Source organism: Cellvibrio sp. PSBB006, from assembly GCF_002162135.1.
In the GTDB taxonomy this organism is placed as follows: Bacteria; Pseudomonadota; Gammaproteobacteria; order Pseudomonadales; family Cellvibrionaceae; genus Cellvibrio.
This window is the reverse complement of the sequence record NZ_CP021382.1, coordinates 2,230,001-2,345,343: the sequence shown is the minus strand read 5'-3', so window position 1 is coordinate 2,345,343 and position 115,343 is coordinate 2,230,001. Positions and strand designations below refer to the sequence as shown.

101 protein-coding genes and 1 pseudogene (1 of these 102 cut by a window edge) are annotated in these 115,343 nt (G+C 50.7%); 68 read left to right on the top strand and 34 right to left on the bottom strand.

Annotation, left to right across the window (positions count from 1 at the left end):
* The 11 genes from CBR65_RS09770 to CBR65_RS22280 form a co-directional block, all read left to right on the top strand.
* Positions 1 to 364, top strand: partial view of a thermostable hemolysin gene (locus CBR65_RS09770; protein ID WP_157672028.1) — the final stretch only. Its footprint begins 440 nt before the window's first position; the window shows 364 of its 804 coding nt (coding positions 441-804); the start codon falls outside the window, past its left edge; it ends in the stop codon at positions 362 to 364.
* Positions 357 to 1,883: an AMP-binding protein gene (locus CBR65_RS09765; protein ID WP_087466675.1), complete on the top strand. Its 1,527-nt coding sequence runs from the start codon at positions 357 to 359 to the stop codon at positions 1,881 to 1,883. The genes CBR65_RS09770 and CBR65_RS09765 overlap by 8 nt, the downstream gene beginning before the upstream one ends.
* On the top strand, positions 1,870 to 2,541 hold the full coding sequence (locus CBR65_RS09760) for a TenA family transcriptional regulator (protein WP_087466674.1): 672 nt from the start codon (positions 1,870 to 1,872) through the stop codon (positions 2,539 to 2,541). The genes CBR65_RS09765 and CBR65_RS09760 overlap by 14 nt, the downstream gene beginning before the upstream one ends.
* A gap of 35 nt (positions 2,542 to 2,576) precedes the next feature.
* Positions 2,577 to 3,419, top strand: coding sequence for an SDR family oxidoreductase (locus CBR65_RS09755; RefSeq protein ID WP_087466673.1), 843 nt, complete (start codon positions 2,577 to 2,579; stop codon positions 3,417 to 3,419).
* 23 nt (positions 3,420 to 3,442) lie between these two features.
* Complete coding sequence (locus CBR65_RS09750) at positions 3,443 to 4,087, top strand: hypothetical protein (protein ID WP_198300927.1); 645 nt, start codon at positions 3,443 to 3,445, stop codon at positions 4,085 to 4,087.
* Between the two features lie 15 nt (positions 4,088 to 4,102).
* Positions 4,103 to 4,762, top strand: a complete 660-nt coding sequence (locus CBR65_RS09745) for a response regulator (RefSeq protein WP_087466672.1) — start codon at positions 4,103 to 4,105, stop codon at positions 4,760 to 4,762.
* Entirely contained in the window at positions 4,759 to 6,195 is a 1,437-nt protein-coding gene (locus CBR65_RS09740) for an ATP-binding protein (protein ID WP_087466671.1), read from the top strand. The genes CBR65_RS09745 and CBR65_RS09740 overlap by 4 nt, the downstream gene beginning before the upstream one ends.
* 34 nt (positions 6,196 to 6,229) lie before the next feature.
* Positions 6,230 to 6,526 (top strand): cupredoxin domain-containing protein, encoded by a 297-nt coding sequence (locus CBR65_RS09735; protein WP_087469004.1) that lies wholly within the window; start codon positions 6,230 to 6,232, stop codon positions 6,524 to 6,526.
* A 49-nt stretch (positions 6,527 to 6,575) separates the two neighbouring features.
* Positions 6,576 to 7,346 carry a hypothetical protein gene (locus tag CBR65_RS09730; protein ID WP_157672027.1) on the top strand — a complete coding sequence of 257 codons (771 nt, stop codon included), beginning with the start codon at positions 6,576 to 6,578 and terminating at the stop codon, positions 7,344 to 7,346.
* Positions 7,339 to 8,034 carry a hypothetical protein gene (locus CBR65_RS09725; RefSeq protein ID WP_087466669.1) on the top strand — a complete coding sequence of 232 codons (696 nt, stop codon included), beginning with the start codon at positions 7,339 to 7,341 and terminating at the stop codon, positions 8,032 to 8,034. The genes CBR65_RS09730 and CBR65_RS09725 overlap by 8 nt, the downstream gene beginning before the upstream one ends.
* A 578-nt stretch (positions 8,035 to 8,612) precedes the next feature.
* The gene (locus tag CBR65_RS22280; RefSeq protein WP_198300925.1) at positions 8,613 to 9,602 is read left to right on the top strand and encodes a hypothetical protein; all 990 of its coding nucleotides are present in this window, start codon (positions 8,613 to 8,615) and stop codon (positions 9,600 to 9,602) included.
* Positions 9,603 to 9,614: 12 nt separating this feature from the next.
* Here the strand turns inward: CBR65_RS22280 and CBR65_RS09715 are convergent, their stop codons facing one another.
* Positions 9,615 to 11,360, bottom strand: a complete 1,746-nt coding sequence (locus CBR65_RS09715; RefSeq protein ID WP_087466667.1) for a potassium/proton antiporter — start codon at positions 11,358 to 11,360, stop codon at positions 9,615 to 9,617.
* 193 nt (positions 11,361 to 11,553) lie between these two features.
* Here CBR65_RS09715 and CBR65_RS09710 point away from each other — a divergent pair, with 193 nt between their 5' ends.
* From CBR65_RS09710 to CBR65_RS09695, 4 genes are all read left to right on the top strand, one after another.
* Entirely contained in the window at positions 11,554 to 11,952 is a 399-nt protein-coding gene (locus CBR65_RS09710; RefSeq protein WP_087466666.1) for a twin-arginine translocase TatA/TatE family subunit, read from the top strand.
* Positions 11,949 to 12,740 (top strand): twin-arginine translocase subunit TatC, encoded by a 792-nt coding sequence (gene tatC / locus CBR65_RS09705; protein WP_087466665.1) that lies wholly within the window; start codon positions 11,949 to 11,951, stop codon positions 12,738 to 12,740. Before CBR65_RS09710 ends, tatC begins: the two co-directional genes overlap by 4 nt.
* A 304-nt stretch (positions 12,741 to 13,044) precedes the next feature.
* The gene (locus CBR65_RS09700) at positions 13,045 to 14,439 is read left to right on the top strand and encodes an alkaline phosphatase PhoX (RefSeq protein WP_087466664.1); all 1,395 of its coding nucleotides are present in this window, start codon (positions 13,045 to 13,047) and stop codon (positions 14,437 to 14,439) included.
* A 91-nt stretch (positions 14,440 to 14,530) separates the two neighbouring features.
* A complete protein-coding gene (locus CBR65_RS09695; RefSeq protein ID WP_087466663.1) occupies positions 14,531 to 15,100 on the top strand; it encodes a PEP-CTERM sorting domain-containing protein in 570 nt (189 codons plus the stop codon).
* A gap of 258 nt (positions 15,101 to 15,358) precedes the next feature.
* On the opposite strand, the gene tatA is transcribed toward CBR65_RS09695, so the two are convergent.
* The 7 genes from tatA to CBR65_RS09655 all read right to left on the bottom strand — a co-directional run bounded on the left by tatA (position 15,359) and on the right by CBR65_RS09655 (position 20,770).
* Entirely contained in the window at positions 15,359 to 15,526 is a 168-nt protein-coding gene (gene tatA, locus CBR65_RS09690) for a twin-arginine translocase TatA/TatE family subunit (RefSeq protein ID WP_087466662.1), read from the bottom strand.
* A 79-nt stretch (positions 15,527 to 15,605) separates the two neighbouring features.
* The gene (locus CBR65_RS09685; protein WP_087466661.1) at positions 15,606 to 16,760 is read right to left on the bottom strand and encodes an iron-containing alcohol dehydrogenase; all 1,155 of its coding nucleotides are present in this window, start codon (positions 16,758 to 16,760) and stop codon (positions 15,606 to 15,608) included.
* Between the two features lie 78 nt (positions 16,761 to 16,838).
* On the bottom strand, positions 16,839 to 17,189 hold the full coding sequence (locus CBR65_RS09680; RefSeq protein WP_087466660.1) for a Rieske 2Fe-2S domain-containing protein: 351 nt from the start codon (positions 17,187 to 17,189) through the stop codon (positions 16,839 to 16,841).
* A complete protein-coding gene (locus CBR65_RS09675) occupies positions 17,189 to 18,235 on the bottom strand; it encodes a S1C family serine protease (protein WP_087466659.1) in 1,047 nt (348 codons plus the stop codon). Before CBR65_RS09675 ends, CBR65_RS09680 begins: the two co-directional genes overlap by 1 nt.
* A gap of 48 nt (positions 18,236 to 18,283) precedes the next feature.
* The gene (gene htpX, locus CBR65_RS09670; RefSeq protein WP_087466658.1) at positions 18,284 to 19,174 is read right to left on the bottom strand and encodes a protease HtpX; all 891 of its coding nucleotides are present in this window, start codon (positions 19,172 to 19,174) and stop codon (positions 18,284 to 18,286) included.
* 381 nt (positions 19,175 to 19,555) lie between these two features.
* The gene (locus CBR65_RS09660; protein WP_087466656.1) at positions 19,556 to 20,350 is read right to left on the bottom strand and encodes a cyclic nucleotide-binding domain-containing protein; all 795 of its coding nucleotides are present in this window, start codon (positions 20,348 to 20,350) and stop codon (positions 19,556 to 19,558) included.
* Between the two features lie 141 nt (positions 20,351 to 20,491).
* A complete protein-coding gene (locus CBR65_RS09655; RefSeq protein ID WP_087466655.1) occupies positions 20,492 to 20,770 on the bottom strand; it encodes a TfoX/Sxy family protein in 279 nt (92 codons plus the stop codon).
* Positions 20,771 to 20,962: 192 nt separating this feature from the next.
* On the opposite strand from CBR65_RS09655, the gene CBR65_RS09650 reads away from it, so the two are divergent.
* From CBR65_RS09650 to cysE, 3 genes are all read left to right on the top strand, one after another.
* Positions 20,963 to 21,670, top strand: a complete 708-nt coding sequence (locus CBR65_RS09650) for a M15 family metallopeptidase (RefSeq protein WP_087466654.1) — start codon at positions 20,963 to 20,965, stop codon at positions 21,668 to 21,670.
* A gap of 127 nt (positions 21,671 to 21,797) precedes the next feature.
* Positions 21,798 to 23,183, top strand: coding sequence for an MFS transporter (locus CBR65_RS09645; protein WP_232461405.1), 1,386 nt, complete (start codon positions 21,798 to 21,800; stop codon positions 23,181 to 23,183).
* Between the two features lie 55 nt (positions 23,184 to 23,238).
* Positions 23,239 to 24,096, top strand: a complete 858-nt coding sequence (gene cysE, locus CBR65_RS09640; protein WP_087466653.1) for a serine O-acetyltransferase — start codon at positions 23,239 to 23,241, stop codon at positions 24,094 to 24,096.
* 12 nt (positions 24,097 to 24,108) lie between these two features.
* Here the strand turns inward: cysE and CBR65_RS09635 are convergent, their stop codons facing one another.
* Positions 24,109 to 24,369, bottom strand: coding sequence for a hypothetical protein (locus tag CBR65_RS09635; RefSeq protein WP_087466652.1), 261 nt, complete (start codon positions 24,367 to 24,369; stop codon positions 24,109 to 24,111).
* Between the two features lie 292 nt (positions 24,370 to 24,661).
* Between CBR65_RS09635 and CBR65_RS09630 the strand changes: the two genes are divergently transcribed.
* The 12 genes from CBR65_RS09630 to CBR65_RS09575 all read left to right on the top strand — a co-directional run bounded on the left by CBR65_RS09630 (position 24,662) and on the right by CBR65_RS09575 (position 40,405).
* Positions 24,662 to 25,396 carry a hypothetical protein gene (locus tag CBR65_RS09630; RefSeq protein ID WP_087466651.1) on the top strand — a complete coding sequence of 245 codons (735 nt, stop codon included), beginning with the start codon at positions 24,662 to 24,664 and terminating at the stop codon, positions 25,394 to 25,396.
* Between the two features lie 471 nt (positions 25,397 to 25,867).
* Complete coding sequence (locus tag CBR65_RS09625) at positions 25,868 to 26,107, top strand: acyl carrier protein (protein WP_087469002.1); 240 nt, start codon at positions 25,868 to 25,870, stop codon at positions 26,105 to 26,107.
* A 139-nt stretch (positions 26,108 to 26,246) separates the two neighbouring features.
* Positions 26,247 to 27,437, top strand: a complete 1,191-nt coding sequence (locus CBR65_RS09620) for an acyl-CoA dehydrogenase family protein (protein ID WP_198300924.1) — start codon at positions 26,247 to 26,249, stop codon at positions 27,435 to 27,437.
* Positions 27,434 to 28,408, top strand: coding sequence for a DUF1839 family protein (locus CBR65_RS09615; RefSeq protein WP_087466649.1), 975 nt, complete (start codon positions 27,434 to 27,436; stop codon positions 28,406 to 28,408). The genes CBR65_RS09620 and CBR65_RS09615 overlap by 4 nt, the downstream gene beginning before the upstream one ends.
* Before the next feature lie 14 nt (positions 28,409 to 28,422).
* Positions 28,423 to 30,921 (top strand): hypothetical protein, encoded by a 2,499-nt coding sequence (locus CBR65_RS09610; protein WP_087466648.1) that lies wholly within the window; start codon positions 28,423 to 28,425, stop codon positions 30,919 to 30,921.
* Between the two features lie 17 nt (positions 30,922 to 30,938).
* Positions 30,939 to 32,750 (top strand): serine aminopeptidase domain-containing protein, encoded by a 1,812-nt coding sequence (locus CBR65_RS09605; protein ID WP_087466647.1) that lies wholly within the window; start codon positions 30,939 to 30,941, stop codon positions 32,748 to 32,750.
* Between the two features lie 34 nt (positions 32,751 to 32,784).
* Positions 32,785 to 34,323 carry an amino acid adenylation domain-containing protein gene (locus CBR65_RS09600; protein WP_087466646.1) on the top strand — a complete coding sequence of 513 codons (1,539 nt, stop codon included), beginning with the start codon at positions 32,785 to 32,787 and terminating at the stop codon, positions 34,321 to 34,323.
* Entirely contained in the window at positions 34,323 to 35,435 is a 1,113-nt protein-coding gene (locus CBR65_RS09595) for an acyltransferase (protein ID WP_087466645.1), read from the top strand. Before CBR65_RS09600 ends, CBR65_RS09595 begins: the two co-directional genes overlap by 1 nt.
* A 43-nt stretch (positions 35,436 to 35,478) precedes the next feature.
* Positions 35,479 to 36,573 carry an acyltransferase gene (locus CBR65_RS09590; RefSeq protein ID WP_087466644.1) on the top strand — a complete coding sequence of 365 codons (1,095 nt, stop codon included), beginning with the start codon at positions 35,479 to 35,481 and terminating at the stop codon, positions 36,571 to 36,573.
* A 172-nt stretch (positions 36,574 to 36,745) separates the two neighbouring features.
* A complete protein-coding gene (locus CBR65_RS22055; protein ID WP_157672023.1) occupies positions 36,746 to 36,985 on the top strand; it encodes an acyl carrier protein in 240 nt (79 codons plus the stop codon).
* Positions 36,986 to 37,013: 28 nt separating this feature from the next.
* Positions 37,014 to 38,651, top strand: coding sequence for an HAD family hydrolase (locus CBR65_RS09580; protein ID WP_087466642.1), 1,638 nt, complete (start codon positions 37,014 to 37,016; stop codon positions 38,649 to 38,651).
* A 5-nt stretch (positions 38,652 to 38,656) separates the two neighbouring features.
* Positions 38,657 to 40,405 (top strand): alpha/beta fold hydrolase, encoded by a 1,749-nt coding sequence (locus tag CBR65_RS09575; protein WP_087466641.1) that lies wholly within the window; start codon positions 38,657 to 38,659, stop codon positions 40,403 to 40,405.
* A 43-nt stretch (positions 40,406 to 40,448) separates the two neighbouring features.
* Here CBR65_RS09575 and CBR65_RS09570 read toward each other — a convergent pair whose 3' ends face one another.
* The 3 genes from CBR65_RS09570 to CBR65_RS09560 all read right to left on the bottom strand — a co-directional run bounded on the left by CBR65_RS09570 (position 40,449) and on the right by CBR65_RS09560 (position 43,004).
* On the bottom strand, positions 40,449 to 41,222 hold the full coding sequence (locus CBR65_RS09570; protein WP_087466640.1) for a class I SAM-dependent methyltransferase: 774 nt from the start codon (positions 41,220 to 41,222) through the stop codon (positions 40,449 to 40,451).
* Positions 41,223 to 41,507: 285 nt separating this feature from the next.
* Complete coding sequence (gene ppa, locus CBR65_RS09565) at positions 41,508 to 42,038, bottom strand: inorganic diphosphatase (protein WP_087466639.1); 531 nt, start codon at positions 42,036 to 42,038, stop codon at positions 41,508 to 41,510.
* 132 nt (positions 42,039 to 42,170) lie between these two features.
* Positions 42,171 to 43,004, bottom strand: a complete 834-nt coding sequence (locus tag CBR65_RS09560) for an FHA domain-containing protein (RefSeq protein ID WP_087466638.1) — start codon at positions 43,002 to 43,004, stop codon at positions 42,171 to 42,173.
* Positions 43,005 to 43,097: 93 nt separating this feature from the next.
* Between CBR65_RS09560 and CBR65_RS09555 the strand changes: the two genes are divergently transcribed.
* Positions 43,098 to 43,418 carry a SelT/SelW/SelH family protein gene (locus CBR65_RS09555; RefSeq protein ID WP_087466637.1) on the top strand — a complete coding sequence of 107 codons (321 nt, stop codon included), beginning with the start codon at positions 43,098 to 43,100 and terminating at the stop codon, positions 43,416 to 43,418.
* Between the two features lie 102 nt (positions 43,419 to 43,520).
* The gene (locus CBR65_RS09550) at positions 43,521 to 46,055 is read left to right on the top strand and encodes an RND family transporter (protein WP_087466636.1); all 2,535 of its coding nucleotides are present in this window, start codon (positions 43,521 to 43,523) and stop codon (positions 46,053 to 46,055) included.
* A gap of 80 nt (positions 46,056 to 46,135) precedes the next feature.
* Here the strand turns inward: CBR65_RS09550 and CBR65_RS09545 are convergent, their stop codons facing one another.
* The 6 genes from CBR65_RS09545 to leuS all read right to left on the bottom strand — a co-directional run bounded on the left by CBR65_RS09545 (position 46,136) and on the right by leuS (position 53,871).
* Positions 46,136 to 47,353, bottom strand: coding sequence for a hypothetical protein (locus CBR65_RS09545; RefSeq protein WP_087466635.1), 1,218 nt, complete (start codon positions 47,351 to 47,353; stop codon positions 46,136 to 46,138).
* A 423-nt stretch (positions 47,354 to 47,776) separates the two neighbouring features.
* Positions 47,777 to 48,781 carry an SGNH/GDSL hydrolase family protein gene (locus CBR65_RS09540; protein ID WP_157672022.1) on the bottom strand — a complete coding sequence of 335 codons (1,005 nt, stop codon included), beginning with the start codon at positions 48,779 to 48,781 and terminating at the stop codon, positions 47,777 to 47,779.
* A gap of 139 nt (positions 48,782 to 48,920) precedes the next feature.
* Complete coding sequence (locus tag CBR65_RS09535) at positions 48,921 to 49,676, bottom strand: GDSL-type esterase/lipase family protein (protein WP_087466633.1); 756 nt, start codon at positions 49,674 to 49,676, stop codon at positions 48,921 to 48,923.
* 69 nt (positions 49,677 to 49,745) lie between these two features.
* A complete protein-coding gene (gene holA / locus CBR65_RS09530; protein ID WP_087466632.1) occupies positions 49,746 to 50,795 on the bottom strand; it encodes a DNA polymerase III subunit delta in 1,050 nt (349 codons plus the stop codon).
* Positions 50,776 to 51,303 (bottom strand): LPS assembly lipoprotein LptE, encoded by a 528-nt coding sequence (lptE, locus tag CBR65_RS09525; protein WP_087466631.1) that lies wholly within the window; start codon positions 51,301 to 51,303, stop codon positions 50,776 to 50,778. Before lptE ends, holA begins: the two co-directional genes overlap by 20 nt.
* 105 nt (positions 51,304 to 51,408) lie before the next feature.
* On the bottom strand, positions 51,409 to 53,871 hold the full coding sequence (gene leuS / locus CBR65_RS09520; protein ID WP_087466630.1) for a leucine--tRNA ligase: 2,463 nt from the start codon (positions 53,869 to 53,871) through the stop codon (positions 51,409 to 51,411).
* Positions 53,872 to 54,029: 158 nt separating this feature from the next.
* On the opposite strand from leuS, the gene CBR65_RS09515 reads away from it, so the two are divergent.
* From CBR65_RS09515 to proB, 7 genes are all read left to right on the top strand, one after another.
* The gene (locus CBR65_RS09515; protein WP_087466629.1) at positions 54,030 to 54,380 is read left to right on the top strand and encodes a hypothetical protein; all 351 of its coding nucleotides are present in this window, start codon (positions 54,030 to 54,032) and stop codon (positions 54,378 to 54,380) included.
* A gap of 126 nt (positions 54,381 to 54,506) precedes the next feature.
* Positions 54,507 to 55,466: an alpha/beta hydrolase gene (locus tag CBR65_RS09510; protein WP_087466628.1), complete on the top strand. Its 960-nt coding sequence runs from the start codon at positions 54,507 to 54,509 to the stop codon at positions 55,464 to 55,466.
* On the top strand, positions 55,463 to 56,212 hold the full coding sequence (locus CBR65_RS09505; protein WP_198300923.1) for a rhamnogalacturonan acetylesterase: 750 nt from the start codon (positions 55,463 to 55,465) through the stop codon (positions 56,210 to 56,212). The genes CBR65_RS09510 and CBR65_RS09505 overlap by 4 nt, the downstream gene beginning before the upstream one ends.
* Positions 56,213 to 56,387: 175 nt before the next feature.
* Positions 56,388 to 56,699 carry a 50S ribosomal protein L21 gene (gene rplU / locus CBR65_RS09500; RefSeq protein WP_087466626.1) on the top strand — a complete coding sequence of 104 codons (312 nt, stop codon included), beginning with the start codon at positions 56,388 to 56,390 and terminating at the stop codon, positions 56,697 to 56,699.
* A gap of 12 nt (positions 56,700 to 56,711) precedes the next feature.
* On the top strand, positions 56,712 to 56,969 hold the full coding sequence (gene rpmA, locus CBR65_RS09495; RefSeq protein ID WP_087466625.1) for a 50S ribosomal protein L27: 258 nt from the start codon (positions 56,712 to 56,714) through the stop codon (positions 56,967 to 56,969).
* 173 nt (positions 56,970 to 57,142) lie between these two features.
* On the top strand, positions 57,143 to 58,342 hold the full coding sequence (gene cgtA, locus CBR65_RS09490) for an Obg family GTPase CgtA (protein WP_087466624.1): 1,200 nt from the start codon (positions 57,143 to 57,145) through the stop codon (positions 58,340 to 58,342).
* A gap of 4 nt (positions 58,343 to 58,346) precedes the next feature.
* Complete coding sequence (proB, locus tag CBR65_RS09485; RefSeq protein WP_087466623.1) at positions 58,347 to 59,468, top strand: glutamate 5-kinase; 1,122 nt, start codon at positions 58,347 to 58,349, stop codon at positions 59,466 to 59,468.
* 101 nt (positions 59,469 to 59,569) lie between these two features.
* On the opposite strand, the gene CBR65_RS09480 is transcribed toward proB, so the two are convergent.
* The 3 genes from CBR65_RS09480 to CBR65_RS09470 form a co-directional block, all read right to left on the bottom strand.
* Positions 59,570 to 60,577, bottom strand: coding sequence for a cytochrome d ubiquinol oxidase subunit II (locus CBR65_RS09480; protein ID WP_087466622.1), 1,008 nt, complete (start codon positions 60,575 to 60,577; stop codon positions 59,570 to 59,572).
* A gap of 17 nt (positions 60,578 to 60,594) precedes the next feature.
* Positions 60,595 to 61,965 (bottom strand): cytochrome ubiquinol oxidase subunit I, encoded by a 1,371-nt coding sequence (locus CBR65_RS09475; RefSeq protein WP_087466621.1) that lies wholly within the window; start codon positions 61,963 to 61,965, stop codon positions 60,595 to 60,597.
* A gap of 117 nt (positions 61,966 to 62,082) precedes the next feature.
* Positions 62,083 to 62,640 (bottom strand): GbsR/MarR family transcriptional regulator, encoded by a 558-nt coding sequence (locus CBR65_RS09470; protein WP_198300922.1) that lies wholly within the window; start codon positions 62,638 to 62,640, stop codon positions 62,083 to 62,085.
* Positions 62,641 to 63,292: 652 nt separating this feature from the next.
* Between CBR65_RS09470 and tpiA the strand changes: the two genes are divergently transcribed.
* From tpiA to CBR65_RS09445, 5 genes are all read left to right on the top strand, one after another.
* Positions 63,293 to 64,060 carry a triose-phosphate isomerase gene (gene tpiA, locus CBR65_RS09465; RefSeq protein ID WP_087466620.1) on the top strand — a complete coding sequence of 256 codons (768 nt, stop codon included), beginning with the start codon at positions 63,293 to 63,295 and terminating at the stop codon, positions 64,058 to 64,060.
* A gap of 158 nt (positions 64,061 to 64,218) precedes the next feature.
* Positions 64,219 to 65,313: a class II fructose-bisphosphate aldolase gene (gene fbaA / locus CBR65_RS09460; RefSeq protein ID WP_198300921.1), complete on the top strand. Its 1,095-nt coding sequence runs from the start codon at positions 64,219 to 64,221 to the stop codon at positions 65,311 to 65,313.
* A gap of 6 nt (positions 65,314 to 65,319) precedes the next feature.
* Complete coding sequence (locus tag CBR65_RS09455; RefSeq protein WP_087466619.1) at positions 65,320 to 66,285, top strand: class 1 fructose-bisphosphatase; 966 nt, start codon at positions 65,320 to 65,322, stop codon at positions 66,283 to 66,285.
* A gap of 326 nt (positions 66,286 to 66,611) precedes the next feature.
* The gene (locus tag CBR65_RS09450; RefSeq protein WP_087466618.1) at positions 66,612 to 68,411 is read left to right on the top strand and encodes a thiamine pyrophosphate-binding protein; all 1,800 of its coding nucleotides are present in this window, start codon (positions 66,612 to 66,614) and stop codon (positions 68,409 to 68,411) included.
* Between the two features lie 86 nt (positions 68,412 to 68,497).
* A complete protein-coding gene (locus CBR65_RS09445) occupies positions 68,498 to 71,068 on the top strand; it encodes an EAL domain-containing protein (RefSeq protein WP_087466617.1) in 2,571 nt (856 codons plus the stop codon).
* 2 nt (positions 71,069 to 71,070) lie between these two features.
* On the opposite strand, the gene CBR65_RS09440 is transcribed toward CBR65_RS09445, so the two are convergent.
* From CBR65_RS09440 to CBR65_RS09425, 4 genes are all read right to left on the bottom strand, one after another.
* A complete protein-coding gene (locus tag CBR65_RS09440; RefSeq protein WP_087466616.1) occupies positions 71,071 to 71,928 on the bottom strand; it encodes a hypothetical protein in 858 nt (285 codons plus the stop codon).
* Entirely contained in the window at positions 71,912 to 72,727 is an 816-nt protein-coding gene (locus CBR65_RS09435; protein WP_087466615.1) for a citrate/2-methylcitrate synthase, read from the bottom strand. The genes CBR65_RS09440 and CBR65_RS09435 overlap by 17 nt, the downstream gene beginning before the upstream one ends.
* Positions 72,728 to 72,783: 56 nt before the next feature.
* On the bottom strand, positions 72,784 to 74,940 hold the full coding sequence (locus CBR65_RS09430; RefSeq protein WP_087466614.1) for a TonB-dependent siderophore receptor: 2,157 nt from the start codon (positions 74,938 to 74,940) through the stop codon (positions 72,784 to 72,786).
* Positions 74,941 to 75,199: 259 nt separating this feature from the next.
* Positions 75,200 to 77,524 (bottom strand): YfiR/HmsC family protein, encoded by a 2,325-nt coding sequence (locus CBR65_RS09425; RefSeq protein ID WP_087466613.1) that lies wholly within the window; start codon positions 77,522 to 77,524, stop codon positions 75,200 to 75,202.
* Positions 77,525 to 77,759: 235 nt separating this feature from the next.
* Between CBR65_RS09425 and CBR65_RS09420 the strand changes: the two genes are divergently transcribed.
* On the top strand, positions 77,760 to 77,936 hold the full coding sequence (locus CBR65_RS09420; RefSeq protein WP_087466612.1) for a PLDc N-terminal domain-containing protein: 177 nt from the start codon (positions 77,760 to 77,762) through the stop codon (positions 77,934 to 77,936).
* Positions 77,937 to 78,057: 121 nt separating this feature from the next.
* Here CBR65_RS09420 and CBR65_RS09415 read toward each other — a convergent pair whose 3' ends face one another.
* The gene (locus tag CBR65_RS09415; RefSeq protein ID WP_198300920.1) at positions 78,058 to 79,572 is read right to left on the bottom strand and encodes an MFS transporter; all 1,515 of its coding nucleotides are present in this window, start codon (positions 79,570 to 79,572) and stop codon (positions 78,058 to 78,060) included.
* 12 nt (positions 79,573 to 79,584) lie between these two features.
* Here CBR65_RS09415 and CBR65_RS22275 point away from each other — a divergent pair, with 12 nt between their 5' ends.
* A complete protein-coding gene (locus CBR65_RS22275; protein WP_198300919.1) occupies positions 79,585 to 79,833 on the top strand; it encodes a hypothetical protein in 249 nt (82 codons plus the stop codon).
* Here the strand turns inward: CBR65_RS22275 and CBR65_RS09410 are convergent.
* Entirely contained in the window at positions 79,830 to 81,563 is a 1,734-nt protein-coding gene (locus CBR65_RS09410) for a hypothetical protein (protein ID WP_087466610.1), read from the bottom strand. The two genes, CBR65_RS22275 and CBR65_RS09410, sit on opposite strands and share 4 nt — an antisense overlap.
* Before the next feature lie 397 nt (positions 81,564 to 81,960).
* A complete protein-coding gene (locus tag CBR65_RS09405) occupies positions 81,961 to 82,314 on the bottom strand; it encodes a YebG family protein (RefSeq protein ID WP_087466609.1) in 354 nt (117 codons plus the stop codon).
* Positions 82,315 to 82,522: 208 nt separating this feature from the next.
* Between CBR65_RS09405 and murJ the strand changes: the two genes are divergently transcribed.
* The 6 genes from murJ to ispH all read left to right on the top strand — a co-directional run bounded on the left by murJ (position 82,523) and on the right by ispH (position 89,933).
* Positions 82,523 to 84,106 carry a murein biosynthesis integral membrane protein MurJ gene (gene murJ / locus CBR65_RS09400; protein ID WP_198300918.1) on the top strand — a complete coding sequence of 528 codons (1,584 nt, stop codon included), beginning with the start codon at positions 82,523 to 82,525 and terminating at the stop codon, positions 84,104 to 84,106.
* 121 nt (positions 84,107 to 84,227) lie between these two features.
* A complete protein-coding gene (gene ribF, locus CBR65_RS09395; RefSeq protein ID WP_087468999.1) occupies positions 84,228 to 85,178 on the top strand; it encodes a bifunctional riboflavin kinase/FAD synthetase in 951 nt (316 codons plus the stop codon).
* A gap of 9 nt (positions 85,179 to 85,187) precedes the next feature.
* Positions 85,188 to 87,986 carry an isoleucine--tRNA ligase gene (ileS, locus tag CBR65_RS09390; RefSeq protein WP_087466607.1) on the top strand — a complete coding sequence of 933 codons (2,799 nt, stop codon included), beginning with the start codon at positions 85,188 to 85,190 and terminating at the stop codon, positions 87,984 to 87,986.
* Between the two features lie 55 nt (positions 87,987 to 88,041).
* Positions 88,042 to 88,539, top strand: coding sequence for a signal peptidase II (gene lspA / locus CBR65_RS09385; protein ID WP_087466606.1), 498 nt, complete (start codon positions 88,042 to 88,044; stop codon positions 88,537 to 88,539).
* Positions 88,532 to 88,981, top strand: coding sequence for a peptidylprolyl isomerase (locus CBR65_RS09380; protein WP_087466605.1), 450 nt, complete (start codon positions 88,532 to 88,534; stop codon positions 88,979 to 88,981). Before lspA ends, CBR65_RS09380 begins: the two co-directional genes overlap by 8 nt.
* A 4-nt stretch (positions 88,982 to 88,985) precedes the next feature.
* The gene (gene ispH / locus CBR65_RS09375) at positions 88,986 to 89,933 is read left to right on the top strand and encodes a 4-hydroxy-3-methylbut-2-enyl diphosphate reductase (protein ID WP_087466604.1); all 948 of its coding nucleotides are present in this window, start codon (positions 88,986 to 88,988) and stop codon (positions 89,931 to 89,933) included.
* A 75-nt stretch (positions 89,934 to 90,008) separates the two neighbouring features.
* On the opposite strand, the gene CBR65_RS09370 is transcribed toward ispH, so the two are convergent.
* Positions 90,009 to 90,533, bottom strand: a complete 525-nt coding sequence (locus tag CBR65_RS09370) for a GspH/FimT family protein (protein ID WP_087468998.1) — start codon at positions 90,531 to 90,533, stop codon at positions 90,009 to 90,011.
* Positions 90,534 to 90,840: 307 nt separating this feature from the next.
* On the opposite strand from CBR65_RS09370, the gene CBR65_RS09365 reads away from it, so the two are divergent.
* The 7 genes and pseudogenes from CBR65_RS09365 to CBR65_RS09335 all read left to right on the top strand — a co-directional run bounded on the left by CBR65_RS09365 (position 90,841) and on the right by CBR65_RS09335 (position 98,166).
* Positions 90,841 to 91,401, top strand: coding sequence for a GspH/FimT family pseudopilin (locus CBR65_RS09365; protein WP_087466603.1), 561 nt, complete (start codon positions 90,841 to 90,843; stop codon positions 91,399 to 91,401).
* Positions 91,391 to 91,771 (top strand): type IV pilus modification protein PilV, encoded by a 381-nt coding sequence (pilV, locus tag CBR65_RS09360; protein WP_087466602.1) that lies wholly within the window; start codon positions 91,391 to 91,393, stop codon positions 91,769 to 91,771. Before CBR65_RS09365 ends, pilV begins: the two co-directional genes overlap by 11 nt.
* Positions 91,772 to 91,783: 12 nt before the next feature.
* Positions 91,784 to 91,855 (top strand): annotated as a pseudogene (locus tag CBR65_RS22705) (prepilin-type N-terminal cleavage/methylation domain-containing protein); the annotation flags it as partial.
* Positions 91,856 to 91,986: 131 nt separating this feature from the next.
* A complete protein-coding gene (locus tag CBR65_RS09350) occupies positions 91,987 to 92,745 on the top strand; it encodes a PilW family protein (protein WP_087466600.1) in 759 nt (252 codons plus the stop codon).
* Positions 92,746 to 92,766: 21 nt separating this feature from the next.
* The gene (locus CBR65_RS09345; protein WP_087466599.1) at positions 92,767 to 93,330 is read left to right on the top strand and encodes a PilX N-terminal domain-containing pilus assembly protein; all 564 of its coding nucleotides are present in this window, start codon (positions 92,767 to 92,769) and stop codon (positions 93,328 to 93,330) included.
* Positions 93,331 to 93,348: 18 nt separating this feature from the next.
* Positions 93,349 to 97,734 carry a pilus assembly protein gene (locus tag CBR65_RS09340; RefSeq protein ID WP_087466598.1) on the top strand — a complete coding sequence of 1,462 codons (4,386 nt, stop codon included), beginning with the start codon at positions 93,349 to 93,351 and terminating at the stop codon, positions 97,732 to 97,734.
* Between the two features lie 18 nt (positions 97,735 to 97,752).
* Positions 97,753 to 98,166 (top strand): type IV pilin protein, encoded by a 414-nt coding sequence (locus CBR65_RS09335; RefSeq protein ID WP_087466597.1) that lies wholly within the window; start codon positions 97,753 to 97,755, stop codon positions 98,164 to 98,166.
* Between the two features lies 1 nt (position 98,167).
* Here CBR65_RS09335 and CBR65_RS09330 read toward each other — a convergent pair whose 3' ends face one another.
* Entirely contained in the window at positions 98,168 to 99,550 is a 1,383-nt protein-coding gene (locus tag CBR65_RS09330; protein ID WP_087466596.1) for a sigma-54 dependent transcriptional regulator, read from the bottom strand.
* 41 nt (positions 99,551 to 99,591) lie between these two features.
* Positions 99,592 to 101,199 (bottom strand): PAS domain-containing sensor histidine kinase, encoded by a 1,608-nt coding sequence (locus CBR65_RS09325; protein ID WP_087466595.1) that lies wholly within the window; start codon positions 101,197 to 101,199, stop codon positions 99,592 to 99,594.
* A gap of 188 nt (positions 101,200 to 101,387) precedes the next feature.
* On the opposite strand from CBR65_RS09325, the gene CBR65_RS09320 reads away from it, so the two are divergent.
* Complete coding sequence (locus tag CBR65_RS09320; protein ID WP_087468997.1) at positions 101,388 to 103,016, top strand: NAD+ synthase; 1,629 nt, start codon at positions 101,388 to 101,390, stop codon at positions 103,014 to 103,016.
* 64 nt (positions 103,017 to 103,080) lie between these two features.
* On the opposite strand, the gene CBR65_RS09315 is transcribed toward CBR65_RS09320, so the two are convergent.
* A complete protein-coding gene (locus tag CBR65_RS09315; protein ID WP_087466594.1) occupies positions 103,081 to 103,986 on the bottom strand; it encodes an outer membrane protein assembly factor BamD in 906 nt (301 codons plus the stop codon).
* Between the two features lie 216 nt (positions 103,987 to 104,202).
* On the opposite strand from CBR65_RS09315, the gene rluD reads away from it, so the two are divergent.
* From rluD to clpB, 4 genes are all read left to right on the top strand, one after another.
* On the top strand, positions 104,203 to 105,165 hold the full coding sequence (rluD, locus tag CBR65_RS09310; protein WP_087468996.1) for a 23S rRNA pseudouridine(1911/1915/1917) synthase RluD: 963 nt from the start codon (positions 104,203 to 104,205) through the stop codon (positions 105,163 to 105,165).
* A 9-nt stretch (positions 105,166 to 105,174) separates the two neighbouring features.
* Positions 105,175 to 105,897 (top strand): peptidoglycan editing factor PgeF, encoded by a 723-nt coding sequence (gene pgeF / locus CBR65_RS09305; protein ID WP_369825654.1) that lies wholly within the window; start codon positions 105,175 to 105,177, stop codon positions 105,895 to 105,897.
* A complete protein-coding gene (locus CBR65_RS22700; protein ID WP_369825662.1) occupies positions 105,857 to 105,943 on the top strand; it encodes a laccase domain-containing protein in 87 nt (28 codons plus the stop codon). Before pgeF ends, CBR65_RS22700 begins: the two co-directional genes overlap by 41 nt.
* Before the next feature lie 146 nt (positions 105,944 to 106,089).
* Positions 106,090 to 108,771, top strand: a complete 2,682-nt coding sequence (gene clpB / locus CBR65_RS09300) for an ATP-dependent chaperone ClpB (protein ID WP_087466593.1) — start codon at positions 106,090 to 106,092, stop codon at positions 108,769 to 108,771.
* A 51-nt stretch (positions 108,772 to 108,822) separates the two neighbouring features.
* Here the strand turns inward: clpB and CBR65_RS09295 are convergent, their stop codons facing one another.
* A complete protein-coding gene (locus CBR65_RS09295) occupies positions 108,823 to 109,251 on the bottom strand; it encodes a DUF4124 domain-containing protein (protein ID WP_087466592.1) in 429 nt (142 codons plus the stop codon).
* A gap of 492 nt (positions 109,252 to 109,743) precedes the next feature.
* Here CBR65_RS09295 and CBR65_RS09290 point away from each other — a divergent pair, with 492 nt between their 5' ends.
* Entirely contained in the window at positions 109,744 to 111,480 is a 1,737-nt protein-coding gene (locus tag CBR65_RS09290) for an acetolactate synthase 3 large subunit (protein ID WP_087466591.1), read from the top strand.
* Between the two features lies 1 nt (position 111,481).
* Complete coding sequence (gene ilvN, locus CBR65_RS09285; protein WP_087466590.1) at positions 111,482 to 111,973, top strand: acetolactate synthase small subunit; 492 nt, start codon at positions 111,482 to 111,484, stop codon at positions 111,971 to 111,973.
* Between the two features lie 48 nt (positions 111,974 to 112,021).
* On the opposite strand, the gene ilvY is transcribed toward ilvN, so the two are convergent.
* On the bottom strand, positions 112,022 to 112,921 hold the full coding sequence (ilvY, locus tag CBR65_RS09280) for an HTH-type transcriptional activator IlvY (protein ID WP_087466589.1): 900 nt from the start codon (positions 112,919 to 112,921) through the stop codon (positions 112,022 to 112,024).
* A 146-nt stretch (positions 112,922 to 113,067) separates the two neighbouring features.
* Here ilvY and ilvC point away from each other — a divergent pair, with 146 nt between their 5' ends.
* Positions 113,068 to 114,084, top strand: coding sequence for a ketol-acid reductoisomerase (gene ilvC, locus CBR65_RS09275; RefSeq protein ID WP_087466588.1), 1,017 nt, complete (start codon positions 113,068 to 113,070; stop codon positions 114,082 to 114,084).
* A 115-nt stretch (positions 114,085 to 114,199) separates the two neighbouring features.
* Positions 114,200 to 115,039, top strand: coding sequence for a CDP-diacylglycerol--serine O-phosphatidyltransferase (gene pssA / locus CBR65_RS09270; protein WP_087466587.1), 840 nt, complete (start codon positions 114,200 to 114,202; stop codon positions 115,037 to 115,039).
* Positions 115,040 to 115,343 lie beyond the last annotated feature (304 nt).

Sequence of the window (115,343 nt, the reverse complement as noted above, 5' to 3'; positions counted from 1 at the left end):
TATTTTTCTCAGCGAGTTGATTGAGCGTCTGGGTTATCACTGGGTGTTATTCACAGCAACTCGCGAGGTTGAAGCCCTTTTGAAGCGGTTGCAATATGCACCGGTTATCCTTGCCGATGCCAATCCTGACGTTTTGCCGGATGCGGGCGAAAGTTGGGGTAGTTATTACCAGCGTCAGCCGCGCGTCATGTTCGGGGACGTGTGTTCAGCGGTAAACAGCGCACGAAAAAACTCCCTGTACCGTACCGTGGTGGCGGTGATGGATAGCCAAATTAACACGATGTGCGCGCACTATCAGGCGCTACTGAAAGGCGTTACGCCTCTTGCTTCTGCAGACAGCCTTGCCGGGGTTGTTCATGAATAAGGTTCTTTCGGCGATTTATGATCATGCGGCCCGGACACCGGAGCAAGTTGCGTTGCAGTCTGAAGCAATTACACTCACGTATTCACAACTGGTTGAGCGGGTAACAGTACTTGCGCATTGGTTACAGACGCAAGATGTTAGACGTATAGGTCTGTGGGGTGAGAATTCAATCGAGTGGATTATCGCGGATCTGGCTGCATGGCAGGCGAATGTCACGCTGGTGCCTTTACCACTGTTTTTTTCCAAAACACAATTGCAACATGTCATCGATCTTGCACAGCTGGATTATGTATTGGTGTGTGGTGATATTGCTCCTGTCGTTAGTGCGTCAAAGCGAGTCGCAACGCCGATCGAGCGTCTCTCATGTGATGAATTGCGCCGCCCGGCCCGACAACCTGGGCAGGTTGATAACACTATTGCCAAGATTACCTTTACATCGGGCACCACCGGGAATCCCAAAGGCGTTTGCCTTTCACATCACGCGATTGAACACGTTACGCAAGCATTGGCTGAAAAAATCTATTGCGACTCAACGAAAGGTATATTGAATAAACATCTCAATTTACTCCCCCTCAGTACTCTGCTGGAAAATGTCGCCGGTGTTTATGTTCCACTCTACCTGGGGAAATCGGTGGTCGTTCTGGCGGGAAAAGATCTGGGTTTTCTCGGCAGCTCGCAGTTGTCACTGCCGGTACTACTCAAGGTATTGCATCAATACCAGCCTAACAGTTTGATTGTGTTACCGCAGATTTTACACGGACTGGTTACCGCCGCTTCCCAGGGTTATCCATTGCCCCCTTCATTGAAATTTGTGGCTGTTGGTGGCGCACACACCCCGCCGCAATTAATTCAGCAAGCGCGGTCGTTGAATATTCCTGTTTATGAGGGATACGGTTTGTCCGAATGCGCGTCCGTAGTGAGTTTAAATCACCTCACGGCGGACAAGCCCGGCAGCGTAGGTAAACCATTGGCTCATGTTCAGGTAAAAATACAGCACGGCGTCATTCTGGTTCGCGGCAACGGCCTCAACGGTTATCTGGGGCAGCCAGCCACGCACGATGAATGGTTCGATACCGGTGACGTGGGCCATATTGATGAAGAGGGATTTCTGTTTGTCACCGGTCGTAAAAAAAATCTTTTGATCAGCAGCTATGGCCGCAATATTTCACCGGAGTGGATAGAGGCAGAGTTGCTTCTTGGTCGGCATGTCGAGCAAGCAATGGTCGTGGGCGACGCCCAGGCCTATTGTTGTGCGATTGTCGTTCCAGCAGAGCCCGAGTGCGACCCCTGTATGATATTGAGCGACATTAATCGGATTAATAAAACGCTGCCGGACTACGCCCGTATTCATAAAATTATTCTTGTGCGGGAACCTTTTTCAACAACAAACCATTTACTCACCGACAACGGTCGCTTGCGTCGAGAGGCAATTCTTTCTCGCTACGCGCAAGCAATAGATGCTCTTTATACAGAGCATCTATCCAGTCAACATCCAGGAGTTATCTATGACCTTTTATGATCGACTACACACAGAAACCGAGCTGGAGCGCCAATATTTATTGAACTCGCCGTTGATCAAGCGATGCATCGGTCAGGGACAATTCAGCTTACAGGAATACATTGCCTTCCTGACAGAAGCTTATCATCACGTAAAGCACACAGTGCCGTTGCTGATGGCGGTCGGTAGCCGATTGCCCATGACGAAAGAACCTTATCGAGTCGCTATCGCGGAATATATCGACGAGGAACTGGGGCATCAGGAATGGATATTAAACGACCTGGCGGCCTGCGGTGAAGATAAAGTAAAGGTGCGCAACGGTCGACCAAATGTAGCAACGGAACTGATGGTGGCTTATGCCTATGACACGGTCATGCGCAACAATCCCATGGCATTTTTCGGCATGGTATTTGTGCTGGAAGGTACCAGTATCAGCTTGGCTACACAGGCAGCAGATATTATTCAGCAGCATCTCAAACTTCCCAACCAAGCGTTTTCCTATCTTCGTTCCCACGGGAGTCTGGATCAGGAACACATGGTGTTTTTCGCAAAATTGATGAACGACCTTACAGACATTAATGACCAGAATGATGTGATTCATGCAGCAAAGATATTCTTTCGTCTTTACGGAAATATTTTTCGCTCCATTGAGCAGCCGCTGCAAACCGCAGCAGCCTGATTCGCCGTCTACCGGATTATATGGAAGGGCATGTTATGAAATTAACAAACAAACTCATTCTGCTTACCGGCGCGAGCGGTGGTATCGGGCAAGCGATTGCCCGACGCCTTGCCCGCCGAGGTGTGCGGTTAATTCTGGTTGGTCGTTCCGCGCAACGGTTGAATCACCTGGCTCGGGAAATAAACCTGCGGGCCAGCGGTGGCTTTGTGTTGGTGGCGGATATCACTACGCCGGCTGGACTTGATGTTATTCGCACGGCCTTAATGGCATTGCAGGAACCATTGGACGGTTTAATTAATTGCGCAGGTATTAATGTTTTCAGTTTCCTGGCTGACATGGAAGTAAAAGACATTGAACAACTCGTTGCTGTCAATGTTACCGCACCGCTATTGCTGACGCGTATGGTGTTGCCTTTCTTGAGTCGCGTCGATAGCCGGATTGTGAATCTGGGTTCCAGCTTTGGCGGTTTAGGTTATCCCGGTTACAGCGTCTATTGCGCCAGTAAATTTGCCTTGCGTGGTTTTAGTGAAGCCTTGCGGCGAGAGCTGGGTGATAGCCATATTCAGGTCGCATACCTTGCTCCTCGCGCAACACAAACAGATCTTAACAGTGCCACTGTTAATGCGATGAACGAGGAGCTGGGCAACGCGGTGGACTCTCCTGAGGTGGTTGCTGGTGCGCTGGAAAAGATGCTGTCTGCAAAGCGTATGCGCGATCAGAATATCGGCTGGCCGGAACGGTTCTTTCTCCGCATCAACAGTGTATTGCCACAGATAGTTGATCTGGCGTTGCGCAGCCAATTACCTGCTATACGCCGTTTTGCGCAGTCCGACAAAGCAAATGATTTGCCGGCAACGCCAAATCGTATTTCTCTATAGCCGTTCATTGATGAGGTTACGCTATGAATAACATGTTGAAGATAATTTTTACCTTGATGATCGTCTGTTTATCCGCTGTTATCTCCGCGGAGGCTTTACCAACAGATATCGTCTATCTGCAAACGCGCTGGGCCGAAATTAAGTATCAATTACCTGAGGGGCAGCAAGAGAAAGCATTTTCTACTCTGGTGTCTGAAGCGGAAAAAATGCGTATCAATCACCCACAAGAGGCGTCCTACCTGATCTGGGAAGGCATTATCCGCTCAACCTATGCAGGGGCAAAGGGCGGCTTGGGTGCATTGGACCAAGTCAAGCAAGCAAAGCAGTTGTTTGAGCAGGCCATCGCGCTGGCACCGGATGCTATTGCGGGCTCTGCTTATACCAGTTTAGGTTCGCTTTATTATCAGGTACCCGGCTGGCCCCTGGGTTTTGGTGACGATAAGAAAGCCAAAACCATGTTGCTAAAAGGCTTGAGCTATAATCCAGAAGGCATTGATGCCAACTATTTCTACGGCGATTTTTTGCTGAATCAGAAGCAATATCAACAAGCATTGCAGGTGTTTGAAAAAGCATTGCTCGCGCCGCCAAGAGGTGGTCGGGAGCTGGCAGACGAAGGTCGTAAAAAGGAAATCGAGGCCGGTATGCTTGCGGCGAGAAAACATCTATGACGGGTATCCCATGGTATGCGAATTCTGTTGGTAGAAGACGATGCCTTGCTGGCGGATGGTATCGTCAGCGCGGTGCAGCAAGCAGGTTTTGTGGTGAACTGGCTCTCTTCCGGCAGAGCGGCTTGTACCTATCTGGTGGCTGAGCCGCCAGATATTTTATTGCTGGATCTGGGCCTGCCAGATATTGACGGCATGGATGTGCTTAAGCTGGTCAAGCAGAAAAAATTACCCACGCAGGTATTAATTCTGACAGCGCGCGACAGCACGGATGCCAAGGTAGCCGGCCTGGATTGCGGTGCCGACGATTACCTCACCAAGCCTTTCGCACGCGAAGAATTACTCGCGCGCCTGCGTGTACTGGAACGGCGTTTGGGTAATGCTTCGTCCGCAATTATTCATGTCGGCCCACTGAGTCTCAATACCACACATCAACAGGTATCGCTTGATGGCGTGCAGTTGATGTTATCCCGCCGGGAATACATGCTGCTAAAAGCGCTGGTTGAACATGTAGGTGTTATTCAAACCAAAGAGGGACTTGAAGCCAAGTTATATAGTTGGGGCGATGAAGTAGCCAGCAATGCTATTGAGGTACACATTCATAATTTGCGTAAAAAATTACCGGAGAATTTTATTCGTACGGTGCGCGGCATCGGCTATATGGTGCCTCGTCCATGAAGTCTATTCGTCGTTTTCTGGTAATTACCTTGCTGGCGATTGTGACCTTGGCCAACTTTATCGCGGCAGTGCGTGGTTACCTGGGGAGTATGGATGAAGCCGGGCAGTTATTTAATCAACGCATGATGCAGCAAGTAGACTTGCTTAATTACACCTTGCCGGGGCTATTGGAGCAGATCCGAACGCGGCAAGATGTTTTGCTCTTGCCAGAACGTTCAATGGATAACGGCGCCTCTCTGGAATTTCAATGGATTGATAATGATGGTCAATTGTTGGCTCGGTCGGCCGCAATGCCGCCAACGTTGGTGGCACCACTTGAGCCAGGATTCAGCTTTGTCAATTTTGATCAATATCGTTGGCATTTACTGATTACACCGAGTGCGGATAAAAAAACTTGGTTCATTCTGGCCGAGCGAGATGATCAACGTTATCGCCTCGCAGAGTCCATGATCTTACAAGCTGTCTACCCAATGGTGTTGGCCATCCCGCTTATCGGTGTGATCATATGGTTGGTTTTGGGCATAGGATTAAAACCTGTCAGCCGGTTAGCGGAGGAGTTGCGTCAGCGGGAAGCGACAGATTTACACGCTCTGGAGCAGCGGGACATGCCGATCGAATTGGTACAACTGACGCAGTCAACTAATGATCTATTGCGGCGTCTGAGTGCGTCTTTTGCACGCGAAAAACGCTTTTCTGCTGACGCGGCTCACGAACTGCGGACGCCGATTGCTGCTTTAAAAATTCATTGCGACAACTTATTGCTGGAACAGAATCCGCCTTTGGCGTCTGCGCTCAAGTTACAGGCAGGCGTACAGCGAATGCATTATTTGGTCGAACAAATTCTTTTGCTAAACCGTACAGCACCAGATCATTTCATGGGGAAATTTGAGCCGACAAATCTAACCTGCCTGATAAAGGAAATGATTGCCGAGCACAGTGAAATGTTGGAAGCCAAACACCAGCAGATTGAGTTTGAGGGTGATGACTGTTGGGTAATGGGCGACCGTCCGGCGTTGGAAACACTCTTCAATAATTTATTAAGCAATGCCATAAAATACACCTTGACCCATGGGCGAATTGCCGTCAATACCTGGCAGCGTGGCAGCAAAGTGGTATTGGAGGTTATGGACAATGGCCCTGGTATTCCCGAGGGGCAACGAGAACGGGTCTTTGACCGTTTTTACCGCGTTGATGGTGATCGTCATAATTCGCAAACACCCGGTTGCGGTTTGGGGCTATCCATTGTTAAACAAGTCGTGGATTTGCACGGCGCTTGTATCCAGTTGACGCAAAGTCGCTTCGAGCGTGGGCTTTTAGTGATGGTCACCTTTGCTGCATATGTACCTTCCGCTCAGGACATGCGAAATCGGCAAGCCAGCCAATATGTGCGTGATAAATCACCGCTGGAAGATGAGGCTTCTACCCATGAATAAAACACGGAACCGTTATTTTTTATGGTTGTACGTGATGTGGATAGGTACAGCGGCTCACGCTGAAGTGCCGGTATTTACATTGGAAATTCGTGACCATCTATTTTATCCCTCGTTACTGGTCATACCTGCCGGAACCAAAGTGAAATTAATAGTCCTCAATCGTGACACCACACCGGAAGAATTTGAAAGTTACGAGCTCAATCGCGAAAAGGTCATTATGGGTGGTGCAAAAGCCACGATTTTCATTGGTCCGTTGGCGCCCGGTGATTATCCTTTTTTCGGTGAGTTTAACCCCAAGACCGCGCAAGGTCTGATTCGGGCGGAGGATTGATATGGTTGACGCCGTATTGCTTATTCTGCGCGAAATTCTCGAAGCGGCCATGATTATCAGTTTGTTGTTGGCGTTGAGTCGACAAATAAGTCTGAATCATCGCTGGATTCTCGTGGCCATGGTGATTGGCATTTTGGGTTCCTGGTTATTGGCCTATTACGCTTATGCCATTGCCGAAGCACTGGAGGGGGTTGGGCAGGAGCTACTCAATGCGACTTTATATTCTGCCGTAATCTTGAGTGCAATATTATTAAGCTTGCACGTGATTCCGCTGAGCATGTCAGCTTCAAAGAGGGCCTTTTCTGAAAGACGCCCCAATTTTTTTCAGCCCGCATTGTATAGTATGCTGGTTATTACAGTGAGTTGCTCCGTTGCTCGTGAGGGATCAGAAATATGGATCTATGTGTCTGGCTTTCTTTATGATCCTGGCGCATTGCAATCAGCCATGATCGGTGGTGCGATTGGTGCCGGTATTGGTATGAGCCTGGGCGCTATCGCATATTACCTGTTTGTATTTATGCCAAAAAAAATATTCCTACCTTTTTTTCTTGTCACTGTGACGTTGGTTGTAGGCGGGCTTTCTATGCAAGTTGCAAAACAGTTTATGCAGATCGGTTGGCTAGAGTCTGCCGCACCGATGTGGGATAGCTCGTTTTTGGTGAGCGAGCAGTCCTGGCTGGGCGAATTGCTTTATGCTCTGTTGGGATACGATGCCAGTCCCAGTATGACGCAAGGTGCTTTCTATCTGGCTGCTATTATGCCAACGATATCAGGTGTGTTGTGGCATGTGCTGCATCGTCGCGAGAATAACAATGATTAAAAATATTTTTTCTCTTTTGGTGGTCTATTTGCTCTTTCAACCGAATGCGTATGCCGATATGAATCGGGTGTATCACCCCTATGTTGAGCAGCAAGAGCGCGAACTGGAATATGGTTTTGTCTGGCGTGATCTGGATGGCAATCCGATGCTATTGCAGCGAGCAGGAATCGGCTATGCCTGGAGTGAACGATTGTTTACGGAAATTTATGTATTGAATGAGTCCGTGACACATGAGGGAGAGCGAATTCGCGGTTATGAAGTGGAGTTGAAATGGCAGCTGACCGAGCAGGGTGAGTACTGGGCAGATTGGGGGGTATTGATAGAGGCTGGCACAGCGGACGACATAGATCGACATGAATTTGCTGCCGGCCTATTGTGGGAAAAAGAGTTGAGCGGACGGTGGGTCGCTGCTGCAAACCTGTTATTGGAATATGAGTTTGGTAGCGATATTGATAACGAAATAGAATCTGCTCTGCGTACACAAATACGTTACCGAAAAAGTTCAGCTTTTGAACCAGCGATGGAAATTTATCTGGATGATCAGGATTGGGCTGCCGGGCCAGCAGTTATGGGCGCTCAACCACTGGGTGCTGGTAAACAGATACGCTGGGAGTTAGGCCTGCTCTTCGGGATGGATAGTGAAACACCAGCCAGCAGCCTGCGTGCCAGTATTGAATTTGAGTTCTGACCGAAGCATGAAATGTTTGAGGGCCGCATTAAAAGGTGTATTTTTAACGTTAATCAATTTTACCCTTCACGGTTCATCAATAGTCATTTTGACTGTCTGCGTTAATGCACAGTATTGGCAATTTTCGGGTGGTTGATCCGATCATTCGAGTGCAAAATCAATAAATAATATTCCCCATTTTGATTACCCATAGTGCACACCAGTCAAACTTTGGTGCATGTCGTCTTATTGCTTTTTAAATTTAATTAAACGTGTTAAGAATAACTTGTGTGAAATATTTGCTGCCATTTTATTGTGTTTGCCATATTTAATGAGAGGCTCTTCACATTGACATCGCTGTCAATCTATTGATGGTTGACTGCAGGTGAACACAGGAATAATTGGACACACAAACAGAGGTTTATGTTGTAAATCGGCGGTGCTCACGCGTTCGGTCAAAAAAGTATGCGGCACAATCTGTGTCAGACATACATAGCGCGGTGCATTAAAAACAGTTAGTCATATCGACCTTTTTATTGGTCAGTTATGACATTCAACAGAAGCTTATCGTTATGTCACCATTCTCACGGTCACGCGCCGTGGCAAGATTCTTTTTGCCTGCGGTTTTGTTTGCTTTGTTTTCTGGTGGTGCTCACGCACATGTCAAATGGTTTTCTGAACCAACAGCTGCCGTCAGTGATGCCGGTTTTACTCACAGCGAAATCATCGCGGCGCTTTTGTTGTTGCTGATATTGTTAGCTGTTGCGCGTTGGTTAAACGCTCAGGTAGCGAAACGCGGTGCAGCCCATTGTGCCCCTTGGTTTCATGACACAAAACCGTTGGGCTACGCATTTTTGTTGTTGTCTATTTATTTTTTAGGTTGTGCTTTCTCAGGTTTTATTCTCGCTCCGCATGTTGCAGCAACCAAGGGTGTGACGGCGCTCTGCATCGGTTTGCAGGCAACTGTATCGATACTGCTATTGCTCAATCGTGCGCAGATGTTTATGGCGGGATTAATCTCGTCGTTGTTCGTGGTAGCCAGCGTCGCGGATGTCACTTTTTTGCTGGAATATGTGCTGTTGTTGGGATTAGCCTGGTTGGTTTATTCAACGCAACGAATCCCGAACGAGCCGACGATGATGATTCTGCGTAGCGCTTTGGGTATTTCGCTGGTGGGCTTGGCATTAACAGAGAAATTGCTGCAACCGGAATTAGCCATGAATGTCTTGCAACAATATCCGCTCAATTTTATGGCGCATCTGGGCGTACCTTTCAGTGATAAATGGTTTGTATTGGCGGCGGGTATGGTGGAGCTGTTGATAGGTTTATTGCTTATGCTCGGTTGGCTGGTGCGCACCACCATCCTGGTGTTATTGGCGTTGATGATTGCCAGCAACAGTTACTTTTTGATGGTCGAAAACCATGCGCTGGCCTTGATGGAGTTCATTGGCCATCTGCCGGTGTTTGCGGCGGGCATTTTGTTGTTGTGTTACAGCAGCACCGTCACGCGCAATGCGCGGGAACTTGCCCTGCAAAGTCGCTCTGCTATAACGACAGAGCAAAGACTATCGGCGGAGTCGGGGCATTAAAACCCCCGAACATTAATGATGACTTGGTGGCAGGTGCGGTTTCTTGGTGGCAGGTTTAACACCTATCTTGCGCACGCTGTTGCCGTCGATCTCAACGATGGTCCACACCATGCCATTCCACTCCACATGGTCACCTACAACGGGTTTGCCACCGATCATTTGGGTGACCAATGAGCCGAGCGTTTGTTGGCCGTCGAGATCGCCGAGGTTGAAGGCATACAGCATGGCCAGGTCTTGCAGTTCGGCATCGGCTTGCAAGATAAAGTCGCCGAAGAAGCTCAGGTCCAGGTTGCGCTTGGGTGCTTCGCTGAACAACTTGCCCAGGTTCGGCAGATCGTATTCATGGCCAACCACGCAAATGATGTCGCCGGCCATCAGTCGTGTGCTGCCGGAAGGGTGCAGTAATTCTTTATCGCGGAACAAGGCAGCAATGCGTGTATTTCCCGGCATATGTAATTCGCGTAGGGCCGCACCGATACACCATTTCTCAGCCCCCAATTTGTAGATAAACAATTCCCATTGACTGGCGAGGTGAATCTCCAGACCCGCCCGCGAAAATGGCATGGGAACGGAAGGGACCACCACGTCAGCTTTTTTGGCGGCAAAGGTGAGGGTGGTGCCTTGCAGCAGCAGTGACACCAACACAATAAAGAAGGCGACGTTAAAGAAGAGTTGTGCATTGGGCAGACCAGCCATCATGGGGAAGACGGCGAGGATCACGGGTACGGCACCGCGCAACCCGACCCAGGCGATAAAACTGCGTTCGCGCCAATTGAAGTTGCGAAAGGGCAGTAATCCGATGAGCACCGACAGCGGCCGCGCGAACAGGATCATCCACAGCGCCAGGCCCAATGCCGGTAGCGCGATAGGCAACAATTCGCTGGGCGTCAGCAGCAATCCCAATACCAGGAACATGCCGATCTGACTCAGCCAGGCGAGGCCGTCGAACATATGCAGGATGCCGTGGCGGTTGCGGATCGGACGATTACCCAGCATCAAACCACACAGGTAGATAGCCAGAATGCCGCTGCCGCCCAGCGCTGTCGTGATGGCATAAATAATCAGGCCGCCGCTGACCGCGAGCAGAGGATAAAGCCCGTCAGCTAATTGCATCCGGTTGATCAGTTGCAGCAGCAGCCAGCCACCGGTTAAACCCAACACAATACCGAGGCCGAACTGTTGCAGTAGCTGTACCAGAAAGCCCAGATCAAAACCGGTTTGGCCGGCGGCGATCATATCGATCAGCGCAATGGTCAGGAACATCGCCATGGGGTCGTTACTGCCGGATTCGATCTCCAGTGTGGCGCTGACACGTTCATTCAGGCCGCGCCCGCCGAGCAGGGAGAATACCGCTGCGGCATCGGTAGAACCTACGATGGCGCCGATCAACAGTCCCTGCATCATATCCAGTTTAAATAACCAGGCTGCCAGCATGCCGGTCAAGCCGGCGGTAATAACAACGCCCAGCGTGGCGAGGGAGAGCGCGGGCCAGAGAGCCACGCGAAAGCTGGCAGCGCGGGTGCGCATACCGCCATCTAACAGGATCACCGCCAGCGCCAGGTTGCTGACCAGATACGCCATCGGATAATTGTTGAAAATAATACCGCCAACACCGTCCACGCCGGCGATCATGCCGACAGCGAGAAAGATGACGAGGATAGGAATACCCAGACGCGAGGAGAACGAGCTCACCAAAATACTGGCCGCAACCAGGATGGCGCCGATTAAAAGAATGGTATTGATAGTACTCGCGTCCAAAATAAAGCGCTTCCTGTGGGATAGTTAGCCAGTAGAGTCACGCAAATCGCGTGCCAGGCGATTTTAACCTGTGCCGGCGAGCTGTCAAAAGAAAGATTGTCTGCGCAACATCATCAGTCTGTCACGAATTCTTCACGTCTGCCTGCCATTCTCCGCAGCACAAACCCTGAATTAACAATAACCGTGGGCATCTATGTTTGATCTCGGATGGGCAGAGTTAATGTTTCTGGCGGTGCTGGCGCTGGTGGTGGTCGGGCCACAGGATTTACCGAAACTGGCGCGCGCCGTGGGTAAATTGTGGGGCCGCCTGCAGCGCTTTTATCGCGACTCCCTGCATCAACTTCACAAGCTGGAAACCGAGATGGATATCGCGTCCAAACCGGACCAACGCAACCAGCCATCTTATTATGATCTCTTGCCCGAACACGTGCGTCAGGCGATGGAACAGTCTGAGCCCAGTCGCGATGCGGCACATAATCAACGCGTACAGGAAATGTATGCAGAGGCCATGGCCGAAGTGAAAGCCGCCCATGCGCCCAAAGACGATGGGCAAGATAACCGGGTACCCGATTCAAAGGCGGCTGGCGTATGACAACAGATTCGCTGGATTTAAGTCGCGCGCCGCTCTTATCACACCTGCTGGAATTGCGTCGCCGTTTGTTGCAATGCCTGCTAGTGTTTTTTGTGGTATTTGTCGGTTGCTATTTAATGGCGGAAGACATTTACCACTTCCTGATGCAACCCTTGGTTCAAGCCTTTGGCGAAGCATCCGGGCGGCGGATGATTTACACCGGCTTGCACGAGGCTTTTCTGACTTATTTGAAACTGTCTTTCTTTGCCGCGCTATTTTTCACCTTGCCGCTAATACTGATTCAAATCTGGAAGTTTATTGCGCCCGGTTTATACCGTAGTGAAAAGCGCGCAGTCTCCATCCTGTTTGCACTGACACCAATCTTATTTTTAATCGGCGCTGCGCTTGCGTTTTATGTCGTCTTTCCCATGGCATGGGGATTTTTTATCAGCTTTGAGAGCGAAGCCGTGGCCGGTGCTTTGCCGGTACAATTGGAAGCGCGGGTCAGTGAATACCTGGGCTTGGTGATTCAATTGATCCTGGCGTTTGGTTTGAGTTTTGAACTGCCTGTTGTGTTGTTACTGATGGCTCACGCTGGCATGATTGACTCAGCTACTTTGATCAGTGGAAGACGTTATGCCATTGTTATTATCTTCGCCGTTGCTGCTTTTATTACACCGCCGGATTTAATTTCCCAGATTGCGTTGGGCACGCCTATTCTGTTGCTCTATGAAATGTCCATCTGGATGATTCGGTTGCAAGAAAAACGTAATGTGGAATCTCGCGTGGATATGGTTTCCAAAACCTGAGTCAGCTTTTCTTCAAGAATATTTTATCGCGTTGTTATTTTCTCGCCTTTATCCTTCAGCTTCTTAAACGTCGTATATTCATATGAGCATGCCTCCGCATGTTTAATTTTTTATCTTTATAAAACTATTTTGTAGTAAAACCAGTATTCCACGACATCGTTATTCGTTTGAGTTATTGATAATAAAAATAAGTCGGAAATGTCATCTAAGTGACGCGGTATTTTCATAAAGCGGACGTAACCTCCACAGCCGAGACATTGTGCTCATCGCCAAATGAACAATACCTAACCGTGGAGATTACCCGATGAATAATAGTCCAGAATTGTTGGAAATCACAAACGATTTACCTGTAGAGCCTATCGTTAACCGCCGTGATTTTATCAAGGGCGGTGCAGCCGGTGCTGCGGCAATTTCACTCGCTGCTATGGCAAACCCTGCCAGCGCATTTACCAGCGATTACGGTCCTGTTGCACCGGTCGCGGATGAAGTGACGGGTTTGCCTTTGTTGCAATTGCCGGAAGGTTTTAAATATTGGTCTTACGGTTGGACCGGCATGATCATGAAAGACGGTACACCAACACCGGGTGTTCACGACGGTATGGGTGTTGTCGCTGCGCAAGGTAATACGATTGCTCTGGTGCGTAACCACGAAGTGCGTGGAGCAGGTACCGCCGTAAGATCGCCTGCCATGTATAACCCAGGTGCCGGTGGCGGTTGCAGTAATTTATTGTTCGATGCGTTGAATGGTCGCTGGTTAGCGTCTTACATGAGCATCAGCGGCACGTCCACAAACTGTGCCGGTGGTATCACGCCCTGGGGCACCTGGTTGACCTGTGAAGAAACAACCTCAACCTACAACGGTATGACCCACGGCTGGATTTTTGAAGTACCCGGTTTTGGTATCGCCAAGCCGGAACCCATTAAAGCGATGGGCCGTCGTGCTCACGAAGCCACCGCAACTGATCCGGTAACCGGTTATGTGTACATCACGGAAGATGCCGGTACGTCATCGGGTTTTTATCGCTATCGTCCGGACATCTACGGCAATTTATTAGCCGGTGGTGTGCTGGAAATGTTGAAAGTAAAAAATGCCGACCAAGCTAATCTGACCGCCAGTTATCCCAACGGCACAACCTGGGATGTTGAGTGGGTCACTATTGATCAACCGGAAGTCATTAACCCGCGCAACTTCACCCAGGGGTATAACAAAGGCGCTGCACGTTTTGCGCGTTTGGAAGGTGCCTGGTATGACACGGGTCTGGTGTACTTTACCTCTACCAGCGGTGGCAGTGTCAGCGGTGGCCAGGTATTTCATTTTGATCCGCGTCGCGAAAAACTTACCTTGGTATTTGAAAGCCGCAACAACACCTCTCACCCGGTTATGCCGGACAACATGACCATCAGCCCGCGTGGCGGCATTTTGTTGTGTGAAGATCGCGGCGGTATTTCACGTTTGATGGGCTTGAGCCAAGCCGGTGACGTGTTTGAATTTGGCCGCAATAACATGATGCTTTCAGCCGCCGATGCCGCGGTAGTGCACAGTAAATTCCCCGGCACAGAATCACGCATCAACGGCGGTAATTATGTCGGTTCCGAAACCTGCGGTGCCTGTTTCCATGACCGTTGGTTGTTCGTCAACATCCAGAATCCCGGCGTAACCTTTGCGATCACCGGCCCCTGGAACGACGGAATTCTGTAATAGCGGCGCGAGGTGCGGCATAAATTTTTTCCAAAACACGCCGCACTTCGCAACCACCTGTTTGCTCACCATTTATCAAGAGGAATTATGTATGAAACAGCTTTTGACAGCCTGTGCGATCTTGCTGTTGGCGATGAACGCCAATGCATTACCCAGTTATTACACTGGCGAAATTTCTGGCTCCGGTATTTATGAAGACACCTTGAACAGCAACAGCGCCTGGGTAAATCCACCCGTATTCGGTTTGAACAGCAGCAATAAGGATGTGAGTTTGTGGGGCTACAACGCTAACGCGGGTGACGAGCTGTCACTGGACGTGAGCAGCCTGGGCGATTTTATCGGCGGCATCAGCATTTATTACGGCGAAGTCAGCAGCGAGGACTTCTTGTTTGGTTTGTTTAACAACAGCGGCGACTTTGGCTTGGTGGATTATATTGCCGGTACATCAACCTTTATGGCAGATTCATCGCTGAGTGATATTCGTCTGGATCTGAGCGGTTTTTACACCATCATTGTTGGTGGAAAATCGGCGTTTGGTTGGGATGATAATTACAGCTACTCGATGAATGTTACCGCGGTGCCGGCACCGGGTGCGTTGTTGCTCTTGTTGACGGGTTTGTTGAGTATGGTGGTATTGCGTCGCAAGAAAAATTTGCATTGATTTTTCAAGCAGAAGCCAGCTCGTGTGAGCTGGCTTCGATATGGTAGAGATTTGATAGCGTGTTGTAACGGGCTTCGTAGTTCGTTTGTCGTTAGTACATTGATTTTGAAAACGCATACATACATCCCTGTAGCTCCCTCAAGTCGTCCCTGACTTGAGGGTTTCAAAATAAATGTCCTAACGCCAAACTTGCATTGTGCCAGCGGGAGGTTTCCAAATCGTTCTTGGAAAGTAAGATTTAATCGTCAAGACTTCCCTTCAACCGAATCCGCTTTCTTCTGCGTCACTACTCACATCACTTACGCCTTTGCGAAAGCTTTTAATACCTTCTGCAAGATCGCCCATCAATTGGGGAATCTTCCCACGACCGAACAGTAATAAAAAGAGCACCGCAACCAATGCAATTTGCCAGAAACTTAAACTCATGGCGCCACTCCTCTGGGGGGATAAGCAAAAATAGAAGTCGCTATTGTCCCAGAGGCCCGTGACGAAATGATGACGTAGGTTAAGCAGCCAGCTCCAGAATGCGGCGCGATGCATCCAACGTAATATCACCGTGCTCGCCGAGTTTTAACAGATTATGGCTTTGGAGTTGTGCAACCAGTTTGTCGATAGATGCCGTTTCAATCTGATAATCGCGCAAGCGTGTCGGTGTACCCATTTGTTCAAAGAACTGACGTGTGGCCGCAATGGCAGCGTCAATAAGTTGATCTTCATCAGCGTGTTGCAAATTCCACACGCGGCGACCGTATTGGATCAGTTTGTCGCGTTTTTGTTGACGCTGATGTTGCATCACGGCGGGTAATACAATGGCGAGTGTTTGGGCGTGATCCAGACCATGCAAGGCGGTGATTTCATGGCCGATCATATGCGTCGCCCAGTCTTGCGGTACCCCAACACCAATCAATCCGTTAAGGGCCATGGTCGCAGCCCACATGACATTTGAACGTACGGCATAATTGGTGGGTTCCTGTAGGGAGCGTGGGCCTTCTTCGATCAGCGTTAACAGTAAACCTTCTGCAAAACGATCCTGCACTTTTGCGTCAACGGGAAAGGTTAAGTATTGCTCCATGATGTGCACAAAGGCATCCACGACACCGTTGGCCATTTGTCGTGGCGGCAGGCTATACGTGGTGGTTGGATCGAGTATCGCAAACTGTGGGTACACCAAAGGACTACCAAAACTTAATTTTTCCTGAGTGCTCGCGCGAGTAATGACCGAGTTGCCGTTACTCTCGGTGCCCGTGGCCGGGAGGGTAAGCACGCAGCCCAGTGGCAGGGCGGATGTGACGGGTGCATGTTTGGCGAGGATGTTCCAAGGCTCACCATCAAACTCCACGGCGGCTGCAATAAATTTTGTTCCATCAATCACGCTGCCGCCACCGACAGCGAGCAGAAAATCTAGATGATTTTCTTTTACCGTGGCTGCGGCGCGCATTAAGGTTTCATAACGCGGATTGGGTTCTATACCGCCGAATTCAAATAATGGCCGATCTTTCAATGCGTCAACAACCTGGTCATAAACGCCATTCTTTTTTATCGAGCCGCCGCCATAGGTAAATAAAATTCGCGCATCGGCGGGCACCAGCTTCGCTAACTGACTGATTTGATTTTCACCGAAGACAATACGGGTGGGATTATGGAAGGTAAAATTCTGCATGGTAATAGCCTCTAGGGAACTCGCATTTGCGGTGTTTGATTCAGAAAGATTCGTGATAGATAAGATACAAAACGCGCGTTAGTGTTCCTGGTCTGTTACGCGCTCAGCGATCAATTCCACATAGCCGTCCACGATGTCGAAAGGCAGTGCAATTAAGGCTTTACCACTGCACGGGCCGGCAACACATTCGCCGTTTTCAATCACAAATAATGCGCCGTGATTGGCGCATTGGATCATGGTATGGCTGGCATCGAGAAATTGATCTTCAACCCATTCCAGTGCAATGCCGATATGGGGGCATTGGTTGCGGTAAAGGTAAACCTTGCCGTGTTGTTTAATGAGGAAGACGTTCTCGCCGTTGACAGAAAAACCTTTGCTGCCCGGATCTGGCAGCGTGTCGAGGTGACATAAGCGTTGACGTTGCACCATTATTCGCGGGGCGCCGCAAGGGTCAACTTGCGTTGTGCCATCTTGCCGTTGCGGACGATATGCACTTCGACTTTATCGCCCGGCTTGTGCCGCTCCAGTGCACTCATCAGCTGATCCTGATTAGGCGTCACTTTTTTGTTGATGCCGACAATGACATCACCCAATACAATTTGCCCCCAGGCATTGCGGGAAAGGCCCTCCAGACCGGCTTGGGCCGCTGGGGAATTGGCTTCAACACGCAGGATAGGCACGCCCTGGATACCACTTTGATGCGCCCAATGATCCGGCGCCAGCGCGACGCCCATTACCGGGCGCACGATCCGCCCGTGGGCAATCAATTGGGGAACCACTTCTTTCACCGTGTTAACCGGAATCGCAAAACCGATCCCGGCGCTGGCCCCACTGGGGCTGTAGATCATGGTGTTGACGCCCACCAGTTGCCCCTGGGAATTGAGCAAGGGGCCACCGGAGTTGCCAGGGTTAATCGCGGCATCGGTTTGAATCACATTGGAAATAGTACGTTGATTGGGTGACTGGATCTCGCGGCCTAATGCACTTACGACCCCGGTGGTCAGGGTCGCATCCAGCCCAAAGGGGTTGCCGATAGCCAGTACCTTGCGACCCACCGACAGTTGGCTTGAGTCGCCGAGTGGCAGTGCCGTCAGATGTTCTTCCGGGGCGGAGACCTTGAGCACCGCCAGATCCCGCTCCGGCGCAAGGCCGACGATTTCAGCGGGCCAGGTGCTTTGATCCTGCAAGGTAATCATCACTTTGCGCGCGCCATCGACTACATGGAAGTTGGTGACGATATAGCCGCTCTCATCCCATACAAAGCCGGTCCCGCTGCCGCGCGGCACCTCAAGCAGATTCAGCGAGCGAGGATCGCGCACCAGCTGCTGGTTGGTAACAAAAACGACACTCGGCCGCGCCTTTTCAAACACCTGAATCGTATTACGCTCATCGTCCGTGGCGAAATCGGCCTGGGCGTCGGCAACTGCCACGCCTCCGGTCAGCAGAGTCAGCAGTAACCAACGCATTATTTTCATGCAATCCTCCGGGGGATGAAGATGAGATAGGGCGTGAAGCCGCCAGGTTTACACCTGACGGCTGAGGGCTTCAATGCGGTCTTCCAGCGGCGGATGGCTGGAGAAGAGCCGGCCGAACTGTTGTTTGAATCCACCGCTGATACCGAAGGCCTTAAAGCCATCGGGCATCGGGTTCTCGGCACCGGCCTTCACTTCGGCCTGCAGGCGTTGCAGCGCACGGATCATGGCACCGCGTCCGGCAAGGTGGGCGCCGGCGGCATCTGCGCGGTATTCGCGGTAACGGGAGAAGGCCATCACGATCATGGAAGCCAAAATACCCAGCACCATCTCGGCGATAAACGTCGTGACATAAAAGCCGATGCCATGGCCGTTTTCATTTTTCAGGATCGCGCGGTCTACGGTGTGGCCAATGATGCGCGCAAAGAACATCACGAAGGTGTTCACCACGCCCTGAATCAGGCTGAGCGTAATCATATCGCCATTGGCGACGTGGCCGATTTCGTGGGCGAGGACTGCGCGGACTTCATCGCGATCGAAACGCTGTAACATCCCCAGGCTTACCGCCACCAGTGCCGCATTACGATTCCAACCCGTCGCAAAGGCATTGGATTCCTGTGCGGGGAAGATACCGATCTCTGGTGTTTTGATGCCGGCTTTTTGGGCCAGATCGGCGACGGTGTCCACCAACCATTGTTCATCGGTAGTGCGCGGACGCTCAATCAGCTGCACACCCATGGTTTTCTTGGCGATGAATTTGGATAGTAAGAGAGAAATAATGGAGCCGGTAAAGCCAAACACGGCGCAGAAGATCAACAGTGTTTGCAAATCCAGGTTACCTGATTGATCCAGGTAACGCCCTACACCCAGCAAACTGAGGGTGATGCTGGCCACCGCAATGACTGCGATGTTGGTCAACAAAAAAAGGCCGATGCGTAACACGATAATTCTCCTGTGTGAATTGAATGAGCTTGAGACAAGCTCGGCAGGACGAAATATGCGTTCGGCTTGAAAATTTTCAATGGGTGGAGGGAAATGCCAGCGGAAAGAAAGGTAAAGAAAAATGGCCACTCAATGAGTGGCCCAAGCAACCGTGGTTAGCCGAGAGTCCTGGAGCGATTAAACTCCACACTCCCAAGGAGAAGATCCGGCGATCAGCTTGCAGGGAGATCACCTTCACGACTGTCACACAAGAGATGTTGTGCAGCAGTTGTGAAAACAATAACTATTCTCATTTGTGAAGTCAACGACTTTATTGAGAAATATTCTTATTTGTTGGTTTGGATGTAGAAAGGGAATTATTGATGCCGCTCAATGGCGCACCTAATAGCTTTTCGCGCTCAATGCCAGCAATTGGTTGTTGAGCTGGTTGATCTTGGCGGCCATTTCTTCAATCAGGCCCAGGCAAATCTGGGGCTGATGATCAATCAGGTCGATAAACTCTTCCTTGCGCACCGCCAATACGGTGCAATCGCTGGTAGCGATAACCGACGCTATGCGGCGCTGGCGAGTGAAGACGGCCAATGCACCGAAGATCTCATCGGCATGTACTTCGCCGACTTTCACGCCATCACAGGTGGCATCGGCGCTGCCTTCAAGCAGGGTATAGACCTTATCGGCCACCGCGCCTTGCTCAATGATGGTTTCGCCGGCCCGGAAATGCATAAACCCGGCGGTAGGTTGGAATTCTGCGCGGATCTCCTGCGCCAGTGCCTGCTGGTAATAGCTCAGCTGGCACAGCAGGTAATAAGCCCAATGCTTTTGCAGGCGGGGATCGCTGTTGACATGGTTGACCAGGTCGTCACGATCATAGGGAGTCAGAATAACGGGTGAGGTACAACTGAATTGTCCGTCCGGCAGGCTCAATGAACGGGGTAGGCCCAGTAGGTCACCTTGCTCGAACAGCGTAATAATCTTGCCGTTAATCCGGTACTCTACCTGGCCTTCGGTAATCTGCAGCAGACCAGTATGGGTTTGACCGGCGAACAGGTCATCGGACTGGCTTACCGACAGCGGCTCCCCGGATGGCGGCAACTGGGCAAGTAAGACCTCGGTCAGCCCACGCAGTTTGACGGCGAGATCGGTAATAGTGTCTGATTGCTTGCTGGGTAAATGCATGAGTCCCTCGATTGGCTACAAACAAAAGCATAGGGGTGAACAAGCTTCATTGTAGCTTGTTCACGGCGAATGTCTGTGCGATCTGCTGACAATGCGAGTCAGGTTGCATTGTCGCGGGATGTCATGGGATGCCCGAGCCAGTCAGGCTTCGCTCAGGCTTTCCTGTTCCGCTTCTGCTACCAAACGGGATTTCATATCCGGCGGCAGGTCATTCCAATGCACATCCATCAGGGCGCCCTGTAAAGCATAGAGCATCACTTTGGATACATTGATATGACGTGCTTTGATTCGGCGATAAGCCTCAACAGCACCGGTACGACTGAGATCCGAGTAGGTGTTTATTCCGATAGCATGAAGGATATTTACGGACGCCATACCCAGGTTTTTCAGCTGGAGTAATTCACTATGACTGCTAGTCATACAAGGCACGCTCCACTTATTATTTATCATTATTTTTTGTTGGCCAGGGAACAATTTCCATTTATAGCCACGCGTTATATTACATACTTAATAGCATTGCGCAAATACTTCTTCTGAAACTCCTGATTAACTTCTCGGGTTTTATTGAAAAATGGCGTAAAAAATATTTTCCAATGAGTCTATATATCGACAATGACCCAGGATCAAAATACAAAAATCAATACTGACTTGTTATGTGGTATTGATAATAAAGAGTTGGTGGATGTTCCGTCTCCGCGTTGTCAATTGCACCGGACGGTCGTGAAACCCTTGCTCGAACTCTGCGATGCTGCACGCAATGCCGGTTTTGATTTACAGGTCGCGAGTAGTTATCGCGCGTTTGACCGCCAGTTGCATATATGGAATAGCAAAGCCAGCGGCCGGCGGCCGGTACTCGATACAGCGGGGCAAGCCCTGGATATCACAGACCTGTCGGAGCGGGAGTTGGTCTTTGCGATCCTGCGTTGGTCTGCTTTGCCTGGTGCATCGCGCCATCATTGGGGAACGGATTTGGATGTTTATGATCGGTCACTCATTGGTGAAGACTACGTTGTCCAGCTCACGGTTGACGAAACCTGTGGTGGTGGGCCTTTTGCCGCTTTTCATGTGTGGTTGAGCAAGGAGTTAGAAAAAAATAATCGAGGGTTTTATCGCCCCTATGCTGTTGATTTGGGGGGCGTGTCGCCAGAGCCTTGGCATTTGAGTTATGCCCCACTGGCTAACAGCTATGCACAACAACTGACTGAAGCCGTGTTGCGCGAACATATCGTGGCGAGTGACATTCTGCTGAAACAAACGATCCTCGATAACCTTGCGGAAATTTATCAGCGCTTTATCTGTGTTCCCCCGGGTCACGTTTAGTTTTTTCACCTGGGTGTTTTTCTTGTAGACATTTTTCTTTTAAATATTCTTTTAAATATAAAGTACGCTGGTGAAATGTGTTGAAACCCTTCTCCACGCCATCAAAAAACCCTATGGAGTTTACATCTTGAATGACGCAAATTCGGAGGTCGGGCGGGCGAAGGTATCGCGCGCGGGCATTTTCAGTTGGATGTTATTCGACTGGGCAGCGCAACCTTTTTTTACCGTTATTATTACGTTTATTTTCGGCCCCTATTTTGTTTCCCGTCTTGCGCAGGATGCCGCAACGGGGCAAGCCGCCTGGGGCTACACCATCACCGTTTCAGGTGTCATTGTTGCTTTGCTCGCCCCTGTATTGGGCTCCGTCGCCGACGCAACCGGCACGCGCAAACCCTGGATCGCCTGTTTTGCATTGATCAAGATAATTACCCTGATTCTGCTCTGGTTTGCGAGTCCCGGTTCTGATTTATGGTTGCCGGCCTTATGTATTGTATTTGCAACGGTTGCAGCAGAATTCTCGATTGTATTCAACGATTCCATGATGCCGCGTTTGGTGCCCGAGAAAGATATTGGTCGTATCTCCAACCTCGGGTGGGGTTTGGGTTACCTTGGTGGTTTGGTCGTGTTGTTTACGGTCCTGCTGTTTTTATCTGGCAGTCCCTCTGATGGAAAAACACTGTTGGGTACGGAGCCCTGGTTCGGGCTCGATTCGGCGCAGGGTGAAGATGCGCGCATTACCGGACCATTTTCTGCGCTGTGGTATCTGATTTTTATCTTGCCGATGTTTTTATTTACACCGGACGGTGGAAAAGGATTGCCACTGAATAAAGCAATAAAATCAGGTTTGGTTGAATTAAAAAATACCTTGATTGAATTAAAGCAGCGCGCCGGCGTGTTGCGTTTTTTTATTGCGCGTATGGTTTATCAGGATGGTGTTAACGGGTTGCTTGCCTTGGGCGGAACCTTTGCTGCAGGCATGTTTGGTTGGCAAACCACGGAGATGGGAATTTACGGCATTCTCTTGTTGGTGGTCGCCATTGGCGGATGCATGGCCGCCAGTTGGCTGGACGCGCATCTCGGTTCAAAACGTCTGGTTTTGTTAAGTCTGTTTTTTTTGGTAACAGCCTGTATCGGCATTATTTCTACCGGGCCGGGCTACACCTTGTTTGGATTGCTGCAACTGGCGCAACAGGATTCTGGCGGTATGTTTGGCACGGCAGCGGAAAAAGCCTATATTTTATTTGGGCTTTTAATTGGCGTTGCATTCGGACCGGTGCAGGCATCATCCCGATCATACCTGGCTCGCAGTGTCTCCCCTGAAGAAGCCGGACGTTATTTTGGTATCTATGCGTTGTCCGGGCGAGTGACCTCTTTTCTTGCCCCCATGTCGGTTGCTACCTTGACCTTGTATACCGATTCAGCGCGGATTGGTATGAGCGCATTAATTGTATTTTTATTGGCGGGCTTGTTGATGCTGTGGATTACTCCTTATCCGGCCAATCGCGCGCATTAGTGCACGCAATAGAGTAAGTAGCAATTCACCATCCAGTCACGCACGAGATAATCCTATGCTGTCTGATTCCGACGCTCGGCAATCTGATTCTTCCTCACCGGCAGTCATCGATGTCTGGCAATTTATTGGTCTTGAGGCGGCTGAGGCCAGCGCGCGCGAGCCGGTGTTGGCCAGTTTTTATCACGCGGCCATTCTCAATCACCCCTCTTTCGCCGCCGCCATTAGTTTTCATCTGGCGAACAAGCTGGATAGCCAGGCGATGCCCGCCATGATGATTCGCGAAGTGTTTGAAGCGGCTCTGGCAAATGACCCGCAGATCGAGCTGGCTATGCGCGCTGACATTTGTGCACATCGGGACCGCGACCCGGCTTGTAATCAGTATTCCATGCCTTTTTTATTTTTTAAGGGGTACCACGCGCTGCAGTCATATCGTGTTGCTCATTGGTTATGGCAGCGGGGGCGTCAGTGTCTGGCCCTTTATCTGCAAAACCAGATCTCCCAGGAATTCGATGTCGATATCCATCCCGCCGCCGTGATTGGCAGTGGCGTGATGATCGACCATGCCACCGGGGTGGTCATGGGAGAAACCACGGTAGTGGAAGACAACGTATCGCTGTTGCACGGCGTTACCCTCGGCGGGAGCGGTTGCGCCAGCGGTGATCGTCATCCGAAGGTGCGGCGTGGGGTTTTGATTGGTGTCGGCGCCAAGATTCTGGGCAATATCGACATTGGTGAAGGGGCGAAGATCGGGGCTGGCAGTGTTGTGCTGGAGCCGGTGCTGCCGCACACGACAGTAGCCGGTGTGCCGGCGAAGTTAGTGGGGCGACCTAAGGTAGAAGAGCCTGCGTTGGATATGGACCATCACTTGAGTGACGATGTGGTGGGAGATCCCTCCCCCGGAGCAGATGAGTGAGTGCGGTGTGAGTCACGCGCTGCGCTGATTGATAAAGCTGATACCTGCGTCATCTTCATCATGGCCGTGCATCAACCATTTGAGTACGGCGACACGACTTTTCAGCATTCCTTTATAAGTTTCAAGCACGATCTTGTTGGGGCGAGGGTGTTGTTCCATGCTATTGATGCGGCCCGTCAAAAAAGCGATATCCTGTTCAACTTTGGTGCGTACGGCGGAGGTATCGGTGAGCTGACCGGCTACCAGGATCGGTTGTTCGTTAGCTGTTTTCATGGTTCCGTCCTCGCTGAGATGGCTGCTGTTATGCAATAAAAACCGGCTGCTGTTTCAGGAAAATCGCTGTCTGTTACATGAAGCCGTTGGTTGCTTGGCCCTTGTGCTACAGAGTGAGGGGTTCTGCAAGTATGGATTTAGACGAGGGTGCCTGCCAGCCGGAAATCAGACTGTTTTGTAACAACCAGAAAACCTGTTATCACCAAAACCGGTAAAGCGGATGAGCTGTGCGTCAGCCTCTCCTGATGCTGAGGTGCTATCCTCAGGAGACACAATTGAATGGGTGAAAATTATGGAAACGAAGGAATTTGACATCATCTTTCGTGGCGACATTGTTCTGGGGCATCAGCTCCAGGATGTGAAACAACGTTTGCAGCAGCTGTTTAAGGTTGATGCCACCAAGGTTGACGCGCTATTTACCGGTCGGCCTGTGCCGCTCAAGCGCGGCCTGGACGAGGCGACGGCAAACAAATATCGCGAGGTGCTGCTTAAAGCTGGTGCCCAGGTGGAGGTTTGTCCGGCAGGGAGCGTGAAGACGGCGCCGCGCGAGGCACCGTCTTCCGCTCCGGTGCCAGCACCGGCCCGTCCGGCTGGATGGAGTCTCGCTCCGGTAGGCGCTTACCTTTTGACGCCGACTGAGCGGCCGCGAATAAGCCCGGTATTTGTCGATACGGGTGCTATGAGCCTGCGCCCCGCCGGGGGTAACCTTCTGGATGCCAGCGAGGTAACAAAGATTGAGCCCGCCCAGGTTACAACGCCTGATTTTGACGTGGCGGAAGTCGGTGCGGACCTGGTTCGCGCCGAGGAAAAGATGGACCTGCCTCTGGTGGAGGTTGACGTTGAAGATTGGGGATTGGCAGACATTGGTGCTGACCTGATTGCACCAGAGGAGCGTCCCGTTGCGCCGGGTGGACCGGTAGCCGTTGGTGATTTCGGCTTGGCACCGGTTGGCAGTGATCTTGGACAAATTAAGCCACAGGTTAAACCTGTTACACCGGATATCAGCAAGCTTCGCTTGGCTGAATAACGATTTGATTCATCTCTGTTAAAAAAGGAATCTTCGGATTCCTTTTTTATTGCCGCAAGTTCCGCTCTCTTGAGTTTTTCACTTCTGCTAAACCTGGTTTTGGCTTCATGGCTTTTCATTTTTACCGCATAACGTCTGTCAAATTTTCCGACGTTTAATTGTTGCTGCTTTTTTATTTTTCGATTTTCGTTTAACGTAATCCAACGTGTTTTTTTATTTCATGTTTTACCCAAAAAAGTGTCGATAAACTTTCCACTTTTTTCTGGCATAAGCCGCACGATACCTGACGGAATGTAAAGTTCTAAAGGAAACAGAGCGCTCCCCTAAAAAGGACTTTTATGCCACTCGCAGGTCTTTTATACTGCGCACGCTTTACTCAATGATTTGCGGGCAACCTTGGTTAAGCAGGTATCAATGCTGTTCGACCGTACATTGCCCGGGAACGAATTTTATTTGCCAGGGAAACGTCTTATGTATGCCGAAAAAGTGCGTGAAATTTTAGCCAAGCACAGCCGTCTTGATGTCGATGTTAATAACCTTAAAGAAGATGACGACCTGTACGATTTGGGGCTGACCTCACTGACCACTGTCAATATCATGCTCGCCATTGAAGATGCATTCGATATCGAATTTCCTGACAGCAAACTAAACCGTAAAACCTTTAACAGTATTGAATCGCTGGTAGACGTTATTGAAGAGTTGGTCGATTGACAGGATTCAATTGACAAGCCCGGCGAGTCATTGGGTTTGTCGTAGTTCGAGGTAATGCATAAACGTTTCTGCGACAACCATTAATGAATATGTTTGATACTAACGCTGGATAACAGCCGGTTAATAAAAAAGGGACCTGATGATGAGCGCACCTGCCAATTTGGATGAAATCAGTTTTGCAGCACTTCTGGAAGTTGTTCACGCACTTGGGCGTGATGTAGTCCGACCCGCGGCCGTCGCTGTCGATAAAGACGCGCGGTTTCCCCACGAAGCCTTTACCGAATTTAAAAAACACAAACTCCTCAGCGCTTACGTGCCGCGTCATTATGGCGGTATGGGATTGAGTATCACCGAGATCTGCAAGATCTGTGAAATCCTCGGCGGTTACTGCGCTTCCACCGCGATGATCTTTGCCATGCATCAGATTCAGGTGGCCTGCATTGTCCATCATTGCGACTCGTCAGAATTCTTTCAGAATTTTTTGCGTGAACTGGTGCGCGAACAATACCTGCTGGCTTCCGCTACCACCGAGTTGGGCGTGGGTGGTGATTTGCGCAGCAGCCTGTGTGCTATAAAGGCAAACGACGAACACTTTACCCTGGAAAAACAAGCGCCGGTTATCTCTTACGGCGTTGCCGCAGATTATGTGATGGTTACTTGTCGTCGCGCTGAAGATGCCCAATCATCTGACCAGGTTCAGGTGCTGGTTAACAAAAAAGACACGACGCTTGAGCAATTGTCCGGATGGGACACCCTCGGTTTCCGCGGCACCTGTAGTGCCGGTTTTGTATTGCGGTCAACAGGCCATGTTCAACAAATTCAGCCGGCGCCTTTCGCGGATATTCTCGCGCAGAGCATGCACCCGGTATCGCACCTGGTTTGGGGCTCTTTATGGCTCGGCCTGGCTCAGGATGCCGTATCCCAGGCGCGCGCGTCAGTGCGTGCAGCAGCGCGCAAAAACCCGTCTACTCCCCCTATCTCGGCGATGCGGCTGACAGAGTTGGATGAAGTGTTATTCAGTATGCGTGCCGGTTTGGTAACGGCTATTGCGGAATACCAGCAAAAACTTGATGCGGGTAATCGGGAAGCGTTTTCTGATTTCGGTTTTTCTATCCGTATCAACAACGTCAAACTGCGCTGTTCGGAACTGGTGGTAGACATTGTGTCCGGTGCGCTATCGATTGTCGGCATCATGGGTTACAAGAACGACACACCCAACAGTTTATGCCGTCATGTGCGCGACGCCTATGGTGCTGCGTTGATGGTGAACAACGACCGCATTCGCGGGCACAACTCCGCCATGCAGATCATGGTGAGAGACGCGCAATGAAGCAGGTCAAGGCACTGAGCACGGCAAGTTATGAACGGCATCTGATCCACGGCGCGGAGCGCACCTGGGCCGAAACCAATTGTTATGTCGATGTGCTAGTGGAGTTGTTGCACGGTTTGGGTTACGAACCGGCAGCGGCCTTGCCTTTCACACTGGGAATTGATTTTGAAGGCGACCAGTGGAGTTTTTTCAAATTTCCCCATGAGGATCTTTTTGCGCTCTACGGTATGGAGATTCAGGAGTTCAATCCCTGGCGCTCGCTCGCGCAACATGTTGAAACCCAGGTAGGCCTTGGCCGCCCGGTATTGGTTGAGATGGACTCCTTTTTTCTGCCCGATACCGCCGGCACAGCTTATAAACTGGCGCATGTGAAATCCACCATTGCCGTTAATGCCATTGATATTGAACAGCGTTATCTCGGCTATTTTCACGGCCAGAGTTATTACGAATTAACCGGCCAGGATTTTATCGATATTTTCCAGCTCGGAGGCCTGGTGCATGAACGTATGTTGCCGCCCTATATCGAGTATGTGAAATTGCGCAACCTGCACGAGGTGCCGCGCGGTAAAGCCTTGGTTGATGCGTCGCTTGTGCTGCTCAGAAAGCATCTGCAACTTATTCCCCGAGACAATCCGTTTGTGCGTTTCAAAGACGCTTTTGCCCGGGATTTTGACTGGTTGTTAACGCAGGAGATGGAAACCTTTCATCTCTACTCCTTCGCTACCTTCCGCCAATACGGTGCATGTTTTGAGTTGGTGGAAACCTACCTGAAATGGTTGCAACAGCAGGGTCAGCAAAATCTGGATGCCGCCATCCAGGCCTTTGCAACAATTTCGAACAATACCAAAGCATTTCAATTTCAACTGGCGCGTGCCATGGCAAGGAAACGTCCGATTGATTTGGCTCCGCTGGATGAGATGGCTGCTGCCTGGCAAACCGGCATGTCACAGTTACTTGCGCTGTATCGCTAACAGGGATGGATGCTATGGAAGTGTCTGCAACTGATCACCGGATTCCCCTGAGTGCCGATTGGCAGCTTGTGCGCACGGCGGCCAATGCCATTGCGAATCCGGCTGAATTGTTGTCACAGGTATTAGCCTGGCAATCAGCCTGCGTACCGGGAACCGTGGCGCAAATCATGTTGAAGGATGCAGCACAGCCAATCGACCTGGATGCAGACGACTGGTGGTATCGCTGCCACTTCACTTCTTCATCCGCCGAGCACGGCACCCCCTCATTATATTTTGGCGGGCTCGCCACCATTGCCCAGGTATGGCTCAACGGCGTGTTGATCCTGCAATCGCACAATATGTTTATCACGCATCAAATTGATGTGGCGGATTATCTGCAACCTGCCAATGAACTCGTTATCTGTTTTCGTTCCCTGGCTCAAACACTGGGACAAAAACGCCCGCGCCCGCGCTGGAAGACCAATCTGGTTAATCAACAACAATTGCGCTGGGTACGCACTACCTTGCTCGGCCATATTCCGGGATGGTGTCCGCCGATTACGCCGGTGGGGCCATGGCGTGACGTTGCATTGGTATATCGTCCTCACGTGGAGTTGGTCGCATCACATATTCAGCAGGTGCTGGCAGTGGACGGCGACTTTGCTGCGGAGTTTGTTGTGCGGTTGCCTTCAGCAAATAGTATTTCGACAGCAAGTTTAATTGTGGGCGATCAATCCTTGCCGCTGCGCGTGAACCAGAGCGATGGCGTTATCACCTTGATGGGCAAAGGTGCTATTGACGCTTCACAACAATGGTGGCCTCACACGCACGGTAAGCCCAGGTTGCATGCTTGTCATTTGGAAGTAATGGTTGCCGGGCAGAAATATGTTTGGGATCTCGGCGCGCGGGGTTTTAAACAGCAACGTCTTTTAGCTGATGCTAATCAGGTAGCGCTGCAGATTAATGGTGAAATAGTATTTTGCCGCGGCGCCTGTTGGACAGTGGCCGACATCGTGACACTGGATGGCAGCCAGGAAAGTTTACTCCGCTCACTGACGCTCGCGCGAGACGCTGGCATGAATATGCTGCGCATCGGCGGCACTATGATCTATGAGAGCGATATTTTTTATCAGCTCTGCGATGAACTGGGAATTCTGGTATGGCAGGACTTTATGTTTGCCAATATGGATTACCCCGTTGAAGACGCTGATTTCCATCAGCTGATCCTTACCGAAGTACAAACGCAACTGCGGCGGTTATCGCGTTTCACCTGCGTCAGTGTCTATTGTGGTAACAGCGAAGTTCAGCAGCAGTCCGCCATGATGGGCATGATGCGCGACGCTTGGAGCAATCATTTTTTTGATGTTGAATTGCCTGAGCTGTGTGAGCAATTACATCCCGGTGCCATCTATTTCCCCTCGACACCATGCGGCGGTGCCTTGCCCTTTAGTCTCAACGAAGGACTTGCGCATTATTACGGTGTCGGCGCTTATAAGCGCGGCGTGAGTGATGCCGCTTTGTCATCGGTCAAATTTACCCCCGAGACCCTTGGCTTCTCGCATATTCCCGAACCCGCAAGTATCGATAAGATTTTTAATGGCGCTTTGTTTGCCGCGCATCATCCGGAATGGAAAGCGCGGGTGCCGAGAGATTCATCCGCCGGGTGGGATTTTGAAGATATTCGTGATTATTATTTGGGGTTACTGTTTCAGGTGGACCCGGTCACATTGCGCAGCCATGATCCACAACGGTATCTCGAATTATCCCGTGTGGTTACCGGCGAAATTATTCAGCGTGTGTTTGCCATCTGGCGTTCGGCGGAGCACCCCTGTCAAGGTGCATTGCTGTGGTTTTATAAAGATCTGCTGCCCGGTGCGGGCTGGGGAATGCTCGATAGCGATAATCAACCCAAGGCGGTGTATTACGCGTTGAAGCGAGCGGCAAAAAGCGTGGCTGTGTATTGCGTTGATCGCGGCCTGGATGGATTGTCTCTGACCTTGATTAATGAAACAGCAAGTGAACACAGGGTTACTCTAGAGCTTGCCGCTTACAAATCCGGTTATATCGAAACACTGAAAGCATCCCGCGCTTTAACGCTCGCGCCGCGCTCGACAACTACTGTGAATGTGGATGAGCTATTAGGTTATTTTGCCGATTTGACCTACAGCTATCGTTTCGGACCAAAGCAGCATGACCAGGTCAGTGCTCGGCTGCGGGATGCGCAGAGCGATCACCTGTTGCATGAAGATTTTTATTTCCCCACCAGCTATGCCACATCGCCCCAAAAATTTGAAGGCGTTTCTGTGGAGGTGATTGCGCGAGAAGATGGACAGCCTGCGGTTAAAATTTTTACGCCGCATTTCTTGCAATCGGTACGTCTGGAATTTAAATCCCATCGCGCGGAAGACAATTATTTTCATCTTGCGCCGGGTTGTACCCGTGTGATCGGGCTGGAATCGTTCGACGATAATGCGTCTGCGGTGAAAGGTTACCTTGAAGCACTTAATTTGCTGGAACCGATCAGGGTTCGTTGAGTTCAGACACCGCTACTATGACGATTGTATCTACCACTGCGCAACGCTACCCCGAGGTGACTCGCGAGGCGTTTTATGTTGCCTCTCTCAATTCCTGCATCTTCGTTTGGCAGCATCAGTTACAGGCTCGCCAATGGCGCAACCAGGTGGTTATTGTGTGTGGGGCCATGGGCTATGAGTACACGCACAGCCATCGCACCGTGAAACACCTGGCCGATTCTTTCGCGCAGCAGGGATTTATTGCGTTGCGTTTCGATTGGCACGGCTTGGGCGATTCGCCCGGCTCAGAATTGGACGACGGGCGTGTCGGTATCTGGTTGGCCAACATTGCCTCACTGATCAGCTACGCACAAACCACCTGGCCTGGCTGTGGAATTTGTTTGGTGGGGTTACGCTTCGGTGCGACTCTGGCATCTCTCACGGCGTCCCGCCTTAAGGTAAATCATTTGTTGTTATGGGAGCCTGTGGTAAAAGGGCGCGCCTATGTGCGCGAGATGACGGCGCTCTCCCGCTTTTCTGCGCAAGCGGAAGAGCATCAGGATTATATCGAAAGCGCTGGCTTTTTAATGGCGGCGTCTACCGCAGACGATATTAAAAAACTGAATCTATTGACCGAGTCAGTGCAGGTTAGCGGTAATGTCCTGATTGCTGTGCGGGATGATCGTCCGGCGGACGATGCATTGTTACAAAAAATGTTGACCGATGGTGTGGATGTGTTGCAAATGTCCTTACCCGGTTATGCCGACATGATGGCGGAGCCCCATGACACCATCGTGCCTTTCAGTGCGATAGATAGCATGGTGCAATGGCTGGTAAACAGTCACACGGATTTAATCGAAAAAAATGACGCGTCGATAGCGCCTGTGCGATCAGTAATTCTCGACAGCGCTACACCCGGTGTGCTGCAAATTCAGGAGCAGCCCCATTGGTACGATGACAATCGTCAACTATTTGCTATCAGCACCTGTCCGGCGGCGGGCTGCAATCCCTCGTTGCCGGCTATTATTTTGTCCAACTCAGGTTCGGTCCATCATGTGGGACCGAACCGCGTTTATACACAAATCGCGCGAGCGCTTGCGGCCTTGGGATATTTTGTGCTGCGACTCGATCTCGAAGGTTTGGGTGATAGTTGCAAAGCGGATGTAGCGCGGGAGAATCATCCCTACCAGCCGGCGGCGGTAGATAATATTTACCAGGCCATGACGTATCTGATGGAGCAGGGGATCGCCAACCAGTTTATTGTCGGCGGGATTTGTTCCGGTGCGCACACCGCGTTTCATTGCGCGTTACGCGCGGTGGAACAGAATCGTCGTAGCCTGGTAAAAGACATTCTGTTGATTAATCCATTGACCTTTTATTGGCACGAAGGCATGTCCCTTGCGATTCCGGCTGAAGCGCAGAATTTACATGATACAGCTTACTACCGGCAGTCAATCCGTAATCTGGATAAATGGAAAAAACTGATCAGTGGAAAAGCGGAGACAGGTTACATCCTGCGTTACGCGGCAGAACGCTGTAAGCAGTTGATGCAAGAGCGCATAAAAGGCATCAGGGAAGTGCTGTTTAATCAGCAAAGCCAGTTGGCTGCAGATGTTAAACGCATTACTGACCTGGGTATTCGGATTCACTTTTTGTTGTCCTCCGGTGATCCGGGCTACGACATCATCAAATCCCAGGCGCGTCGAACCTTGCGTAAAGGTATAGCCAATAAAACCCTGGCACTGGATGTGATTGATGGCGCAGATCATACGTTCTCCAGAAAAACCAGACGCGACGACATGTTGGCCGTGATCAGTGAGCGCTATCGCAACATAACTTCCGATATTTAATTGATGGGCCATAAGGAAACAGGAAACCATTGATATGATTACGCTTGTACAACATTATTTCTCTGCATCGGCACAACGCTTTCCGGATAAACCGGCAGTGTGCTGTGAAGATGACGTATTGACCTTTGCGCAGCTGGAGGGATTTTCCAATGCCTTTGCCCGAGCCTTACAGACGGCGGGCGTGAAACGCGGTGGTTTTGTGCCGTTTTTTATGCAGAAAAGCGTGCGCTCAATTCAGTCGATCCTCAGCATCCTCAAGGCTGATTGTGCCTACATTCCTATCGATATTAATTCCCCCGCGCAACGTCTTGAATCCATCCTCAAGGCCGCCAATGCGACGGTGTTGATTGTGGATGATCACAGCGAAGCATTGTTCACAGAGCTTTTGCCGGAAAATCAGATTCAGTTGATCAACATCAAGCAGTTTGCCGGTGGCGATGAATCACCCATTGAGTGTAAAAATCTCTCAATCGATATTGCTTATGTGCTTTTCACCTCCGGCTCAACCGGTACACCCAAAGGGGTGATGATTCCGCACAAAGCGATCATTGATTATATTGACTGGTGCGCAGAAACCTATGAGCTTACTGATCAGGATGTGATTGCCAATCACGCTCCGCTATATTTTGATAACTCAACCTTTGATCTCTATACCGCATTCAAAACCGGTGCGACGTTGCATCTGGTTCATGAGGAATTGAATGCGGTAATTCCTCTTCTGGTGCGTTGGTTGCGGGAACGTGAGATCACCACCTTTTTCTGTGTGCCTTCCGTCTTGACGATGTTGTTGAAATCCCGTCGCCTTAAGGAAGATAGCTTCCCCAGGTTGCGCCATTTGATTTGTGCGGGCGAGGTGCTGCCGGCGGAAATTCTGGCGGAGTGGATGCAACGTTATCCGCAGCTGCAATTTACCAATATGTATGGCCCCACTGAAATTACGGTGGACTGTAGTTACCACATTATTCGCGAACGACCCGGCGCCGATACGATGAGCATCCCCATCGGCAAAGCCCGCGCCAATATGGAGTTGTTTGTGCGATTGGAGTCAGGGGAATTATCGACGGCCATCGGTGCTGAGGGAGAACTGCTGGTGCGCGGTACCTCGGTAGCTTATGGCTATTTGGGTGATGCAGAACGTACCCAAAAAGTATTTATTCAGAATCCCAACAACCCTTATTTTCACGACCCTTTATACTGCACCGGCGATCTGGTACGCATAGACCCCAAGGGTGATTTTCTGTTCCTGGGGCGTGCTGACGACCAGATTAAATTTCTCGGTTACCGCATCGAGTTGGGCGAGATCGAAGCCAATCTTATGGCGTTGCCTGGCGTAGAAGAGGGGGTGGTGGTCTTCAATAACAGCGACAAGGAAGACGAACGTGAATTGGGCGCGCTGGTGAGCCTGGCTGATGGCTACACACTGGAAGCGCTCAATAAGGATTTGAAATCACGCCTTCCACCATACATGGTGCCGACGCGTTTGCGCCTGGTCGACGGTGAATTTCCGCGCACGCCCAATGGCAAGTATGACCGCAAGGCGACTAAACACATCGTCTTTGCAGTGGTGGAATAATGACTATCCCGACGCAGGACCATCAACGTTATCATCTGGTAGATCTTATTCGCTTTATCGCAGCGATGATGGTGTTAATGTATCACTACACGGCGTCGGGCATCGGTAATGTCATGAATGACCGATACAAACTGCTGGCGACAAAAGATTTGTATCCGGAGTTTTTCTGGTTTACCAAATACGGTTTCCTCGGCGTACATCTGTTTTTTATGATCAGTGGTTTTGTCATCCTGGCATCGGCACTTAATCGTAGCGCGATTGAATTTGCGATTTCCCGCTGGACGCGGCTCTATCCGACATATTGGGTCGCCGTCATCTTTACTACCGGGGTATTGTTTATCTTTCTCGGGCAGGACTTTGATGTAACACTGACAGATTTTCTCGCCAATATGACGCTGCTCAATGACTACGTGGGCATCACCGATATCGACCCGGTGTATTGGACGCTGCACGCGGAGTTACAATTTTACGGCTGTGTATTTCTGTTGATCCTGTTTGGTGTTGTTCAGCATTACCGTATCTGGTTGAGCATCTGGATTTTATTGGTCATCGGCTACGCAACATTCCGTCAACCCTTTTTTCTGCCTTGGTTTATTTCCCCGGCATATTCATCTTATTTTATTGCTGGCGCCGTGTTCTACCTGGCTGCCAAAGACGGGTACCGAGCCTTTCACGTGGTGATGCTACTCGCCTCGCTTGCCCTTGGTTTGTTCCATATATTCCCTCAAACGGATGAATATATTCAGGGGCACCAATTGCAGGATCAGTTGATTACCTCGGCGATGATTATCAGTTTTTACGCACTTTTTTTTCTGATTTCCAGCGGCCGGTTGAGCATCAAACGTTCAGCGACGATTGCGCTATTGGGCGCGCTCACCTATCCCCTATACCTTACCCATCATGTAGCGGGTCGTTATCTGATTGATTACCTTGACCCCATCATGAACAAATACCTTATTCTCTTTGGCTTGATCATTGCCGCACTCTTTGTAGCTTATGTGGTGACGGAGCTGATTGACAAACGCTTTGCCGGCTTCCTGCGCAAAACCTTGACACGATTACTGGTATCCAGTCGAACCGGTACCGCTCGGATATCGGATACACCGTCCTGAGTCATAGCAGGACGCTTTTTATTTAATTGACGTAGAACAGTTTATGAGTGAGAGACACCGTTACCACCTGATTGACCTGGTTCGTTTTGTTGCTGCATTTATGGTGATGGTGTTTCATTACACCGCTCTCGGAGCAGCCGATGTGATGGAAGGGCGCAAACGATTACTCGCACCCATGGAGGTTTATCCGGATTTGTATCCGGTGACCAAGTATTGGTTTCTGGGCGTGGAATTATTTTTTCTGATCAGCGGCTTCGTGATCCTCGCCTCGGCGTTAAATCGCAGCGCACTGGAGTTTGCTATCTCCCGTGGCACACGCTTGTATCCGACGTTATGGGCGGCGGTTCTCTTTACCACGGCAATTTTATTTTTATTTCACGGTCCATATTTCAACATGAGTCTGGTGGACTTCTTCGCTAACCTGACCCTGCTGAATGACTATGCACGTATCAGCGATATTGATCCGGTATTCTGGACCTTGCATATGGAGTTGCAATTTTATGGCTGTGTGTTCCTGTTGATTTTGTGTGGTGTTGTGCAACGGGTCCACTGGTGGCTGGCCGCATGGATGGCACTAACGATTTGTTATGCGTTGTTCAAACAGCCTTTCTTTATGCCCTGGTTTTTGCCGCCGGCCTACTCAGCGTATTTTATCGCTGGCTGCATATTTTATCTGGGCGGCCAGCAAGGCTACCGTTTGTTTCACTGGTTCATGCTTGCTTTGTGCGTGTTGCTAAGCCTGTACCACGTACCCGCTATGGTCGGGCAATTTATTGAGGTGCAGCATACTGCTGACCAGTGGATTTGTATGGGCATCATCCTGAGCTTTTATGTGTTTATGTTTTTGATTTCAATCGGGCGACTAAATATCAAAACCTCCTCGACGATTGTATTGCTGGGTGGGCTGAGTTATCCCTTATATCTGACGCATCATATGTTTGGCCGCTATCTGATAGATCTGTTAGCGCCGGTAATCAATGCTTATTTATTGCTATTAGGATTAACAATCCTTGCCCTTGCATTAGCGTTTATCATTTATGTGGCAGTGGATAAACGGATGGCAAAAAGTCTACGAGCGCTTTTAACCAAATTGCTGATTCGCTCCGAACCTGAAGCAACCGCAATCGCAAATAATTAATATCTTAATCACGCGATGATGTTCGGGGAATTGGGTGGCAGCTTCTGAGACCGTCAGCGGCATGGATGCCGCTGTCGAGCCCCCAGGGAAGGGTTTACGGCGTGTCTCAGAAGCTGCCACCCAATTTCCAACGCTGGCATTCTATTTAATCGCTAAAACGAGAAACGCAGACATGACAGAAACCATGCTTGAAAGCCTGAAAGATATTTTTCGCTTCGTCTTACAACTACCTGAGGATGCAAGTGTAGAAAAGGTTAGCCAGGACAATACACCCAAATGGGACTCCATGGCACAGGTCTCGCTGGTGGCGGGTATTGAAGGTGAGTTTGATGTGCAGCTTGAACTGGTGGAAGCTATGCAAATTACCTCCTTTGAAACCTGCGTGAAGCTCCTCGAAGAAAAACTCAGCTGATACGTTCGAATCAACAACCGGAGTTGCCATGAAATTCCTGCAAGCCCACAGCCTGTTAAAAGGATTTACCTCCGATAAAAAGCAGAAGCTGACGTTGGTGATGTCGGGCCAACCAGAGAACCTGTGCTTATTTATCTGCGCCGAGTATGCGCAACGTGGGGTGGATTGCCAGATAGGCACTATTCCTTTCAATACGCTGCATCAATACCTGTTAACACCACAAGAAACGGAGGTTGATGAATGCTTTTTGCTTTTCCCCTGGGATTTCTTGCCTTCGCTTGACTGGCGCTCCGGTATTAATGAAGCCTCGCCATCCTTTGAAGGTACGGCGCAGCAATTGGAAAAAATGAATGCTTTATTTCAGCAGCGGAATGCGCACTTTTTTTATATTCAGGCTCCCATTCCGCCGCTTTACGCCAATGCGACGGATAATCGTCGGCTGGAAAAAAACCTGCTGGCACTGGCGATGCAGCTCGATGCCAGTATCCTGCCCGCCGATGCTTTTTCGCTTAACAGCTATTTGAATTTCGGTGTGCCTCTTGCGAGCAACCAATGTGGTGACCTGGCGGAAATAATCTGTCGTGACTTGCAAGGCTTGGTGTGCCAGCCAAGGAAAGTGTTAGTGACAGACCTCGACAATGTTATGTGGGGTGGTGTGATTGGTGAAGATGGTATCGATGGTATCAAAGATAAACCTGAAGGTGAGGGGTATCCACATTTTATCTATCAAACACTGCTGCGCAAATTAAAACATCAGGGCGTGCTATTGGCCGCCGTGAGCAAGAATGATCCTGATCTGGCACTCGCACCGTTTCAGCGAACGAACTCGGTATTGCGTGAAGAAGATTTTGTTACTGTGCTGGCGAGCTATGAAAGTAAAGCCGCGCAGATTAGCGCATTGGTTGCCCAGCTCAATGTGGGGTTGGATGCTTGTGTGTTTGTAGACGATAACCCAGTGGAGATTGCGGCGGTTGCCCAGGCGTTACCGACAGTCACCTGCGTCACTTTTCCTGCCAAAGTTGATGGCCTGGTGGAAACGGTGGCGCAACTGGAACAGTTATTTTCCACGGCGACCTTAACCGATGAAGATAAACAACGTACCCTGTTATACCGAACCCGTCTTGCGGGTATGGTGCCTGTTGCATCCGCAGAGGTAAATCTGGAAAGTTTTTTGCGCGAACTGGATATGGTACTGCATGTTTTTGATCGCACCACGGCACAGCAGGAACGGGCAATCCAGTTAATCAATAAAACCAACCAATTCAACCTCAATGGTATACGTTACACAGACACAGAAGTAAAAGACGTGTTGGCGCGTGGTGGTCGTTTGCTGACGGCCCATTTAAAAGATAAGCATGGCGATCACGGGGAAATTATTGCCTGCCTGATTGATCGGGATGAAATGCTGTTGTCGATGGTGATGTCCTGCCGTGTGATGCAACGCAAGGTTGAACAGGCATTCCTGGGTTGGTTAGCTGCGCAAGTTCTGCGAAAAGAGTTTATCTCTATGCGTTACCTCAAAACGGAACGCAACACACCCGTGCAGCAATTTCTGGCGGCAGAACAATTTACTTTGGATGATGAGCTGGCCACGACACCACGGCAAGACTTTGCACAGCGGCAACAAGTCGCTATGTCATGGTTTACGCTGGTAACGCAGGAATAATATTAATGGCAATCCGTTCCGATATTCACCGTCAGGCGTTTTGGTTGCAGGGGACTGCGGGTGAGCAGTGCTTTGCATGGCTGCATCAGCCACGGCGTTCTACGATTAAGCGCGTCGGTATACTCATCGTCGGCCCGGTTGGGCCGGAATACATGCACAGTCATCGATCCATTCGGTATTTGGCCGATGAGCTGGCAGCTCAAGGTTTTGTCAGCTTGCGGTATGATCCGTTAGGCATGGGCAACTCATCTCACGATCTGGCGGATGACGCAATCGCTGATGGTTGGCAGGAAACATTGGTCGCTGCCAAACGCTTTTTTCAGGATGCATTGAATATCACCGATATTATTATTCTCAGCCTGCGTTCCGGTGCGTTGTTGGCCAGTGAGTTTATGGCCGCTCACCCGGTAAAAGGCGCAGTCTTTTGGTATCCCTATCTGAAAGGTTCAGCCTTTGTGCGCGACCTGCAAATTATCGATTCGATGTTGCATATGCAAACTGTTGCTGCCGAATATATCGAAGCTGGCGGCTATCCTCTCTATCCCGCGACCCAAGCCCGCCTGGAGGCTATTGATGTGTTGGCGTTGCAAGCCAAGGGCCTGCAGCAGGTATTGATCATCAATAATGCCGCGCAACCACCCACTAAAAAATTACAGCAGGCACTGGCTGCGCAAGGTGTTGTGGTGACGCAGCAGAATTTATCCGGGCTTGAACGGATGATGAAGCAATCGGAAATTACCCAGGTACCTGAAGATAACATTGCAGCGATATTGGCCTGGCTGCAAACCACCTTTGTGGAGGAGCAGGAGCATGTGATTTTCGATCATGCGGGCAGCGAGATAGCCGGCCAGAATTTTTGCGAGCGTGCATTATCCATCAACACCGAACGTCCTATGTTCGGTGTTATGACGGAGCCGACTACACCAGATTACACAAAGCCCTTGTTGCTTTTTATCAACGGCGGTTCCGGGCACCATGTCGGCCCCAATCGTTTGTACGTTGATATCTGTCGTCGTCTGGCGAGCGATGGATTCAGCTCGGTGCGTCTGGATTTGAGTAACCTTGGCGATAGCGCACAGGACATTACACCGGATAGCCACAATCCCTACGCCCTGACGGCAGCCGAAGATGTGACGTCCACCCTCGCATTCCTGCGCGAGAGTACCAACTACCACAACGTTGTTCTCAGCGGTTTATGTTCCGGCGCCCACAACAGTTTTCAGGCCGTCCTGCATCGGCAGTCACTGGGCGTGCGCGAAATTATTTTGATTAACCCCTTGGCGTTTTACTGGAAGCAGGGTGATTCTTTATTGGCCCCTGAGGACAGTCAGCATGAAGCCGATGCAGCGCATTACAGTGGCAATGTACGCAGCCTGCGCAAATGGATCTCGTTATTTACCAATCCGCAAAAACTCCGCAACGCATTTTCTTTTGGTGTGCGGTTGGTGCAAAAAAAGTCACATAAGCTGGGCAAGCGATTGGCGGGAGCGGTGGGTGTTGTGCAACATTCACAACTTGAAAAAGATTTATTGCTGATCAATCAACAGGGAATCAAGGTAACTGTGCTGATTGGGGAAACAGAGCCGGGTTATCGTTTGCTGATGGCTCAGGCGGGTAACACGGTAAAACAGCTGGTGGCCAAGGGTGAGATGCACATTGCTATCATCAAAGACGGCGACCATACTTTTTCTTCTCGGGCCAGTCGCTGTTACCTGATTGATTTATTCGTGAAACAGTTTACACGTTATACCTGAATCCGAGGGGAAGATGTTGCGTCGTTACCTTCCCCTTAAGGTGTTATTGCATTGGCTTCTGAAACAGAAAAATAAACTTATCGGTTTTGTTCATGATGTCTTTGGCCCAGATGTCCTTGGTGTAATCGTCGGCCGGATTGCGCAAGATATCTAATGATTTAACAAACACAAAACCCTCGCTTTCAAAATCCGCGCGCGCAAACTCTTCATCAATCCGGTGTAGCGTCTGCGCTGCCTCTTTCCCCGTGCCCGACGTTGCCGCGTGATCAATCACCAGAATCATGCCTCCGGGTTTCAATGCAGTTTTGATCTGTTCAAAAAAAGAATCCCGGTCTGCTTCAAAGCTGGGATCATTGGGCCGTTTAACATAGATATCGTGGTAGGCAAGGGACAACCAGATAAGATCAACCTCTTCCGGCAGGTTCATCTGCGTCCACTCACCATCCACCCGCGTAACATTTTTCAGACGATTATTCGACAACCGCGCTTCCATTTGCGGTTGCGTAAAATGCAGAAATAACGGGGTATTGGCCAGATAAACGTGGCCTTCATCGCCGACGACCGCCGCCAGTAATTCCGTATACCAACCGCCGCCACCCAATAGATCAATCACCTTCATACCCGGCTCTACGCCGGCAAACGCAAGAATCTCCGCCGGCTTGCGCTGAGCATCATCACGTCGGTCTTCTTTAGGGCGCAGGGAATTAAAGTAAACAGCGGTCTGGTAAATATTGGCATCATGCTCAGCCACCGGCGGCTTTTCGCTACAGCCCACCAGTACCGCCAGCACGCTGAGAAGAGAACCCAACTTGATCATGTCATATCCCTCGAAGAATGAAATATCTGCTGATAAATAGTGGAAAGCTGGAATATTCGCACAATGCGAGTTTGGCGTTAGCGCTTGTGTTTCGAAACCCTCAAGTCAGGGACGACTTGAGGGAGCTACAGGGAGGATTCATTCGCCACATCCATGTGGCTCACCCTTCGGGCAGCTTCGCTGTGCAAATTGGCCATCCTGCCAATTTGTTATGCGTTTTCGAAACACAAGCGCTAATGACAAACAGATTCCGAAGCGCTTCGTGTAGTAAATCGAAAAACCAATTTATTTCGCTGCTTTATAACGCTCAGCCGCATCCATAATTTCCTGACGCGCCGCATCAACACCAGCCCAGCCTTCCACCTTCACCCACTTGCCTTTCTCCAGATCCTTGTAATGCTCAAAGAAATGCTCGATTTGCGACAACACAACCGGCGGCAAATCATCAGTGGATTGCACCTTGCTATACAAAGTCGTGAGCTTATCGTGAGGCACAGCCAGGATCTTGGCATCACCGCCCGCTTCATCGGTCATCTTCAACACACCGATCGGACGGCAGCGAATCACTGAACCCGCCTGGACCGGCTGTGGGAACAATACCAACACGTCGGCCGCATCGCCGTCATCGCACAAGGTATGAGGAATGTAACCATAGTTGCAGGGGTAATACATGGCAGTGCTGACAAGGCGATCGACAAAGAGGGTATTGCTGTCCTTATCAATCTCATACTTGATTCCGCTGTTCATCGGGATTTCGATAACAACATAAATGTCATCGGGCAGGCTTTTACCGGAGGGAACTAGATCAAGGCTCATATGTGTGCTCACCTGGTTGAGTGTTGAAATTTCAGGGGCGCGATTCTAACACAATCCCGAGGGGGCTCAATGTGCGGCAGCTTACGTGCCGGGCAGACGCAAGGTGGGTTAAAATCAGATAGGCAATTCGGGTTAAATCAAATAGATAGTAGCGATTAGTGCAACCACGATGACGATCAATACCAACCACCAAAGACCACTTTTTCGCGGATCATTGTAGGTGGGTTCGATGCGGTTGCCGGGTGATGTGGGACGGGTTTTCCAGCGCTTGGGCTCCTGGCTGGCTTGCCGCTTTTCCACCGGTTTGGTCAATGCTTCGATGGACGGGCGGATACGGGTCTTATGTTCGACAGTCTCCGGCCCCACGAGCCGAAAGCTGTAGACATCAATGCGCAGGCGATCGCCACTGTAGGCCACCGATTCTTCAACACGGCGTTCGTTAATAAAGGTGCCATTGGCGGAGCTGAGGTCTTTAACCCGCAGGCTGGTGCCCTGGACGCTGAGTTCGGCATGTCGGCGGGAGAGGTGGGTGCCGGGAATAACAATGTCACATTGGGTGCCGCGTCCGATGATGACTGACTGGTCGCGGGGGATTTCAAAGCTTTTGCCCGCGAGCCAGCTGCTGTCAGATACCAGGCGCCACGGCGGGGTATCTTCCCGACTTGAGGGCTGGGCGCCGGCGCGATGCGGGTCGAGCACTTCAATTTCAACCGCACCCAGTTTAATGACATCGCCGGGGATGATCTCTTTGTGGGTGACGCGCTGGCCATTGACAAAACAGCCACTCTGGCTGTTGTTGTCTTTCAGGAACACTTTGTTTTCGCTGCTGATCAGGCGCGCATGCAATGCGTCTATCCCCTCATCGCCCAACACCAGGTTATTGTCCGCCGCGCTACCGATGCTATAAAGTTTCTCAACCACCCATAACGGGGGATGACGATTGTCCTTGAAATGAATTTTCAGCATCTTGCAGTCCGCGCGCAGGTCCTGAGAGGGATGGAAGTAGAGGCATTATATAAGCGATACTTTTTACTAAAGCAATAGACTCGGAGCGAGATCATGACGTCGGACAATCTTTCTGCCCCACCCCAGGCCACCCATCGGGTGGTTATTCATTACTGTAACCTGTGCCGCTGGATGTTACGCGCCGCCTGGCTTGCGCAGGAGCTACTGAGCACCTTTGACGGGGAGCTGGATGAAGTAGCCTTGCATCCGGGAACCGGTGGTGTCTTTGAAATCTGGCTCGATGGCGTGCTGGTGTGGGAGCGCCAACGGGATGGTGGCTTTCCGGAAGCCAAGGAACTTAAACAACGCGTTCGGGATCAATTATGTCCGGATAAGTCGCTGGGCCACAGTGACGGTCATAAACGCTCTTCGTGAAGTCACCTCTCATCCAGGGCGGAGTTTTGTTTGCAAGGAACCACCTGTGCTTCATAATAGCGGCCTTCTGCGCCCGCTTGCCCAACTCAATAAGGCCAACACATGCTGCAAAGATTGTCATCGCTGTATCAGGTTCTGGTTGTTAAACGTCCCGTTATCACCCTCAGTGTCCTCTTTCTTCTCGCCGTGCTGGCGGCAGCAGGATTGCCCAATTTTAAACTGGATGCCTCCGCTGACTCCTTGACGCTGGAGCACGACACCTCGATTGATTATCTGCGCGAGATCAGTAAACGCTACCAGCGCGGCGATTTTTTGGTGGTGACCTTTACTCCGCACGAAGACTTGTTCACGGATAAGTCCATCAATCTGCTGAAGCAATTGAGTGAAGAATTTGCACAGATTGAAGGGGTGGAAAGTGTTTATTCCATGATTGATGTGCCCTTGCTGTACAGCCCCATGCGTTCTTTGGCGGAGCAGCAGGAATCGACACGCACATTATTGACGGAAGGTGTGGATCGCGAACAGGCCAAGCAGGAATTTCTGACCAGTCCGATCTATCGCGACATGCTGCTGGGGCCCGATGGCAAGACAACGGCCTTGCTGCTAAACCTCGAAGTGAATAATAAATACATCGAGATGGTGCGCCATCGCGATGCGCTACGCTGGAAGCGTGACACGGAAGGTTTAACTGACGAAGAACAAATTGAGCTGGAAAAAGTCAGCAAGGAATTTTTGGACTATCGCACTGCGCAGGCTGCAAAAGATCACCAGCGGGTAGATACAGTGCGGCAGGTCATGGATAAATATCGTGATGATGCACAGTTGTTCCTCGGCGGCGTGAGCATGATTACCTCGGACATGATCACCTACATCAAGAATGATCTGGTGATTTTTGGTATCGCTATTTTGTTATTTATTGTGGTGATGCTCGCCTTTATTTTTCGCCAGTTGCGTTACATCGTTTTGCCCTTGGTGACTTGCATCATGTCCGTTCTGTTGATGCTGGGATGGATCAGTTGGATCGACTGGCGGCTAACTGTTATCTCGTCCAACTTTGTGGCCTTGCTATTGATCCTCGCCCTGGCGTTCACCATTTATATCGTTGTACGGTATCGCGAACTCCATGCGCAACATCCTGACTGGACGCAAGCTGAGCTGGTATTGAAGACCTCCCGCATGATGGTGGTGCCATGTTTCTATTCGGCGCTGACCACCATGGTGGCTTTTATGTCGCTGCTGATGAGCGGTATTCGTCCGGTCATTGACTTTGGCTGGATGATGACTATCGGTTTAGTTGTCGCGTTCTTTTTATCGTTTGTGTTATTGCCCGCAGGTTTAATGATTTTGCCTAAAGGCGAACCCAGGGATCGCGGCGACCAATCAGCAGCTATGACGCTACGCTTTTCCCGTCTCGCGGAGCTTCATGGCGGAAAAGTTTTGCTGGTTGCGCTATTGGCAGGTTTGATAAGTGTCTTCGGTATTACGCAGCTGCAAGTGGAAAATCGTTTTATTGATTACTTCCATGAAGACAGTGAAATTCATCAGGGCATGAAAGTTATCGATCAGGAGTTGGGTGGTACAGTGACCCTCGATATTATCCTGGATGCAGATCCCGCGTGGATGGCGAGCGAAGAGGAAACGCTGGAAGACGATCCGTTTGCCGACCCTGAAGCGGAAGTGGAGGACGACCCGTTTGCTGATGACCCTTTCGCGGATGAGTCCACTGAAAAAGCGCCGGAGAGTTATTGGTTTACCCTGAATGGTCTGGATGAAATCAGAAAGCTGCACAACTATCTGGAGTCATTGCCGGAAGTCGGCAAGGTGCAGTCGCTGGCGATTACCTATCAGCTGGCGCAGGATATCAATGGCGGTCGTTTGAATAATTTTGAATTAAATGTCATGCGCCGGATGCTGTCCGATGACATCACCGATTTTCTGATCAGACCTTACCTTTCCGATGAACATCAACAGGCGCGCATCAGTCTGCGCGTTAAAGAAACGACGCCGGACTTACGTCGTGCTGAGTTGGTGGAAAAAATTCGTACTTACACAATTGATGAAGTTGGATTAAAGCCGGAGCAGGTTAATTTCACTGGTATGCTGGTGCTATACAACAACATGTTGCAAAGCCTGTTTCAATCCCAGATCGCCACCATCGGTGTGGTGTTCGTGTCGATAATGTTGATGATTTTGTTACTCTTTCGCTCATTCAAGATTGCACTCATCGCGATCCTGCCGAATATGTTGGCAGCGAGTGTGGTGTTGGGCGGGATGGGATTGGCCGGTATTCCGCTGGATATGATGACCATTACAATTGCTGCCATCACCGTGGGTGTGGGAGTGGATCAGGCGATTCAGTATTTCTATCGGTTCCGCCAGGAGTTTGCGCAGACGGGTAGTTATGTTGAGTCGATGCATAATTCTCATGCATCGATTGGCCGCGCGATGTATTACACCTCGACAACGATTATTGTCGGCTTCTCAATTCTGGCCTTGTCGGAATTTATTCCGTCGATTTATTTTGGTTTGTTAACGGCCTTCGCCATGTTTGCAGCTGTGCTTGGTTCGTTAACCTTATTGCCGAAATTGATCTTGTTGTTGAAGCCGTTGGGGCCGGAGCAACGTAGTGCGGAGTAGTTTTTTCGAGGGGAATTAATAAAGTACTTGTTATAAAAAAATCCCGGCGGTTAGCCGGGATTTTTTTTGGAGACGAAGGATCAAGGAGCGAGAGTAACTATTACGCTGTTAAGTAAAACCGTATCATCCGCTGCTGCTCCTGCTGCTGGGCCGTTTAACTGAAAACCGATGCGCTGGATGATTTCAATATTATTATTTTCATCATCTTGCGGCATAAAGGTTAACGTGTTTTCACCGGCAACAGGTGTTTCTATCGCGCCGTAAAGTCTTGCATAGCCTGGGTCACCAGTTTGCACATAACCTTGAACCTGCATGCCTGCATCAACCTGCGCCTGGGTTACGGTATAAACATACTCTATTGTTGCACCGGTAAAGTCAGTCGAATCAATTTCTTCAATGACATTCTGATATGTTGTCGACCAATCAGGTGTAATTTCCACAGCCGATGCATCTGCGTTATGTGCGACTGTTACAGGGTTGTCATAGTCATTGCGCCAACCTTCCACGCCCGCTGAAAATGTATAGGAAATTACATTGGCAGCTGTGCTGCTTGAAGAAGAGCTGCTTGATGCTGAGCCCTCTTCAGGAAGATCGATCAGCACACTTTTTACCAGAATTGCATCCAGAATGGCGGTATCGGTTGGAGCGGTGCTTAACTGAATTCCAAAGTGGGTAACGCCCGTTGCGTTAGCTGGGTCTTCCGGGGCCGGGCTCCATTCGATTGTATTTTCACCGGCAGCTAAATCTGTTACAGGATTCCAGGAGTCGGCATATCCTGATCCTTGAGCTACCAGTTGCAGGACAAAGGTTCCATCGGTTTTATATGATTCGGGCACATCAATGACGACGGTCACAGTAGCGCCAGTAAAGTCTGTTGTGGAAGGTAATGCAATTCTCGCTTGACGCCGGTAGTTATCACCAACCCAGGTTAATGGTTTGATCGACAATGCCGAATTAATTTGATCATGTGCTAATTCCAACTCTGTGGTTACGATAAGGTTCTCCGAACCATTCACGAACCAGCCTTCAATACCCTCTTCAAAACCAAAACTCAAATCGGCGGAAGGCGTTGATGAGGCCGCTGAACTTTCGCTCGACGAGGCTTCACTTGACGCAGGTGCGCTGGATGATGCGACGCTTGACGGTGCTTCGCTGGAGGCCTCGCTACTGGATGCGACACTGCTGGAGGAGGGTGCCGGTGCGCTGGACGAACTTGTTGAGTCGTTGTCATTATCACTGCCGCCGCAACCGGTAATTAATGCGGTGACGATTACAGCAAGGGAGATTTGCTTGATCATGTGGTGTTCCTCTTATATTTATCTTTGAAACCGCTTTTTTATTTGAACGTTGTCGCTGTGTTTCAACTACCCGAACAATTGCGCTGCATCTTTATTATTCAGTTCAATCGCGGGTGGGAGATTGACTGCGTCTTAACAACGAATTTCATGCGTGCTCGCTTGCCGGTAAATTCATTTTTAGGGATGAATATTCGGGCAGTTCGAGCCAAGGTACTGCACATGTATACCAGTGAAACTTTGCTGAGGTACATGTGTACAAGCAAACATAGCACATAGATATTCATAAAGACTATAAGTCGAGAAGGATATTTTGCGCGCCGGGCTTTTTTGATTCCATCTGGATGGATGGCGCCGAATTTTATGAAGAAGAATTATTAAAACGAGGGGGAAGCGTACGCCTGTCGCCCAGGCGTATGCTCAGGACTACCAATGCATGATGCGTTTCAGGTGAGGGGCCAGGTCTTTTGCCATAGCAGCGTGTTGTGCTTTGGTTGGGTGTGCATCACAGGTATCTCCCGGGTAATGGTTGGACGTTACCAGATGAAGCCGGGGGCTGGCGACGCGTTGCTGAACTTCCGTCAAGTACGCCGTGAGGGCCGCCTTTTTCTCCCCGCTCAATATCGCGCCCTCAGTCAACACGATATGTGTTTTGGGGTACAGCTCAAATAAGCGCTTGATTAACGCCACGTAGGTGCTGACATAGTCTTCCCGTTCGGGAATGCCCTGGCTGAAATCATTTGTACCTATCGCACTGAGGATCAGGTCGGGCGTGTAATTTCCATGGTCCCACACCACTGACGATGCCGGGTCAGCGATTGTCAGCTCGGCGTAGTCCGGCAGGTTCAGTTCATCGGTTCGACCATTCCAGCTGCGCACCAAGCCGCGCCCACCGTAACAAACCAGGTTCACTTGTGCGTCCAGAGCAGCCGCCGTGAGCATGCCGTAGGACAACCGAGGATTCCACCAGCGGGTGGTTTTCTTGCAATCAGCGGTGCGTTCAATGGCTTCACCGCAGGTGACAGAATCGCCCAGGATCAGCATCCGCTTGTGAGGCAACGGGGATGGATCGAGCAAGCCACCGTCGGCAATTTCAATATGCTCAAGGGTTACCACACCGTGCCAGGTTTCGCCGCGGTGGATGATGGCCACCTGGTGCGGTGAGGGTGTTTCAAAAACCAGGGGAATGCGCTGACTTTGACTGGAAAGCTGAATAACCTGCGGCTCTGTGTTATCAACAATAATTTCCAGATAACTTTGATCACTGGTGCTGCGCGCTTGTAACCAAAATGCTTTACCGCTGACGTTAAAGCGAGTGGTAACACCTGGGTAGGCAAAACGCACACTGCCATCGGCGAGCGGTTCTGTCCGCCCTATGGTTTGCACGAGCGGATTGGTCATTGAAAAGCGGGAGATAATCGTATCGTTCATGGCTTTGTCAGTGGTAGGAGAGGTTGTTGCGCAGCCAAGGCAGGACATGACAATTAAGCTTGCGTATCGCCTGCTCAACAAGGCTAAATTTTTAAACCAAAAAGTTTGCATAGAAACGCTCGTCTGAAGTCGAAACAATTTAATCCAGCCATTTCCGTAGTGTCGGCATCATCGCATCAGCCCAGATTTGATAACCGGGCTCGGCGGGATGTAAAAAGTCAGGCATGATTTCCGGGGAAATCGAGCCGTCGTCTTGCAACATCAGATGACCATAGTCATGAAAGAAAACATGCTTGCCATCATCCAGAGTGTTAATGAGCTGATTAGCTTTAATGATGGGAGCACGCATGGGGCTTTGCGCGGTTTCCTGATAAGGGAAGATGCCGTTCACTAAAATCTTTGCATCAGGAAAGGCCGTGCGCAATGTGGTGACCACCGCTTTCACACCTTGGAAGACTTCTTCGGGGCCTTCGTTGTTGAGTCCGAAGTTATTGATGCCAATCATCAGCACGACGACTTTGGGATTCAATTTTTCGATGTCGCCATTTTCCAGGCGCCACAACACATTACCGGTTTGATCGCCACCTACGCCGAAATTGGCCGCTTTGTAAGGTGCAAAATATTTTTGCCACAGCGGCGCTGGCCAACCCTCTGTGATGGAGTCGCCTACAAACAATAAATTCACGTCGCCCGCGCGCGCAACCGCCACATCCTCGGCAAATTTCTGGTGCCATTGCTCTACGGACATCCAGGAATACTCAATGGTGCGTGGAGCCGGGATGGTCGATGCCGGTGCGGGTTTATCGTCGGCGCAGCCGGCAGTTGCAAACAGGACTAATAATGTCGTGAGTACAATGTGATGTAACCGGTTAGATATTAAGATTGTTTTTATCATCGGGTAGCTCCAGTGGTCAGGTTCTCTTTTCAATGGAATGTTTTGTGGGTGGGCTTTTTATTAAACGTGTTAAATCTTTAATGCGAGACGATCATTGCTCGGATGCAAGCTGTGTACGCCAGCCAGGTTCAAAATTAAATCCAGCAGTTCATCCCAGGGTTCGGCATTGCGCATACCTTTGACTGCTTTATCGATGCCATTGGCTTTGCGCAATAACTGTTGCAACTGTGCGGGTTTTAAACGCTGCAAGGCTGCTTTAATTAAGGGCTGGCGTTTATCCCAAACACCGGCTTGCTTTGCCGCCCAATCAAAATGTTTTCCCTGGCTTACCGCGAGCGAAATCTGCACCAGGCTGCGAATATCGCGTGTAATAGCCCACAAGATATTGATTGGTTCAGTCCCTTCAGTTTTTAGCCCGTGGAGTGTCTTGACCGCCGCGCGGGCATCACCATGTAGAGCTTTATCTGCAAGTCCAAAGACATCGTAGCGCGCACTGTCAGCAACTACAGAAGCCATCAATTCATAGCTGACCACTTTGTCATTGGTCAGCAGTTTTAATTTTTCAATTTCCTGCGCAGCGGCGAGCAGGTTGCCTTCAATACGCGATGCCAGCAAATCAATGGCGCTGCTGTCGGCACGCAGGCCGGCTTGTTGCAAGCGTGTGCCGATCCAGCGCGGCAATTGTGCCGGTGTAATCGGCCAGACTTGAACATGAATACCGGCTTCGTCGAGCGCCTTAAACCATTTGCTTTTTTGCGTGGCGCCATCGAGTTTATCAGTGACCACGAGTAGCAGATTATCGCTGGCGGGTGACTGGGCGTATTCAATCAGCGCTTTGCCGCCTTTATCGCCAGGTTTGCCGTTGGGCATACGCAGTTCGATGATTTTTTTCTCGGCAAACAAAGACAAGCTGTTAGCTGCCGCGAGTAACTGGCCCCACTCAAAACTGTTGTCGACATGGTAGAGCTCGCGCTCGCTAAACCCGGCCTGGCGCGCAGCCTGGCGAATTGCGTCACAGGCTTCCTGGATCAGCAGTGGTTCATCGCCGCTGACGAGGTAAATCGGAGCCAGTTGTTTGCTGAGCGCCTGGCTCAGCTGTTCAGGGCGCAGTTTGGCCATCGGTGGCCTCGGCTGCTGAGTTGACACTCACGGCCTGCAAGCGGCGTAACATTTGTTGTGCAATATCGCGGCGCATTTCGCGCAGCAACAAAGCCTCTTCCTGAGAGGCGCTGCTGGCATTGCCGGCACTGTAGTCGTAGGTACGCGCATTGGTGGCGGTGGTCATGGGCGCGAGCAACACGCCTTCGCGGTTGCGGATTTCGTAATCCACAGAAAGGATGATCTGGTAGGCGCTGGTGAGCGCATCGCTGCCCACGCCGGCAGTGCGGCGGTCATCGCGCTCTTCTACAATCACCAGAGAATAAGGCGCTGCGCTTGCTTCTTCCGCCGCGGTTACCTTGTTGGCTTTGAGTAATTGTTTGACTTCGGTAATCAGTGCGCCGTGAGCGTCTTCAGCGGTGACAAAAATGCTATCGATATTAGTTGGCAAATTGGTGGAACCGCGTAAATGCCAACCGCAGGCGCTGATCAGGCTGGTTATCAGTAAACAGGCGATAATTTTATTCATAACATTCCTGATCGGGTGTGGAGTGGGCGGCGCTACGATAAATAGAAGCCGCGATAAATAGTTGTCGGATTACGCCTGTGGCTAATCCGACCTACGATCAAACATTTAATTGGCGACGATATTGACCAGTTTGTTGGGCACGACGATCACCTTGCGCACGGTGATGCCGTCCAGAAAACGTTGCACGTTGTCCTGGGCCAGCGCCATCTCTTCCAGGGTCTTTTGCGGCGCGTCTATGGGCGCGTCTAGTTTGCTGCGCACCTTGCCGTTTACCTGCACAACAATCTCGATGCTTGAACGCACCAGCGCGGACTCATCCAGTGTCGGCCAGCTGGCGGTCAACGGAATGTCGTTATGACCCAGAGAATGCCAAAGTGACTGGGTAATATGCGGCACGATAGGTGCGAGCACCAGGATCGCCGTCTCCAGCGCTTCGCGCTCCACCGCCAGACCTTGCGGATTGGCGCGGTCGGCCAATTTGCTCACTTCGTTAAGCAGCTCCATGGTCGCTGCAATAGCGGTGTTAAATGTTTGGCGGCGACCGTAATCGTCACTGACCTTGGCGATGGTTTCATGGGTCTTGCGGCGCAGATCTTTCTGCGCCTGCGACAGATTGGTGGCATCCAGCTTGCCGGGTGTGCCAGCGTTGATGTGACCTTCTACCGCTTTCCACAATCGCTGCAAAAAGCGATAGGCGCCGGCCACGCCGGAATCGCTCCATTCCATGCTCTGTTCTGGCGGTGCCGCAAACATGGAAAACAGGCGCACAGTGTCCGCGCCGTACTGGTTGATTAATTCTTCCGGGTCCACCGTGTTGCCTTTGGACTTGCTCATCTTGGTGCCGTCTTTCAACACCATGCCCTGGCACAGCAAACGCTCGAAGGGCTCGTCACAACTGACCAAACCTTCATCGCGCATCAATTTGTGAAAGAAGCGGGAATAGAGCAAATGCAGAATCGCATGTTCGATGCCGCCGACATATTGATCTACCGGCAGCCAGTAATCAGCGGCCGCTTTATCGATCATGCCCTCAGTGAAATTCGGGCAGGTGTAGCGTGCGTAATACCAGCTCGACTCCATAAAGGTATCGAAGGTGTCGGTTTCGCGCTCAACGGTTTTACCGTCCAGCTCATCTTTACGCCATTCGGGATCGGCCTTGATCGGCGATTGCACGCCGTTCATCACAACATCTTCCGGCAGCATTACAGGCAGTTTGTGCGCCGGCACGGGAATCTCACCGCCTTCGGGTAAATTGAACATCGGGATGGGCGCACCCCAATAACGCTGACGTGAAACGCCCCAGTCGCGCAAACGGTAGTTAACTTTTACCTGGCCTTTTTTGGCTGCTTCCAGGGTACTGGCAATTGCATCAAAGGCAGCGTTGAAGTCGAGACCGTCGTACTCGCCTGAATTAACCAGTAACCCTTTTTCCACAAAGGCGGCTTTATTCAAGTCGATCTCTTCGCCGTTTTGTGGCGCGATGACCTGCTGAATTGGCAAGTTGTATTTTTGGGCAAATTCGTAATCACGCTGGTCGTGGGCCGGTACTGCCATCACCGCCCCTGAGCCGTAATCCATCAGCACATAGTTGGCGACCCACACAGCGACCGGTTCGCCGGTAATGGGATGCAGGGCTTTGATGCCGGTATCCATGCCGCGTTTTTCCATGGTGGCCATATCGGCTTCGGCCACAGATTGCACTTTGCAATCGGCAATAAACTGCGCAAGTTGGAGATTGGTTTCAGCCAGCAATTTGGCAATAGGATGCTCCGCTGCCAGGCTCACATAGGTGACGCCCATCAAGGTATCCGGGCGGGTGGTGTAGATCTCGAAGCCGTCAAACTTGCCGACCGGTTCGGTCAAGTCAAAGCGCATCTCCAGACCGCGGCTTTTGCCGATCCAGTTGCGCTGCATGGTTTTCACCTGCTCAGGCCAGTTGGGCAGCTTGTCCAGATCTTCCAGCAGCTCCTCGGCGTAAGCCGTAATTTTGATAAACCACTGGGGGATTTCCTTGCGCTCCACCAATGCGCCGGAGCGCCAGCCGCGGCCGTCGATCACCTGTTCGTTGGCAAGCACCGTCTGGTCCACCGGGTCCCAATTCACCGTCGCCATCTTTTTATAGACCAGACCTTTTTCGTAGAGGCGGGTAAAGAACCACTGTTCCCATTTGTAATAGTCGGGCTTACAGGTGGTGACCTCGCGGGACCAGTCAAACCCAAAACCTAATTGCTTGAGCTGACCGCGCATGTGATCGGTGTTGGAATAGGTCCATTTGGCGGGCGCCGTGTTGTGCTTGATAGCCGCATTTTCGGCCGGCAAGCCGAAGGCATCCCATCCCATGGGGTGCAGAACGTTTTTACCTTGCATGCGTTGGTAGCGCGCGATCACGTCAGTGATGGTGTAGTTGCGCACATGCCCCATGTGCAATTTGCCACTGGGGTAGGGGAACATAGCCAAGCAGTAGAATTTCTCTTTGCTGGGGTCTTCCACGACCTTGAAACTCTGGTGTTCCTCCCAGTATTGCTGGGCGTCGGCTTCTACTTGCGCGGGATTGTATTGCTCTTGCATGCTGGTTTACGGCCTATACTTAAGAAGGTAAAGAAAGGCGGTGATTATAGAGGTTGAGCCGCGTTTTTGGGTATAACCGCATGTGAATTACGCTTTTTTATTGTTTTTGCTGTCTGAGTGTCGAGTCCCCTGAGTTAATCATGCCAGAGGTAATCGCTATGAAATCGACCAGCCACTATCACAATCCCTATCATTCCGACGCTGCACAAGCCGACAATGAGGCGGGCGTTATGGTCACCTTGCAACAGGCTGTTGAACATGAGCTGGGTGATCTGGTTGCCCTTGAGTTGACCGCAGAACGTATGGCGGAAGACGAGGCATCCTTGCTTGGCGCCTATTTGTCAGACGATGCCGAAAAAGCCAAAGGTTTTTGGCACGAGTTGAAAGATGAATTGGTGATGTGGGAAATCAGCACCGGTCAGCTCCTGCTGTCAGCCGCCGACCCCACCCGCACCGATTGGCATCGCCACGGCTGGTGGCAATCTGATCAGGATCTTGATCTGCACTAAACCCCTGCCGGTGTTATCCTCACCGGGCCACGAGCTCCTTGAGCCGGAGCGGATGGTTGTCATCCTTAAAATACAATAAAGCCCGACCGGCCTCTGCCGGCGCGGCCCAGGTGAGAGAAGTCTGTTATGTTTCCACATCATAAAGGCAGGGCCTGCGCCCACCTGCTGGTCTTGTTATGTCTGTTTTCCTCTGGAGTGATTGCCCAAGTGTCTGCGTTGCCTCGTGAGCCCGTGTATCTCTGGTCGGAAAAAGCCCTGGTAACGCCCGATCGTGAAGCAGTTCAAAGTGAGCGGGTGTATGCGGTGGATAATCCGTCTATCACACCCTTTTGGCCGGAGCCAGCATTGGCCAATGGTGCCGCAGTGGTGATCTTTCCTGGCGGTGGCTATGTACGTCTGGCGATTGAGCACGAAGGCTACGATATTGCGCGATGGTTTAATCAGCAGGGCGTGGCGGCCTTTGTGGTGAAATATCGAATGCAGGAATACGGTTTTCCCGCGCCCTTGCTGGATGGCTTGCGGGCCGTGCGCTATGTGCGCGCCCACGCGGCGAACTGGAATCTGGATGCGGAACGAATCGGGGTGCTGGGCTTTTCAGCCGGCGGGCATCTCGCAGCCAGTGTAGCGACACGTTACAGCTTTCGCTCTGCGCAACTCACCGATGACCCCTGGCAGAACGTCAGTGCCCGGCCGGATTTTGCGATTTTGGGTTATCCGGTGATTACCCTGGAAGGCCCGGATGCTCATGCCGGTTCGCGGCATGCGCTGTTGGGCGACAATCCCACGCCTGAATTGGTGCGCGAAAACTCCCTGCAATATCAGGTCAAGGCCAAGGTGCCGCCGATGTTTATCATCCATGGTGCCAACGACAAAGCGGTGCCGATCGGAAATAGCCTGGCGCTGTTCGCGGAAGTACAAAAGCATAACAAACAGTCCGAGTTGCATATCTACCAGACCAATGTCCACGGTTTTGGAATGCGCGAAGGCGAAGGTACGGCTTCGGACTGGCCCGATGCCCTGCTGAGTTGGTTGCGCCACAACGGATGGCTTGAGAAACCTGCCCGCCAGCGGGAGGTTCAGCCGTGAGACCGTTTTCTGTATTCCTGATGGCCTGCCTGCTTGCCGCCTGTGCCATCCAGCCTGACACGTCCAGTCATCCAACGCTGTTCCTGGTGGGCGATTCAACTATGGCAGACCAGCCTGAACACAAATACCCGGAACATGGCTGGGGGCAAATGCTGCCTGAGTTCCTGACGCCGGGAATCCGATTGCAGAACCACGCAATGAACGGTCGCAGCACCAAGAGCTTCCGCGATGAAGGGCGTTGGCAAACGGTGGTGGATCAGCTCAAGGCGGGGGACATCGTCGTCATCGGCTTTGGCCATAACGACCAAAAGAGCCAGGACCCGACGCGTTACGCAGAGCCCTGGACGGACTATCGCGCGAATCTGATGCGCTATATCGATGAAGTCAGAGGCAAGGGGGCAGAGGTGATCCTGGTGACCTCCATTCGCCGTCGCCACTTCGATGATCAGGGCGCTCTACAGAAAACCTTGGGTGACTACCCGATGGTTGCTCGCCAAGTGGCGAAAGACATGTCAGTACCCCTAGTGGATTTGAATCAACTCACCGCCCATTGGCTGTCTGAGGCAGGGCCTGCGGCAAGCAAACAACTCTATATGCATACTGTTCCAGGCCAATACGCCAATCTGCCGCCGGAAGGTAAACAAGACAATACCCATCTGCAAGTCGAGGGTGCGCGCCAGGTAGCGGGTTTGTTTGTGGCAGACGTCAAGCGGCAGCAGCTGCGGCTGGCCAGGTGGTTGAAGTGACCTACGCCGATGCGACACTGCGCGAGTGCGGCGGTTTTTCAACCATCTCCGGCTTGTACTTTGGCCTTGCCTGACTTACAATCGCCGCCCCTGAAAACCCATACGACGCTAGTCCCAAACGCCAGAGCATATCGCTCGGCTACTTCGTGTCGTCCAAGCGTGTATTGGAGCAACTATGTACGCAATTTTTGAAAGCGGTGGCAAACAGCACCGTGTAGTGGAAGGCGAAACCCTGAAGCTCGAAAAGATCGAAGTGGCCACTGGTGACACCATTGAGTTTGATAAGGTTTACCTGGTAGGTACTGGCGGCGACGTTAAAATCGGTGCTCCGGTAGTAGCCGGTGCTAAAGTGACTGCTGAAGTTGTAGCTCACGGTCGTGCAGACAAAGTGAGAATCATCAAGTTCAAGCGTCGTAAGCACTCCATGAAACGCCAAGGTCACCGTCAATGGTTTACCGAAGTGAAAATCACTGGTATCCAAGGTTAAGAGGAATAGAAAATGGCTCACAAGAAAGCTGGCGGTAGTACCCGCAACGGTCGCGACTCACAAGCGAAACGCCTCGGCGTTAAAGCCTTTGGCGGTGAAGTGGTTCCGGCGGGCAGCATCATTGTTCGTCAACGCGGCACCCGTTTTCATGCTGGTGTGAACGTAGGTATTGGTAAAGACCACACCTTGTTTGCCAAGGCTGACGGTCAAGTGAAATTTGAGGTTAAAGGTCCAAACAATCGTAAATTCGTCAGCATCGTTGCTGCCTGATTGCGATTGCGGATCATAGCTTGCGCCGGTTGACTGGTGCTGGCACCTGAGAAGAATAAAAGCCCTGTCGTTGTCGTCAGGGCTTTTTTTATTCAGGAAGCTGCTGCAAGAAGTTTGATCGTTTGTTTAAGATTGATTGGTTTAAATATTTTGGTTAACGCCGGGAGTTCACCGTGAAATTTGTTGATGAAGCGCCAATCCATGTTGAAGCAGGAAAGGGCGGTAACGGCATGATGAGCTTCCGCCAGGAAAAGTTTATTGCCAAAGGTGGCCCTAACGGCGGCGATGGTGGCGATGGTGGCAGTGTTTTTCTGGTTGCGGATGAAAACCTGAACACGCTGATCGACTACCGTTTCCAGCCCAAATACAAAGCTGAAGACGGCCAGAAAGGCGGTAGTAAAGATTGTACCGGGCGCAAGGGTGATGACCTGTTTTTGCCCGTGCCGGTGGGCACCACCGTCATTGATACCGACACAGAGGAAGTATTTGGTGATCTGACCAAGCATGGTCAGCAATTGAAAGTCGCCCAAGGTGGTTTTCACGGCTTGGGTAATACCCGTTTTAAATCCAGTACCAACCGCGCGCCGCGCCGTTTCACTTACGGTACCGAGGGTGAGGTCCGCAACCTGAAGCTGGAGATGAAAGTGCTGGCCGATGTCGGCATGCTGGGGTTACCTAACGCGGGCAAATCGAGCTTTATCCGCGCCGTTAGCTCAGCCAAGCCCAAGGTGGCCGACTACCCCTTCACGACCCTGATTCCCAATCTCGGCGTGGTAAAAGTGCAGCAGTATCGCAGCTTTGTGATTGCTGATATTCCCGGTTTGATTGAAGGTGCAGCTGAAGGGGCGGGTTTGGGGGTGCGATTCCTCAAACATTTAACCCGCTGTCGTTTGCTGATGCACATGGTTGATATGGCGCCGGTGGATGATTCTGATCCGGCAGACAATGTGCGTGTTATTGCTGAGGAATTGCAGAAGTTCAGCTCAACCCTGGCAAGCCGGGATCGTTGGTTGCTGTTGAATAAAATCGACCTCTTGCCACCTGATGAAGTGGAAGCGCGCTGTCAGGCGGTGATTGATTCACTTAACTGGACCGGCCCAGTATTTCGCATTTCCGCCTTGCACCGCGATGGTACGACACAGCTTGCCGGCAGGATCATGGATCATCTGGAAGCCGTGTGGGAAGAGGAAAGTGAGAACCCCGAAGCGCGCGAGCGTGAGATGCAGTTGCAGTTGCAAATGGCCCAGGAAGCCCGTGACCGTATTGAAGAACTGCGCGCAGCACACCGCGCGGCCAAGCGTGCACTGGGCGAAGATGATGACGATGACTTCGATGAAGGCGACTATGATGTTGAAGTCGAATACGTAAGGTAAATTGATGAGCAAACGAGATCTCATCCCCCAAGCCAAACGCTGGGTAGTCAAGATCGGCAGCGCGCTGCTGACCAACGACGGCAAAGGACTGGATGCGCAAGCAATCGCAGGCTGGGTTGCGCAAATGGCCGCGCTGCGTCAACGAGGCATTGAACTGGTATTGGTATCTTCCGGTGCGGTAGCAGCGGGTATGCGTCGCCTGGGTTGGTCGTCCCGCCCTACGGAAATCCATCAACTGCAAGCCGCCGCCGCCGTTGGACAGATGAGTCTGGTGCAGACCTATGAAGTGGAGTTTCAGCGCTACGGTTTGCTGACCGCTCAGGTATTGCTTGATCACGATGATCTTTCTTCGCGTCAGCGTTATTTGAACGCTCGCTCCACGTTAAAAACCTTGATTGGATTAAGCGTTATTCCCGTTATCAATGAGAATGATACGGTGGTGACGGACGAAATCCGGTTTGGTGACAACGATACCCTGGGGGCGTTGGTTGCGAATTTGATTGAGGCGGATTTGCTGGTCATTCTTACCGATCAATTGGGTATGTATGACAGTGATCCGCGCATTAACCCCGAGGCACAATTGCTGAGTGAAATTGCGGCAGAAGAACCTGAACTCGAAAAAATGGCAGGCGGCGGCGGTGTGTTGGGCCGTGGCGGTATGATCACCAAAGTGCGTGCGGCGCGCGTTGCAGCGCGTTCCGGTGCGGATACGGTGATTGTCGGTGGGCGCATTGACAATGCGTTATTGCGTTTGGCTGAAGGTGACAATATCGGCACCTTCCTCTGGGCGCAACAACAACCTCAGGCCGCGCGCAAGCGCTGGATTTCCGGTCAATTGCAAACCCGTGGTACTTTGGTGCTGGATGATGGTGCCGTGCGTGTTGTGCGCGAGCAGGGCAAGAGTTTATTGCCGGTGGGCGTAAAAGAAGTGCGCGGTAATTTTACGCGCGGTGATATGGTGATTTGTGTCGCGCCTGACGGACGCGAAGTTGCACGCGGTTTGGTTAACTACCACGCGGATGAAGCACGCAAAATTATCGGCAAGCCCAGCAACAAAATTGAAGCCTTGCTTGGTTATAAAGACGACGAAGAACTTATCCACCGCGACAATCTCGTCCTCTCCTGAGCCGCCCTTAAATCGAACCATAGGTCGGATTAGCCAAAGGCGTAATCCGACACTGCCCCTAGTTCAGAATCTCGATTTAAACTTTCGATGAGACTATCAATTTAATAGTACCGCAGCTCCGTAGCCTTCCCCCAAAACACCCGATACGAAAAAATCGTGTAAGCAATAATCGCCGGCAACACAATCATCACGCCAACTAAAATAAACCACAGCGACTCCGGCGCGCTGGCGGCCTCCCATATATCCATCTCACCCAAAACAATATAGGGAAAAAAGCTGTAACCCAGCGCAAAAAAGCACAGGATAAAAATAATCGCTGCGCCAATAAATGGAATGCCGCAACCGAAATCATTTTCATACGGGAATTTGCTGAGGTAACGCTCCACCATCATAAAGGTAACGAAACACACCGCCGGAATGATCAGCAACAACAACGCCCAAGGGCTGCCAAACCACTTTTCGAAAACATTGTGACTCATCAACGGATTTACGGCAGACACGGCGATAATCCCTAACGCCATAAACCACATGCAAATTCGCGCCCAGTAAGCCGCGCGCAGCTGTAATTCACCTTCAGTCTTCATGACTAACCAGGCCGCGCCGATAAAACTGTAACCAGCAGTCACACAGATGGCGCTGAGTGCGGCAAAGGCGAATGCAGCAGGTGTTTCTTCAAATCCCATGACAAACATCCCCAACATGTAACCTTGGGCCAGGGTCGCGAGCAGGGAACCGAATTTAAAAATCCTGTCCCACAGTTCCTTGTGATCTGCCGGTGCCTTTGCGCGAAAATCAAACGCCACCCCGCGCATAATCAGCCCAGCGAGCATCGCTGTTACCGGCAAATAAAAGTGATACAGAATCAAGCTGTGTGCGCTCGGAAACGCAATCAATAAAATCCCGACACCCAGGACCAGCCAGGTTTCGTTGGCGTCCCAAAATGGGCCGATAGAGGCAATCATCGTATCGCGTTGTGGATCGGAATCTGCCGGCAATAAAATGCCAACGCCGAGATCGTATCCATCGAGCATGGCATAAATCAGAAATGCCAATCCCATCAAACCGGTAAAAATCACCGGCAACCAATAAGCTTCACCTGTCAAATTCATAACAAACCTCAGTTATGTCAGTACGGTTGTCTGCCGTGAATCGGGTTGTGTTGCTCCTGCAGTGTTGGCATTTCATCGGGGCGGTCAACCAGCACAGACTTGCGAGCCATGACAAATAAGGTGCGGATGTAAGCGATTAATAGCACTACATACAAGGTTAAATAAATACTGAGAGAAATACCCACGTTACTGCTGGCTACGCTGGTAACGGCATCGGCGGTTTTTAACACTCCGGTGACAAGGTAAGGTTGACGTCCGATTTCGGTGACATACCAGCCAGCCAGTGTGGCGATCCAACCGGAAAAACTCATGGCGACCAATATGCGAAGCATCAAAGGTGGGAGACTTTTTCTGCGTAACAATAGCAAGCTGGTAGTCCAGGACACGACCAGCATCAACAGGCCAATGCCGACCATCAAACGAAAGCCGTAGAACAATGGTTTTACCGGGGGATGCTCGCCATCGAATTCGTTTAATCCTTTCAACTCACCGCCAATGTCATGGGTCAGGATAAAGCTGGCAAGGTGAGGCACTTCCACGGAAAACAAATTTTTCTTTTCGGATTCATCGGGAATCGCAAATAACACGAGGGGAACGTGGTTATCAGTTTCCCAGATAGCTTCCATCGCTGCGATCTTGGCTGGCTGGTGTTTGAGTGTATTTAACCCGTGTAGATCTCCCATAAATATTTGCAGGGGAATCAATATGGCTGCAGCAAAAATTCCTACCTTTAATGCCAGGCGCGGTGCCGGCTTGTGATCACCTTTTAGGATGCGGTACGCCGATATACCTGCAATCAAAAAGGCGGCAGTTAATCCTGAGGCCAGCATCATATGTGTGAGCCGGTACGGCATGGAGGGATTGAAGATGATGTCCCACCAACTGAGCGGAAAGGCCACGCCATCGCGCATTTCGAAACCGTCGGGCGTTTGCATCCAGGAATTTAATGCAAGAATCCAGAATGCCGAGAGGCTGGTACCAATCGCGACCAACAGTGTGGCGAGTGTATGAACGCGCGGGGAAACACGATTGATGCCAAATAACATGATGCCTAAAAAAGTGGCTTCAAGGAAAAAAGCGGTTAATACTTCATAGCCTAACAAGGGGCCGGCAATGTTGCCCACAGTCTCCATATAGCCAGGCCAGTTGGTGCCAAACTGAAACGACATTACCAATCCGCTGACAACACCAATTGCAAAACTCAGTGCAAAAATTTTTACCCAGAAACGATAACAGCGCATCCAGACATCGTCGTTGGTGCGGTTGTATTGCACACGGAAGAAAAACAGGAACCAGCACAGTGCGATGGTGATGGTGGGAAATAAAATGTGAAAACTGATATTGGCCGCGAACTGGATGCGGGAGAGGAGGAAGGTATCTAACTCCATATGGGGTACCTCTAAAAAGCGGCTGAGCGGTTATGTGTAAATTGTCGGTGTTAATACATTCTTCATCGGATTACGCCTGCGGCTAATCCGACCTACAGATTCTTTTCCTTTGTTTGATTAATGCTTCGCTGTACTTAACCATTTGTCTTTCATGTCCAGGACTTTACCGATGCTGTTACCTAGCTTGAGTAATTTGTGCAAACGATCGCTATCGAGCCGTTGGATTTCTGTTGTCCAGAGCGTCAGCATTTCGATCAGGTCGTGCATTTCCTGCATGCGTTGTTGTGCGTATTGTTCATCGGGGCTGGCCGCTTTGTTCATCAACAGACCGCGCAGGGTAGAAAGAGTTGGATCAATTTCGCGTTTGCGGCGTTGCTCGATCAGCGTTTTGGCAATTTCCCACACATCGGCTGGCGCGGAATAATATTCCTTCCGATCTCCGGGGATATGCTGGAGTCGTACCAACTCCCAGGATTGCAATTCCTTAAGCCCCATGCTGACGTTGGAACGGGAGAATCCGAGTGTTTCGGCAATATGGTCGGCAGTGAGCGGTTCCGGGCTAAGCACTAGCAGGGCATACATCTGGCCGACGGTACGGTTAATACCCCAGCGACTACCCATTTCGCCGAAGTGAAGGATGCAGGCCTGAATCATGGGGGTTAGCGAGATGGGCATAGGTATTTCCTGTGTTTTCAGTAATTACTGAAATTACAGAAATTAGTGGAAGGCGTCAAGTTAATGAAGTCGCCATTTTTCTTACTTCCCGGACGATTGGGGAACTAAGCCCTTCATACGGCGGGAATCGATGACCCGATTTGAAGTGGTTCGCTTGAAAGTAAGGGGCGCCAAAAATCACCAATAGCATCACTTAAGGTGATGCTATTGTGCTGCACGGAACAATGTAATCGATAACATTGAAAATATTTTTGGTTTGGGCCACTGTGATTTGAGTAATAAGGCTAGGGTGCCGAAATGACTTTTCCATCGTAAAAATAAGGGAATTATCTGCCCAAGCATGCAAGCTTTCCCGCGAACCGGGAGCCAGCCAGGGAGCCTGTTAACGGCGATTTTCTGGCGGTGCTTTTGTTGTGTTGGGGCAGGAAGATTAAAATTACGCCATTTTGTAACCGTTTTCATTCGGGGTAATTAAGGTGGTGTAACCGCATTTTCACCTCTTGGGCATTGTCCTAAATCCCTGAAAAAACAAGGGTTTCAGGGCTGGATTGATTCATTTTCCGGGTGAATAATAGGGGCTGAGATTGGCGATCAGCGCGACTTTCTCTTCAACTGAATTTCTGGATCTACGCAATTAAGTGAGTAGTGGACAATGACGCATCAACGCAAGCCCATCGTAATCGCCAACTGGAAGCTCAATGGCGGCCTGGATTTAATTTGCACCTCTGTGGCCTCGTTTATCGGTAAGCATTTTGAAGCGCAGATTGTCATTTGCCCGCCTTACATTTACATGCGCGACATGATGACGTTTTTGCAGTATTCCGAATTGCAGATCGGCAGCCAGAACGTCAGTAAATTCAAATCTGGCGCTTATACCGGTGAAACCTCTGCGCAAATGCTCAAGCAAGCGGGTTGCGCACTGTGTTTGATCGGCCACTCCGAACGCCGCGCCATGTTTGCAGAAAACAATCCGGGTTGTCGCACCAAAGTCCAATTGGCCCTTAACCATGGTTTATTGCCTGTGCTGTGCATCGGTGAAACCAAAGAGGAGCGCGAAGCCGGGACTGCAAAAGACGTTATCTTTACCCAGTTGAGTGAAGGCTTGATGGATATCGATCTGACCGGCAAGGACTTATGCATTGCTTATGAGCCTGTGTGGGCAATCGGCACCGGTTTAGCTGCGACGCCGGATATGGTGCAGGAAATTCACCGCTTTATCCGCGACAAACTGGAAACGCTGTATAACCCGACGATTGCTCAGAGCGTCCGTATTGTGTACGGCGGCAGCGTCAATAAAACCAATGCCAAAGAATTGTTAAATCAACAAGATATTGATGGGTTGCTGGTCGGCGGTGCGAGTCTCGACCCGGATCATTTTCTTGAAATTTGTAAACAAGCGAACAATGTTGCACAGGTTTAGTAACACCAAATAAATGCTTTTAAATAACAGGTTAGTTCAGAAATATCTTTGGGTGAGAGCAAAGTGTTTTCGTTACGCGAGAACAACGTTTTTGAAAATAACCGAGCGGAAAAACATTTCCGAAGATGTTAATCAACCAACAAGCGGGAGTAGATGAGATGAACGCACTCGTGAATAAAACGCTGGTACATGCGGTGGCGCCCGGTGTGGCAACTGGTGATCAGGTGCAAGCCCTGTTCGATTTCGCGAAGCGAGGGCAGTTTGCATATCCGGCTGTCAATGTGGTGGGAACCAACTCCATCAACGCTACACTTGAAGCCGCACGTCAGGTAAATTCGCCGGTCATTGTGCAGTTATCTCACAGCGGTGCCGCTTTCTTTTTAGGTAAAAGCGTAAAGCTGGATGGGCACCAGAGTTCCATCCTCGGTTCTGTGGCGGCCGCGCAATATGTGCACACAGTAGCCAGGGTTTATGGCGTGCCGGTTATCCTGCACACCGACCATGCCGCCAAAAATTTATTACCCTGGATTGATGGCCTGCTCAACGCTGGCGAGGAATATTTTGCACAGAATGGTCGGCCATTATTCAGTTCACACATGATTGACCTCTCGGAAGAGCCCTTGCATGAAAACGTGGAGCTGTGTGCGGAATACCTCAAGCGCATGAGCAAGATGGGCATGACGCTGGAGATTGAGCTGGGCTGTACCGGCGGTGAAGAAGATGGTGTGGACAACACCGGCATGGATAGCTCGGCGCTTTACACGCAACCCGAAGATGTTGCCTACGCGTATGAGGTGTTATCAGCCATCAGCCCGAAATTTACCATCGCGGCGTCCTTCGGTAATGTGCACGGTGTGTATAAGCCGGGCAATGTAAAACTGACCCCCAAAATTCTCAGGAACTCACAAACGTTTGTGAGTGAAAAATTCGGCGTGGCAGAAAATACGTTGAATTTTGTTTTTCACGGCGGCTCCGGGTCGGAGCCTGCCGACATCGCCGAAGCCATTGATTACGGCGTAGTGAAGATGAATATTGATACCGATACACAGTGGGCAACCTGGCAGGGCGTAAAAGAATATGCCGAAACCCACCATGCTTATCTGCAAAGTCAGATTGGCAACCCGGACGGCGATGAAAAGCCCAATAAAAAATACTATGACCCGCGCGCCTGGTTGCGTAAAAGTGAGGAGTCGATGGCCAAGCGTCTGCAACAATCTTTTGCAGATCTTAATTGCCTCAATCAATACAGGTAATGATTCATGCACGATGTAAATGACGTTCTGCAAGCGGATGGTGCCAAACCTGAGTTGGTTGCGCTGGTTGAAATCATTCTGGGCGCGGCAAAGCATATTGCCCATTGCGTCCGTCAGGGCGCACTGGCCGGCGTATTGGGCTCAACAGAAGATGAAAATATTCAGGGAGAAACACAAAAGAAACTGGATGTGATTGCCAATCAGATTCTCAAGGATGCCTTGCTGGAGAACCGACAGGTCTGCGCTATTGCATCCGAAGAGGAAGATACCTCCGTTGCAGGAAATCCAGCCGGTACTTATCTGGTGGCTTTTGATCCGCTTGACGGCTCTTCAAACATTGATATCAATGGCCAGGTGGGAACGATCTTCACCATCTATCCGGCGCGTGCGGATGTGGCCTGTGACAGCGAGTTGCAGTTCCATCAACCGGGCATCCAGCAACTTTGTGCTGGCTATGTCCTTTACGGCGGCTCAACACTGTTGGTGATATCGGTGGGCGGTGCAACGCGGTGTTTTACCCTGGATGCCAACGGCAATTTTGTGCTCACAGAAGCAGAATTACAGATCCCGGCAGATACCAGAGAGTTTGCTATTAATCTGTCCAACCAGCGTTTCTGGCGTTCGGCCTTCAAGCGGTACGTCGATGATTTAATTGCCGGCGATACCGGGCCCCGCGCAAAAAATTACAACATGCGCTGGAATGCGGCCATGGTAGGCGATGTACACCGTGTGCTCATGCGTGGAGGCATATTCAGTTATCCCTCTGACAGCCGCAACCCCAGCCAGCCCGCAAAGCTCCGGTTGTTGTATGAAGCTAATCCGATGGCTCTGCTGATCGAAGGGGCCGGCGGCAAAGCTTTTACAGAAACGCAGCGTATCCTCACGCTTCAACCTCAAACACTTCACCAACGTGTGGCTGTTATTCTGGGTTCCGCGAATGAAGTGGAGGCCTGTCTCGCGTATCTGAAATAATGTTTAAGACCTGAACCATTTCAGCGTTCCTGCCTCGGAAGTAAGCAGTAGCCGTCGAGAGGCTGCTACTGTTATAAACCCTCATTTTCCCATCGCCTAAAATGCATTTATGTGACAGGATGCGCGATGCGTAGCATTCGACGACACGGAGGTGGTTGTTATGGTTGATACAAAGTGAGGTCGACATTCTTAGATCAAATTTGAATCAAATTGGTCATTTTTTATATGGCTTCGTAATCAACACTGGTATATATTGCGCGCGTTGAAGTACCCTTCCAACCCCTTGTGATGGATCACGTTGTTCACTCAACAAGGTACGCACCTACATGTTACAGGCCGTTAACAACGCTATCCCATTTTCTCCTGCCAAAACTGACTCGCAACCACACGCTGTCATTACCCCAACCGGTGCTGATCTCATCGTGGGTTATCTACAGCAATTGGGTATAGAGGTGGTTTTCGGTGTTCCAGGCGGGGCGATTGAGCCCTTGTTAAACGCACTGGCGCGCAGCGAGCGGCACGGTGGTCCGCGCCTGGTCGTAGCGCGCCACGAATGCGGTGCCGCGTTTATGGCAGATGGCTATTACCGTGAAACCGGCAAGATGGGCGTGGTATGCAGTACAACCGGGCCGGGAGCTACGAATTTAATTACCGGTGTGGCATCCGCCTTTGTTGAAGAGATTCCCATGCTGGTCATCACCGCGCAGACGCCACTGCCCAAATTTGGCAGAGGTGCGCTGCAGGAATCCAGTTGTACCGCTATCGATACAGTAGGTATGTTCCGCTATGTCACCCGGTTTAATACGCTGATATCGCACCAGGAACAACTGGAAAATAAATTGGTGTCCGCCATCATGAGCGCGCATCAGGGAACCTGTGGTCCGGTGCACCTGAGCATTCCTTCGGATGTGCTTCGGTCTTCTGTCGACACCCGTCGGATACAAGGTGATTTACTGGTACCGAATTTTTCTATGGTGGATGATCTTGCCATCGGACGCTTGTATGAAAAGCTGGCCCGGGTTGAACGCATGGTGATGTACATCGGTAGCGGTGTGGGGCGAGCGGCCAAGCAACTGGTGGAATTTGCCGAACTCACCAATACCCCTTTTGTTACCGGCCCTACCGGTAAATCCTGGGTTGATGAAACCCACCCGTTATACCGCGGTGTTTATGGGTTTGCTGGCCACGACAGCGCGAAGCATTTGTTGCGAAACCCGAACGTGGAATTGATTTTAGCGGTGGGAACAGCGTTGGAGGAGTTGGGGACCAGTGGTTGGAAGGAAGATTTGCTGAACAATAAACTGGTACACATTGATTCGTGCGCGGAACATTTTACGCGTTCGCCAATGGCCTGCTTGCATGTCTTCGGCAATATTGACTGCATCTTTGATCGGCTGCTGATGCAAGTGAAGACGGCGCGCCAATGGGGGCGTCAATGGCAGTCCCTGGCGGGGCGCGGCAAAAAGAATATTTTCGACGGCTACGCCACGGTGCAGGAACCTGAGAAATGTTTATGCAATGAAGCACCGGTTAAACCGCAACGATTGATGACTTATCTCTCCAGGGCTTTGCCGGATGACACGCGTATCTTTGTTGACGCGGGTAATGGCTGGTCATGGGCCACGCATTACCTGATGCGTCGCAATAGCGAAGGCTTGTATCGCATCGCGATGGGATACGGTTCCATGGCGTGGTCTATCGGGGCGGCGATTGGTTCCGCCATCGCCAATCGCCGGGCACCGACGGTCTGTATCGTCGGCGATGGATCTTATTTGATGAGTGCGCAGGAAATTACCGTTGCGGCTCAGCAACAGCTGCCGGTGGTATTTGTTGTGCTCAACGATGCGGCCATGGGCATGGTGATGCACGGTCAAAGACTCGGTCAGCAGGAATCCATCGGCTGGCAGTTAAACGACGTGAATTATGCTGCTATGGCGCGTGCCATGGGTATCGACGGCATTGTGATTGAGCGTCCTCAGCAATTGGAGTTGCTCGATATGCAGGCGCTCTTTGCGAAATCCGGTCCGACATTACTGGATGTGCGTATCGACCGTGATGAAGTACCTCCTATGGGTGACCGTATCAGCGGCTTGGCGCAACAGGGCTCGGCGACCCCCGGTGGTTGACGGCAAGTTTGGTTTTTATCGGGTTAACCCAAAGGGTTTGCTGGTATATGCTAGGCTAGAAAGGAGCTTAGCCGGGAGTCTCGTGCGTGTCGTCTATTACCACTAATAACAACCAAGCCTCATCGCTTCCCTCAATTCTGATTGTGAATAACGATCCGGCAGCGCTGGAACAAATTAACGCCTGCCTGACAAAAGCCGGTCATTCCCGCCTTACGTTAGTGGACTCTGCTACCAAAGCGTTGCGTTATCTGCGCCACCATCCTGTTGATCTGCTGGTTCTCGATGTCGACACGCGCGACCTTGACGGTTGGCGGCTGTCGCGTCTGGTGCGCAGCGGTATCCTGAACTGTCGCGCGGACCTGCCGATTATTATTGTCACCAGCACTTGGTGTGAACGTATTGCAGAAGTGACGGCGCGTGAGTACGGCATCAATTATCTGGTGCCGCTGAATCACCTTTATCGGTTGCCGGAACTGGTTAAACACTTCGCCACTGAGCACAAAGGTGAACTGGCGAGGCCACGTTTGCTGGTGGTAGAAGACCAGCAGGACACCTCAGATTTAATCAAGCGCGTGCTGGCCACGCCTTTTGATATTGAAGTCGCTGCTGATGGTGAAGCCGGGTTGCACGCCTGGCAAGCGCGGCGTCACGATCTGGTATTGCTCGATATCATGCTGCCTACCATCTCGGGGCGCGACATCCTGATAGAGATCCAGCGCATCGACCCCAATCAACCCGTGGTCATCATGACCGCACACACCACCATCGATCAGGCCGAAGAATTGATGTTATTAGGCGCAGTGGATTTTTTACCCAAGCCATTTCGCGCGGAGCAATTGCGCAAGGTTTGTGATATCGCCATCCACCGCGATGACTTCCTGGTCAGCAACGCACAATTTGCCGCACGCGTAAGATCCCTCGAAGCCCGCGAGCTGGCTTATCGTAATTTATACGAAAGCCATCACCAGTTATTGGATGACCTGCAGTCGGTGGTGATGGAATTGGATAAGGATTTTAAAATTTGTTTTCTGAATCGGGCGTGGGAAGGCATGATGGGCTTTTCGATTGAAGAATCCCTCGGCTCTTCGCTTGAGATGTTTATCGCGCCGGAAGATGCCGCTCATTTTACGCTGTTCAAGGAAAAAATTAGCCTGGCCTTGCTGCAGAAAAAACCTTGCCCTGAAATTGAGTTGTGTTTGTGCAACAGAAAAAAGCAGAAAATCTGGACGCAATTAAAGCCCAGCCGCTCGACCCGCTCGGAAAATTTATCCACCCTGACGGTATGTCTCGACAATATTACTGAGCGGCGCGAAACCCAGGAACAACTTAAATACCTGGCCATGCACGATTCATTGACGGGCTTATTTAATCGCCACTTTTTTGAATCGACGCTGGAGCAATTGGCCGCTGACGCGCTGCGTAATAACCGCCATCACGGTCTGGTATATATTGACCTCGACCACTTCAAAGTCATCAATGACACCTTCGGTCATCAGAAGGGCGATGATGTGTTGCGAGAAATGTCATTGTTACTGGGTAAACGTATTCGCAAACCGGATTTATTATGTCGTTTGGGTGGCGATGAGTTTGCTGTGTTATTGCATGATATCAGTGGCGAAGAAGCGAACCATTTTGCGCGGGATATCCAGACGATTATCGGGGATTTCGGTTTTCAATTGCATGATCAGCGAATGAACCTCGGTTGCAGCATCGGTCTCTCGCTGATTGACGGTAGTACCGCCAATTCCGAAGAATATTTGATGCGTGCAGATATCGCATTGTATGTAGCCAAAGGCCGCGGCCGAAATCTGATTCATCAATACGATCCGCAGGATAACGAAAGTGATGAATTACGGCGCTGCATCAATGTGTCCCAAAAGATTCGCCGGGCAATTGCCGAAGACCGCATGGTGCTGTACTTCCAGCCAATCTTTGATGTTAAAAAACGCGAGATCTCCTATTACGAAGCCTTGATTCGTATGCGCGACAGCGACGGGCGTATTATCGGCCCGGCAGAGTTTATTCCAGCATTGGAAACGTCAGGCGAAATGCATTTACTGGATCGCTGGATTATTAAACTCGCCAGCAGAACCTTGAAGGAATATCCGGAGCTTAATCACATTGCGATTAACCTGTCTGCTCAGGCGTTTAAAGATGAAAGTCTGGTGCCGTCCATCCTTGACTGTTTGCAGGAAACCGGTGTGGATGCCAGTCGCATTACCTTTGAGCTGACGGAGAGCGATAGCCTGTTCAATCTCCATATCACGCAACGGGTCATTGCTGATTTGCATGCGTTGGGCTGCAGTTTTTCGGTGGATGATTTCGGTTCCGGCTTCAGTAGTTTTGCTTATTTGAAAGACTTGCCGGCGGATTACATCAAACTGGATGGTTCATTTATTCAAAACCTGCACCGCGATGCCGTTGATCAAACCCTGGTGCGTTCCATTATCCAGGTGGTTCAGGCGCTGGGTAAAAAAGCCGTGGCCGAGTATGTTGAGAACCAGGAAATTCTGGATATCCTGCAAGAGATGGGTATCGACTTTGTACAGGGATTCCATATCGGTTATCCCTTACCGATAGAGAAAATATTTACCCGCAATCATGTGGGGCATGCTAAAACGAACTCTACGCTATTGAGCCGTTTTACGCGCTCCTGATGTCAATCTGCATCTGGCACCGTACGCGGTGCTGCACCCTGATAATCGATATCGTCACAGCGCAATGGCAAAAAAGTCTCCGGCGGGCGATGGTAGGTGTCGAGATAACAGGCGGTGACACCACTGGCGACCATGCCTGCGAACATCCGATAAACTTCATCAGCAGTGAATCCCTGGTCAGATAAGAACGCTGACATATATCCATTGATATTCATGCCTTCATCAAATCGGCGCATTAAAACCTGTTCTATTTCATAGGCTAAAGTGAGGTGCGGTCCGACCTGAAATCCGAGCGTTTTGCTGAGTTTTTCCATTGCTTCCAGGCGCTCATCGCCTTTTGCAATAGGGCGTATGTAGCCAACAATGTAGGGCTTGCCACGATTTGCCGCTGTTATTTTTTCAACAATATCTTCCGCTGTTGCACCCGCCTGATGTTGACGAAACGCATCTTGAATAAACTCCACTCCACCCAACAGTGTATAAGGACCATAGGAGCGAGAGTCTGCTGCCAGCGAGCCGATGGTCGTTGCTGCTACCACCGAGGTGCGCGCCGCACCGGCTAGCGCGCCAATTTGATTGCACCAGATCCGTGGATCTGGCCAGCTTAAACAACCGTAAATAGCTTCAACCCAATCGGCCAGAGGCTTTTCAATTAATTTGCCGGTTGCGTTCAGTACCAGAATTTGAAAATAGGTTTTTTTTCCAACCAGTTCCTCAAGCATCGAGTAACCATGGCAGAACACGCCTTTGCCGGGAAACCATCCACCGGTTTTGCTAAAAATCTTTCCTCGCTTTTGCTCAAGCGAATCGATATAGGAAATATCGCTGTGTGTCGCTAGCGTACTATCGTTCGATAACATAATTTTCATCGCTCACAAAAGGCATCGCGGTAATAGGTTTATTAGCCAATTCAAGGCCGTGTGCCACTAATCCGGGTGCGCCAAATAATTGAAACAGGCAGCCTCCCGCACGCGGATGAAAGCCGAGGTCTGCAAATACCGCAGCGGCGATGCCTGTGGTTAACCACCCAACGCCATGAGGCTCCAGAGCCGCTGCAAATTGATGTCCCCAACGCAAAGCATCACCGGCGGCATGCATGGTCAACATTTGCTGGGCGATAGCGTTGGTCATGAGATCGACACCACCATATTGCTTGCCAAAACCTGCGTAATTGTTCTCGTGCTCCTGCTCCTGTTGAGTATTGATCATCTCATTTGCCACGAGTGCGGGATCTTCATGATGTCTTTTACGGAGAAAGCGCATGGCACTTTCTATTTCGCCGCCACCGAGATGCGCTCCGCCAAGCACGGCTGAAGCGATAGGCAATATATGCAAAGGATCGGTTTTACCGACACCGACGTTCATGGCTGCGCGAGTGGCGGCATGGCGTGGTCCCGGATTAATTAATGCAATCATCAGGCTTTGCAGCAGTTGTGCTTCGGGCTTCGTGGGGAGTTCGCCGCGGAAGAGCAAATAGAAGACATCAATGAATGAGCGTTTTTCCATCAGCTCGATAAGGTCGTAACCGTGACAAAATGTTTTGGCCGCAATATAAGGATTGTCTTCGCTGGGTTGCTCTGACCAGATGCGGGTTGCGGTTTTTTGGGTAAAGGGTTCGTTGCGGCTGCGCACCTGATCGTGCTTGGGCTCTTCTGACATGAAAAAATCTCGCGGGAATTAATACCAGGCTGGTCAGTTGATTAGTTGGCTGATGGTCAGTTGAAAAGATACTTCAGCTCCAGCCAAACACTGCGCGACTCCAAAGGGTAGTCATCGGCAATGGCACCGTTACTGGGCTCGCGGGCATCCTCGTCGGTCAGATTACGCATCGCGATGGAAAGATCCAGATCGGGCACCACATTTTTGCGGCGCAAGGTGAGGTTTAGCAAGGTGTAATCATCAATTGCCGGTCGAGCGTCTCCGACAGCACGTTGACGATCACCCACCCAATAAATTTGGCTGTTGATTGACCATTGTGGTTTAAATTCCCAGTTGGCGCCCACCTTGAATTGTTGGCCTGGCGCATCGGCCACGGCTTGGCCTGTCTGCGCATCTTTGGCATCTTGCCAGGAATAGTTGCCGTTCAGGCGCAAGCTGGGAATGGGTTGCCAATTCAGTTCCCATTCAAAGCCATCCCCGTCCTGATCGCGCGCATTTTGTGCGGTGCTGGTGGTGGCGCTGTCGTCAGGAATAAATTCAATCATGTCTTGGGCTTGATAAGTAAATAGTGTCAGTGTTGTCTGAAAATTGGCATTCATACGGTAATTGAAGGACAGCTCCAGGGTATCAATATGTTCAGGATCGAGATCCTGATTGCCAAGTGAAACGGGATTGTTTTTGAACCGTTGTTCAGAAAAAGAGGGTGCACGAAAAGCGCTGCCGTAGAGCAATTTGGTGGTCAGGTTTTCGCTTGTGGCCCAGACGAGTGCAATCCGGGGATTGGTGGTGCCGCCAAAGTCAGAGTAATTGTCGTAGCGCACACCGGCTGTCAGCGTCAGGTCGGAAACGAGTTGCCATTCATCCTGGACAGAAAGGTAATGAATGGTGCGTGAACTATCATCAAGATAAACGAAAGGTGTGTCGCTCACATCGGTAAGCGTGCCGTCAACAACGGTAGAGGAACCATCGATAACACCCGGACCATAATTTTTGCTTTCGTGCGATGCCAGGGTTTGTCGCCTGGTACCAATCGCGAGGCGTAAACGATGCGTATCCCAGCCGTTGTAGATGGAGATAAGATCAAACTGCGTATCTTCAGCTCGTTGCCCGGGATTGCCGAGCAAACCGTCAGGAAAATAAACCTGTCCGGCCGGATTGGAAAAGTTCAAATTGCCGTCGCTGCCGATAGGTAAGATCGAATCTTCGGGCATAAGAACGAAGCGAGCCTGGAGATCGTAGTACAAGTAGCTGAAACGTAGGCTGTGGTCCCATGTATCACTGTCATCATTGAGACGATAGGTGATATCAGCCATCCATAACTCGCTGTCATCTTCGCCTTCGAAATCGAGCGCCTGGGTGGCGCCTGCACCGATGCCTGCATCTTTGGATATCCAACTCCACAAATTGAATTGTAAGGTTTCGCTGCTGATCGCCAGATGGGTATCAAGCAGTTTGTAACGGGTCGATAAGGGGCCGGGAGCCAGAGACGCATCGGTATTGAACGAGTCATCAAGAGAAGACTGTAAATCTGTCGTAACACGGCGGTCTTTGTCGCCGTCACTTTCCTGATACGCGAGATTAAACGCAATACCCCAGTCATTCCAACTCGTTGCGCCTTGCAACCAGAAATCACTGCTGTTGAACGATCCATGGCGCGCACCGATCTCCGTTCCACTGATCGCGGCAGCATCTTTGGTGATGACATTAATGACACCCGCATAGGCATCCGCACCATAGATGGCTGAGCCCGGGCCGCGAATAACTTCTACCCGTGCGATGCTGGCAACCGGAAGACGAAAGAGCGACGGTCGACCACCTTGCAAGCTGGACTGCACCGGTATCCCGTTCATCAACAACAAGACCTGTGGATTAAAGCCGGTGTGAATACCGCGAATAGAATAGACGGAGTCGAGACGGCTGAGCGTGGATAGAGAAACGTGCAAGCCCGGTACCGTCTCCAGCACCTCATTGAGATTCCGGGCGCCCATGGCTTCGATTTCGGCGGCATAGATAACAGACGCAGTGGCCGGTGCTTTATCCAAAGGGGTGCTGTTCCCCGTTGCGATAGAGATCTCGACCTGGCCCAGTTCTGCCAGTGACAGGTTGTAAATATCGTTCGGTGTCGTTTCGCCAGCGGATTGCGCCATGGTTGCGGCTGACATCAAGAGTGGCAGCAATCCCGAAACAAACACACGAACATAAGGTGACATCATAATGACAACCTATTCATGAAGTGCCGCCAAGCACACAGAAAACAACCTGTGCAGAATGCAACGGATTATTTGCGAGAATGACGATCTGTTGTTGCGCGCCGTGCGACCCTGGTAGATCAGGGTAATGGCACATGCGACGAAAATCTTATGATCAACACCATCTTATGTTCATAGAAGGTAAAGATAGTTTACCCGGCGGGGAAAGCCAAGTTTGTTCTATGGGTTTATGTGCTTTTGACTGTGAGGGTATAAAGCGCGGTCAGTTTTTTGGTACCAGCCGTTGAATGGCGAGCTTGAGTGTTTCCCGGCGAATCGGCTTGGTTAAATAATCTTCAGCCTGGTGTTTATGGGTTTGCTTACGCTCGTCCATGATGGAGATGATGATAACGGGAATGTCCTGTAACGCCGGGTCTGCCTTGATTTTTTCAAACAACATCCAGCCGTGTTGGTCTGGCAACAATAAATCCAGGGTAATTATGTCGGGTTTGACGGTGTGCAACAAACGCAAGCCCGTCTCGGCATCATGGGCGGTATGTACCAGAAAGCCTTCGGATTGCATGGTGCGCGCCATGATATCCAGAAACGCCGGGTCATCATCAATCATGACAATATGCTGGCCGTTACTGGCGATGTCAGAATCGTGGATGGCAACGTCAGCATTGGCATCCACACCTGGACCGCCAAAAGCGGGTGGCAGTTCGATCGGTAGGGGCAGGTCGACAATAAAGTTGGCCCCTTCGCCTAATTTACTTTCCACCTCAATGCTACCGCCCATCATCTCGCACAGTTGGCGGGTAATCGACAGCCCCAGTCCGCTGCCCTGGAATTTGCGCGTGGTGCCGCTATCTGCTTGTCTGAACGGCTCAAAAATTTGCTGTTGCTGTTCTGCTGACAGGCCAATACCGGTATCGGCGACACTGATATAAATGCGGTTGGGTTGATGCAGTGCGGTGATGGTTATGGTGCCCTGTGGAGAAAACTTGCTCGCATTGCCTAATAAATTAATCAGGATATGCAGGATTTTTTCCGGGTCGGCCATGGGTAGAAAACTACCGTCATCCACGTCGACATTGAGGCGGATCGCATTCTTTTCCAGCAAGGGAGCAACTACGCCCAGGGCTTCGTCTACCAGGCTGGAGAGTTTGACTTCTGTCAGGTCCAGCTCCATACGGCCGGACTCAATCTTCGCCAGATCCAGCACACCATTGATCAGCTTTAATAAACGTTCACTGTTGCTGATAACGCGCGCTAAATCGTTAATGTGGTTTTCATCATCCGCCAGTTTCAGTTCTTCGATGACCACTTCGGTATAACCGATGATGGCTTGCAGTGGTGTGCGCAGTTCATGGCTCATCAGTGACAGGAATTCGCTCTTCGCCTGGCTGGCATCTTCCGCTTTGCGTTTGGCGATGGCGAGGCGATCTTTTGCAATCTGGAGATCCTTACTGTGTTCCGCCAGCCGCTGATTGTCGCGGCGCTTGATGGTGTAGCCGATCAGAATGGTAATAATCAACAACACGCCCAGACTCACCAAGCCCCACAAATAGGTCAGTGCCGTTTTTTGCGCGTCCACTTTTTCGTCGAGGCCGGCGATTGCCTGGCGTTGTGTCAGTATTTCATTTTCCTGGGACTTGATGGTGGTGTTCAGTTCGGCAAGGCGTTTCTCGCGGCGATCAATCTGCTGCACGATAGCATCAAGCTGCTGTTGCTGGTCGTCCAACTCTTGCGTGCGTTGTTCCACCTCTTCCAATAACCGGAGGCGTTCCTGTTTGCTGCGCTCTATTTGGTCGAGCTGGTTTTGAATCAGGCGGTTTTGGTCAGCAATCAAGGCATCACTTTTTTGAATGCTTTGATTAAGTTCCGTCAACTGGGTTTCCAGGCGCTGGTTTTTGGCTTCCTGAGCCTCGATCGCGCTACTCAATTCGTTAAGCGTTTTTTCGCGGTTCTGTAATTGTTTTTGCAGGGTGACCAGCGATGCCTGACCTTCGCGATACAGCCGAGCCACATCAATCTCGGTTCCTCCGTTGAGGATCAATTCCGGCAGGGGTTTCAAACCATGGTTGATGATATTGGAGCGGTTAACCTCGAAACGCAGGCGATCATTGTCGGTAATCAGGTTGATCATCACCAGTTGCTGGTTGGGATATTCTGCGGTAACCAGTAATACTGGCTGGCTGCCCAAGGCATCATAGATGTCGGACACCATATTGTTGTTAGCCTGCTCCACATACACCAGATGGAAACGCGACAGGGCATTCAGGGTGCTAACCTGGGTGACCGTAATCGGCAGGCTTCGCAATTTAACGCTGGTGGCCATCGTGCGGATTTCATTTAACAGCAGGGGATTGTCGCTGCCATAGAAACCGATGTTGAACGACGTCATCGACTTTTCGTTGGGCCACTCAATATTTTTGGCGAAGTTATACAGGTAGGAGGCCGTAATTTTTTGTTTATTCAGGGCTTGAGCTTGTGCACCGTAAGAAAGCCAGCATAGCAGCACCAGTGCAAACAACGACCACAACCGTGCCGGTGTACCGATACCCGTAGTTGATCGGGCGATTTGATGTAGGGTTTTTTGGTTCATCAACGTGCAATCTGAGGCCGGCTGATCACTTCCCTGATACGATTTTTAACAATGCTTACAGCATAGCCGCTCAATAGAAATTTTAATAGCGCAACGGGTCTGGGGAAATGGCACATGATTTTTATTTTTTAATGAGATGTGGCAATGAAGTCGTCCCTGAACCTATGGTTTTCCCGGGTGTCCATTTTTCACAGTAGGATTTCAGTTTTTATAAACGCAATAACAGGAGATTAGTATGAGCGTCGAAGTCAGTGGTTTTTTGGGTTTTATCTTATTGGTCTGCGTGATCTACGCTATTGTTAAAACCTTGCAGAGTCGCGCCAGCACTGGCACCAAGGTGATCTGGATTCTGGTATTGCTATTCCTTCCCTTCCTCGGTTTTATCTTGTGGTTAATCTTTGGTCCCAAGTGACACCGGTCCCAACTCACAATCGCTTGCTCGAATAACCTAAAGTGCCAGTTACCGAACTGTCCCGGAAAGCTGGGACAGTTCGGTCGCTGTCTCCCGTCATAGGGTGATGATCCTGATCGATCTATGCATCCAGCGTTGGTTGACTGCCCGCTTTATGTAAGACCGCCGCATGTATCTCTTCAAGACGGCGCCCGCGTGTGTCGATGCCGCTCTTCAGCAATAAGCCGCCAAAGATAATTAATGGAATTGCGATGAGCAGAGCGGATAGCGCCAGGTCATTAAATACTCCCAGCACGCCGCAGGCGGCGCCGAGGATGCCGCCGAATTTGGAACTGGCGGCAACTACTCCTGCCCCGGTTCCGCGCAGATGTACCGGATAAATCTCGGCCGCATAAGGAATCAGCATTGCGATAACGCCGCTGGCACTGATGAGCAGCAGCGCGGTTGCTGTGATGATAGCGAGGTGGGCGTTGACCTGCAGAAGCCCCAGTATAAAAAACAACACCAGGCTGGCCGCCGTCATACCAATAAATAACACCAGGGTTTTGATGCTGCTCCAATGGTGATAAAACCAGATCACCATCAGGATACCGGGCAGCGCCAGAAAGCCTGATTGCGCCAGTAGTCCATTGGCTGCTTCCGCACTCATGCCCATGTCGCGCAGATTGGTTGGCAGCCACAATAAAAAGCCAAAATTCACCAACCCCCAGGCAACCCCCGCGCCAACGAGCCCTAATGTAATGTGCGCATAAGGGCCGCGGATCATATTGCGAAAGCCGCCGGCCTGCTGGACTTCTTCGGCCGCCGTCTGTTCATCGGCGTCATGATCAATGTGCGCGTTGAATTTTGTGAGGATGGCGCGAGCTTGGCGTTTTAAACCGGCGCTGGCGAGGAAGCGCGGTGACTCCGGGATGTAACGATTGAGAAATATGACCAGCAAACCGGTGGGTAATCCCAGCATCCATAGCACGCGCCAGCTGAATAGTGGCTCCAGAACCGCGGCGGAACCGGAAGCCAACAGGTAACCAGCAGACGTTCCCACGCCGCCTAGCGCCACGAGCAGCCAACCGCGATGCGCGGCCGGGATCATTTCAGCCATCAGCGTAAAGGTGATCGGAAGCAAACCGCCGGCGGAGGCACCCATCAGAAAACACATAATCAGGTTCCACTCGAATGTCGGCATAGCGCCACAGATTGCGGTGCCGATAAACATAAGTGCAGATAATAAAATAGCGGCGCGGCGACCCATGGTGTCAGCCATTCGGCCCCAGATGATCGAGCCGACTGTCGTGCCGGTGAGTGCGACCAGTGCCAGGGTACCGGCGGCTTGCTTGCTGATTTCATATTCCAGGGTCATACCCGGCATGACAAACCCGAGTGTGGCTGGCTTCATCACATCGACAGCAACGGCGACAACCAGGGCTATAACCAGTTTCCAGTGTTCCCAATTCAGCGGCATGTTGTCTGCCACATGGAAATGTATAGTGCCGTGATCACCTTGGCGCAGTTGAGCCAGGCGCGGCATTAATCCATACCAGGCCATAAGGATACCCAGCGGAATCAATCCCATGCCGGTGAGCATGGTGGTATCCATAGGCATACCTACCATGCGATAACCCATGTGCGAGGCATGCATGAACATGGGCACATGAGCGAGCACGCCGGCAATAATAAAGAGACACCCAAACCAGAATGCGAATGGATGATGAAAAGAGATGCCTTGGGAATTCATACTGCTGCGCCTGTAACAACCATCGTTATGTGTGTTTTAACGATTGTTCTACCCGGCGAGGAAAAACGAGGCAATCAAAAAACCATAAATTTTGGCTATGAATCAGATCGAGTGGTTCTTGCGATTGCAGAACCGGGGCTGATGTCTCAGCCCCGAACGCCTTAGGCACACGCTGCTTTGGCGCGATCAAACAGCGACCGGGTTTTCTCCAGTCGCGTTAATTGCGCTTGGATGCCTTGGTCCATGACGGCATCAATGCGTTTTTGCAAACGTGGCACAGCCTTGCTTACATCATCGCGCAAAATCTTCGCCGTTGTGTCGTCGTCATCAGGCAAAATGTCTGTCATCTCGGCCAGTAAGCCGCCCAGCACACCATTGATAAATTCATCGCGATCAACAGCGGTTTCAGCCAGTTCGTCGCTGCTGAGCAGGTCTGCAAAAGGATGATTCGATTTGCTGTCCAGCAATGCATCCTTCACTAACTCGGTCGTAGCTTGTGACCCGAGCGCCAGGTTCAGCACGCGTCGCGCCTCAGCCCCCAGAGCAACAAAGTCTCGCCAGTTTTTGAGTCGTGGTACTTCAAGAATCTCCTCCAGTATCAATGGATGAAAACGCAATTCAGCCAGCGTCCAAAACAGATGACACCAGATGCGATTGGCGGGCTGTAACCAGTTCAGCATGTTGCGGTAAGTGGTATAAATTTTCTCCAGTGCAGCCGACGGTGTGAACACACCATTGCCCGGTGCGCCACCACTCCAATTACCCAAACCGTTGCGGCCGCTACCTCGTCCGTCAAGGTTGATGTTGACGTAATGGTGCCAGGTGGAGTCGCACACAATGCGTCCCGGCCGTTGGCTTTTCCCAGCATAAGCCTGGGCTAGTCGACCGTCGTAGGCGGAGAGAACGCCAAACATGCGCGGTTTTACTGGCGGTTTCCAAACACCATTTTGAACGGAGCGTCCACCGGATACACCGAAAGCGACAACGTCAGCACCTATGCGTTGTGCCGGTGCGGCAGCAGAAGGTTGGAACTCGGCAAAGTTGAGGCCGGCATCGTTATAGTTTCCGTTGAGTACCGCGTTGCTTGTGACTTCATAACAGACGCTTTCGTGGGGGTGATCCGGATGTACATCAATATCATTGGTGAAACCCGCCGCCCCATTTGCCTCGGGGCGATTCAGCATGGCACCGGGCAGCATCAGAATCGGATGTATACTGGCCGTCCATTGATTCCCGCTGGCGGTGACCTTGTAGTTAGGGTAAAGCCGTTGAGGAATATCATCGGATTGATCGTCAAATTCATAAATCCCGTTAGCGCCGGGATTAACTACCGTATCAATGCGCATGACTGCCTGGTTGGCGTCATTTTCGGTGCCCATGGGCACGTCACTCCATTCTCGCATATGGCGGATACGTGGCAGGCGACCGCTGACAGTACGACCCAGAGTGGCGTGATCGCCTGTTGCGAAGACACCGCCGCCGCTGTTCATGAACTCGGCGATTACCCCGATCTCGGCATCCGTAATACTTCCTCCACCTTGTATACCGAAGATCCATATTTGATCGTAATTCTGCACGGTAACGGCAGGTGATGCTGTTTGAAAATTGAAGTTTGTCTGCACGTTATAGCTGTCCGCGCCGACACTGATGGGACTGGTATGACCGTTGCGATGTGCGAGGGTGAGAACAGGTTTGTTGGACACACCGGGTGCGAGGGTTATCGCGTGGAGGAAGCGCCACAAACCAAAACCGCTGTTCTCATTAAAGCTGAGGCTGCCATCGGTAACGACTAATACCTTTGGGCGGCAACGACGGCGCCAGGCGACAAGATCATTGATATCAAAACGGGCGAGTCCTGCTTCAAGCAGGTTGACATTTGTACGAATCAGTTCCATTGCATTTCTCCCTGGGGCTTTCCACGAAAGGACGGCGATACTGCCCCGAGCGTCGTAAGGCCATCCTTGATTGTGTTGCTAGCGTTATTACGCTACGCCGCTTTGGGTTCAGCTGCAATCCAGGTAAACGACTGTTTTTAGGTTATATATTGTTTAAAAAAATGTTGTTTACAATTGATTTAAAAAAACCACCGCACCCGTTGAGGCAGGTGCAGTGGTAAGAAAGTCACCATGGCTGACATGGGTAACTTTGATTGGAATTCTGGAGGTGGTGAGAGTAATCAGGGTGTAAAACAGCATCCTTGCTGATGAGTCCATAAACCGATGATCGGAACCTGTGTGGCGCTGGGAGAAGCCTGGCAACCGCCAGCTACGCCAACATCAGACCGGCAATACTTTATTGGTTGGCAGCTAGCGACGTCACTTTGTTATCGACCGCTTTGCTGTCTGTCTCTTTATCGACGGACTTCAAGCCGGGATTGACCATACCCTTGGGTTGGGCGTCGGCCTGAAAGGGTTCAAGCAGCTCTTCTGGTTTACCCTTACAGGCTTTGGCTAATTGCTCGCGTCGCTGGGCCAGCAGCAAACCTATGGCTTCGCTGTGTTGATCGCTGATCCCGGGAATCTCGCTCTCAATCAAACTGGTGATATTGGCGGCCAGCTCCAGATACTTATCATGCTCTTCAGCTTGTTTTTTATCTTCAAACATACTTCCATCCCGATCGCATTGCCAAACGGCGATAACTGCCATGATCTTGCCCTCGTGTTTTTGCTTGCATTTCAATAATGTTTAACAGCTCACCGTGATACTGTTTTTATATACAGTATTCTCGGGCGGAAGGATTGTCAACGATTAAATGGAAAAGCTCTTTTGGTCGGATAGGGGAGCGGGCTGTATCTCCGCAGGAGAAGCATGGATAATGGCGCCTCCTTAAGATGACGATACAGGGATACAAACTTTGTCCGAGCACGCTTCAGTCCCCAATAAACCCCGAGCCGGCCTGCTGCGTTCCAGCCTTGTGACAGGCTCTATGACTATGATGTCGCGGGTATTGGGGTTGGTGCGTGACCAGGTGCTGGCTCATGTGCTGGGGGCGGGTGGTGCAGCGGATGCTTTCTTCCTGGCCTTCAAGATTCCGAATTTCTTCCGCCGATTATTTTCCGAAGGTGCTTTTTCCCAGGCATTTGTGCCGGTGCTGTCCGAATACCGCCAAAACGGCAGTCATGCTGCTGTCCAGGCATTGGTGGATCGTGTGGCGGGCTGCCTTGGGTCAGTCTTGTTGTTGGTGACGGTGCTGGCGGTGATTGGTTCACCGGTTGTGGCCGCCATCTTTGCCTCAGGTTATCTGAATGACCCGCTTAAATTTGCGCTCTTGAGCGACCTCATCCGCATTACCTTTCCGTATTTGTTGTTAATTTCCTTGACCGGTTTTGCTGGCGCGGTACTTAACAGCTATGACCGCTTTGCGATTCCTGCATTTACGCCGGTATTGCTGAACATTTGCATGATCGGCGCTGCCTGGTTCGCGGCGCCGTTCTTCTCTCAACCAGTATTTGCCCTGGCGTGGGGGGTATTGTTGGCGGGCGTTTTATCACTCCTGTTCCAGCTGCCGTTTTTGCGGCAGATTCACTTGCTGCCGGTGCCCAGGCTGGATTGGCGCGATCCAGGTGTCAGGCGCATCCTGACATTGATGGTTCCGGCGCTGTTTGGCGTATCGATCAGCCAGATTAACCTGATGCTCGACTCCATCCTGGCGTCGTTTCTGCCAGATGGCAGTGTGGGCTGGTTGTTCTATTCGGATCGGCTTGTAGAGCTGCCATTGGGTGTATTTGCGATTGCCGTAGCAACGGTCATCATGCCCAACTTGTCGCGCCAGCACGCCGCCCAATCCGCCGGGCACTTTAATCGCACCCTGGATTGGGCGATTCGGATGATCATGTTGATTGCCTTGCCGTCCTTATTGGCTTTGATGATCCTGGCTCAGCCGATCCTGTTTACCCTGTTCCATCACGGCCAGATGACCGTGCGCGACATCCTCATGTCCTCATACAGCCTCCAGGCTTATGCCATGGGTTTGCTCGGATTTATGCTGATCAAGGTGTTGGCGCCGGGATATTTTGCGCGCCAGGACATGAAGACCCCGGTCCGTATCGGCGTTATCGCGGTGGCTGCCAATATCGCGATGAAGGCGGTGTTTGTCGCGCCGCTGTATTTTCTTTTCAATCTCGGGCATGTCGGTCTGGCCCTGGCTACTGCCTTGGCCGCCTACGTCAATGCGGGTTTGCTCTATCGCGGGTTGCGTCGCACGGGTATCTATCGTCCCGAACAGGGCTGGCGGATGCTGCTGGTGCGCTACGGCATCGCAAATCTGGCGATGGTGCTGACGCTGCTGGGCCTGCTTCAGGTATGGAATGACTGGGCCGCATGGGATTGGCTTCAGCGCGCTCTGCGCTTGGGTGGATTATGTGGGGCAGGTTTCGTGGTTTATATCGTCGCTTTATTGGCGGTCGGTATGCGCTTGAAAGATCTCCGCCACGTCTAAATATAGCGATAGCGGCGGGCGCTGTCTGCCGGGGCGGCGGGGTAGGCTGGCATTGCCTGCTCCTGTATACTCCCGCGTTCGTTTTAACACCCAATCGAGGCAATGTGGCAGCTCTGTGACTCTGGCGCCCCCTGTATTTATTCGCGGCCTGCATAACCTGCGTCCCTGGCATCGGGGCTGTGTCGCCACAATCGGTTCTTTTGACGGCGTCCACCTTGGCCATCAGGCGATTCTGCGTCAACTGGCGCAAGCGGCTGAAGCGCACCAATTGCCCTCGGTAGTGATCATATTTGAGCCCCAGCCGCACGAATTTTTTTCCGGTGACAAAGCGCCCGCGCGCTTGATGCGCCTGCGTGAAAAGATTCAGGCATTATTTGCTGCCGGTGTCAGCCGCGTGTTGTGTATAGAGTTCAACGAATCCTTGCGTCGCCTGTCGGCCCAGGAATTTATTGATCAGGTGTTGGTGCGGGGGTTGGACATCAAACATCTGGTGGTGGGGGATGACTTCCGCTTCGGATGTGATCGCAAGGGCGATTTTAATCTCTTGCAAGCAGCCGGCAGCGAACGAGGCTTTACCGTAAGCGATACCTGCACGCTTCTGCTGCATGGTGAGCGTGTCAGTAGTACACGCATCCGGCATTTGCTGGAGCAGGGGGATTTTGCGCAGGCCGAAGAATTACTGGGGCGTCCCTACAGTATTACCGGCCGCGTGGGCTATGGCCAACAACTGGGTCGCAAGCTCGGTGTGCCAACGGCGAACATCCACCTGTGGCGTTATCGCTCGCCCTTGCATGGTGTCTTTGCGGTGTCGGCCAGATTCAGGCAAGGTGATGTTCATCCGGGTGTGGCAAACGTCGGCGTGCGCCCAACCGTGAGTGGCGATAAAAAGCCCATTCTGGAAGTTCACCTGTTTGATTTTGCTACTGCTATTTACGGCACCATGATTGATGTGGTGTTTCACCAAAAGTTGCGCGATGAACAGCGCTTTCCTTCGCTGGACGCCTTGCAGGCACAATTGCAGCAGGATATTAACCAGGCGCAGGATTTTTTTAACTCTCAAACGTTAAGTTGACCGTGGATCATGACTGATTACAAAGCGACATTGAATTTGCCCAATACCGACTTCGCGATGAAAGCGAATCTTGCGCAACGTGAGCCCGAAATGCTCAAGCAATGGCAAGGCAACAATATCTATCAGCAAATTCGTCAAGCCCGTGCCGGTCGCGAGCAATTTATCCTGCACGATGGTCCGCCCTACGCCAATGGCGATATTCATATCGGCCACGCCGTCAATAAAATTCTGAAAGACATCATCGTCAAGAGCCGTACCTTGAGTGGCTTTGATGCGCCTTATGTCCCAGGGTGGGACTGTCACGGGTTGCCTATTGAGCACAACGTGGAGAAAAAAATCGGCAAAGCTGGCGATAAGGTTGATGTAAAAACCTTCCGTGAAAAATGTCGCGAATATGCGGCTAAACAAGTGGCTGGACAGAAGCAGGATTTTATTCGCCTGGGTGTGCTCGGGGATTGGGATAATCCTTACCTGACGATGGATTATAAGTTCGAAGCAGACATCATCCGCGCTTTGGGCAAGATTGCTCAAAATGGCCATCTGCATAAAGGTTTCAAGCCGGTCTACTGGAGTGTGGTGGGTGGCTCTGCGTTGGCAGAAGCAGAGGTGGAATACCAGGAAAAAACGTCCTTCTCCATCGACGTAAAGTTTGCGTTTGTCGATCAAGATGCCGTTGAAAATGTACTGGGTAAATTAACCGGGCGCGGACAGATATCGCTCGTCATCTGGACTACAACGCCCTGGACATTACCTGCTAACCAAGCCGTCAGTGCGCATGCCGACATCGATTATGTTGCGGTTCAGGTGGGCGAAGAGCGTCTGTTAATAGCGGAAAACTTATTGCTCAGCGTGATGGCCCGCGCAGGCATCGCCGATTTTAAAGTTGTCGGTTACTGCAAAGGTGCCGTATTGGAGCACTTGCAGGTGCAACATCCTTTTTACGCGCGCCAGGTGCCGATTATTCTGGGCGACCACGTAACCACAGAAGCCGGTACTGGCTTTGTTCATACTGCTCCTGATCATGGTGCAGATGACTTTGCGGTTGGTTTGAAGTACGACATAGCTACGCTCAACTATATCGACGACAATGGGTATTATCGCCCCAATGTTGAGATCTTCGCCGGCGATCATGTGTACAAGGTTGACGAAAAAGTTATCGCCTTGCTGGTAGAAAACAAAGCGTTGCTGACACAAGGCAAAATCACGCATAGCTTTCCACATTGTTGGCGAACCAAAACGCCGTTGATCTTCCGTGCGACGCCGCAATGGTTTGTCAGTATGAGTAAAAACCATTTGCGTGAGCAGGTTGCTGAAGCCGTAGAAGGGGTGCGTTGGGTGCCCGATTGGGGTAAGGCGCGCATTGATGCCATGCTCGCGAGCTCACCGGACTGGTGTATCTCCCGGCAGCGCACCTGGGGTGTTCCCATCGCGTTATTTGTGCACAAAGAAACCCAGGAATTGCATCCGGAAACCCCGCGCCTGATAGAGGCCGTTGCGCAAAAAGTTGAGCAAAACGGAATGGATGCCTGGTTTGACCTGGATGCGGCTGAATTGCTCGGCGCTGATGTCAAAGATTACACAAAGGTTACCGATACCCTGGACGTCTGGTTTGATTCCGGTGTAACGCACTACGCCGTACTTGCACAACGTGTCGGGTTACGTTTCCCTGCAGATTTATATTTGGAAGGCTCTGACCAACATCGCGGCTGGTTTCAGTCGTCATTGAAAACGTCCATGGCGATCAACGGCGTGCCGCCCTACAAAACCGTATTGACTCACGGTTTCACGGTGGATGCGCAAGGGCGCAAGATGTCCAAATCCATTGGTAATGTTATCCCGCCGCAAAAAGTCATGAATGATCTGGGCGCAGATGTATTGCGCCTGTGGGTAGCGGCAACGGACTTCAGTACCGAGATGAGTGTGTCGGATGAAATTCTGAAACGCACGGCAGATTCTTATCGTCGTATTCGCAACACGGCGCGTTTTATCCTGTCGAACCTCAACGGTTTTGATCCATCTGTCCATGCGGTGGATATGCAGCAAATGCTGCAACTGGATCGCTGGATTGTTGGTCGTACCGCTGCACTGCAAAAAGAGATCATCAAAGCTTACGACAATTATCAATTGCACCTTATTTACCAAAAGCTGCACAATTTTTGTGTGGTCGAGTTAGGGGCGTTTTATCTCGACATTATTAAAGATCGTCAGTACACCACCAAAGCCGACAGTCTTGCGCGCCGTTCAGCACAAACGGCGTTGCATTACATTATCGAGGCCATGGTGCGCTGGATTGCTCCCATTCTCAGCTTTACTGCGGATGAAATGTGGCCATTGATTCCCGGCGAGCGGGATAAAACTGTGTTTATTGCTGAGTGGTATAACTTACCGTCCATGCCCTCCGACTCATTTGCTGATAGCTATTGGGATTTAGTTGCTCAAGTGAAGGATGAAGTCAATAAAGTGCTGGAAGCCAAGCGCAACAGCGGTGAAGTAGGCGGTGGCTTGGGCACGGAAGTCACGCTCTATTGCGATGAGGATTTACAGCAGAAACTGCAAGAATTAGGTAACGAATTGCGCTTTGTATTGATTACCTCAACGGCTGAAGTTCGTCCCGCCAGTGAAGCAAATAATGCAGAAGCCACGGCGCTGAGTGGTTTACGTGTAGCAGTAAAAAAATCTGCCCACACCAAGTGCGCGCGCTGTTGGCATCATCGTGCCGATGTAGGGGCTAACGCCAATCACCTGGAAATTTGTCTGCGTTGTGTTGAAAACGTGGATGGCAAGGGTGAGCAACGCCAATTTGCATAGTCTCAATACTTAATGATGTAGCCTCACTATTTAATGATGTTACTAGGGAAAATTCATGTTGAATAAAGTTCCTGCTCAAGCCTGGCGTTGGTATGGCCTGGCACTCCTGGTGATTGTGCTGGATCAAATCAGCAAGCACTGGGTCGAAGCCGTATTGACGTACAATGAGCCGGTGGTGTTTACCTCGTTTTTTAATTTTACCTTGCGTTATAACCCGGGCGCAGCCTTCAGCTTTTTGAGTGATGCCGGTGGTTGGCAGCGATGGTTTTTTACGGCGGTGGCCATTGTTGTAAGTGCGGTACTGGTTGTATGGATTGCGCGCATCGCGGCCACCAAAAAACTGGAAGCTTTCGGTTTAACGATGATCCTCGGTGGCGCCATTGGCAATGTTTATGATCGTGTTGTCTTGGGCCATGTTGTCGACTTTATTGTGGTGCATTATCAGGATTACTATTGGCCTGCTTTTAATCTGGCAGATTCTGCCATTACCCTAGGCGCCATTCTGTTGATTGCCGATATGATTTTCACCAAGGAAAAGCCAGTCAATGCGTGAATTAACCGTCGGACCAGGTACAAAAGTCACTTTGCATTTTTCGCTGACGCTCGCGAATGGGGATGTAATTGACTCCAATTTTGAACGCGATCCCGCTACTTTTACCGTGGGTGACGGCAGTTTATTGGTGGGGTTTGAAAAAGCCATCTTCGGCATGCAGGAGGGTGATCGCGACACTTTTTTGATTAAGCCGGAAGAGGGCTTCGGCCAGCGTAACCCTAACAATATTCAGGAAATCGCACGGGATCAGTTCAGTGAGGATATCGAATTAAGCGAGGGGCTGATGTTGTCATTCGCTGACGCGCAGAAAACTGAATTACCCGGTGTTGTACAACGTTTTGATGATGAGCGGGTTATTGTTGATTTCAATCATCCACTGGCGGGCCGCGACATCCTGTTTGATGTGGCCATCTTGCGTATAGAACCTGCACAGGTACATTGACACTATGCAAATTAAACTTGCCAATCCGCGCGGCTTTTGTGCCGGTGTTGATCGAGCCATCGACATTGTGAATCGTGCGCTCGACGTGTTTGGCGCTCCGATTTATGTGCGCCACGAAGTGGTACATAACAAATTTGTGGTGGATTCGCTACGCGAGCGCGGTGCTGTGTTTGTCGATGAGCTGGATCAGGTGCCGGATGATGTCATTGTCATCTTCAGTGCCCACGGTGTTTCACAAGCAGTACAGCAAGAAGCGAAGCGGCGCAGCCTCCAGGTTTTCGATGCTACCTGTCCGCTCGTCACCAAGGTGCATATGGAAGTGATGCGTTACAGCCGTGAAGGTCGTGAGTGCATCCTGATTGGCCATGAAGGCCATCCGGAAGTTGAAGGCACCATGGGGCAATACGACAACAGGAACGGCGGCGAGATATACCTTGTTGAAGATGAAGAGGATGTTGCTCGTCTGCAAGTAAAAAACCCTGATGCTTTGGCGTACGTCACTCAAACAACATTGTCCATGGATGATACAGCCAAGGTTATCGATGCCCTGCGTGAAAAATTCCCCAGCATCCAGGGCCCGCGCAAAAATGACATCTGCTATGCCACCACCAACCGCCAGGACGCTGTACGTCAGTTAGCTTTGGAGTGCGACTTGGTATTAGTTGTCGGATCGCCCACCAGCTCCAACTCCAATCGTCTGCGCGAATTGGCGGAGCGGTGCGGTACCGAGGCTTATCTGATTGACGGCCCGGATGATATTCGTTGCGAATGGTTGCAGGATAAAGCCAGTATCGGCATCACTGCGGGCGCATCCGCCCCCGAAGTTTTGGTGCAACAAGTCATCGAGCGGTTGTGCGCCCACGGCGCCAAGGCGCCGCAAGAGCTGCCGGGGATTCCTGAAAATATCAGCTTTTCATTGCCTAAAGCGTTGCGTAGTCAGGAAGTCGGATAAATCCGGCATAGAGCTTTTTTAGGGTGGGGCTAAAAAAGAGGCACCGGCTCAACGGGATTTCTGATTTGTGCAGCATTAATTAAAAGCTACACATGTATCAGCTGAAACGGATTCGATACGCATCCTGCCGCTACGGGCAAGTACCAGTTGGAAGCCATCACCTTCGTTTTCAGGGCAAACACGCAGGGTCCCAGCTTGAAAGCTGCCACCATTAGCGCGGCCAACCTTCCTGCTTTCGCCGGTGCCGATGAAGGAAATGTAATCCCGAACTGGACCATTGGAATACACTTTTACTCCTTCCGGTTGTGTTCCTTCAAAAATAAGTGCCTCGTTGCCATCGCGTATTCCGTTATTGTTTGCGTCAATAAAAAGCTCCCATCCATCCCCCCAGCTTCCTTTATGCACTAATGTCGCGCGCTGATTCTGGCTGACAGCGAGTGTACGGGCGTGCTGCACTGACTGAAGCAAGTCCTGTAAAGCAGCTTGAGTACGGGTATTTTGAATCTGATGCGAGAGGCTTGGCACACCTATCGTGAGAAGTAATACCAAAATAAGGAGGGTGACTAATAACTCAAAAAGCGTAAAACCGCGTGCCGGCATAAGACAATCATCCTTGAAAAAACAGTAAGTTACGAGACAATTTAACCGCAGCCTATCCACAGCCCGTGGTCGTCCTGCCGTTCATTCATCCCTGTTGACCGCGTATCGTTGAAACTGCTCTACACCAAGCAGCTTGTGATAGCGTGGGCCAATATAAACATCGAAGAACCATGCGTCCAGCCTTTTTCAGCAGGTTTTATGACGGATTCTACATAAATTGGTGACAGGTTTATTCTTTAATTTCTGTGTGAATGGGTATAGTGGCGCAGTTAAAAACCGGGTTCCAGACTTTAGGTGAATAGAGTTTATGCGTAAATATCAAGTGGGTTTTACGATAATTGAATTGATGGTGACATTGACTGTGTTGGCGATTGTCATTGCCATAGCGGTGCCTAGCTTTACTGGAATAATTCAAAGGAATACTTCAGTTGCTATTGGAGAAGAGTTTGTGACGGCTCTTAACTTTGCGCGTGTTGAAGCGCTAAAACGTCGCTCATCCGTTTCCCTTTGCCCAAGTAACGACGACGGTACAGCATGTGGTAACAACTGGTCAGATGGTTGGATTGCATTCGTTGACGGGGCAACAGAGACCGCAGATTCAGTAACTGTATCGGAGGTATTGCGCGTATGGAACGATATGAATCGAAATGCCGAAATAAATGTTAGTCGAGACAATGCAGCAGTGAATTTTATTCGGTTTGCTGGTATGGGTATTCTTGCGAAGGTTAACGGCTCTACAAATCCTATAAGCGCAACGGCCAAACAAGCCAATTGTTCTGGTGAGGCTGCGCGCACTATCACCATTGGTATCTCAGGTATGGTGAACTCAAAAGCAGCCTTGTGTGCGGAGGCCGAAGATGAACAGTAAAGATAAAAACTCTGGTGTGAGTTTGATTGAGGTATTGGTTACTGTTCTGATTCTTGCGACTTCGCTTCTCGCTATTGCAGCACTTCAGACACGCTCGCTTGACTATAACCACAGTGCCTATTTGCGATCACAAGCAAATATTATTGCCTACGATATGCTCGACCAAATGAGAATCAACAGTCCGGTAACCGGCGCTGTTGTTGAGCCTGGTGAGAGTGACAGAGCTGCTATGGTTGCATCTCTTCCAGGCGGTGTCGCAAATGTCGATTGTGATGGTCGCGTATGTACTGTGACTATTACATGGGCGGAGCAGGACGGGCTAAATGAAGGTGGTGAGAGTTCAACTTTTACTTACACAACGCGTATCTAAGAGATTCCATTTATGCGGAAGCAAGCAGGATTATCATTAATTGAATTGATGATTGCAATTACGCTCGGGCTAATACTGATGGCGGGAGTTATTCAGGTATTTTTGTCCAGCAGAGTGACTTTTGCTACTCAACAAGCTATGTCTCGTGTTCAGGAAACCGGACGTCTGGCTGTGGAGTTTATGGCGCGAGATATAAGAATGGCGGGATACATGGGATGCACGAGTCGTTCGGGGCTTTCTCTGACACAGCAGGTAATGTGGCAGGATTCCACCGAGACTTTGCGGAGGGCATCCAAGGGTTTGCCACTGTGCCTGGGGGTATCAATTTGTCTCCTGCCCCGATTGCAGGGTCCGATATATTAGTGGTTCGCACAGCAGATCGAGTACCACTATTAGCGGCTGGCTCTAACGAAGTAAATAGTTTTTCCGCTCAAGTCATAGATTCAGATATAGAAGATAACTGCAGTAGTGGGATATGCGTAGGCGATGTTGTCGCAGCTTCAGATTGCATCGACACCAGAGTTTTTCTGGTTAACCAGTTAACATCCAGTGGTGAGACAACATTAAAGATTGGTGGTGGTGTTATAGCAGCAGATAATTTTACTACAGGCGCAGAGCTCGTGCCGGTAAGGACTTATGTATATTACATTGCACCCAGTACCGCTGATGCAGCTAGACCCAGTTTATGGCAGAGCGTCGACGGTGAGGATGGGCAAGAGCTTCTTGAGGGGGTGGAACGATTGAGGCTTACGTTTGGCAGCAATAGTGCACCAGGATATGTTCCGACTACACCAGCCCCAATGTGGTCTGATGTTAATAGTGTGCGAATTGAAATGGTGATAGCGAGCGTGGACGATAATGTTCTGGAGCAGAGACAAAAATATAGCTTTGCTGGTGCCGAGGTAACAGCACCTGACCTGCGGTTGCGGCAAGTGTTTTTAAACACCATTGCGATTCGAAGCAATATGCAATAAGTTTCAACAGAGAGTATGTGAATGAAAAGCCATCTTTTTATTAAACAGTGCGCCTTAAAAAAAGAGCGTGGAGCAGTACTAATCGTTGGATTAATTATGGTGCTGCTGATTACTATCGTGGGACTTGCTGCGGTACGAGGTAGTGGCATGCAGGAAATTATGGCGGGTAATATGCGAGACATGAATTTGTCATTTCAAGGGGCTGAAGCGGGGCTTCGAGTGGGTGAGTCGACAATAAATTCGGTATCAAAAACGTCAGCATTTAACGGCGATGGATTATGGACTGACTTGCAGCTGCCGACCTCAACCAAAGCCCCTATACAGGATTGGGATGCGGATGATTGGGTAGCTGAGGGTAGTTCTATTGCTGCACCTGAAATTGAACAGGTTGGTACACCCCGCTATGTAATAGAACGGATTATTACTCCTATAGGGAAAATAGCGGGAGCGGATAGCAGCGGAATTGGTGTGGGTAGTATGGAGGATGTTCCCGAACCTGAATTTTTCCGCGTCAGTAGCTACAGCACGGGGATTTCTTCCACGGCAGAGGCTGTGGTCCAATCCACCTATAAAACACTGAATTAAAACATCGGAGCACCTTGTATGAGTTGGCAAAAGTTTTTCGGAATCGTCAATCATAAGTTCGGGTTGTCATTGATGACGGGCCTCTTATCCATCATAACAACACATGGTGTGATGTCTGCTCCTGCCCAAGACCCGTTGTTCCTGGCGCAACCTGTGCGTCCAATTATGATGTTGAACATGTCACGTGACCATCAGTTATTTTTTAAGCTTTATGATGACTATTCGGATATCACTAATGCTACGGGTGGGGTGAGAGATGGAAGGGCGGATACAACTTATATCCACGCCTACGACTATTATGGATATTTTGATAGCGCGAAGTGTTACGTTTATAACTCGAATCAGAATCGCTTCAATCCGACTCGATTCGCAGATGATGATAAGTATTGCAATTTTTCGGGCAACACCAATTCGGGAAGCGAGTGGAGTGGTAATTTTTTAAACTGGGCGACTATGACACGAATGGACGCTGTACGAAAAATTCTATATGGCGGCATGAGATCATCTGATGGCGATACGGCTGACTTAACTGTGCTAGAGCGAGCCTTTTTGCCGCAGGATGCCCACTCATTTGCAAAATATTATAACGGCACCGATATTGATAAATTAACTCCATTTGACTCAAGTAACAGCGTCACTATGGGTGCCGATAACAATAATTCAGGTATCACTATTTGTAATACAACAGAGCCAACAGATCGTGACAATTTATCACAGGAGGACACAGGCCTGCCTCGAATGAGAGTTGCGCGAGGCAACTATTCGTTGTGGGCAAGTAACGAAAGATGGCAATGCCGGTGGGGTACAGCAAGCAATGACAACGACCCAGATTCAAGTGGTATTAAGGCGCATACATCTAGTCCGGAGGGTAGTGGAGATAACAGTCGACGTCTAGGCAGTAGCGACTTCAGAACTCGAGTTAGGGTATGTGTGGCGGGCTTGATCGGTGATGAAAATAATGAAAATTGCGCTGCGTATAATGGCAAGTGGAAACCCATTGGGCTCTTGCAAGAATACGGGGCGACTGGCCTGATTCAGTTCGGCTTGATGACTGGGTCTTATGTAAATAATAAGTCGGGTGGTGTGCTGCGCAAACAAATTGGTGTTATGACAGACGAAATAAATGCGAATGGCACTTTTGTTCGTCCGGACAATGACGAAACACATTATGGAATAATTCAAACATTGGATTTGCTGCGGATATATGGCTACCGCTTTGACGATGGGACCTATCATAACGGTGGTCATGGCGTTGATTCAGGCGGAAGCGATGGTTGTTTATGGTCCCGCAGCTCATTTAATAATGGGCATTGCACTAACTGGGGGAATCCTCAAAGTGAAATTTTCTTGGAGTCACTGCGATACTTATCAGGTCAATCGGTAAGTGAGGATTTTTCAGCGGATGATTCTGATCGTATCGAAGGTCTTAATACGGCAGCATGGGGAACGCCGCCCATTACAAATGATAACTATTGTGCTCCACTGAGTGTTATTCAATTTAATGCATCTACCAGTTCATTTGATGGGGATGAACTGGATGCGGAGGATATCGGTTTGGCGGATGTGTCGGCAGCTACGAACGTTGTTGGTACCGCCGAGGGAATAAATAATCAGAGTTACTTTATTGGCAGTAATGGCACCAATACAGACCAGTTATGTACAGCTAAAACTGTCGCAAATTTAGCCAATGCAAGTGGAACCTGTCCGGATGCCCCTCGCCTAGAGGGTAGTTACAAAATAGCAGGTTTGGCGCATTACGCGAGAACTACTGGCATTCCGCTGGAGGGTGTAACCCGAGGTACAGGGCGGCAAAAAGTGAGAACTTATGGCGTTGCATTGGCCCCTGCTGTACCTCGAGTAATCGTCAAAGTTCCAGGCACTGGTGGTTCAAGTGGGGTAGCTGAAAAAACTGTCACTATTTTACCTGCTTGTCGCAATATCAATTCAACTTTGACAACACCAGCTAACTGCGCATTGGTGGATTTCAAAATTGTAGATCAACAGTTTGATGTTGAAGTTAATGATGAAACAGCTAATACAGGCAAGCTATATGTTAACTGGGAGGATAGTGAACAGGGAGGCGACTTCGACCAGGACATGTGGGGCGTAATTGATTACGTGGTAACTAACACGGAGGTAACTGTTACGACCCAGGTAATTGCTCAATCTACTGGCGATCCAATGGGTTTCGGTTATGTTATCAGCGGCACAACAAATGACGGCTTCCATGTGCACTCGGGCGTAAACAGCTTTACCTATGGTGAAAGCTGTACAACCACAGATGGATCTCGCTGTACCTGTCGTACATCTGGCACTGCTGGTCCCTGCAATAGTTCACATGCTGATGCGCGCCATCAGGAATACACGATAGGAACATCTACCGCCAAGCTACTGGAGCAACCGTTGTATTATGCTGCCAAGTGGGGTGGTTATGTTGATGATGCGGCAACAAACGAACAAATTGCTGCAGCTTCACCAGAAACATACTTTTTTGCAACTGACCCCAGGCAACTGGAGGCATCACTCCGTAATGCATTTGCAAGCGTCGCAGATAGCATTGGTTCAGCATCTGCTGTTGCGACAAATTCAACCCGGCTTAGTGAAGGATCGTTTTTATATCAAGCTAGATTCAATAGCAAAGATTGGTCTGGAGAATTATTGGCATATGAATTTGATGAGCAGGGTGAAGTGGATGGTCAAGCTATAAGTACAAATGACACGTTGCATTCTGGTGTTATTAATAGTACGACTCGAACAGTTTTTACCTATGACGGAGCAGAAAAAGTAAATTTCGAATGGGCTAACCTTAGTGATACACAGAAGAACTACTTACAAGATGGTGGCTCGGAAGAGCTTGGTCAGTCGAGAGTTAATTGGCTGCGTGGCGCGGTAGTAGATGGTTTGCGAGTGAGGGAGAAGTCGGGAAATAATGAACGCTTGATGGGTGATATCGTTAATTCAAGCCCTGTTTATTTGGGCGGAACGGATATGCGTTATGATCGGTTACCTGGCACAGCAGGTTCTTCTTATAGAACGTTTTTAGCAGCCAAAAGAGAGCGGACACCTCACGTGTTTGTCGGGGCGAACGATGGAATGTTGCACGCACTTAACGCCACCAATTTACAAGAGACTTTCGCTTATGTTCCCGCTGGTGTATACCCCAAGCTTGCCAGCATTACCAAGGTCGGATACGGTCGAGGCGGTACAGGTAATCCGCACCAATATCTCGTCGACGGGCCTATAGCAATTGGCGATGCTTATTTGGATGGTGAGTGGAAAAGTATAATCGTTGGAACGCTCGGTGCCGGTGGTAAGGGTGTGTTTGGGTTAGATGTTACTAACCCCGCCTCTCCTGAGGTGCTTTTTGAAATTAATAACATACCCAACTTAGGTTTTGTAACCGGTAGTCCTTTCATTGTGCCTTTAAAGAGCGGCGACGGAATTCGATGGGCCGCAGTATTTGGAAATGGCTATGAAGCGGGTTCATCTAGTTTATTTTGGGTCGACCTCGAAAGTGGTGAAGCTAACGCGATTATTGCATCTGCCAGCGGCAGTGGACTGTCAGCTCCGGAGCTATTGCCCAACACTAGCGGTGTGGTGGTTGCAGCTTATGCCGGGGACTTAAATGGGTATATGTGGAAATTTGATCTTTCAGATGCCGATTCCGACAACTGGGATGCAGTAGCATTGTTTCGAGCTATGACGCCTGGGCAAAATCCTCAACCCCAACCCATAACTGCACCTCCTACGTTAGGGCTTAATGCAGTAAAGAATAACTCTGTAATGGTTTATTTTGGTACGGGCCAGTACGCCTACCAAAGTGACAATACTGCTAATGTACCCGTACAAAGCTTTTATGCAATAGTCGATAAAGGCGAGCAGGTTACAGGCCGTGAAAGCCTTCATCAAAAAACTATAGTGGCTGCGAACGGTAATCGCACAATAGCAAATAATGAGGTTAGCTGGTCTACTGTTGATGGTTGGTATATGGACTTTCCTACACAAGGGGAGCGCATTACTACCAAACCTTTACTGCTTTTCGATAAATTAATCTTTGCCTCGTTGATCCCTTCAGCTATACCTTGTGAATTTGGTGGTAGTAGCTGGATTATGGAAGTGCCTGCGGTGGGTGATAAATATACGAGTCACACAATTCTCGACGGGAATGTTTTTAATCAGTTCCTGATTCTTGGAGATTTAGGCTTCGGTGTTCTTAATCCACAAGATCCGTCCCAAGAGCCTGGCGAAGGTGGAGAAGTCGGAGAAGGAGAAGTAACATCATGTGGGTCAGGAGAGTTCCCGGCGAAGATTTTAGCGGTAGGCTCAAACGGGGAGCTTACTAGTGAAGATGGTTGTGGAAGTATAGCAATGCTGGGCCGTATGTCTTGGCGACAACTACGTTAATAAACGACAGGTTAAAGCATGAATAAATGTCAGAAAGGTTTTACGCTGATAGAGGTTATGATTGTTGTAGCGATCCTCGGTATCTTGGCTGGAATTGCATATCCTAGTTATATGGAATCAGTTAGAAAGAGTAACCGTTCCGATGCGAAAGTCACATTAAATGACATTGCGCAACGATTGCAGCGGTGTTACACGGCCTACAGCGAATATAACAATGCAAATTGTGGTGTGGCATCTGATTTGGATGACGAAGCTACTATTACTTCTCAGGAGGGTTTTTATACAATTTCCGGGAATATTACAGCGACTACATTTACTTTGAGGGCTGAGCCAGCCGGTGCCTCTCAGGCAAAAGATAAATGCGAAGCATTAATACTTACTCACACCGGAGCGAGAGACGCTGCTGGAGCGAGTGTAGATGAATGTTGGTAGTTTAATCCTCATCCAACCCCAACTTCTGCAACCGATACCGCAACGACCGAAAACTAATCCCTAGCTGCTTCGCAGCTAGGGTTTTATTCCATTTCACCTGTTCCAGCATGTTACACAAAATATCTTTCTCTACATCCTGTAAATAATCATCCAATGATGGGTACTCAGCGCAGCGGGCCGGGTAGTCGACGAGATTGCTGCTTGAGGGCTTATGGGATAAGGGATGTATCTTGAGTGATTGCTCGCCATGCAGCTGCAAGTCTTCCGCCTCAATAACATCGCTGTCGCTTAACGTGAATGCACGTTCCAGAATATTTTCCAATTCGCGTACATTGCCGGGGAATGCATAATCATTCAGCCGTTTTAACGCGTCGTTGGATAAACGGGGCGTTGGCAAATTGACGGCCTCAGCCAGCTTTTGCAGCAGGTGGTTAGCTAGTAAAGGAATATCCTGCCGGCGTTCACGAAGTGCGGGGACAGACAGTTGAATCACATTTAGGCGATAGAATAAGTCCTGGCGAAAGCGGCCATCCTGGACTTCCCTTTCAAGGCTCTTGTGTGTAGCGCAGAGTATGCGTACATCGGTTGCAATTTCTTCGGCGGAACCGACAGCGCGCACGGACTTTTCCTGGATAGCGCGCAGAAGTTTTACTTGCATGTCGAGTGGCAGATCGGCAACTTCATCGAAGAATAATGTACCGCCTTCGGCTGCTTGAAACAGGCCGGGTTTATCCTGATGTGCGCCGGTAAAACTGCCTTTCTTGTGACCAAAAAACTCACTCTCCATCAATTCGCGAGGAATCGCACCACAGTTGACTGCAATAAAGGGTTTGTGCGCGCGAGGGCCAAGTTCATGGATTGAGCGTGCCACTAATTCTTTGCCCGAGCCGGATTCACCGCTGATATATACTGGCGCCTGGGACCTGGCAAGCTTTTGGATGCTGCGAGTAAGGTCCTGAATAGCAGAAGATTGCCCGATAATTAAAGTATCGTTGGGCATCTTTGCTGGCGGTAATTGACTGGATTGAATCGCGGTGGAAACGAGTTTGCGAAGTGTGCTGAGGTTTACCGGCTTGGTTATAAAATCAAAGGCACCGGCCTTCATCGACTCAATAGCGGTATCCACACTGCCATGGGCGGTAATGACCGCAACCGGTAAGCGAGGGTGGTGTTGCTGAATAAATTCCACCAGTTCTAATCCGTTGCCATCGGGCAGGCGCATATCGGTCAAACAAAGATCATAGTGTTGCTGAGCGAGATGGTGCCGAGCCTCTTTAACGCTGGCGACACTATCGGTGTCGATTTGCATTCGGCCCAAGGTGATTTCCAGCAGTTCGCGAATGTCCGGTTCATCGTCAATAACCAGTGCGCGTTTGTTGCTCATAACAATACCATCGTGTAATACGTTTATCTTTGCCCTGAAAATTATAGAGCGCGTTCGTGGTGTGCAAGTTGAATATGAAAGCAGCTACTGCCGTCTTCTGTGCGACGGTAGTGTATAAAAGCCTGGTTTGCTTCGCAAAGCTCCTTACAAATAAACAGTCCCAGGCCTGAGCCGGTATTCTCTGTGGTAAAAAACGGTTCGAACAAATGTTTCAGGTTTTCCAACGCAATACCAGGGCCGCTGTCTATCACATTAATATAGGGGCGCTGTAATTTTTCATCGACACCAATTTCCAGTATGACGCTCGCTTTACCGCCAGCGATCTTGCTGTAACGTAAGCCGTTATCGCACAGGTTGGTAATGACCTGGTGTAGCTGGCCGGGATCAAATTGGCCAACAATATTGTGTTCCAGACAAATAACTTTGATATCGACAGGCTCTGCCCGGCTATTTTTATACTCCTCCATAAAGTGCTCGATCCAGGTATTCAATTGCACTTGCTGAGGTTGAGCCATGCGGCGGCGAGAGAGTTGTAAAACATTTTCGATAATTTGGTTTACCCGTTTGCAATGGTTGTCGATAATTTCTAATAGCCGTTGGTCATGGGGTGACAGTCCTTCAGACTCCCCTAATAGTTGGCTGGCATGACTGATGGCGCCCAATGGATTGCGGATTTCATGGGCTATACTCGCCGTCAAACGGCCGAGCGAAGCCAGTTTAAGTTGCTGTGCCTGTTGTGCAATGGCCCGGTTGTCTTCCACAAAAATCAAAGTATCCGTATTTTCATCGGATTCCAGCGGAGCAAAGTTAATCTTTACTTCATCGCTCAGTCCGTTATCAATCTTCAGAATGGGGGAGTACTGTTTTTTGGCCTGCTGCCACTGCGTTACCTTGTGATCCAGGGCGGGCACATCGCGTAAGGTCAGCCGTGATGTCTGTTCAGGCGGTAATCCCAACAGGTTGCGGGCAGAATTATTAAGCAGTTCTATACCACGATTTTTGTTGAATACCACTATGCCAGTGCGCATACGCTCGACGATCATCTGTGCCAGTTTCTGCAAATGTGCAACATGTTGTGCCTGTGCAATGGCTTCTTCATTACTACTGCGAATTTTGCGCGTGAGATATTGAAACGCAATGGCGATGATGAAGATCAACGCACCGAGCGACCCGGCAGAGAAAAACGCTTTATTGTCGAGCGATGAAGTGAAATACCGGTACGTGCTTTCCGAAATAACAGCGATACTGGCCAACGCTGCAAAGAATATAGCGATCTGCCCTCGCAACAACATCCCGCCCGCCGCGACAGCCACCAAAAGCAAATACCCGAGTCCGTTGAGAATTCCTCCACTGCTATACATCAGCAGGATAATGGCTACAAGATCGATAAATAATAGGCTGAATAGTTGTTTCTGCGATGGCAGAAATTTCACCCGCCAGAACATGATAAGGCTGATGAAGTTGATCAGGGTATAGCTGGCGGAGGTATAGAAAAAAATGTCCGGGTTATCATTCCCCAGAACATTCCGGGCGATATCGCCTTGAAACATTAACAACAGCACGGCGCCCAACAAGGTCCGATAGTAGGTGTAGACCCGCAACAAATCGTAAGGGTTATAGGTAGGCGAGTTAATGGCGAATACGTTCATCGAATGTCATCAGTCTTATGTTGGTATTTCTAATGGCTTTGGCTGCGCAAATCATTTTTGCCTAAATGGCAGGATTGTTCGACAATGCGCTTCCCTGCGTACTATACCCTTGTTACTGGTTCTGTATCAGTCGCGCCATTCATGTATTTGACGCCATCTGCTTTGATACCTTTGGGAGCCTTTATCTTATGCCACGCCTGACAATCACATTGGCCCAAATCAACACACTGGTGGGTGATATACCCGGTAATACCGAGCTGGTCATTGCCAGCGCGCGTCGGGCTATTGATGAACACAAAGCGGATGCCATCATTTTCCCGGAACTGACATTGACGGGGTATCCGCCGGAAGATCTGCTGTTGCGCCCAAGCCTGGCGCCGCGTATTGAGCGCGCGCTTGCCCATATTCAGGCGCAGAAGTTACCGATTGCCATTGTTCTTGGCTACCCGCGCGTAAAGGGCGGACGGGTTTTTAATATGGCAGGTGTGATTCAGGACGGTGAATGGCTCGCAGAGTACGTAAAGCAGTGCTTACCTAATTATCAGGTATTTGATGAAGAGCGCTATTTTGATGAAGGCAATCAACCGATCATTTTTCACCTTGGGCAGGTTCCTGTTGCACTGAGTGTCTGTGAGGATATCTGGCATCCCGAGCCAATGGCGCAAGCTAAAGCAGCGGGTGCAAGGCTTATGTTTAATCTCAATGCATCGCCTTACCATCAGGGTAAGCAACAGGAGCGAGAGCAATTGTTGGCCATTCGCGCCCGACAGGGTGATATGCCGATTCTCTACACCAATCTGGTCGGCGGTCAGGATGAACTTGTGTTTGATGGTGGCTCTGTGGCCGTGGATGCGCAAGGCCAGGTCTGTTTCCGCGCGCCGAATTTTGAGGAAAACCTGTTTGCACTAAGCCTGGATGTGATCGATACCACTACATCGATACCGCAGCAAACCCTGAGCCCCTTATTGAATCCATTGGCGTCGGTGTATCAGGCACTGGTGTTGGGCATGCGCGATTATGTGAATAAAAATCGCTTCAAGGGTGTGGTGCTGGGATTGTCCGGTGGGATTGATTCTGCGCTAACACTCGCTGTTGCGGTCGATGCCTTGGGTGCTGAGCGGGTCGAAGCCGTGATGATGCCATTTCGCTATACATCCGACCTCAGCAAAAATGATGCTGCGGAACAGGCGCGCCGGCTGGGCGTGCGTTATAGCTCCATCAGTATCGAGCCGATGTATGAAGCTTTTATGGCTGCCTTGAACGATGAGTTCGCTGGCACTTCCCGCGACACCACCGAAGAAAACCTTCAGGCCCGCTGTCGTGGTGTGTTGTTGATGGCTATCTCCAATAAAAAAGGTTATCTGGTCCTTACCACCGGTAATAAAAGTGAGATGGCTGTGGGTTACTCGACCTTGTACGGCGATATGGCGGGTGGTTTTGATGCCTTGAAAGATGTACCCAAAACGCTGGTGTTTGAATTGGCGCGTTACCGTAATACGCTCGGCGAAGTCATTCCGCCGAGCGTTATTAGTCGTCCACCATCGGCCGAGCTGGCGCCCGACCAGAAGGATGAGGACAGCTTACCGCCCTATGAAACACTCGATCAGATTCTGGCGTTGTATGTAGAGCAGGATTACAGCGCGGAAGCCATCATCAGTCGCGGATTTGACCGGGTTACGGTGGAACGGGTGGTGCGTCTGGTGGATATCAATGAATACAAGCGTCGTCAGGCACCTGTTGGTGTTCGTATTTCTCAGCGAGGTTTCGGGCGTGACCGCCGTTATCCCATTACCTCCGGTTGGAAGCCGGGCGAATAATCGCCTCTTGTAAACCACGCTTTAATGATGGGCGAAAAAAATCCGGGCAAGCCCGGATTTTTTATCAGCTGCGATCAGGTCGCGCTGGTTTTTGGTATTCGGGGTTATACAGTTCCCGTGTATCAAAGCCCGGTGGATCGCGCTTATCAAACAAGCCAAAGGTCAGGCGGCTAACCCAGGAACGTTCATCGCTGCCATACCGGAACCTGTCGTTAAACTGGCCGTTGCTGTCGAGTACGGGGTGATTCGGGTAATTGGTGCGCAGGATGGCGAGCATTTGTTCGGCTGCATCTTCCATCTTCAATTCTTTATAGCCTTGCACCATCACAGCCAGAGCATCGGGGATGGCCGGTGTACGGGGATAATTCTCCAGTACATAGCGACCCCGAGCTGTGGCGGCCAAGTAGGCGCCGCGCTTGAAGTAATAGTTGGCGACATGGATTTCATAACGAGCCAGCAGGTTGCGCAAGTACAGCATCCGCTTTTTGGCATCAGCAGCGTAAGCGCTATCGGGATAACGGTTCAACAATTGGGAAAAGTTAGCCAGGGATTCCCGCGCAGCACCGGGGTCGCGCATTGTCAGGTCGGTGGGTAGAACCCGCTCAAACATGCCCTTGTCTTTGGTGAAAGAGCTTAGCCCCATCATGTAATAAGCGTAATCGACGTTGCGGTGCTGGGGATGCAAGCGGATAAAACGATTAGCCGTGGCGATGGCTGCATCCGGGTCGTTGGACATATAGTAGGCGTAGATCAACTCCAACTGCGCTTGCTCTGCATAGGTACCGAAGGGAAAGTTTTCTTCCAGCGTCTGCAGGTTTTTAATGGCAGTTTCCCACTGGCTGCGATTCAACTGGGTTGTCGCTGCGTTGTAGAGGTCTGCCTCCGTGGTGTACTCGGGCTCTTTCGGGGTGCTGGAGCAGGCTGTCAGCAGGATCAGGGCGCTGAGTAGCAGGAAGTGCATAACACGCATAGTGGTTTAAACTCGCATCTCGTTTCAGGAAAAAGGCCGCAGTCAGGCTGGCGGCGGGTATTTAAACACAGAGCTTGCCGATACCAAAGTGGCAATCACTGTTCTGTGCTGCCTGCCTTGCTGATGCCCGGCGATGGTTTTTATTCCGGCCCCAGCTTTTGGATCGCTCATGGTGTAAGCTGGGCGACTTTTTTGAGTCAGAGGTTTTGCTACGCAATGAAAGAAGTGCTTGAACATAGCGCCCAGGTACCGCTCAACATGGGCGGCATGCGGTTCGACCAAGTGGCCTCGGAGTTGTTCCCCGATTTCTCCCGCTCGCGCCTGCAATCCTGGATTCGTGATGGTCAGTTGACCCTGGATGGGCGGGTTGCCAAACCCAAGGACAAACTGATCGGCGGCGAGCATCTGGCGTTGCGGGCCGAGTTGGAAGCCCAGGGCACCTGGGAGCCGGAAGCTATCGATCTCGATATTGTTTACGAAGACGATCACCTGATGGTGATCAACAAGCCGGCTGGTTTGGTAGTGCATCCCGCAGCCGGTAATCAAACAGGCACTCTGCTGAATGCGCTGCTGAATCATTGTCCGGACCTTATTAATGTGCCGCGTGCTGGTATTGTTCATCGCCTGGATAAAGAAACCACCGGTCTTATGGTCGTTGCCAAAACCCTGCAAGCCCACGCGGATCTTGTTGAGCAACTGGCAGATCGAACCGTCAGTCGGGAATATGAAGCGGTTGCCGTCGGTGCGATGACTGGCGGCGGTACGGTAGACGCGCCCATAGGACGCCACCCCACGCAGCGCAAACTGATGGCGGTGTTGAGCCACGGCGGTAAGCGAGCAGTTACTCACTATCGGGTATTGACCCGTTTTCCCCACCACACCCATATTCGGGTTCGCTTGGAAACTGGCCGCACCCACCAGATTCGCGTCCATATGGCGCACATCCAGTTTCCACTCGTCGGTGATGCTACTTATGGCCGACGGTTCAAAATTCCCAAAGGCGCCGATGATCACCTGATCAGTGTGCTCAAGCATTTCCCCCGCCAGGCATTGCATGCAGCGACCCTCGGGCTGGAGCATCCCGCCACGGGCGACTATTGCGAATGGTCCAGCCCCTTGCCGGAGGATTTCCAGCAACTACTGGACGCACTTAAACATGGCTATAGCAATGAAAACTAAGGCGGCCTAATGATTCCCGGCAAAAGCACTATGTCGCTGGACTGGCCTTTGCCACCAACCGTGCGAGCCTGTATCACCACGCGTCAGGGCGGAATCAGTCAACCGCCTTTTGATCACAATAATCTGGCGCTTCATGTGGGCGATGACCCTACGAGGGTAGCCGCCAATCGCCAACAGCTGTGCGAATCCCTCGAACTGGGCAAAACACCCCAATGGCTGGAGCAGGTTCACGGTGTGAAGGTAGCCATGGCCAAAGCGGATGGCCAGGTTAAAACAGCGGACGCCTGCTATACCACAGAGCCGGGATTAGCTTGCGTGGTTATGACTGCTGATTGTCTACCCCTTCTGGTATGTGACCGAGAGGGCACTCAGGTCGCTGCTATTCATGCCGGATGGCGCAGTCTTGCCAAAGGCATCATTGCTCGCACCCTACAAAAATTCTCTGGCCCAGGCTCGCACCTGCTCGCCTATTTAGGGCCGGCTATTTCCCAGCCGCATTTTGAAGTGGGTATTGAAGTACTCGAAGCATTCTTCAAAATGGCCCGCCATTCACAGCAGAGCGATGAAATCGCCCAGGCTTTCAAGCCCGGTCAGCGCCCGTTACATTTTTATGCGGATATCTATGCATTGGCCCGCGCGGAATTGAAAGCGCTGGGAGTGAAGGCTATCTACGGTGGCGACTTTTGCACCTATGCCGATAGCGACCGTTTTTTACTCCTATCGTCGCGATAAAACGACAGGTCGTATGGCCAGTCTTATTTGGTTAACTGATCACTAGTCCGATTTCATTGCTCATTGCTTTTCTATTTGATGTGTCGCAAAGACGCTGCAACTGCCGCCATTCATGATACCCCTTGCTTGATTTCATCAGCTGCGTCCCCATTTTGAAGTCATTCTGTCCTGACTTATTCATTCGAGGTAAGCATGCGTATCGATCGCTTAACCAACCAGTTACAAACGGCCTTGTCAGATGCACAATCGCTGGCTATTGGGCGCGACCACAGTCAACTGGAACCGCTTCATCTACTCCAGGCAATGTTGGATCAGCAAGGTGCGGGAACCGTGCGCCTCCTGCTTAGTCAGGCAGGCTTTGATGTAGCAGGTCTGCGTAATGCCTTGCTTAAAACCTTGGAACAATTACCACGCATCAAAAATCCGACCGGGGACGTCAACATGTCCCAGGAAATGGTTCGCCTGTTAAATCTGGCGGATCGTCGCGCGCAAAAAGCGGGTGATAAATTCATCTCCAGTGAGGCAGTATTGCTGGCCGCTATGGATGATAGTGAGAGTAAGGCTGGCAAGCTCCTGAAGGAGTTTGGTAATGCGCAGCGGCTTGAACAAGCCGTTGCCAAGGTGCGTGGCGGAGAAACCGTGGATGATCCGGAATCCGAAGGTAATCGTCAGGCACTGGAAAAGTACACGGTAGATTTAACTGCACGGGCAGAGGCAGGAAAACTGGACCCGGTTATCGGGCGTGATGACGAAATTCGCCGCACCATTCAAGTATTGCAACGCCGCAGCAAGAATAATCCCGTCCTTATCGGTGAACCGGGCGTGGGTAAAACCGCAATTGTGGAAGGCTTGGCCCAACGCATTATTAATGGCGAAGTACCGGAAGGTTTGAAAAACAAACGTTTGTTGTCCCTGGATTTGGGTGGTCTGTTGGCTGGCGCGAAGTTCCGCGGCGAATTTGAAGAGCGGCTCAAATCAGTCATCAACGAACTCAGCAAACAGGAAGGGCGCGTTATCCTGTTTATTGATGAATTACACACAATGGTGGGTGCAGGTAAAGCGGAAGGTGCGATGGATGCGGGCAATATGCTAAAGCCGGCGTTAGCGCGCGGGGAGTTGCATTGTGTCGGAGCGACCACCCTGGATGAATACCGTAAATTTATTGAGAAAGATGCAGCACTTGAGCGACGGTTCCAAAAAGTGTTAGTGGATGAGCCGAACGAGTCCGACACCATTGCTATCTTGCGCGGTTTGAAAGAGCGTTATGAAGTTCACCACGGTGTCGATATTACCGATTCTGCCATTATCGCCGCGGCCAAGCTGTCACAGCGTTACATTACTGATCGTCAGTTACCGGACAAAGCTATCGATTTAATTGACGAAGCGGCCAGCCGTATTCGTATGGAGATCGACTCCAAACCGGAAGAGTTGGATCGTCTTGAGCGCCGTTTGATTCAATTAAAAATTGAACGCGAAGCGGTAAAAAAAGATGAAGACGAAGCGAGTAAAAAACGCCTCGAAAAGATTGATCAGGATATTGCGAAGTACGAGCACGAATATGCGCATCTTGAAGAAATCTGGCGCACTGAAAAAGCCGCCCTGCAAGGCTCTCACGAAATCAAAAGTCATTTGGAGCAGGCGCGTCTGGATCTGGAGTCGGCACGGCGCGCAGGTGATCTTGCACGCATGTCGGAATTGCAATATGGGATTATTCCGCAGCTGGAAAAACAGTTGGACATGGCCAGTCAGGCTGAAATGATGGAGATGAAGTTGCTGCGCAATAAAGTTACTGAAGAAGAAATTGCTGAAGTCGTGTCGAAATGGACGGGTATTCCGGTCTCCAAGATGCTTGAAGGGGAGCGTGAGAAATTACTGCGCATGGAGGAAGCCTTGCACAAGCGCGTTATCGGTCAACACGAAGCTGTGGTGGCTGTAGCAAACGCGGTGCGTCGTTCGCGCGCTGGACTCTCTGACGCCAATCGTCCTAATGGTTCTTTTTTATTTCTCGGACCAACCGGCGTCGGTAAAACTGAGCTGTGTAAATCCCTGGCAGAATTTTTATTTGATACCTCTGATGCCATGGTGCGCATCGATATGTCGGAGTTTATGGAAAAGCATTCCGTCGCGCGCCTGATCGGTGCGCCTCCCGGTTACGTGGGTTACGAAGAGGGCGGCTATCTCACGGAAGCGGTGCGACGTAAACCTTACTCGGTGTTATTGCTGGACGAAGTGGAAAAGGCGCACCCGGATGTTTTCAATATCCTGCTGCAGGTATTGGAAGATGGGCGTTTGACCGATGGACAAGGCAGGACGGTGGATTTTCGTAATACCGTTATCGTCATGACCTCCAATTTGGGCTCTGATCGTATTCAGGAATTAGCGGAAGACAAATCCTTCGACACCGTAAGCTTTGAAGGCTTAGTCAATGACGATGCCAATAACTCCATCAACAATGAAAATCGTTACAACGCCATGAAGGATGCGGTGATGGAGGTTGTTACCGGGCATTTCCGGCCGGAATTTATTAACCGTATTGACGAGGTGGTTGTCTTTCACCCCTTGGGTCGTGACCAGATCCGTGGCATCGCTGATATCCAGCTGGACTTGTTGCGCAAGCGTTTGGTTGAGCGCGACCTGAGCCTGGATTTGGATGATGAGGTCATGGACAAACTGGCGAAGGCCGGCTTCGATCCGGTCTATGGCGCTCGTCCGCTAAAGCGGGCAATTCAGCAACAGATTGAAAACCCACTGGCCCAAGAAATCCTCGCTGGAAAATTCATGCCGGGCGATACAATCTTTGTCGGGTTGAAGGGCGACAAGCTGGTTTTCTCTCGCAGCAAGGCGGAATTGCTAGGTGAAAAGCGGATGCACTAACAATAAAAAGGCCATCGCGTGATGGCCTTTTTTGTTTCTGCGCGTTGGTCTTTAGCAGCTTTCATCAATCGCTTGTTGAGTTGACTGGATACGCTCCTGCTGTTCCTCTGGTGTCAGGAAATGAAAGGAACCATCTTCGCCTTTTACCTTCACTCGTCCGAAATTTCGCAAGGTCTCCATATTTTTGCGTGCCGCTGCGCAACGGGTGGGGTCTTTTAATGCTTGGGCCATTGCCTCATCTGCCTGCTGTTGTCCAGCAGCAGCGCCATCATCACCTGCCGGTGCGGCTGATTCATAATTGACCGGTTCGCTGTGGCCGGTCTTGGGCTTAATGACTTCGGTTTGTGTATTTTTAGGCGGATGTTCGCTGAAGTGCGTTACTCCATCCGCATCGACCCACTTATACACCTTGGCGGCGAAGGATTGGCTTGCCAGTGTGAGACCGGCCATACAAAGAGCGAGGACAAACAAACGTTTCATGGATAAGACTCATTGTTTTACGGGGAATGCATCAACTATAGCTGCTAATACCCAAAGAGCGGAACAGGAAAGCTGCAAACTGTGACAGTTTGCCCGTCAATTATCGTCGGCGAGAGCAACCTATTCAGGATTATCTGGGCAAATCTCGGCATCTTCCCTTGACTTTAGCGACTATCTTGCCAAAATTGCCAGTTCGCAAGATGGCTTGTAGATCCAGTCGATAACCTCGGCACCACAGTCTGCTTCCGGTAAGTCACCCGCTTATCGAACCATTCGCAATCGCGAAGGCGCGTCCACCGACGACGTCTGCCCTGCTGGCCACCGCAATCGCTACCCGCGCGGGGGCAGGGGAATCTGGTTAATCACACTGTCGATGATGCACAGGGCGACTCCCTTTTGGGGTAAAGTCGGGCCTGTGCGTTGCCATTTCTGTTATCGCGCAATCATTACTCTTGTAGCTTGCGCAATTTATGTTTTTAAAGGGGAATCAAAGTGGAAATGCTCTCAGGCGGAGATATGTTAATCCGCGCGTTGCGAGATGAAGGTGTTGAATACATCTTCGGCTACCCGGGCGGTGCTGCATTGCATATCTACGACGCTATTTTCAGGCAGCAAGATGTCAAGCACATACTGGTGCGCCACGAACAGGCCGCCACCCATATGGCGGATGCGTATTCACGCTCTACCGGCCGAGTGGGCACCGTGCTGGTGACATCTGGTCCCGGCGCGACCAATGCCATCACCGGTATTGCCACAGCTTATATGGATTCTATTCCGATGGTTGTGATCTCCGGTCAGGTGCAGAGCCACCTGATTGGTGAGGATGCGTTTCAGGAAACCGATATGGTCGGTATCTCTCGCCCGATCGTGAAGCACAGCTTTATGGTTAAACACGCCAGCGAAATCCCGGAGATCGTCAAGAAAGCCTACTTTATTGCGGCGACTGGTCGGCCCGGCCCGGTGGTAATTGATGTGCCCAAGGATATTACTCATCCGGCACAGACCTTTCCCTATGAATATCCGGATAAGGTCAAGATCCGCTCTTATACACCGGCTACACGTGGTCACTCCGGCCAGATTAAAAAGGCTGTGCAGTTATTGCTGGGTGCTAAACGGCCGGTCATTTATACCGGCGGCGGTGTGGTTCAGGGTAATGCCTCCGAATTGTTGACCCAATTGGTTCAACTGCTCGATTTTCCGTGTACCAATACCTTGATGGGCTTGGGTGCTTATCCGGCGACGGACAAACGCTTTCTTGGCATGTTGGGCATGCACGGGACTTTTGAAGCTAATACGGCCATGCACCACAGCGATGTGATCCTGGCTATCGGGGCGCGCTTTGATGATCGCGTGACTAACACGGTGAGCAAATTCTGCCCTAACGCCAAGATTATTCACGTGGATATTGATCCAGCATCTATCTCTAAAACGGTTGTCGCCGATGTGCCGATTGTCGGCGCCGTAGATAGCGTGCTGAGTGAGATGCTGGCATTGATCCAGGAGACTGATGAGCGTCCGGATGCCGAAGCGATTGCTGCCTGGTGGAAGCAGATTAATGAGTGGCGTGAGCGTCATGGCATCTATGCCAAGCCGCGTTATGACACCACCAGCAATGTGATCAAACCGCAAGATGTGATTAAGGCTATCTGGGAAGTCACCAACGGCGATGCTTTTGTTACCTCGGATGTAGGCCAACACCAGATGTTTGCGGCGCAGTACTACAAGTTTGACAAGCCGCGCCGCTGGATCAACTCCGGTGGTCTGGGCACCATGGGCTTTGGTTTGCCTGCTGCCATGGGGGTGCAGATCGCCCATCGTGATGCGACCGTGGTTTGCGTCACTGGAGAAGGCAGTATCCAGATGTGTATCCAGGAGCTTTCAACTTGTACCCAATATCATCTGCCGGTCAAGGTTATCTGTTTGAACAACCAGGCGCTGGGTATGGTCCGTCAATGGCAGGATATGCAGTACTCCAGCCGTTATGCAGAAAGTTTGTATGAGGATTCGTTGCCAGACTTTATCAAACTGGCTGAAGCCTACGGCCATGTCGGTATGCGAGTAACCAAAAAGGAAGAGCTCAAGGCGAAGTTGGAAGAATGTTTTGCATTGAAAGATCGCGTGGTGTTTATGGACATTATGGTTGATCAATCTGAACACGTTTATCCCATGCATGTTGCACCGAACGGTTCAATGCGTGACATGTACCTGAGCAAGACGGAGCGTACCTGATATGAGACGTATTATTTCTGTATTAATGGAAAATGCTCCCGGTGCCTTGTCTCGCGTTGTGGGTTTATTTTCCCAGCGTGGCTACAACATTGAGAGTCTGACCGTGGCGCCGACGGAAGATCCGACGCTGTCGCGGTTGACACTGACGACCTTGGGCGATGACCACAAGATCGAACAGATCACCAAGCATCTCAATAAATTGATTGATGTCGTGAAATTGGTCGACTTGACGGAAGGTGCTCATATCGAGCGTGAATTGATGTTGGTAAAAGTCAAAGCGGCTGGCGCGCAACGTGCTGAGGTAAAACGTTGTGTTGATATTTTTCGCGGCCAGATTGTGGATGTAACGAGTTCGCTTTACATCATCCAGATCACGGGTGCTAGCGATAAACTGGATGCTTTTTTACAAGCCGTCGGTGATGCAGCCATTCTTGAAGTGGTGCGTACTGGGGTTAGCGGAATATCCCGTGGTGAAAAAGTATTGAGTTTGTAAATTCACGCAGCTATGTAAAAGCCGATCAGTTAATGCTGGTCGGCTTTTTTATTCTTTGGGAGTCAAATCCTCGATGGGTAGTTGTTGCCAAAAAGCGCTGATGATCGGACTCTTGAGGCGCTTTTCCATCACGCAGATACCCAGGTCATAAGGCCCCAGATCCGGTTGATGGTGCAGAGGTTGCACTCGATCCGCCAACGGGCTGTTATCCAGCACAATCTTCGGCAATACCCCCACACCAAATCCCAGGCTAACCATGCTGACAATGGCTTCATTCCCTTTCACTTCTGCATAGATGTTGGGGCGGATCTGTTGTTCGGCAAACCATGAATCAAGGCGCTCGCGAGCAAGGCCTTCTTCGGAGATGATCATTGGAATCCTCTGCCAAAAATGCTGGGCGGAGGCGGCGGGTGGCTGCCAGGTTTCATCATCGCGCGGCGCAATAAAAATGAGGGGAGAGCGCGCGATCAATTTAAAGCTGATACCGGCCGGCAGTTTTTCCGGCTTGGCGGCAATCGCAATATCCTCATTGCCCGCCAATACCCGCTCGATGGATTGGGCCGGATCGCCAGTATGTAATTTAATGGCGATGCCCGGATGGCTTACACGGAACTCGGTCAGAATGTCGAATAAGAAGCTGTAACTGGCGGTGACGGAGCAATAAATGCTTAATTGCCCGCGCAATTGATCCGCATGGGCCAGCAGTGATTCCTGGTAAGTGTCCCATTGCTGTAAAACCTCCCGCGCGAAAAACAGAAAGCTTTGCCCTTCATGGGTTAAGACGACTGAGCGATTGTCGCGCTCAAACAGGCTTGTCCCTAAATCCTCCTCCAATTGTTTAATACTCCGACTGACCGTCGAAGGGCTGACATGGCATGCTGCCGCCGCCCGGCCGAAGTGGAGGGTATTGGCGAGGGTGCAAAAGAGCTTGAGTTTGGTGATATCCATAGTATTGCAGCTATTGCATCATTAGGTTGCGAATATATCATTTTACGCCATAAGAGAAATTTTCTACACTAGCGGCCTTTTTAGCGCTACGACATCTTTGGATGAGCGTGGCAATCTCAGGTGCTAATGTCATTCAGGAGTCAGTCATGCACGTTTATTACGATAAAGATTGTGATCTTTCTATCATTCAATCCAAAAAAGTAGCCATTATCGGTTACGGTTCGCAAGGACATGCACACGCATGCAACCTGAAAGATTCAGGCGTTGACGTGGTCGTTGGTTTGCGTCCAGGCTCTGCAACGGTCAAGAAAGCAGAAGCGCATGGTTTGAAGGTTACTGACGTGCCATCTGCTGTGGCATCAGCAGATCTGGTTATGATTCTGACTCCGGATGAATTCCAGTCTCGTTTGTATAAAGAAGAAATTGAGCCAAACATTAAAAAAGGCGCTGCCCTGGCTTTTGCTCATGGTTTCGCCATTCACTACAACCAGGTTGTACCTCGTGAAGATCTGGATGTGATCATGGTTGCTCCTAAGGCACCGGGTCACACCGTGCGGTCTGAGTTTGTTAAAGGCGGCGGTATTCCTGATTTGATTGCGATATACCAGGATGCTTCCGGCAAGGCTAAAGACCTGGCGTTGTCCTACGCGTCAGGTGTTGGCGGTGGACGCACGGGGATTATTGAAACAACGTTCAAAGACGAAACGGAAACCGATCTGTTCGGCGAGCAAGCTGTGCTTTGTGGCGGTTGTGTTGAGTTGGTCAAGGCTGGTTTTGAAACGCTTGTTGAAGCGGGTTATGAACCGGAAATGGCCTACTTCGAGTGTTTGCATGAGCTTAAGTTGATTGTGGACTTGATGTATGAGGGTGGTATCGCCAACATGAACTACTCTATCTCCAACAATGCTGAATACGGCGAGTACGTGACTGGCCCGCGTGTTATCAATGATGAATCGCGTAAAGCCATGCGGCAGGCGTTGAAAGATATTCAGGATGGTGAGTACGCCAAGAAATTTATCATGGAAGGTGCGACCAACTACTCCTCAATGACGGCATATCGTCGCAATAATGCGGCGCACCCGATTGAGCAAGTAGGTGCCAAACTGCGCGCCATGATGCCCTGGATTCAGGCCAATAAGATTATCGACAAAACCAAGAATTGATTCTGCGGTCATAATCGGTGTCCAATAAAAAACGCGGCTATAGCCGCGTTTTTTATTGGATGCGTGAGTGCATCACGTGTGTACAATGTCGCTCTTGCAAAATAAGAGGTTAAGTATGACAAGCCAAGAGACAGAGCAAACAAAGACTCAGGAACCGAGTGAGGACGACAGCTTATTACCATTTGATGAGCATGTTGAGGAAGTGTCGGAGAATGGGCAAAAAGTTCGGCATCGCGGCGTATACCTGCTGCCCAACCTGTTTACAACCGCCGCACTATTTGCCGGCTTTTACGCCATCATCGCGGCTATGCACGGCAATTTCGACAGCGCGGCCATCGCAATCTTCATCGCCATGGTGTTCGATGGTATGGATGGGCGGGTTGCGCGTCTGACGAATACCTCCAGTGCATTTGGTGAGCAGTACGATAGTTTGTCGGATATGGTCTCCTTCGGTCTGGCCCCGGCTTTGGTTATGTTTAGCTGGTCGCTTCACGATTTAGGCAAGCTTGGCTGGGCTGCCGCATTCATTTATGCGGCTTGTGCTGCTTTGCGCTTGGCTCGGTTCAATACGCAGATTGGTACTGTGGATAAAAAACATTTTGTCGGCCTTGCTAGCCCGGCTGCTGCAGCGATCATCGCCAGTATTGTTTGGACATGGCACAACAGTGACATGGGTGAGTTAGCGGCAATACCGGCCGCATTGATCACGGCCCTAACGGGGCTGCTGATGGTGTCCAACTTCCGCTACAGCAGCTTTAAAAATATTGATTTTCGCGGTCGAGTACCGTTTGTTGTGATGCTTCTGATTGTTTTTGTGTTTGCTGTCTTGCTTATTGATCAAGCGAGCGTCCTGCTCACTATGTCAATTATTTATGGTTTGTCAGCTCCGGTTTTGTGGCTATGGCGGAAGCGCAGTTTGATTTTTAATCGCCGGAAAACTGAAGGCGGAGAATAAACTGTTGGATAAATATGCAAAATGCTTGGTCGTTGAGCGGTTTTGAATATTAAACGTTCGCTGTAAAAAATAATTGCAAAAAGGAGTTGCGCGGAGAGCGAAAGCGGGTATTATGCGCGCCTCTCCAGACGGGGAGCGGTTGAGAAAGGATGTGTTGACCGGCTTGTAAAACCTGAGTGAAATGAAGTGTTTACAAGCGAAAGCGAATGTGTATAATGCGCGCCTCCTCGGAGAGAGGGGAAGGGAAATGGAGCGGACCGCTGAGGCGGAAAGCGACGTGACCCGGCAGCAAAAAAAGTTAAAA

Coding starts and splice junctions, on each gene's coding strand:
- pssA (WP_087466587.1), top strand. CDS start 114,200: ATGACAAGCCAAGAGACAGAGCAAACAAAGACTCAGGAACCGAGTGAG.
- clpB (WP_087466593.1), top strand. CDS start 106,090: ATGCGTATCGATCGCTTAACCAACCAGTTACAAACGGCCTTGTCAGAT.
- CBR65_RS09595 (WP_087466645.1), top strand. CDS start 34,323: ATGACTATCCCGACGCAGGACCATCAACGTTATCATCTGGTAGATCTT.
- CBR65_RS22055 (WP_157672023.1), top strand. CDS start 36,746: ATGACAGAAACCATGCTTGAAAGCCTGAAAGATATTTTTCGCTTCGTC.
- CBR65_RS09760 (WP_087466674.1), top strand. CDS start 1,870: ATGACCTTTTATGATCGACTACACACAGAAACCGAGCTGGAGCGCCAA.
- CBR65_RS09420 (WP_087466612.1), top strand. CDS start 77,760: ATGAGCGTCGAAGTCAGTGGTTTTTTGGGTTTTATCTTATTGGTCTGC.
- CBR65_RS09600 (WP_087466646.1), top strand. CDS start 32,785: ATGATTACGCTTGTACAACATTATTTCTCTGCATCGGCACAACGCTTT.
- CBR65_RS09655 (WP_087466655.1), bottom strand. CDS start 20,770: ATGACTAGCAGTCATAGTGAATTACTCCAGCTGAAAAACCTGGGTATG.
- holA (WP_087466632.1), bottom strand. CDS start 50,795: ATGGCCAAACTGCGCCCTGAACAGCTGAGCCAGGCGCTCAGCAAACAA.
- CBR65_RS09685 (WP_087466661.1), bottom strand. CDS start 16,760: ATGCAGAATTTTACCTTCCATAATCCCACCCGTATTGTCTTCGGTGAA.
- CBR65_RS09455 (WP_087466619.1), top strand. CDS start 65,320: ATGCACGATGTAAATGACGTTCTGCAAGCGGATGGTGCCAAACCTGAG.
- rluD (WP_087468996.1), top strand. CDS start 104,203: ATGAAAGAAGTGCTTGAACATAGCGCCCAGGTACCGCTCAACATGGGC.
- CBR65_RS09325 (WP_087466595.1), bottom strand. CDS start 101,199: ATGAACGTATTCGCCATTAACTCGCCTACCTATAACCCTTACGATTTG.
- CBR65_RS09555 (WP_087466637.1), top strand. CDS start 43,098: ATGACGTCGGACAATCTTTCTGCCCCACCCCAGGCCACCCATCGGGTG.
- CBR65_RS09435 (WP_087466615.1), bottom strand. CDS start 72,727: ATGTCAGAAGAGCCCAAGCACGATCAGGTGCGCAGCCGCAACGAACCC.
- CBR65_RS09700 (WP_087466664.1), top strand. CDS start 13,045: ATGAATAATAGTCCAGAATTGTTGGAAATCACAAACGATTTACCTGTA.
- CBR65_RS09365 (WP_087466603.1), top strand. CDS start 90,841: ATGCGTAAATATCAAGTGGGTTTTACGATAATTGAATTGATGGTGACA.
- CBR65_RS09695 (WP_087466663.1), top strand. CDS start 14,531: ATGAAACAGCTTTTGACAGCCTGTGCGATCTTGCTGTTGGCGATGAAC.
- CBR65_RS09535 (WP_087466633.1), bottom strand. CDS start 49,676: ATGATAAAAACAATCTTAATATCTAACCGGTTACATCACATTGTACTC.
- CBR65_RS09550 (WP_087466636.1), top strand. CDS start 43,521: ATGCTGCAAAGATTGTCATCGCTGTATCAGGTTCTGGTTGTTAAACGT.
- tatC (WP_087466665.1), top strand. CDS start 11,949: ATGACAACAGATTCGCTGGATTTAAGTCGCGCGCCGCTCTTATCACAC.
- CBR65_RS09580 (WP_087466642.1), top strand. CDS start 37,014: ATGAAATTCCTGCAAGCCCACAGCCTGTTAAAAGGATTTACCTCCGAT.
- CBR65_RS09405 (WP_087466609.1), bottom strand. CDS start 82,314: ATGGCAGTTATCGCCGTTTGGCAATGCGATCGGGATGGAAGTATGTTT.
- CBR65_RS09575 (WP_087466641.1), top strand. CDS start 38,657: ATGGCAATCCGTTCCGATATTCACCGTCAGGCGTTTTGGTTGCAGGGG.
- cysE (WP_087466653.1), top strand. CDS start 23,239: ATGCTGTCTGATTCCGACGCTCGGCAATCTGATTCTTCCTCACCGGCA.
- CBR65_RS09315 (WP_087466594.1), bottom strand. CDS start 103,986: ATGCGTGTTATGCACTTCCTGCTACTCAGCGCCCTGATCCTGCTGACA.
- CBR65_RS09515 (WP_087466629.1), top strand. CDS start 54,030: ATGAAATCGACCAGCCACTATCACAATCCCTATCATTCCGACGCTGCA.
- ileS (WP_087466607.1), top strand. CDS start 85,188: ATGACTGATTACAAAGCGACATTGAATTTGCCCAATACCGACTTCGCG.
- CBR65_RS09345 (WP_087466599.1), top strand. CDS start 92,767: ATGAAAAGCCATCTTTTTATTAAACAGTGCGCCTTAAAAAAAGAGCGT.
- CBR65_RS09415 (WP_198300920.1), bottom strand. CDS start 79,572: ATGCATGCCTCGCACATGGGTTATCGCATGGTAGGTATGCCTATGGAT.
- CBR65_RS09590 (WP_087466644.1), top strand. CDS start 35,479: ATGAGTGAGAGACACCGTTACCACCTGATTGACCTGGTTCGTTTTGTT.
- CBR65_RS09335 (WP_087466597.1), top strand. CDS start 97,753: ATGAATAAATGTCAGAAAGGTTTTACGCTGATAGAGGTTATGATTGTT.
- ppa (WP_087466639.1), bottom strand. CDS start 42,038: ATGAGCCTTGATCTAGTTCCCTCCGGTAAAAGCCTGCCCGATGACATT.
- rpmA (WP_087466625.1), top strand. CDS start 56,712: ATGGCTCACAAGAAAGCTGGCGGTAGTACCCGCAACGGTCGCGACTCA.
- CBR65_RS09430 (WP_087466614.1), bottom strand. CDS start 74,940: ATGATGTCACCTTATGTTCGTGTGTTTGTTTCGGGATTGCTGCCACTC.
- CBR65_RS09350 (WP_087466600.1), top strand. CDS start 91,987: ATGCACGAGTCGTTCGGGGCTTTCTCTGACACAGCAGGTAATGTGGCA.
- leuS (WP_087466630.1), bottom strand. CDS start 53,871: ATGCAAGAGCAATACAATCCCGCGCAAGTAGAAGCCGACGCCCAGCAA.
- CBR65_RS09730 (WP_157672027.1), top strand. CDS start 6,576: ATGATTATCAGTTTGTTGTTGGCGTTGAGTCGACAAATAAGTCTGAAT.
- CBR65_RS09740 (WP_087466671.1), top strand. CDS start 4,759: ATGAAGTCTATTCGTCGTTTTCTGGTAATTACCTTGCTGGCGATTGTG.
- CBR65_RS09295 (WP_087466592.1), bottom strand. CDS start 109,251: ATGAAACGTTTGTTTGTCCTCGCTCTTTGTATGGCCGGTCTCACACTG.
- CBR65_RS09650 (WP_087466654.1), top strand. CDS start 20,963: ATGACCCAGGATCAAAATACAAAAATCAATACTGACTTGTTATGTGGT.
- ilvC (WP_087466588.1), top strand. CDS start 113,068: ATGCACGTTTATTACGATAAAGATTGTGATCTTTCTATCATTCAATCC.
- CBR65_RS09615 (WP_087466649.1), top strand. CDS start 27,434: ATGAAGCAGGTCAAGGCACTGAGCACGGCAAGTTATGAACGGCATCTG.
- proB (WP_087466623.1), top strand. CDS start 58,347: ATGAGCAAACGAGATCTCATCCCCCAAGCCAAACGCTGGGTAGTCAAG.
- CBR65_RS09330 (WP_087466596.1), bottom strand. CDS start 99,550: ATGAGCAACAAACGCGCACTGGTTATTGACGATGAACCGGACATTCGC.
- CBR65_RS09340 (WP_087466598.1), top strand. CDS start 93,349: ATGAGTTGGCAAAAGTTTTTCGGAATCGTCAATCATAAGTTCGGGTTG.
- CBR65_RS09470 (WP_198300922.1), bottom strand. CDS start 62,640: ATGCCCATCTCGCTAACCCCCATGATTCAGGCCTGCATCCTTCACTTC.
- CBR65_RS09540 (WP_157672022.1), bottom strand. CDS start 48,781: ATGAACGATACGATTATCTCCCGCTTTTCAATGACCAATCCGCTCGTG.
- lptE (WP_087466631.1), bottom strand. CDS start 51,303: ATGAATAAAATTATCGCCTGTTTACTGATAACCAGCCTGATCAGCGCC.
- rplU (WP_087466626.1), top strand. CDS start 56,388: ATGTACGCAATTTTTGAAAGCGGTGGCAAACAGCACCGTGTAGTGGAA.
- tatA (WP_087466662.1), bottom strand. CDS start 15,526: ATGAGTTTAAGTTTCTGGCAAATTGCATTGGTTGCGGTGCTCTTTTTA.
- CBR65_RS09480 (WP_087466622.1), bottom strand. CDS start 60,577: ATGAATTTGACAGGTGAAGCTTATTGGTTGCCGGTGATTTTTACCGGT.
- CBR65_RS09605 (WP_087466647.1), top strand. CDS start 30,939: ATGACGATTGTATCTACCACTGCGCAACGCTACCCCGAGGTGACTCGC.
- ilvN (WP_087466590.1), top strand. CDS start 111,482: ATGAGACGTATTATTTCTGTATTAATGGAAAATGCTCCCGGTGCCTTG.
- CBR65_RS09625 (WP_087469002.1), top strand. CDS start 25,868: ATGTATGCCGAAAAAGTGCGTGAAATTTTAGCCAAGCACAGCCGTCTT.
- ispH (WP_087466604.1), top strand. CDS start 88,986: ATGCAAATTAAACTTGCCAATCCGCGCGGCTTTTGTGCCGGTGTTGAT.
- CBR65_RS09630 (WP_087466651.1), top strand. CDS start 24,662: ATGGAAACGAAGGAATTTGACATCATCTTTCGTGGCGACATTGTTCTG.
- lspA (WP_087466606.1), top strand. CDS start 88,042: ATGTTGAATAAAGTTCCTGCTCAAGCCTGGCGTTGGTATGGCCTGGCA.
- CBR65_RS09635 (WP_087466652.1), bottom strand. CDS start 24,369: ATGAAAACAGCTAACGAACAACCGATCCTGGTAGCCGGTCAGCTCACC.
- CBR65_RS09475 (WP_087466621.1), bottom strand. CDS start 61,965: ATGGAGTTAGATACCTTCCTCCTCTCCCGCATCCAGTTCGCGGCCAAT.
- CBR65_RS09370 (WP_087468998.1), bottom strand. CDS start 90,533: ATGCCGGCACGCGGTTTTACGCTTTTTGAGTTATTAGTCACCCTCCTT.
- CBR65_RS09755 (WP_087466673.1), top strand. CDS start 2,577: ATGAAATTAACAAACAAACTCATTCTGCTTACCGGCGCGAGCGGTGGT.
- CBR65_RS09320 (WP_087468997.1), top strand. CDS start 101,388: ATGCCACGCCTGACAATCACATTGGCCCAAATCAACACACTGGTGGGT.
- CBR65_RS09560 (WP_087466638.1), bottom strand. CDS start 43,004: ATGCTGAAAATTCATTTCAAGGACAATCGTCATCCCCCGTTATGGGTG.
- CBR65_RS09450 (WP_087466618.1), top strand. CDS start 66,612: ATGTTACAGGCCGTTAACAACGCTATCCCATTTTCTCCTGCCAAAACT.
- CBR65_RS09725 (WP_087466669.1), top strand. CDS start 7,339: ATGATTAAAAATATTTTTTCTCTTTTGGTGGTCTATTTGCTCTTTCAA.
- CBR65_RS09765 (WP_087466675.1), top strand. CDS start 357: ATGAATAAGGTTCTTTCGGCGATTTATGATCATGCGGCCCGGACACCG.
- fbaA (WP_198300921.1), top strand. CDS start 64,219: ATGAACGCACTCGTGAATAAAACGCTGGTACATGCGGTGGCGCCCGGT.
- CBR65_RS09660 (WP_087466656.1), bottom strand. CDS start 20,350: ATGCATTTACCCAGCAAGCAATCAGACACTATTACCGATCTCGCCGTC.
- CBR65_RS09675 (WP_087466659.1), bottom strand. CDS start 18,235: ATGAAAATAATGCGTTGGTTACTGCTGACTCTGCTGACCGGAGGCGTG.
- CBR65_RS09620 (WP_198300924.1), top strand. CDS start 26,247: ATGATGAGCGCACCTGCCAATTTGGATGAAATCAGTTTTGCAGCACTT.
- CBR65_RS09570 (WP_087466640.1), bottom strand. CDS start 41,222: ATGATCAAGTTGGGTTCTCTTCTCAGCGTGCTGGCGGTACTGGTGGGC.
- CBR65_RS09545 (WP_087466635.1), bottom strand. CDS start 47,353: ATGATCAAGCAAATCTCCCTTGCTGTAATCGTCACCGCATTAATTACC.
- CBR65_RS09735 (WP_087469004.1), top strand. CDS start 6,230: ATGTGGATAGGTACAGCGGCTCACGCTGAAGTGCCGGTATTTACATTG.
- ilvY (WP_087466589.1), bottom strand. CDS start 112,921: ATGGATATCACCAAACTCAAGCTCTTTTGCACCCTCGCCAATACCCTC.
- CBR65_RS09610 (WP_087466648.1), top strand. CDS start 28,423: ATGGAAGTGTCTGCAACTGATCACCGGATTCCCCTGAGTGCCGATTGG.
- CBR65_RS09425 (WP_087466613.1), bottom strand. CDS start 77,524: ATGAACCAAAAAACCCTACATCAAATCGCCCGATCAACTACGGGTATC.
- CBR65_RS22700 (WP_369825662.1), top strand. CDS start 105,857: ATGCCGATAGCGACCGTTTTTTACTCCTATCGTCGCGATAAAACGACA.
- CBR65_RS09710 (WP_087466666.1), top strand. CDS start 11,554: ATGTTTGATCTCGGATGGGCAGAGTTAATGTTTCTGGCGGTGCTGGCG.
- pilV (WP_087466602.1), top strand. CDS start 91,391: ATGAACAGTAAAGATAAAAACTCTGGTGTGAGTTTGATTGAGGTATTG.
- CBR65_RS09750 (WP_198300927.1), top strand. CDS start 3,443: ATGAATAACATGTTGAAGATAATTTTTACCTTGATGATCGTCTGTTTA.
- CBR65_RS09380 (WP_087466605.1), top strand. CDS start 88,532: ATGCGTGAATTAACCGTCGGACCAGGTACAAAAGTCACTTTGCATTTT.
- CBR65_RS09410 (WP_087466610.1), bottom strand. CDS start 81,563: ATGGAACTGATTCGTACAAATGTCAACCTGCTTGAAGCAGGACTCGCC.
- pgeF (WP_369825654.1), top strand. CDS start 105,175: ATGATTCCCGGCAAAAGCACTATGTCGCTGGACTGGCCTTTGCCACCA.
- CBR65_RS09680 (WP_087466660.1), bottom strand. CDS start 17,189: ATGGTGCAACGTCAACGCTTATGTCACCTCGACACGCTGCCAGATCCG.
- CBR65_RS09510 (WP_087466628.1), top strand. CDS start 54,507: ATGTTTCCACATCATAAAGGCAGGGCCTGCGCCCACCTGCTGGTCTTG.
- CBR65_RS22275 (WP_198300919.1), top strand. CDS start 79,585: ATGAGCGAGCACGCCGGCAATAATAAAGAGACACCCAAACCAGAATGC.
- tpiA (WP_087466620.1), top strand. CDS start 63,293: ATGACGCATCAACGCAAGCCCATCGTAATCGCCAACTGGAAGCTCAAT.
- CBR65_RS09440 (WP_087466616.1), bottom strand. CDS start 71,928: ATGTTATCGAACGATAGTACGCTAGCGACACACAGCGATATTTCCTAT.
- CBR65_RS09745 (WP_087466672.1), top strand. CDS start 4,103: ATGCGAATTCTGTTGGTAGAAGACGATGCCTTGCTGGCGGATGGTATC.